Source organism: Streptomyces afghaniensis, assembly GCF_044327915.1.
GTDB classification, from domain to species: Bacteria; Actinomycetota; Actinomycetes; order Streptomycetales; family Streptomycetaceae; genus Streptomyces; species Streptomyces afghaniensis.
Genome location: NZ_JBIRGJ010000011.1, coordinates 167,808 through 280,807, shown reverse-complemented (window position 1 = coordinate 280,807; position 113,000 = coordinate 167,808). Strand labels below are relative to the sequence as shown.

The 113,000-nt window shown below is 70.7% G+C and carries 96 protein-coding genes and 3 pseudogenes (1 of these 99 only partly in view); 38 read left to right on the top strand and 61 right to left on the bottom strand.

Annotated elements, in window-relative coordinates; genetic code table 11:
- Positions 1-52 precede the first annotated feature (52 nt).
- The 5 genes from ACH4G3_RS37750 to ACH4G3_RS37730 form a co-directional block, all read right to left on the bottom strand.
- Positions 53-910 (bottom strand): alpha/beta fold hydrolase, encoded by an 858-nt coding sequence (locus ACH4G3_RS37750; RefSeq protein ID WP_397628820.1) that lies wholly within the window; start codon positions 908-910, stop codon positions 53-55.
- Positions 911-974: 64 nt separating this feature from the next.
- Positions 975-2,501: an acyl-CoA synthetase gene (locus ACH4G3_RS37745; protein ID WP_397628707.1), complete on the bottom strand. Its 1,527-nt coding sequence runs from the start codon at positions 2,499-2,501 to the stop codon at positions 975-977.
- Between the two features lie 190 nt (positions 2,502-2,691).
- Positions 2,692-3,957 (bottom strand): DUF418 domain-containing protein, encoded by a 1,266-nt coding sequence (locus ACH4G3_RS37740; protein ID WP_397628706.1) that lies wholly within the window; start codon positions 3,955-3,957, stop codon positions 2,692-2,694.
- A 112-nt stretch (positions 3,958-4,069) separates the two neighbouring features.
- Entirely contained in the window at positions 4,070-5,623 is a 1,554-nt protein-coding gene (locus ACH4G3_RS37735; RefSeq protein WP_397628705.1) for an acyl-CoA synthetase, read from the bottom strand.
- A complete protein-coding gene (locus ACH4G3_RS37730; protein WP_397628704.1) occupies positions 5,620-6,729 on the bottom strand; it encodes an NAD(P)H-dependent flavin oxidoreductase in 1,110 nt (369 codons plus the stop codon). The genes ACH4G3_RS37735 and ACH4G3_RS37730 overlap by 4 nt, the downstream gene beginning before the upstream one ends.
- A gap of 208 nt (positions 6,730-6,937) precedes the next feature.
- Here ACH4G3_RS37730 and ACH4G3_RS37725 point away from each other — a divergent pair, with 208 nt between their 5' ends.
- Complete coding sequence (locus ACH4G3_RS37725; protein ID WP_397628703.1) at positions 6,938-8,659, top strand: serine hydrolase domain-containing protein; 1,722 nt, start codon at positions 6,938-6,940, stop codon at positions 8,657-8,659.
- 10 nt (positions 8,660-8,669) lie between these two features.
- Here the strand turns inward: ACH4G3_RS37725 and ACH4G3_RS37720 are convergent, their stop codons facing one another.
- From ACH4G3_RS37720 to ACH4G3_RS37705, 4 genes are all read right to left on the bottom strand, one after another.
- Complete coding sequence (locus ACH4G3_RS37720; protein WP_279543438.1) at positions 8,670-8,861, bottom strand: DUF2795 domain-containing protein; 192 nt, start codon at positions 8,859-8,861, stop codon at positions 8,670-8,672.
- A 96-nt stretch (positions 8,862-8,957) separates the two neighbouring features.
- Entirely contained in the window at positions 8,958-10,535 is a 1,578-nt protein-coding gene (locus ACH4G3_RS37715; protein ID WP_397628702.1) for a phytoene desaturase family protein, read from the bottom strand.
- 240 nt (positions 10,536-10,775) lie between these two features.
- On the bottom strand, positions 10,776-13,004 hold the full coding sequence (locus ACH4G3_RS37710) for a serine/threonine-protein kinase (protein WP_397628701.1): 2,229 nt from the start codon (positions 13,002-13,004) through the stop codon (positions 10,776-10,778).
- 65 nt (positions 13,005-13,069) lie between these two features.
- Positions 13,070-13,918, bottom strand: a complete 849-nt coding sequence (locus ACH4G3_RS37705; RefSeq protein WP_397628700.1) for an oxygenase MpaB family protein — start codon at positions 13,916-13,918, stop codon at positions 13,070-13,072.
- 200 nt (positions 13,919-14,118) lie between these two features.
- On the opposite strand from ACH4G3_RS37705, the gene ACH4G3_RS37700 reads away from it, so the two are divergent.
- Positions 14,119-15,642, top strand: coding sequence for an ABC transporter substrate-binding protein (locus tag ACH4G3_RS37700; protein ID WP_397628699.1), 1,524 nt, complete (start codon positions 14,119-14,121; stop codon positions 15,640-15,642).
- A 3-nt stretch (positions 15,643-15,645) separates the two neighbouring features.
- A complete protein-coding gene (locus ACH4G3_RS37695) occupies positions 15,646-17,400 on the top strand; it encodes an ABC transporter permease subunit (RefSeq protein WP_397628698.1) in 1,755 nt (584 codons plus the stop codon).
- 52 nt (positions 17,401-17,452) lie between these two features.
- On the opposite strand, the gene ACH4G3_RS37690 is transcribed toward ACH4G3_RS37695, so the two are convergent.
- The 9 genes from ACH4G3_RS37690 to solA form a co-directional block, all read right to left on the bottom strand.
- Positions 17,453-18,436: a D-2-hydroxyacid dehydrogenase gene (locus ACH4G3_RS37690; protein ID WP_397628697.1), complete on the bottom strand. Its 984-nt coding sequence runs from the start codon at positions 18,434-18,436 to the stop codon at positions 17,453-17,455.
- Between the two features lies 1 nt (position 18,437).
- Complete coding sequence (locus ACH4G3_RS37685) at positions 18,438-19,889, bottom strand: NAD-dependent succinate-semialdehyde dehydrogenase (RefSeq protein WP_397628696.1); 1,452 nt, start codon at positions 19,887-19,889, stop codon at positions 18,438-18,440.
- Positions 19,890-19,931: 42 nt separating this feature from the next.
- Entirely contained in the window at positions 19,932-21,212 is a 1,281-nt protein-coding gene (locus ACH4G3_RS37680; protein WP_397628695.1) for an NAD(P)/FAD-dependent oxidoreductase, read from the bottom strand.
- A gap of 109 nt (positions 21,213-21,321) precedes the next feature.
- Positions 21,322-22,164 carry an ABC transporter permease gene (locus tag ACH4G3_RS37675; protein WP_397628694.1) on the bottom strand — a complete coding sequence of 281 codons (843 nt, stop codon included), beginning with the start codon at positions 22,162-22,164 and terminating at the stop codon, positions 21,322-21,324.
- The gene (locus tag ACH4G3_RS37670; RefSeq protein WP_397628693.1) at positions 22,161-23,063 is read right to left on the bottom strand and encodes an ABC transporter permease; all 903 of its coding nucleotides are present in this window, start codon (positions 23,061-23,063) and stop codon (positions 22,161-22,163) included. Before ACH4G3_RS37670 ends, ACH4G3_RS37675 begins: the two co-directional genes overlap by 4 nt.
- Before the next feature lie 3 nt (positions 23,064-23,066).
- Positions 23,067-24,233, bottom strand: coding sequence for an ABC transporter ATP-binding protein (locus tag ACH4G3_RS37665; protein ID WP_397628692.1), 1,167 nt, complete (start codon positions 24,231-24,233; stop codon positions 23,067-23,069).
- Complete coding sequence (locus tag ACH4G3_RS37660; RefSeq protein WP_397628691.1) at positions 24,226-25,320, bottom strand: extracellular solute-binding protein; 1,095 nt, start codon at positions 25,318-25,320, stop codon at positions 24,226-24,228. The genes ACH4G3_RS37665 and ACH4G3_RS37660 overlap by 8 nt, the downstream gene beginning before the upstream one ends.
- Positions 25,321-25,425: 105 nt before the next feature.
- Positions 25,426-26,106 (bottom strand): haloacid dehalogenase type II, encoded by a 681-nt coding sequence (locus tag ACH4G3_RS37655; protein ID WP_397628690.1) that lies wholly within the window; start codon positions 26,104-26,106, stop codon positions 25,426-25,428.
- Between the two features lie 105 nt (positions 26,107-26,211).
- Entirely contained in the window at positions 26,212-27,348 is a 1,137-nt protein-coding gene (gene solA / locus ACH4G3_RS37650) for an N-methyl-L-tryptophan oxidase (RefSeq protein ID WP_397628689.1), read from the bottom strand.
- 279 nt (positions 27,349-27,627) lie between these two features.
- Here solA and ACH4G3_RS37645 point away from each other — a divergent pair, with 279 nt between their 5' ends.
- Entirely contained in the window at positions 27,628-29,247 is a 1,620-nt protein-coding gene (locus ACH4G3_RS37645; protein WP_397628688.1) for a PucR family transcriptional regulator, read from the top strand.
- Between the two features lie 5 nt (positions 29,248-29,252).
- Here the strand turns inward: ACH4G3_RS37645 and ACH4G3_RS37640 are convergent, their stop codons facing one another.
- Positions 29,253-29,735, bottom strand: coding sequence for a MarR family winged helix-turn-helix transcriptional regulator (locus tag ACH4G3_RS37640; protein ID WP_397628687.1), 483 nt, complete (start codon positions 29,733-29,735; stop codon positions 29,253-29,255).
- A gap of 126 nt (positions 29,736-29,861) precedes the next feature.
- Between ACH4G3_RS37640 and ACH4G3_RS37635 the strand changes: the two genes are divergently transcribed.
- Together ACH4G3_RS37635 and ACH4G3_RS37630 are read left to right on the top strand one after the other, a co-directional pair.
- Positions 29,862-31,235, top strand: coding sequence for a pyridoxal phosphate-dependent decarboxylase family protein (locus ACH4G3_RS37635; protein WP_397628686.1), 1,374 nt, complete (start codon positions 29,862-29,864; stop codon positions 31,233-31,235).
- A pseudogene (locus tag ACH4G3_RS37630) lies at positions 31,184-31,810 on the top strand (SpoIIE family protein phosphatase); the annotation flags it as partial. The gene ACH4G3_RS37635 and the pseudogene ACH4G3_RS37630, both read left to right, overlap by 52 nt.
- Before the next feature lie 9 nt (positions 31,811-31,819).
- Here ACH4G3_RS37630 and aztD read toward each other — a convergent pair.
- From aztD to aztB, 4 genes are all read right to left on the bottom strand, one after another.
- Entirely contained in the window at positions 31,820-33,019 is a 1,200-nt protein-coding gene (gene aztD, locus ACH4G3_RS37625) for a zinc metallochaperone AztD (protein WP_397628685.1), read from the bottom strand.
- Positions 33,020-33,116: 97 nt separating this feature from the next.
- Entirely contained in the window at positions 33,117-34,076 is a 960-nt protein-coding gene (aztC, locus tag ACH4G3_RS37620; protein WP_397628684.1) for a zinc ABC transporter substrate-binding protein AztC, read from the bottom strand.
- Positions 34,073-35,293: a PQQ-binding-like beta-propeller repeat protein gene (locus ACH4G3_RS37615; protein WP_397628683.1), complete on the bottom strand. Its 1,221-nt coding sequence runs from the start codon at positions 35,291-35,293 to the stop codon at positions 34,073-34,075. The genes aztC and ACH4G3_RS37615 overlap by 4 nt, the downstream gene beginning before the upstream one ends.
- 41 nt (positions 35,294-35,334) lie before the next feature.
- Positions 35,335-36,192 (bottom strand): zinc ABC transporter permease AztB, encoded by an 858-nt coding sequence (gene aztB / locus ACH4G3_RS37610; protein ID WP_397628682.1) that lies wholly within the window; start codon positions 36,190-36,192, stop codon positions 35,335-35,337.
- A gap of 15 nt (positions 36,193-36,207) precedes the next feature.
- Between aztB and aztA the strand changes: the two genes are divergently transcribed.
- Positions 36,208-36,948: a zinc ABC transporter ATP-binding protein AztA gene (gene aztA, locus ACH4G3_RS37605; protein ID WP_397628681.1), complete on the top strand. Its 741-nt coding sequence runs from the start codon at positions 36,208-36,210 to the stop codon at positions 36,946-36,948.
- A 192-nt stretch (positions 36,949-37,140) separates the two neighbouring features.
- On the opposite strand, the gene ACH4G3_RS37600 is transcribed toward aztA, so the two are convergent.
- Positions 37,141-38,163 carry a zinc-dependent alcohol dehydrogenase family protein gene (locus tag ACH4G3_RS37600; RefSeq protein WP_397628680.1) on the bottom strand — a complete coding sequence of 341 codons (1,023 nt, stop codon included), beginning with the start codon at positions 38,161-38,163 and terminating at the stop codon, positions 37,141-37,143.
- 73 nt (positions 38,164-38,236) lie between these two features.
- Positions 38,237-39,478, bottom strand: a complete 1,242-nt coding sequence (locus tag ACH4G3_RS37595) for an MFS transporter (protein WP_397628679.1) — start codon at positions 39,476-39,478, stop codon at positions 38,237-38,239.
- Positions 39,479-39,616: 138 nt separating this feature from the next.
- On the opposite strand from ACH4G3_RS37595, the gene ACH4G3_RS37590 reads away from it, so the two are divergent.
- Positions 39,617-40,564, top strand: coding sequence for a helix-turn-helix transcriptional regulator (locus ACH4G3_RS37590; RefSeq protein ID WP_397628678.1), 948 nt, complete (start codon positions 39,617-39,619; stop codon positions 40,562-40,564).
- Positions 40,565-40,634: 70 nt separating this feature from the next.
- On the opposite strand, the gene ACH4G3_RS37585 is transcribed toward ACH4G3_RS37590, so the two are convergent.
- The 9 genes from ACH4G3_RS37585 to ACH4G3_RS37545 all read right to left on the bottom strand — a co-directional run bounded on the left by ACH4G3_RS37585 (position 40,635) and on the right by ACH4G3_RS37545 (position 52,618).
- Positions 40,635-41,813, bottom strand: coding sequence for an XdhC family protein (locus tag ACH4G3_RS37585; protein ID WP_397628677.1), 1,179 nt, complete (start codon positions 41,811-41,813; stop codon positions 40,635-40,637).
- Positions 41,814-41,989: 176 nt separating this feature from the next.
- Positions 41,990-44,185, bottom strand: a complete 2,196-nt coding sequence (locus ACH4G3_RS37580; protein ID WP_397628676.1) for a xanthine dehydrogenase family protein molybdopterin-binding subunit — start codon at positions 44,183-44,185, stop codon at positions 41,990-41,992.
- A complete protein-coding gene (locus tag ACH4G3_RS37575) occupies positions 44,182-45,162 on the bottom strand; it encodes an FAD binding domain-containing protein (protein ID WP_397628675.1) in 981 nt (326 codons plus the stop codon). Before ACH4G3_RS37575 ends, ACH4G3_RS37580 begins: the two co-directional genes overlap by 4 nt.
- A gap of 12 nt (positions 45,163-45,174) precedes the next feature.
- On the bottom strand, positions 45,175-45,819 hold the full coding sequence (locus tag ACH4G3_RS37570; protein WP_397628674.1) for a (2Fe-2S)-binding protein: 645 nt from the start codon (positions 45,817-45,819) through the stop codon (positions 45,175-45,177).
- 199 nt (positions 45,820-46,018) lie between these two features.
- Positions 46,019-46,291, bottom strand: a complete 273-nt coding sequence (locus tag ACH4G3_RS37565; protein WP_397628673.1) for an aldehyde dehydrogenase family protein — start codon at positions 46,289-46,291, stop codon at positions 46,019-46,021.
- 33 nt (positions 46,292-46,324) lie between these two features.
- The gene (locus ACH4G3_RS37560) at positions 46,325-49,534 is read right to left on the bottom strand and encodes a family 78 glycoside hydrolase catalytic domain (protein ID WP_397628672.1); all 3,210 of its coding nucleotides are present in this window, start codon (positions 49,532-49,534) and stop codon (positions 46,325-46,327) included.
- A gap of 24 nt (positions 49,535-49,558) precedes the next feature.
- Positions 49,559-50,824 (bottom strand): ABC transporter substrate-binding protein, encoded by a 1,266-nt coding sequence (locus tag ACH4G3_RS37555; protein ID WP_397628671.1) that lies wholly within the window; start codon positions 50,822-50,824, stop codon positions 49,559-49,561.
- A gap of 82 nt (positions 50,825-50,906) precedes the next feature.
- Positions 50,907-51,728, bottom strand: coding sequence for a carbohydrate ABC transporter permease (locus tag ACH4G3_RS37550; protein ID WP_397628670.1), 822 nt, complete (start codon positions 51,726-51,728; stop codon positions 50,907-50,909).
- Positions 51,725-52,618 carry a carbohydrate ABC transporter permease gene (locus ACH4G3_RS37545; protein ID WP_397628669.1) on the bottom strand — a complete coding sequence of 298 codons (894 nt, stop codon included), beginning with the start codon at positions 52,616-52,618 and terminating at the stop codon, positions 51,725-51,727. The genes ACH4G3_RS37550 and ACH4G3_RS37545 overlap by 4 nt, the downstream gene beginning before the upstream one ends.
- Before the next feature lie 240 nt (positions 52,619-52,858).
- On the opposite strand from ACH4G3_RS37545, the gene ACH4G3_RS37540 reads away from it, so the two are divergent.
- On the top strand, positions 52,859-53,944 hold the full coding sequence (locus tag ACH4G3_RS37540; RefSeq protein WP_397628668.1) for a LacI family DNA-binding transcriptional regulator: 1,086 nt from the start codon (positions 52,859-52,861) through the stop codon (positions 53,942-53,944).
- 146 nt (positions 53,945-54,090) lie between these two features.
- On the opposite strand, the gene ACH4G3_RS37535 is transcribed toward ACH4G3_RS37540, so the two are convergent.
- Both ACH4G3_RS37535 and ACH4G3_RS37530 read right to left on the bottom strand, forming a co-directional pair.
- Positions 54,091-55,059 carry an alpha/beta hydrolase gene (locus tag ACH4G3_RS37535; protein WP_397628667.1) on the bottom strand — a complete coding sequence of 323 codons (969 nt, stop codon included), beginning with the start codon at positions 55,057-55,059 and terminating at the stop codon, positions 54,091-54,093.
- A gap of 150 nt (positions 55,060-55,209) precedes the next feature.
- A complete protein-coding gene (locus tag ACH4G3_RS37530) occupies positions 55,210-56,511 on the bottom strand; it encodes an MFS transporter (protein WP_397628666.1) in 1,302 nt (433 codons plus the stop codon).
- Between the two features lie 280 nt (positions 56,512-56,791).
- Between ACH4G3_RS37530 and ACH4G3_RS37525 the strand changes: the two genes are divergently transcribed.
- The 3 genes from ACH4G3_RS37525 (at position 56,792) to ACH4G3_RS37515 (ending at position 58,628) form a co-directional block, all read left to right on the top strand.
- Positions 56,792-57,772, top strand: coding sequence for a LacI family DNA-binding transcriptional regulator (locus tag ACH4G3_RS37525; protein WP_397628665.1), 981 nt, complete (start codon positions 56,792-56,794; stop codon positions 57,770-57,772).
- 143 nt (positions 57,773-57,915) lie between these two features.
- Positions 57,916-58,407: a DUF2975 domain-containing protein gene (locus ACH4G3_RS37520; protein WP_397628664.1), complete on the top strand. Its 492-nt coding sequence runs from the start codon at positions 57,916-57,918 to the stop codon at positions 58,405-58,407.
- Positions 58,407-58,628 carry a helix-turn-helix domain-containing protein gene (locus ACH4G3_RS37515; protein WP_397628663.1) on the top strand — a complete coding sequence of 74 codons (222 nt, stop codon included), beginning with the start codon at positions 58,407-58,409 and terminating at the stop codon, positions 58,626-58,628. Before ACH4G3_RS37520 ends, ACH4G3_RS37515 begins: the two co-directional genes overlap by 1 nt.
- Positions 58,629-58,680: 52 nt before the next feature.
- On the opposite strand, the gene ACH4G3_RS37510 is transcribed toward ACH4G3_RS37515, so the two are convergent.
- The 5 genes from ACH4G3_RS37510 to ACH4G3_RS37490 form a co-directional block, all read right to left on the bottom strand.
- On the bottom strand, positions 58,681-59,517 hold the full coding sequence (locus ACH4G3_RS37510; protein WP_397628662.1) for an ABC transporter ATP-binding protein: 837 nt from the start codon (positions 59,515-59,517) through the stop codon (positions 58,681-58,683).
- Complete coding sequence (locus tag ACH4G3_RS37505) at positions 59,514-61,334, bottom strand: dipeptide/oligopeptide/nickel ABC transporter permease/ATP-binding protein (RefSeq protein WP_397628661.1); 1,821 nt, start codon at positions 61,332-61,334, stop codon at positions 59,514-59,516. Before ACH4G3_RS37505 ends, ACH4G3_RS37510 begins: the two co-directional genes overlap by 4 nt.
- Complete coding sequence (locus tag ACH4G3_RS37500) at positions 61,331-62,272, bottom strand: ABC transporter permease (RefSeq protein ID WP_397628660.1); 942 nt, start codon at positions 62,270-62,272, stop codon at positions 61,331-61,333. Before ACH4G3_RS37500 ends, ACH4G3_RS37505 begins: the two co-directional genes overlap by 4 nt.
- 9 nt (positions 62,273-62,281) lie before the next feature.
- Positions 62,282-63,841 carry an ABC transporter substrate-binding protein gene (locus tag ACH4G3_RS37495; protein ID WP_397628659.1) on the bottom strand — a complete coding sequence of 520 codons (1,560 nt, stop codon included), beginning with the start codon at positions 63,839-63,841 and terminating at the stop codon, positions 62,282-62,284.
- Between the two features lie 335 nt (positions 63,842-64,176).
- Positions 64,177-65,184: a LacI family DNA-binding transcriptional regulator gene (locus ACH4G3_RS37490; RefSeq protein WP_397628658.1), complete on the bottom strand. Its 1,008-nt coding sequence runs from the start codon at positions 65,182-65,184 to the stop codon at positions 64,177-64,179.
- Positions 65,185-65,433: 249 nt separating this feature from the next.
- Between ACH4G3_RS37490 and ACH4G3_RS37485 the strand changes: the two genes are divergently transcribed.
- Genes ACH4G3_RS37485 through ACH4G3_RS37475 form a run of 3 tightly spaced genes read left to right on the top strand, consistent with a single transcriptional unit; the run spans position 65,434 to position 71,135 of the window.
- Positions 65,434-66,210 (top strand): alpha/beta hydrolase family protein, encoded by a 777-nt coding sequence (locus ACH4G3_RS37485; protein ID WP_397628657.1) that lies wholly within the window; start codon positions 65,434-65,436, stop codon positions 66,208-66,210.
- The gene (locus tag ACH4G3_RS37480; RefSeq protein ID WP_397628656.1) at positions 66,207-68,840 is read left to right on the top strand and encodes a family 78 glycoside hydrolase catalytic domain; all 2,634 of its coding nucleotides are present in this window, start codon (positions 66,207-66,209) and stop codon (positions 68,838-68,840) included. The genes ACH4G3_RS37485 and ACH4G3_RS37480 overlap by 4 nt, the downstream gene beginning before the upstream one ends.
- 27 nt (positions 68,841-68,867) lie before the next feature.
- Positions 68,868-71,135, top strand: coding sequence for a glycoside hydrolase family 3 C-terminal domain-containing protein (locus tag ACH4G3_RS37475; RefSeq protein ID WP_397628655.1), 2,268 nt, complete (start codon positions 68,868-68,870; stop codon positions 71,133-71,135).
- Between the two features lie 1,236 nt (positions 71,136-72,371).
- On the opposite strand, the gene ACH4G3_RS37470 is transcribed toward ACH4G3_RS37475, so the two are convergent.
- Positions 72,372-73,070, bottom strand: coding sequence for a TetR/AcrR family transcriptional regulator (locus ACH4G3_RS37470; RefSeq protein WP_397628654.1), 699 nt, complete (start codon positions 73,068-73,070; stop codon positions 72,372-72,374).
- A 142-nt stretch (positions 73,071-73,212) separates the two neighbouring features.
- Here ACH4G3_RS37470 and ACH4G3_RS37465 point away from each other — a divergent pair, with 142 nt between their 5' ends.
- The 4 genes from ACH4G3_RS37465 (at position 73,213) to ACH4G3_RS37450 (ending at position 76,174) form a co-directional block, all read left to right on the top strand.
- On the top strand, positions 73,213-74,157 hold the full coding sequence (locus ACH4G3_RS37465; RefSeq protein ID WP_397628653.1) for an NADP-dependent oxidoreductase: 945 nt from the start codon (positions 73,213-73,215) through the stop codon (positions 74,155-74,157).
- A 44-nt stretch (positions 74,158-74,201) separates the two neighbouring features.
- Complete coding sequence (locus ACH4G3_RS37460) at positions 74,202-74,885, top strand: SDR family NAD(P)-dependent oxidoreductase (protein WP_397628652.1); 684 nt, start codon at positions 74,202-74,204, stop codon at positions 74,883-74,885.
- 91 nt (positions 74,886-74,976) lie between these two features.
- Complete coding sequence (locus ACH4G3_RS37455) at positions 74,977-75,348, top strand: DoxX family protein (RefSeq protein WP_397628651.1); 372 nt, start codon at positions 74,977-74,979, stop codon at positions 75,346-75,348.
- Between the two features lie 151 nt (positions 75,349-75,499).
- The gene (locus ACH4G3_RS37450) at positions 75,500-76,174 is read left to right on the top strand and encodes an LLM class flavin-dependent oxidoreductase (protein WP_397628650.1); all 675 of its coding nucleotides are present in this window, start codon (positions 75,500-75,502) and stop codon (positions 76,172-76,174) included.
- A gap of 326 nt (positions 76,175-76,500) precedes the next feature.
- Here ACH4G3_RS37450 and ACH4G3_RS37445 read toward each other — a convergent pair.
- The 5 genes and pseudogenes from ACH4G3_RS37445 to ACH4G3_RS37425 form a co-directional block, all read right to left on the bottom strand.
- Positions 76,501-77,121 (bottom strand): annotated as a pseudogene (locus ACH4G3_RS37445) (SpoIIE family protein phosphatase); the annotation flags it as partial.
- 229 nt (positions 77,122-77,350) lie between these two features.
- Positions 77,351-77,545, bottom strand: a complete 195-nt coding sequence (locus ACH4G3_RS37440) for a hypothetical protein (RefSeq protein ID WP_397628649.1) — start codon at positions 77,543-77,545, stop codon at positions 77,351-77,353.
- An 89-nt stretch (positions 77,546-77,634) separates the two neighbouring features.
- On the bottom strand, positions 77,635-78,741 hold the full coding sequence (locus tag ACH4G3_RS37435) for an LLM class flavin-dependent oxidoreductase (protein WP_397628648.1): 1,107 nt from the start codon (positions 78,739-78,741) through the stop codon (positions 77,635-77,637).
- 377 nt (positions 78,742-79,118) lie between these two features.
- A complete protein-coding gene (locus ACH4G3_RS37430) occupies positions 79,119-80,498 on the bottom strand; it encodes an MFS transporter (protein WP_397628647.1) in 1,380 nt (459 codons plus the stop codon).
- Between the two features lie 163 nt (positions 80,499-80,661).
- Positions 80,662-81,198: a quercetin 2,3-dioxygenase gene (locus ACH4G3_RS37425; protein ID WP_397628646.1), complete on the bottom strand. Its 537-nt coding sequence runs from the start codon at positions 81,196-81,198 to the stop codon at positions 80,662-80,664.
- Positions 81,199-81,630: 432 nt separating this feature from the next.
- Here ACH4G3_RS37425 and ACH4G3_RS37420 point away from each other — a divergent pair, with 432 nt between their 5' ends.
- Both ACH4G3_RS37420 and ACH4G3_RS37415 read left to right on the top strand, forming a co-directional pair.
- Positions 81,631-82,353, top strand: coding sequence for a polysaccharide deacetylase family protein (locus ACH4G3_RS37420; protein WP_397628645.1), 723 nt, complete (start codon positions 81,631-81,633; stop codon positions 82,351-82,353).
- Positions 82,354-82,420: 67 nt separating this feature from the next.
- A complete protein-coding gene (locus ACH4G3_RS37415; protein ID WP_397628644.1) occupies positions 82,421-82,924 on the top strand; it encodes a cupin domain-containing protein in 504 nt (167 codons plus the stop codon).
- Positions 82,925-82,943: 19 nt separating this feature from the next.
- On the opposite strand, the gene ACH4G3_RS37410 is transcribed toward ACH4G3_RS37415, so the two are convergent.
- The 4 genes and pseudogenes from ACH4G3_RS37410 to ACH4G3_RS37395 form a co-directional block, all read right to left on the bottom strand.
- A complete protein-coding gene (locus ACH4G3_RS37410; RefSeq protein ID WP_397628643.1) occupies positions 82,944-84,008 on the bottom strand; it encodes an FCD domain-containing protein in 1,065 nt (354 codons plus the stop codon).
- Between the two features lie 520 nt (positions 84,009-84,528).
- Positions 84,529-84,726, bottom strand: a pseudogene (locus tag ACH4G3_RS37405) (restriction endonuclease); the annotation flags it as partial.
- 667 nt (positions 84,727-85,393) lie between these two features.
- Positions 85,394-86,572, bottom strand: a complete 1,179-nt coding sequence (locus ACH4G3_RS37400) for an acyl-CoA dehydrogenase family protein (protein ID WP_397628642.1) — start codon at positions 86,570-86,572, stop codon at positions 85,394-85,396.
- Positions 86,573-86,687: 115 nt separating this feature from the next.
- Positions 86,688-87,056, bottom strand: coding sequence for a four-helix bundle copper-binding protein (locus ACH4G3_RS37395; RefSeq protein WP_020273024.1), 369 nt, complete (start codon positions 87,054-87,056; stop codon positions 86,688-86,690).
- 125 nt (positions 87,057-87,181) lie between these two features.
- Here ACH4G3_RS37395 and ACH4G3_RS37390 point away from each other — a divergent pair, with 125 nt between their 5' ends.
- The 11 genes from ACH4G3_RS37390 to ACH4G3_RS37340 all read left to right on the top strand — a co-directional run bounded on the left by ACH4G3_RS37390 (position 87,182) and on the right by ACH4G3_RS37340 (position 96,660).
- Positions 87,182-87,619, top strand: coding sequence for a ChaB family protein (locus tag ACH4G3_RS37390; protein ID WP_397628641.1), 438 nt, complete (start codon positions 87,182-87,184; stop codon positions 87,617-87,619).
- A gap of 37 nt (positions 87,620-87,656) precedes the next feature.
- Positions 87,657-88,022, top strand: coding sequence for a DUF6479 family protein (locus tag ACH4G3_RS37385; protein WP_397628640.1), 366 nt, complete (start codon positions 87,657-87,659; stop codon positions 88,020-88,022).
- A gap of 93 nt (positions 88,023-88,115) precedes the next feature.
- Positions 88,116-88,466: a DUF8129 domain-containing protein gene (locus ACH4G3_RS37380; protein ID WP_020273021.1), complete on the top strand. Its 351-nt coding sequence runs from the start codon at positions 88,116-88,118 to the stop codon at positions 88,464-88,466.
- Positions 88,467-88,634: 168 nt separating this feature from the next.
- Positions 88,635-89,141 (top strand): SigE family RNA polymerase sigma factor, encoded by a 507-nt coding sequence (locus ACH4G3_RS37375; RefSeq protein WP_397628639.1) that lies wholly within the window; start codon positions 88,635-88,637, stop codon positions 89,139-89,141.
- A gap of 11 nt (positions 89,142-89,152) precedes the next feature.
- Positions 89,153-89,674 (top strand): cellulase, encoded by a 522-nt coding sequence (locus tag ACH4G3_RS37370; protein WP_397628638.1) that lies wholly within the window; start codon positions 89,153-89,155, stop codon positions 89,672-89,674.
- A gap of 140 nt (positions 89,675-89,814) precedes the next feature.
- Positions 89,815-91,104: a bifunctional glycosyltransferase family 2/GtrA family protein gene (locus ACH4G3_RS37365; protein ID WP_397628637.1), complete on the top strand. Its 1,290-nt coding sequence runs from the start codon at positions 89,815-89,817 to the stop codon at positions 91,102-91,104.
- Positions 91,101-92,366, top strand: a complete 1,266-nt coding sequence (locus ACH4G3_RS37360) for a hypothetical protein (RefSeq protein WP_397628636.1) — start codon at positions 91,101-91,103, stop codon at positions 92,364-92,366. The genes ACH4G3_RS37365 and ACH4G3_RS37360 overlap by 4 nt, the downstream gene beginning before the upstream one ends.
- 126 nt (positions 92,367-92,492) lie before the next feature.
- A complete protein-coding gene (locus tag ACH4G3_RS37355; protein WP_397628635.1) occupies positions 92,493-94,166 on the top strand; it encodes a purine-cytosine permease family protein in 1,674 nt (557 codons plus the stop codon).
- Between the two features lie 170 nt (positions 94,167-94,336).
- A complete protein-coding gene (locus ACH4G3_RS37350; RefSeq protein ID WP_397628634.1) occupies positions 94,337-94,783 on the top strand; it encodes a hypothetical protein in 447 nt (148 codons plus the stop codon).
- A 131-nt stretch (positions 94,784-94,914) separates the two neighbouring features.
- Positions 94,915-95,400, top strand: coding sequence for a cation:proton antiporter regulatory subunit (locus ACH4G3_RS37345; protein ID WP_354743618.1), 486 nt, complete (start codon positions 94,915-94,917; stop codon positions 95,398-95,400).
- A gap of 6 nt (positions 95,401-95,406) precedes the next feature.
- Positions 95,407-96,660 carry a cation:proton antiporter gene (locus ACH4G3_RS37340; protein WP_397628633.1) on the top strand — a complete coding sequence of 418 codons (1,254 nt, stop codon included), beginning with the start codon at positions 95,407-95,409 and terminating at the stop codon, positions 96,658-96,660.
- A 618-nt stretch (positions 96,661-97,278) separates the two neighbouring features.
- On the opposite strand, the gene ACH4G3_RS37335 is transcribed toward ACH4G3_RS37340, so the two are convergent.
- The 3 genes from ACH4G3_RS37335 to ACH4G3_RS37325 form a co-directional block, all read right to left on the bottom strand.
- The gene (locus tag ACH4G3_RS37335) at positions 97,279-97,860 is read right to left on the bottom strand and encodes an Rv1733c family protein (RefSeq protein ID WP_397628632.1); all 582 of its coding nucleotides are present in this window, start codon (positions 97,858-97,860) and stop codon (positions 97,279-97,281) included.
- Positions 97,861-97,937: 77 nt separating this feature from the next.
- Positions 97,938-99,038, bottom strand: coding sequence for a winged helix DNA-binding domain-containing protein (locus tag ACH4G3_RS37330; protein ID WP_397628631.1), 1,101 nt, complete (start codon positions 99,036-99,038; stop codon positions 97,938-97,940).
- A 150-nt stretch (positions 99,039-99,188) separates the two neighbouring features.
- Positions 99,189-100,226 (bottom strand): LacI family DNA-binding transcriptional regulator, encoded by a 1,038-nt coding sequence (locus ACH4G3_RS37325; protein WP_397628630.1) that lies wholly within the window; start codon positions 100,224-100,226, stop codon positions 99,189-99,191.
- 98 nt (positions 100,227-100,324) lie between these two features.
- Here ACH4G3_RS37325 and ACH4G3_RS37320 point away from each other — a divergent pair, with 98 nt between their 5' ends.
- From ACH4G3_RS37320 to ACH4G3_RS37305, 4 genes are all read left to right on the top strand, one after another.
- Positions 100,325-101,356 (top strand): sugar ABC transporter substrate-binding protein, encoded by a 1,032-nt coding sequence (locus ACH4G3_RS37320; protein WP_397628629.1) that lies wholly within the window; start codon positions 100,325-100,327, stop codon positions 101,354-101,356.
- A gap of 52 nt (positions 101,357-101,408) precedes the next feature.
- Positions 101,409-102,266 carry a sugar phosphate isomerase/epimerase family protein gene (locus tag ACH4G3_RS37315; protein ID WP_397628628.1) on the top strand — a complete coding sequence of 286 codons (858 nt, stop codon included), beginning with the start codon at positions 101,409-101,411 and terminating at the stop codon, positions 102,264-102,266.
- Positions 102,267-102,372: 106 nt separating this feature from the next.
- On the top strand, positions 102,373-103,569 hold the full coding sequence (locus tag ACH4G3_RS37310) for a Gfo/Idh/MocA family protein (RefSeq protein WP_397628627.1): 1,197 nt from the start codon (positions 102,373-102,375) through the stop codon (positions 103,567-103,569).
- Positions 103,570-103,593: 24 nt separating this feature from the next.
- Positions 103,594-104,592, top strand: coding sequence for a sugar phosphate isomerase/epimerase family protein (locus ACH4G3_RS37305; RefSeq protein WP_397628626.1), 999 nt, complete (start codon positions 103,594-103,596; stop codon positions 104,590-104,592).
- A 60-nt stretch (positions 104,593-104,652) separates the two neighbouring features.
- On the opposite strand, the gene ACH4G3_RS37300 is transcribed toward ACH4G3_RS37305, so the two are convergent.
- The 7 genes from ACH4G3_RS37300 to ACH4G3_RS37270 form a co-directional block, all read right to left on the bottom strand.
- Positions 104,653-105,780, bottom strand: a complete 1,128-nt coding sequence (locus ACH4G3_RS37300) for an LLM class flavin-dependent oxidoreductase (protein ID WP_397628625.1) — start codon at positions 105,778-105,780, stop codon at positions 104,653-104,655.
- Between the two features lie 94 nt (positions 105,781-105,874).
- On the bottom strand, positions 105,875-106,861 hold the full coding sequence (locus ACH4G3_RS37295) for an ABC transporter substrate-binding protein (protein WP_397628624.1): 987 nt from the start codon (positions 106,859-106,861) through the stop codon (positions 105,875-105,877).
- A gap of 33 nt (positions 106,862-106,894) precedes the next feature.
- Entirely contained in the window at positions 106,895-107,659 is a 765-nt protein-coding gene (locus tag ACH4G3_RS37290) for an amino acid ABC transporter ATP-binding protein (protein WP_397628623.1), read from the bottom strand.
- Positions 107,656-108,588: an amino acid ABC transporter permease gene (locus ACH4G3_RS37285; protein ID WP_397628622.1), complete on the bottom strand. Its 933-nt coding sequence runs from the start codon at positions 108,586-108,588 to the stop codon at positions 107,656-107,658. Before ACH4G3_RS37285 ends, ACH4G3_RS37290 begins: the two co-directional genes overlap by 4 nt.
- A 3-nt stretch (positions 108,589-108,591) precedes the next feature.
- A complete protein-coding gene (locus ACH4G3_RS37280; RefSeq protein WP_397628621.1) occupies positions 108,592-109,545 on the bottom strand; it encodes an ABC transporter substrate-binding protein in 954 nt (317 codons plus the stop codon).
- Positions 109,542-110,039 (bottom strand): GNAT family N-acetyltransferase, encoded by a 498-nt coding sequence (locus ACH4G3_RS37275; RefSeq protein ID WP_397628620.1) that lies wholly within the window; start codon positions 110,037-110,039, stop codon positions 109,542-109,544. The genes ACH4G3_RS37280 and ACH4G3_RS37275 overlap by 4 nt, the downstream gene beginning before the upstream one ends.
- On the bottom strand, positions 110,036-111,163 hold the full coding sequence (locus ACH4G3_RS37270; protein ID WP_397628619.1) for an LLM class flavin-dependent oxidoreductase: 1,128 nt from the start codon (positions 111,161-111,163) through the stop codon (positions 110,036-110,038). The genes ACH4G3_RS37275 and ACH4G3_RS37270 overlap by 4 nt, the downstream gene beginning before the upstream one ends.
- A gap of 548 nt (positions 111,164-111,711) precedes the next feature.
- Between ACH4G3_RS37270 and ACH4G3_RS37265 the strand changes: the two genes are divergently transcribed.
- Both ACH4G3_RS37265 and ACH4G3_RS37260 read left to right on the top strand, forming a co-directional pair.
- Positions 111,712-112,692, top strand: a complete 981-nt coding sequence (locus ACH4G3_RS37265; protein WP_397628618.1) for an amino acid ABC transporter permease — start codon at positions 111,712-111,714, stop codon at positions 112,690-112,692.
- Between the two features lie 107 nt (positions 112,693-112,799).
- Positions 112,800-113,000: the start of an acyl-CoA dehydrogenase family protein gene (locus tag ACH4G3_RS37260; RefSeq protein ID WP_397628617.1), read on the top strand. The gene runs 1,029 nt beyond the window's last position; only the first 201 of its 1,230 coding nucleotides appear in the window; it begins with the start codon at positions 112,800-112,802; its stop codon lies off the right edge, out of view.

Sequence of the window (113,000 nt, the reverse complement as noted above, 5' to 3'; positions counted from 1 at the left end):
GTAGCGGGGTGAGGGCCGCGGGCCGGACCCGCTCTGCGGACAGCAGAGGAGGTCAGTTGGTCCCCTCGGTGTCCCGTTCCTGGAAGAAGCGTGCGACGCGTCGCACGAACCACTCCGGGTCGTCCAGCCACGGGTAGTTTCCCGCCCCCGGCTGCACAGCGAACTCGGCCGCCGCGAACGCCTCGGCGGCGCGCCGGGCCAGCCGGGGACGCGGGCCGCCGTCGAGCTCACCGGCGAGGACGAGCACCGGGGCGGTGACGCGGGCGAGCGCGGTCCGGGTCGCGTCCGGGTCGTAGGCGCCGTCCGCCCCGTAGCGGTCCGCCGCGTCGTCGTTGGTCTCCTCCTCCTCGCGGTCCGCGTGGGCCCGGGCGGTGTCGTCCCAACGGCCGTAGAAGAAAGGCAGGAACACGGGGTCGAAGTCACCGGTACCGGACAGCCAGGCCTCGAACGCCGGGAACGCGTCGGCGAACCAGGGTTCCGGCGCGCGCGGCCGGGCCGCCGCCAGCCGGTCCTCGGCCGTCGCCGGCAGGCCCAGTGCCCACGGGGTGGCGGTGATGAGCGCCAGCCGTCCCAGCCGGTCCGGGAACCGGGCCGCGTACAGCAGGGCGAGACTGCCGCCCGCCGAGTGCGCGAGCACGTCCATCCGCTCCAGGCCCAGGTGGCGGCGCAGCGCCTCGACGTCGTCCACGAGCCGGTCGCAGCGGTAGGTCGCGGGATCCTCGGGCACCGCGGACTGTCCCGTGCCGCGCAGATCGAGGAACACCAGCTGCCGGTGGGCGTCGAGTCCGCCCAGGTTCCCGAGGTACGCGGAAGCACGCATCGGCCCACCGGGCAGCACGACCAGCGGCTCCCCCGCACCACGCAGGTGACAGGCGAGCCGGGTCCCGTCCGGGGCGGTGAAGATCTGCACGGCGTCGATCCTCACGCTCTCCGGGTCTTCGGCACAACAGGTTTCGCGAAGGGGCGGCGCGGCGTCACGCGTCCGGGGCCGCGAGTCCCGGCCCGCCCCCGAGGCTCTTCCTGAGCTCCCGCTTGAGGATCTTCCCGCTGGCGTTGCGCGGGAGGCTCTCCACGAACACCACCCGCTTCGGCGCCTTGAAGGGGGTCAGCTTCTCGCGGGTGTGGGCGACGAGTTCGGCCTCGGTGACCTCGCCGCGTGGGACGACGACGGCCGTGACGGCCTCGATCCAGCGTTCGTCGGGCAGCCCCACGACCGCGGCCTCGGCGACCTGGGGATGGGTGTAGAGGGCGTCCTCGACCTGGCGTGAGGCGACCAGGACGCCACCGGAGTTGATGACGTCCTTCACCCGGTCGACGATCGTGTAGTAGCCGTGCGTGTCCCGTACGGCGAGGTCGCCGGAGCGGAACCAGCCGTCGCGGAAGGCCTCGGCGGTCTCCTCGGGCTTGTCCCAGTAGCCCTCGCACAGTTGCGGAGAGCGGTAGACGATCTCGCCGGGGGTGCCGTCCGGTACGTCCTTGCCCTCCTCGTCGACCACACGCGCGTCGACGAACAGCACCGGACGGCCGCAGGAGTCCATGCGCCCCTTGTGTTCGCCGGGGGCGAGGACGGTGGCCAGGGGGCCGATCTCGCTCTGTCCGAAGCAGTTGTAGAAGGCCAGTTCCGGCAGGCGTTCCCGCAGCCGTTCCAGTACCGGGACCGGCATGATCGACGCCCCGTAGTACGCCTTGCGCAGGCCGCTCAGGTCGCGGGTGGCGAAGTCGGGGCGGTTGGACAGGGCGATCCAGACGGTGGGCGGGGCGAACAGGCTGTCCACGCGGCCCGCTTCGACGAGGTCGAAGAGCCGGTCGCCGTCGGGTGCGTCGAGGATGATGTTCGTCGCGCCGACCGCGAGGTAGGGCAGCAGGAAGACGTGCATCTGCGCCGAGTGGTAGAGAGGCAGCGAGTGCGCGGGACGGTCGCCCGCACTGAGGTCAAGGGCGGTGATCGCGCTCAGGTACTCGTGCACCAGGGCCCGGTGCGTCATCATCGCGCCCTTGGGCAGGGCGGTCGTCCCGGAGGTGTACAGCAGTTGCACGAGGTCCTCGGTGCGCGGCTCGGGGCCGTCGTACGGGGGCGCCCCGGTGAGCCGGGCGAGGAGTGAGTCGTCCGCGTCGCGCAGGGGCAACGTCCGCACGCCGTCGGGGAGTTGTCCGGTGAGGGCCGGGTCGGCGAGGACCAGGGAGCTGCCGGACTGGGCGACGATGTACGCGAGGTCGTCGCCGGTCAGGTTCTGGTTGACGGGTACGTGCACCAGGCCCGCACGGGCGCAGGCCAGGAAGGCGATCAGGTAGGCGTCGGAGTTGTGGCCGTACGCGCCCACCCGGTCGCCCGGGGACAGCCCCTGGCCGAGGAGGACGCTCGCCGCGTGCGAGACGGCGGTGTCCAGTTCGTCGTACGTCCAGATGCGGTCGCCGTACTCCACCGCGACGCGCGCCGGGGTGCGCCGGGCGCTGCGTCGCAGGACTCCGTCGACCGTGCTGCCGTGTCCGGGCGTCGTCATGACACCTGATCCTCGGTTCAGCGCCGGGCGAGGTCAAGGACCGCACGATGCGCAGCCGCCTGGGACGACTCCACGGCCCTGTTCACGGCCGCGTCCGCGTTACCCGCGGCCGCCGCCTCTGGCCCGGCTCCGGCACGGACCGTGGGTGAGGGGTGTCGCTCCCGGTGGGGCGGCGCCCCCGTTGGTCGCGTCACGCACGGCCGGCCCGGGGCCCGTACATCAGCCGGCGCAGCACCGCTTCGGCGGGGCCCCGACGGCCGGCCCGTTCCAGGGCGTACGCCCCGGCCACGGTGACCAGCCAGACGGCGATCGCGACGAGTGCCATGGTCGTGCTGCCCAGGTGCGCGCCGAGGCCGAGTCCCCAGGCGGCCAGGACCGGGGCGAAGAGCAGCGAGTGGGCGAGGTAGCAGGACAGGGACCGTTTGCCGACGGAGGCCACCGCCGTCACGACCGTGGCGCCGCGGCGGGGCTTGCGGGTGGTCCACCAGTGCGCGAAGAGGGCGACGGCCGCGACATAGCCGAGGCCCGCGGCGTTTCCGGTGATGTCGCGAAGGGCCGTGAGCGCTCCGGATTCGCTCTGCATGTCGTCCGGCACGTGCAGGACACCGATGTGGGCGAGGGCGGCGGGCAGCGCGCCGAGCCAGCCGGCCGCGATGCCGATGACCGCCGTGGGGAGAAGCAGTGTGCGGTGGCGGCCCGGTTCCTCCAGGATGCGGCGGCGCGCGGCCCAGAAGCCGAGCAGGAAGAGGATGTACCCGCCGCTGACGAGAGTCAGCGGTGCGGCGGCGAAGGTGATGAACAGGCCGGTCTGGAGTCGGGTGCCCGCCGCGGTGAGCCAGTTCTCCTCGTCCGATGCGTACGCCTTGAAGCCGGCCTCGGCGTCCGCATCGCCCAGCGTGCCCAGCTCACCCTGGAGCAGCGCGGCGATGACGGGCCCCGCCGTGACGAGCGCCATCAAGGCGACTCCGATCCAGATCCACCACGTCAGCGCGCGGTCGCCGCGCCGCAGGAAGGCCAGGCCCAGGACGAGGCTCAGCACTCCGTAGAAGCCGAGGATGTCCCCGGCCATCAGCAGGGTGGCGTGGGCCAGGCCGATGACGATCAGCCAGAGGCTGCGCCTGCGCAGGACCTTCGCGGCGTCGCGCCCGTCGGTGCCGGCGGCGGTCTGGCGGAGGTAGAGCTGCATCATGCCGTAGCCGAAGAGGAAGGCGAAGAGCGGGTAGATCCGCAGGTCGAGCACCATGATCATGGTGAACTGCACGGCGTGGTCCAGCCACGAGCCGTCCACGGGCTGCCATCCGGAGGGCCCCCGCCGGGCGGCCCACAGGTGGAAGGCGGTGTTGGACAGCACGATGGCCAGCAGCATGATGCCGCGGGCGAGATCGGGGGCGAGTGCCCGTTCGCCCGGCCGTACGCCCCCACGCCGCAGCGGTCCCTCTTCGGTCGCGATCGTCATGGCTTCACGCTAGGAAGGCGGGGTGCGGACGGACATCGGCCGGAGGGCGAGCGGGCGCCGACCAAAGGATGACGCCCGGGCCCGTCGGCGCGACCAAAGCCGCAGCGCCTCCTCACACCGGCCGGGTCCGGCCCTCCCAGTACGGCTCCCGCAGGCGTCGCTTGTACAGCTTGCCGTTGGGGTCGCGGGGCATCTCGGTGATGAAGTCGACGCTCCTGGGCCGCTTGTAGCCGGCGAGCCGGTGCGCGCAGTGGTCGAGGAGGTCGGCGGCGAGGGCGGGTCCGGGCCGGTGTCCGGGGGCCGGTTCGACGACGGCCTTGACCTCCTCGCCCCAGTCGTCGTGCGGGATGCCGAAGACGGCGGCGTCCGCGACGGCGGGGTGGGCGAGCAGGGCCGACTCGATCTCGGCCGGGTAGATGTTGACGCCGCCGGAGATGATCAGGTCGATCTTGCGGTCGCGCAGGAAGAGGTAACCGTCCTCGTCGAGGTGGCCGAGGTCGCCGACGGTGAAGAAGTCGCCGATGCGGTTCTTGCGGGTCTTGGCCTCGTCCTTGTGGTAGGAGAAGCCGCCGGTGTTCATCTTCATGTAGACGGTGCCGAGTTCGCCGGGCGGCAGCCGGTTGCCGTCGTCGTCGAAGATCGCGAGTTCGCTGATGGGCCAGGCCTTGCCGACGGTGCCGGGTTTCTTCAGCCAGTCCTCGGCGGTGGCGAAGGCGCCGCCGCCCTCGCTGGCCGCGTAGTACTCCTCGACGCAGGGGCCCCACCAGTCGAGCATGGCCCGTTTCACGTGGTCGGGGCAGGGCGCGGCGCCGTGGATGGCGTGCCGCATGGAGGAGGCGTCGTAGCGGTCCTTCACCTCGTCGGGCAGGGCCAGCAGCCGGTGGAACTGGGTGGGGACCATGTGGGTGTGGGTGCAGCGGTGGGCGTCGATGAGGCGGAGCATCTCCTCGGGGGTCCACTTGTCCATCAGGACCAGCCGGTGGCCGATGTGCAGGGACGCGCCCGCGAACTGGAGGACGGCCGTGTGGTACAGCGGCGAGCACACCAGGTGGACGTTGTCGTCGAACGGCCGGATGCCGAAGATGCCGAGGAAGCCGCCGAGGTAGGCCTCCTCCGGAGGTTTGCCGGGCAGCGGGCGGCGGATGCCACGGGGGCGGCCGGTGGTGCCCGAGGTGTAGTTCATGACCCAGCCGAGGGTGCGGCCGTCGGGTGCCGTCTCGGGCTGTCCGTCGAGGAGTTCGGCGTACGGGCGGAAGCCCTCGACCGGGCCGACGGCGTACCGGTGCGTGGCCGGGAGGCCTGCTTCGTCGGCGGCGTGGCGTGCCGCGTCGGCGAAGCGTTCGTGGGCGAGGAGGACCTTGGCGCCCGAGTCGGAGACGATCCAGGCGATCTCCGGTCCGACCAGGTGGTGGTTGACGGGGACGAGGTAGAACCCGGCCTGGCTGGCGGCGAGGTACGCGGTGAGGAACTCGACGCCGTTGGGCAGGACCACCGCGAAGGTGTCGCCCTGTTCCAGCCCGGCCGCGCGCAGGCCGTGGACGAGCCGGTTGGCGGCGGCGTGCAGGCGTCCGGCGGTCCACTCCTCGCCGTCGGGGGCGGCCAGGACCGGGCGGTCGGGGTCGGCGGTGGCCTGGGCCCAGAAGCCCGCGGGAACACTGGTGCTCACTGGCCGCTCCTTCCGGCGATGCGGTTGATGCGGTCCACGGCCTGTTCGAAGCCGCGGGTGAGGTCGTCGAAGAGGGCCTGGACGCTGCGTTCGCTGTTCATCCGGCCGACGATCTGCCCGACCGGGGTGCCGAGCAGCGGGTCGACCTCGTACTTCTGGATGCGCGAGACGGCCTCGGCGACCAGCAGGCCCTGCAGCGGCATGGGCAGCGGGCCGGGCCCGGCCGGGTCGTCCCAGGCGTCGGTCCACTCGGTGCGCAACTGCCGTGCGGGCTTGCCGGTCAGCGCGCGGGAGCGGACGGTGTCTCCGGAGCCGGCCGCGAGCAGCTTGCGGGTGAGGGCGGGCGAGTGGAGGTCCGCTTCTGTGGTGGTCAGCCATATGGAGCCCAGCCACACGCCCTGGGCGCCGAGGGTGAGAGCGGCAGCCACCTGCTGTCCGCTGCCGATGCCGCCGGCGGCCAGCACGGGCAGCGGGGCGACGGCGTCGACGACCTCGGGGGTGAGCACCATGGAGGCGATATCGCCCGTGTGGCCGCCGGCCTCGTAGCCCTGGGCCACGACGATGTCGATCCCGGCGTCCTGGTGCTTGCGGGCGTGCCGGGCGCTGCCCGCGAGGGCGGCGACGAGGACGTCCCGGTCGTGGGCGCGGGCGATGACGTCGGCGGGCGGGGAGCCGAGGGCGTTGGCGAGGAGCCGGATCGGGTAGTCGAAGGCGACGTCGAGCTGGCTGCGGGCGACCTGCTCCATCCAGCCGGTGATGCGCCAGCCGGACGCCTCGCCCTCGGCGAGCTCGGGAACGCCGTGTTTGGCAAGGGTGTCCCGGACGAACTGCCGGTGTCCCTCGGGGATCATCGCCTCGACATCCGCCTCGGTGACGCCCTCGACCTTCTTGGCCGGCATGACGACGTCCAGACCGTACGGCCGGCCGTCCACATGCGCCTCGATCCAGTCCAGGTCGCGTTTGAGCTCGTCGGGGGCGGTGTAACGGACCGCGCCGAGCACCCCGAAGCCGCCGGCCCGGCTGATGGCCGCGGCGACGGCGGGGAACGGCGTGAAGCCGAAGACGGCGTGCTCGACTCCCAGTTTCTGGCTCAGCTCCGTCTGCATGGGCGCAGGATGCCGGAGTCCTCCGGAGGACGGAAGAGGTTTTCTGATGCTCCGTCAGATCCTTTCGGCCGATTCATGGCGGCGCGCGGCGGACATACTTCCGTGGACACCCGAGGCGGCTGGGACGAAGGGGCGTGCTGTGACCGAGGGAGCGGCGGACAGAGCGGCGAGCGGTCGACCGACCCGGCGTCAACTGAACCGGGGAGCGATGGCACTGGGCGGTGCGCTCGCCCTGGCCTCCTTACCGGCGGGCCCCGCCCGGGCCGCCCCGGCGGCCGGCCCGCGCCCCACGCTGCGGCACGGCCCGGCCGCCCGCGCCGGGCTGCTCCCCTCCCATCTGCGTCGGCTCGTCACCGACGCCGAGGCCTTCCTCGGCCCCTCCCCCAAGCACCCCTGGTACGCGGGCGCCGTCCTGCTCGCCGGACGGGGCGGCACCGTCGCCCTGCACCGGCCCATCGGCATGGCGGTGCGCTACCGGGGCTACGACGAGAAGACCGACACCGGCGTGGAGTTCCCGGCCGACGAGCAGATCCCCATGGCCGAGGACACCGTCTTCGACCTGGCGTCGGTGTCGAAGCTGTTCACCTCGATCCTGGCCGTGCAGCAGATGGAGCGGGGCGGGCTGGAGCTGGAGGCGACGGTCGCCTCCTACCTGCCGGACTTCGCACGCGCGGGCAAGCAGGACATCACGATCCGTCAGCTCCTCACGCACACCTCCGGCTTTCGCGCGTGGATCCCGCTGTACAGCGTGCCGACGTACGAGGAGAAGCTTCAGCTCATCTGGAACGAGGCGCCGGTCAGCGCGCCGGGCACGGCGTATCTGTACTCGGACCTGAACCTCATCTCGCTCCAGCTCGTGCTGGAGCGGATCACGGGCCGTTCCCTCGACGTCCTCCTGCGCGAGGAGATCACGGCGCCGCTCGGTCTGCGCCGCACCCGCTACAACCCGCCCGCCTCCTGGCGGCCGAGGATCGCGGCCACGGAGGACGCGCGTGCCCCGTGGTCCGGGCTCGACCGGGGCCTGGTGTGGGGCGAGGTGCACGACGAGAACGCCTTCAGCCTGGGCGGGGTCGCGGGCCACGCCGGCGTGTTCTCCGACGCGTGGGACCTCGCGGTCCTCGGCCGTACGCTGCTCAACGGCGGCGTGTACGGGCGGGCGCGGATCCTGACGCCCCAGTCGGTGGAGCTGATGTTCACCGACTTCAACACCGCGTTCCCCGGGGACGAGCACGGTCTCGGCTTCGAGCTCTACCAGCACTGGTACATGGGCGCGATGGCCACGCCGCGCAGTGCCGGGCACACCGGCTTCACGGGCACCTCGCTGGTGCTCGACCCGACGACCGACTCGTTTCTCGTCGTCCTGGGCAACTCGGTGCATCCGGTGCGGAGTTGGCGATCCGGGTCGGCTCCCCGGGTGGCCGCCGCGAACCAGTTGGCGCGGGCCGTACCGGTCCGGCCGGTGCGAGGGCGCAGGGCCTGGTTCTCCGGGATGGCGGTCTCCGCCACGGCGACGCTCACCCTCCCCGCGCTCGACACGTCGTCCGGCCGGGCGCGGCTGCGCTGCGCGCTGTGGTGGGACACCGAGCCCAAGGCCGACGTCCTGGACCTGGAGGCCACGACCGACGGCGGCACGACCTGGCAGCCGGTGCCCTTCACGACGTCCCGCCGGGGCCAGGACCCCCGGCCGCACCCGTCGGGCTCGGTCACGGGCTGGTCCGGGCGCGTCTGGCACGGGCTCACCGCCGGCCTTCCCGCCGCGCCCCGGCTCACCCTGCGGTGGCGGTACGCGACGGACCGGCTGTACGTCGGCCGCGGGGCCTACGTGGACGGGCTGCGCGTGGACGCGGCAGACGGCGTCCTCTTCGACGAGGCGCGCCCGGCGGACGCGTCGCGCATCGAAGCGGTGGGATGGTCGCCGTCGGCCGACTGAGACGGTGGGGTCACTGGTTGAAGACGGCCTTCTGCACCTCGTTGGGGCCGTCGAAGCGGTCCTCCTTCAGGCCGTCGAGAGTGCTGACGACCTTCTCGTCCGCGTGATTGCTGCGGGCACGCTCCACCAGGTGCTGCTTGTCCGTGGGGTAGTCCATGCCCTTGAGGGCCTTCTGGAGGTCGGTCGGGCTGAGCTCGGCCATGAGAGCCTCCCGGGGGTGGTGCGACCGTCCGCGCGGGGCGGCCGGCTGGTACGGATACCTTCGTCCTGTCGGAGTGCCCCTCGATGGAGCAGTGATTCAGTCGTTCCGGCCTTCCAGCACCGCCATCGCCGCATTGTGGCCGGGCACCCCGCTCACCCCGCCCCCGCGTACCGCGCCGGCCCCGCACAGCAGCACGTTCGCGTGCCGGGTCTCCACGCCCCAGCGGCCGGTGCCCTCCTGGGTGTGGGGCCAGCTCAGCTCGCGGTGGAAGATGTTGCCGCCGGGCAGCCCCAGGTCCCGCTCCAGGTCGAGGGGGGTCCGGGCCTCGATGCAGGGCCGTCCGTCCGCGTCGGTGGCCAGGCAGTCGGCGAGGGGTTCGGCCAGGTGGGCGTCGAGCTGGGCGAGTGTCGCCTTCAGCAGCTCCTCGCGTACGGCGTCGTTGTCCCGCTCGAACAGGCGGGCCGGGGTGTGCAGGCCGAAGAGGGTGAGCGTCTGGTAGCCCTGGTCGGCCAGGTCCGGGCCGAGGATGGTCGGGTCGGTGAGCGAGTGGCAGTAGATCTCGGAGGGCGGCGCGGCCGGGAGGTCACCGGCGGCGGCCTGGGCGTGGGCGGTGGCCAGCTGCTCGTAGCCCTCGGCGATGTGGAAGGTGCCGGCGAACGCCTCGCGTGGGTCCACGGCGCTGTCGCGCAGCCGCGGCAGCCGCTGGAGCAGCATGTTCACCTTGAGCTGGGCGCCCTCGGCGGGGGCCGGGGGTGTGTCGCCGGTGAGCTCTGCCAGGGCCTGTGGGGAGGCGTTCACCAGGACGTGCCGGGCGGCCACGGTGCCCTCGCCGTCGGCGGTGCGGTAGGTGACCTCGGCCTCCTGGCCGTCCGTGGCGATGCGCAGCGCCTCGTGGCCGGTGGCGAGGACCGCGCCCGCGGCGCGTGCCGTGTCGGCCAGGGCGTCGGTGAGGGCGCCCATGCCGCCGACCGGCACGTCCCAGTCGCCGGTGCCGCCGCCGATCACGTGGTAGAGGAAGCAGCGGTTCTGCTTCAGCGACGGGTCGTGGGCGTCGGCGAAGGTGCCGATGAGCGCGTCGGTGAGGACCACGCCGCGCACCAGGTCGTCCGTGAAGCGCTCCTCGACGGCGGCCCCGATCGGCTCCTCGAACAGGATCCGCCAGGCCTCCTCGTCGTCGAGGCGGCGGCGCAGTTCCTCGCGCGTGGGCAGCGGCTCGGTGAGGGTCGGGAAGATCCGCTGGGCGACGCGGCCGGTCATGCCGTAGAACTCCTGCCAGGCCCGGTACTCGCGGTCGGAGCCGGTGAGCCGGGCGAACGCCTCCCTGGTCCGCCGTTCGCCGCCGCCGACGAGGAGGCCGGTGGGGCGGCCGTCGCGTTCGACCGGCGTGTAGGAGGAAATGGTCCGGGTGCGCACCCGGAAGTCCAGGTCCAGGTCCCGCACGATCTTCTTCGGCAACAGGCTGACCAGGTACGAGTAGCGCGACAGCCGGGCGTCGACCCCGGCGAAGGGCCGGGTGGACACCGCCGCGCCGCCGGTGTGGTCCAGCCGCTCCAGCACCAGCACGGAACGGCCGGCCCGGGCCAGGTAGGCGGCGGCGACCAGGCCGTTGTGGCCGCCGCCGACAATGACGGCGTCGTACGTCCGGTGTGCGCGGGGTCCCTGGGGTGCGGTCATGGTTCTTCGTAACACGGGGTGATCCGGGTCGGCCAGACGACGGCGACCGGGCGTCTCGACAGCGCGGCACGGCTCGGCTGCCGGCTGCGCACGGTCGCCCCCGGTACATCGTGCGCGTCACTGCCCGGCCCACGCGCGCTGCCCGCGTACGACCGCGACCCGGCACGCCACGCCACGCCGGCACCGCCCGGCCGACGCCCGCTCCCCACCCACGGCCACCCACCGGCACAGTGGATCGCCTCACCCCCCGGCCGACGCCCGCTGCCCCCGCAGGGCCGCCACCCTCCTGTACAGCGCCACGGCCTCGTCGCTCCGGCCCAACTGCTGGAGGCAGTGCGCCTCGTCGTTGCGGCTGGCGAGGGTGTCGGGGTGGTCCGCGCCGAGGACGCGTTCGCGGGCGGCGGCCACCCGGCGGTACTCGGTGAGCGCGTCGGCCCAGCGGCCCAGCCAGCCCAGGCCGACGGCGACCTCGCGGCGGCTGACCAGGGTGTCCGGGTGGTCTGGGCCGAGAACCCGCTCGCGGGCGGCGCTCACGTCGCGGGACTCGGCGAGGGCCTCCTCCCAGCGGCCGAGCCGGCCGAGGTTGACGCAGCGGCCGTGGCGGGCGCGCAGGGTCTCGGGATGGGTGGGGCCCTGGGCCCGGGTGCGATCGTCGGCCAGGGCGCTGTAGAGGTCGAGGGCCTCCGCGCTGCGGCCGAGGCGGCCCAGGCTGATGCCGATCTCGTGCCGGGCGGCGAGTGTGTCGGGGTGGTCGGGGCCGAGGGCACGGCCGCGGGCCTCGGCGACCTCGCGGTACGTCTCCAGGGCCTCGGCCCAGCGGCCGAGCTGGCCGAGCGCGTAGGCGACCTCGTAGCGGGTGACCAGGGTGTCGGGGTGGTCGGGGCCGAGCACCCGGGCACGGGCGGCGGCCACCTCGCGGGCCATGCGGTGGGAGTCCTCCAGGCGGCCGAGGCGGCTGAGGTTGAAGGCGAGGTTGTGCCGGCAGCGCAGGGTGTCCGGGTGGTCGGGCCCCATGGTGCTCTCCCGGTCGGTCAGCACGGAGGTGTACACCCGGTGCGCGTCGAAGGGGCGGCCGAGCTGGCCGAGCACGTAGGCCATCTCCTGGCGGGCCGCGAGCGTGTCGGGGTGGTCGGCGCCGAGGATGCGGATCCTGGCCTCGGTGACGTGCTTGTACGCGCGCAGGGCGTCCTGGGCGCGGCCGGTGCGGCTGAGGGTGAAGGCGACCTCGTAGCGGCTGGCGAGGGTGTCCGGGTGGTCGGGGCCGAGGAGGTGCTCGCGTTCGGCGGCGACCGCCCGGTGCACCTCGCCGGCCTCCGCCCAGCGGCCGAGCCTGCCGAGGCTCAGGCCCGCGTTGTGCCGGCCGGCCAGGGCGGTCAGGATCTCCGGGGGCGGGGCGGGCCGCTCCTCGGGGACGGGTTCCTCGACGGGGCCGGTGGCGGGCCGCGCGATCCACTCGCCGGACAGTCCGGCCGCCGGGTCCGGCGGTGTGGTGCGCAGTCCCGCGCCGGCCGCCTTGTGGCCGGTGGTCATGCCGTGCGTCCAGGACGGCAGCCGGCCCGCGGGCGCCAGCGCGTCGGGAGCGGGCCGGGCCGCCACGACGGTCGGCACGTAGGCGGGCGCGGCCCGGTGCGCGCTGATCCGGCGGGCCAGCTCACGTGCGTCACCGGGGCGTTCACCGGGCTCCTTGGCGAGCAGGTCCAGGATGACCCGCTCCAGGTATCCGGGCAGTTCCGGGCGGTGCTCGCGCGGTGGGCGGGGCGGGGTGTCACGGTGGCCGACGAGGATCGCCCAGGCGTCGTCGAGGTCGAACGGCGGTACGCCGGTGGCGATCTCGTACAGCACGCAGCCGAACGAGTACAGGTCGCTGCGCTGGTCGACCTCGGTGCCCCCGATCTGCTCCGGGGACATGTAGTGCGGGGTGCCCATGGCTATGCCGGTGCCGGTCAGCCGGGAGGTGAAGCCGATGTCGTGGCCGAGCCGGGCGATGCCGAAGTCGCAGATCTTCACCGTGCCGTCGCCGATCCGCACGATGTTGGCGGGCTTCAGATCACGGTGCACGATGCCCTGTTCGTGGCAGTAGGCGAGGGCGGCGGCGACCTGTTCGGCGATCTCCACGACGTCCGCGACCGGCAGCGGGTGCTGTTTGTTGTCCTCCAGGAGCTGGCTGAGGTTGCGGCCGTCCAGCAGCTCCATGACGAGGTAGAGGACGCCCTCGGACTCGCCGAAGTCGTGCACGACGGTGATGCCGCGGTGCTGCAGCGCGGCGGCCACCCGGGCCTCACGGCGGAACCGCTCCCGCAGCACGCGGGTGAACGCGTGGTCGTGGTTCGGGCCCAGCGGTTTGAGGCACTTGACCGCGACGTGCCGGCCCAGGGACTCGTCCCGCGCCCGCCACACCTCGCCCATGCCGCCCCGCCCGATCCGGTCGAGCAGCCGGTACCGGCCGTGAATGAGCCTGGTCTCCCCCATTTCGCGCGACGCTCCCCCCGGTAGCTGTTCGCCCGCCCCTCCCCTGGCCCACCCAGTATGGCGGCCTATCGTCCAAGTTTGTACGGCGCCGGGCGCGCGTGAGGGCCGAGCCTCGCCATGGCGCGCAGGATGTGTTTGGGCGGGAGTTGCCACCGCACACGTGCGGGAACGCGGCGCAGCAGGAGGCCGGTGAGACGCAGTTGCCGGGTGACGGTGGCGGGTGCGGGGGCCGGTCTGCCGTACAACTCGTGGGCGTACGGAGGCAGAGAGGCGTACGCCAGTTGTGCCACGCGCCGCCACAGCACCTCGCGCAACGGTACGAGAAGGGGATGCGTCGGCGGGCGGAGCAGGAAGTCGTCCACGTCGCGAGCCTCGGGCCCGGCGGCCAGTTCGGGGCGCACCTTCTCGAAGTACGCCGCCAGTTCGGCCCGGTCGGCGGGCACGGTGCCGGGGTCGAGGCCCACCAGGCGTGCGCTTTCCCGGTGTTCGGCGACGTAGCGGTCGGCCTCGGCGTCAGTGAGCCGGAATCCGGACCTGCGCAGGACGTCCAGATAGGAGTCGATCTCGGCGCAGTGCACCCAGAGGAGCAGACCGGGTTCGTCGACGCCGTAGCGTTCACCGGTGTCCGGGTCGGTCGCGGTCAGCATGCTGTGGATCTTCCGGACGCGGGCGCCCGCCCGCTCGGCGGCCTCGGTGGTGCCGTAGGTCGTCGTGCCGACGAAGTTCGCGGTGCGCATCAGGCGGCCCCAGGCGTCACGCCGGAAGTCCGAGTTCTGCATGACGCCGCGTACCGCGCGGGGGTGCAGGGCCTGCAGGTAGAGCGCCCGGACGCCGGCGATCCACATCATCGGGTCGCCGTGCAGCTGCCAGGTCACCGAGCCGGGTCCGAACAGCCCGGGGTCCGCGCCGGTCATGCGACTCACCTCCGCCCGGCGCCCACGATGGCACAGCTCGAACAGCCGGTCGATACCGCCGTCTTCACCCTCACGCTGTCCGGTTGTTGAGATTTCACCCACCCGGTACGCGGTTTGGTAAGCCTCCCCTTATATGCTGTCGCCGCCGATCAAGCCTTCGGGCCCTGCGGCATGCCCGGCCCCCGCACGACAGGACTGACATGCGCACCACCTCCCGCGGCCTCATAGCGGCGTTCACTCTCACCCCTCTGCTGGCCGGCTGCTTCGCCCCGAGCGAGAGCGGCGGCGGCACGGGGGCCGGAGCGGGATCGGGCGGGCGGCTGCGGGTCGCGCTGGCAGTGCCGCCGGTACAGGCGCTCTCCCCGTACAGCAACGACGCCACCGTGCTGAGCAAGCTGTCCGTCGCCGAGGGCCTCACCGCCCTGGACAAGAACGGCACGGCCAAGCCCGCGCTGGCGAAGTCCTGGAAGCAGGACGACGACACCACCTGGACCTTCGAGCTGCGCAAGGCCGAGTTCCAGGACGGCACCGAGTTCACCGCCCAGTCCGTCGTCAACGCGCTCGACCACGCGAGCGCGGCCAAGCCCAAGCCCCGCGTGCTGAGCGACGTGGCCCTCACCGCCAAGGCCGAGGACGCCGACACCGTCACCCTCACCACCAAGTCGCCCGACCCGGTGCTGCCGCTGCGGCTGGCCAGTCCCGCGCTGGCGATCCTGTCGGCGAAGGCGTACGCCAAGGACGGCGCCGTCAGCCCGGTCGGCACCGGCACCGGCCCGTTCCGGATCACCCGGCTCAGCGGCAAGACCAAGGCGACGCTCGACCGCTTCGACGGCTACTGGGGCGGCAAGGCGAAGGCGCCCGGCATCGACGTGAGCTGGATCGCGGACGGCACCGCCCGCGCCAACGCGCTGCGCAGCGGCGAGGTCGACGTCGCCGAGTGGATCCCCACCGCCCAGGCGAAGCTGCTCGACAAGGACACGCGGCACGAGGTGCCCTCGGTGCGCACCGACAGCCTGATCCTCAACACCGGCAGCGGCCTGTTCACCGACGCCGGTCTGCGCGCGGCCGCCCGGCAGGCCCTCGACGGCTCCTCCCTCGTCGGCTCCGTCTTCGGCGGCTACGCCGACCCGGCGCAGGGCCTGTTCGGACCCGCCGTCCCCTGGGCCGCCGGCAAGCGCGTGGAGGTGACCGGCCGTGCCAAGGCGGCGACCACCGCGCAGGTGAAGACCGAGACCAAGGGCAGGACCCTGCGTCTGGCCACCTACACCAACCGGGCCGAGCTCCCCGAGGCCGCGACCGTGCTCCAGCAGCAGTTGGAGAAGGCCGGGTTCACCGTGAAGCAGGACGTGCGCGAGTACACGCAGATGGAGGCCGACCTGCTCGCCGGGAAGTACGACGCCCTCGTCTTCTCCCGGGTGACGCTCCTCGACACCGGTGACGCGGTCGACTACCTCGCGAGCGACTTCACCAGCGAGGGCGTCTACAACATCGCCGGACTGAAGGACGCCGCGGTGGACAAGGCCATCCGGGCCGCCGCCGCGGAGCGCGACACGCAGCGCCGCCAGGAGAAGATCATGCGGGCGGAGGCGGCGATCCTGCGCACCGACGCGGTGGTGCCGCTGGTCCACGAGCAGGCGGTGCAAGGCATCGCCACCGGTGTCAAGGGCGTGCTCCTCGACCCGCGCGAGCGCTCTCTCGTCGACGTCGACACGCACGTCGGATAGCGCATGAGCGTCGCCCACGCCCCCGCCGCCCGCCCGTCCCTGTGGCCGGCGGCGGCCGGCCGTGTGCTGGCCGGAGCCGTACTGCTCGGTGCGGTGGCCCTGCTGCCGTGGCTGACCGGCGCGGACCCGGCCCGCACGGTGCTGCGCGCCCGCTCCGCCGACCAGAACCCGACAGCCGCGGAACTGGCGACCGTACGGGAGCAGTTGGGCCTGGACGAAGGGCCGTTCGCGCATCTCGCGCACTGGCTGGGCGGCCTGCTCCGCGCGGACGCGGGCGTCTCGTGGGTCTCCGGCGCACCGGTCATGCCGCAGGTGGTGACCGCCCTGTCGGTCTCCCTGACGCTGATGCTGGGTGCGCTCGTGGTGACCGCCCTGGTCGCCGCGCTGGTGTGTGCCCGCACCGTGTTCCTCGGCTCCCGGCGCCGGCTGCGGCAGGACCGGACGGGCACCACGGCCGCCGTGCTGGCCGCGCTGCCGAAGTTCCTGCTCGCCTCGGTGCTGGCCACGGTGTGCGGGGTCGGGTGGGGGTGGTTCCCGTCCAGCGGCTGGGAGGGGCCGCAGTCGATGGTGCTGCCCTCGCTCGCCCTCGGCATCCCCTCGGGCGCGATGCTCGGCGGGCTGCTCGACCAGGCGCTGCCCGCCGCCTTCCACGAACCGTGGGCGCGCACGGCGTACGCCGTCGGGCTCCCGCCGGGCAACATCGCCCGCAACGCGCTGCGCCGCACCCTGCCCGGCATGCTGCCGCAGCTGCTGCCGACCGTGGTGGCCCTGGTCGGCGGTGCGGTCACGGTGGAGCAGATCTTCAACATCCCGGGGCTCGGCCGGCTCGCCCTGGAGGCCGCCATAGCGCAGGACCTCCCGGTGCTCCAGACCGCGACCCTGGCGCTGGTCCTGCTCGGCGTGAGCGCCGGCATCCTGATCCGGGCCCTGCGTCACGCCCTCCTCGGCCGCCCCCTGCGCGACGGCGCCCTGCCGGCCCTGCACCGGCCCCCGCTCGTCGCGCCGCGCTCCCTGCGCTGGATCACCGCGGTGTGTGCGGTGGCCCTGCTCGCCCTCGTCACGGCGGGCCTCCTGCGCGACCCCTTGCAGGTCGACACGGCGGCGCGGCTGGTGTCCCCGTCCCTCGAACACCCCCTGGGCACGGACGCGCTGGGCCGGGACCTGCTGGCCCGGCTGGGCCACGGAGCGCTCCGCACGGCCGGTGTCGCCCTCGCCGTGACAGCGGTCAGCGCGGTCACCGGACTCCTGCTCGGCATGGCACCGCGAGCGAGCGCCGGTCCGACGGAGGTCGTCTCGACCCTGCCGGCGGTCCTCACCGGACTGCTGATCGCGGGCGTGACCGGGCCCTCGGTGTGGGGCGCGGCGATCGCGGTCTGCGTGGTCGGCTGGAGTCCGTACGCCGCCCAGACCGCCGCTCTGCTCGAACAGGAACGCGCGAGTGGTCACATCGCCGCCTCCGTCGCGCTCGGCGCGGGACGGCTGCACCTGCTGCGCCGTCACCTGCTCCCCGCGGTCCTGCCGGCCCTCCTGCGCAACGCCCTGCTGCGGCTGCCCACCGCCGTCCTCGTCCTGGCCTCGCTCGGCTTCCTCGGCCTGGGCGAACAGCCGCCCACCCCCGAGTGGGGCAGGCTCCTGTCGGAGAACCAGCCGTACGCCGAACTCGCCCCCTGGACGGTGCTCGGCCCGGCGGCCGCGCTGGTGGTGCTCTCCGTGCTGGCGGTGACGGGCAGCGCGCTGGGACGCGAGAAAGGCGAGTAACAGGCGCCCCGGCCCGTGGATTCCACGGGCCGGGGCGCCTGCTGCTCGCCCTTCAGACGGGGCGCGTCTCGTCGACCACGTAGCCCCGCCGCTTGTCCACGACGTTGCGCAGAGGGCGGCCCTCGATGTGCCGGGTGAGGTTGTCGAGGAACACCTCGACGAGTGCCTCCCGCTCGCTGGTGGTCTCGCCCGCCGTGTGCGGGGAGATCATCACGCCGGGCATGTCCCACAGCGGCGACCGGGCCGGCAGCGGCTCCTGGCCGAAGACGTCCAGGGCGGCGCCGGCGAGCCGGCCGGCGGCGAGGTGGTCGATGAGCGCCTCCTCGTCGACGAGTCCGCCCCGGCCGACGTTGATCAGTCGTGCCCCCGGCTTCATGGCCGCCAGCACGGAGGCGTCGACCATGCCCCGGGTGCCCTTGGTGAGGGGAGCGGCCAGGACGACGTAATCCGCCTCCCCCAGGGCCGAAGTCAAGGTCGTCGCCCCGTGGACCGTGCCGAAGTCGGGATCGTCCGTGCGGGCCTTGCGGCCGGCGCCGCAGACCCGCATCCCGACGGCGCCCAGCAGCCGGGCGATGGCCCGGCCGATGGGCCCCGTCCCCCAGACCAGCACCGTGCGTCCGGTGATGCCGTCGCTGAGGCGCGGACGCCACTCGCGACGCCGCTGGTGCTCCCACGTCCCGGGGAAGTCCTTGGCGAGGGCGAGGATCAGACCGAGCACATACTCGGCGGTCGGCTCGTCGTACACCCCTCGGGCGTTGGTGAGGACGACGCCCGGATCGTCCACCAGGGCGGGGAAGAGGAAGGAGTCCACACCCGCGGAGGCCGCGTGGACCCAGCGGGGTGCCTTCTCCGGGTTGTCGGGCCAGGCCTCGCGGATGGCCGGGGTGATGGTGACCCAGGCCAGGAGGATGTCGGCACCGGGGAGGAGGTAGGGCAGTTCCTCCTCGGTGGCGTAGACGGTGTCCGCGAGGCGTTCGATGAGCCCGGTGGCGGGTGGCCGGTTGCCCCGGTAGAGGACGACGAGTCGGTCGGGCATGTCATGCTCCGACGGGGACGGCGATGTACTTGTACTCGAGGAACTCGCTGATGCCGACGCGTCCGCCTTCGCGGCCGAGGCCGGACTGCTTGACGCCGCCGAAGGGGGCGGCGGGGTTGGAGACGAGGCCGGTGTTGAGGCCGATCATGCCGCTTTCGAGGCGTTCGCTGACGCGCAGGGCGCGGTCGAGGTTCTGGGTGAACAGGTAGGCGGCCAGGCCGAATTCGGTGCTGTTGGCGGCGGTGACGGCCTCGTCCTCGGTCTCGAAGGTGAGCAGGGCGGCGACGGGGCCGAAGACCTCGGTGTCGTTGACGGCGGCGTCGGGGGTGATGCCGGTCAGGACGGTGGGCGGGTAGAAGCAGCCGGGGCCTTCGGGCAGTTCGCCGCCGGTCAGGACGGTGGCGCCGCGCTTGACGGCGTCGCGCACCACGTCGTGGGCCTTGCTGCGGCCGGCCTGGTCGATGAGGGGGCCGACGTCGGTGCCCGGTTCGGTGCCGTCGCCGACCTTCAGCGCTGCCATGCGGGCGGCGAGGCGGGTGGCGAACTCCTCAGCGACAGAGGTGTGGACATAGATGCGGTTGGCGGCGCAGCAGGACTCGCCCATGTTGCGCATCTTGGCGACCATGGTGCCTTCGACGGCGGTGTCGAGGTCGGCGTCGTCGAAGACGATGAGGGGGGCGTTGCCGCCCAGTTCCATGGAGGTGCGGATGACGGTGTCGGCGCACTGGGCCAGCAGGATCCGGCCGACCTGGGTGGAGCCGGTGAAGGAGAGCTTGCGGATCTGCCCGCCGCGCAGGAGCGGCTCGACGACACCGGCCGCGTCCGAGGTGACGACGATGTTGAGAACGCCGTCGGGCAGGCCGGCTTCCTTCAGGATCTCGGCGAGGGCGAGGCTGGTCAGGGGGGTCTGGGGGGCGGGTTTGAGGACCATGGTGCAGCCGGCGGCGATGGCGGGGCCGATCTTGCGGGTGCCCATGGCCAGCGGGAAGTTCCAGGGAGTGATCAGCAGGCAGGGGCCGACCGGCTGGCGGGTGACCAGGAGGCGGTTCTTGCCGTCGGGGGCGGTCGTCATGCCGCCGTCGATACGGACGGCCTCCTCGGAGAACCAGCGGAAGAACTCGGCGCCGTAGGCAACTTCGGCACGCGCCTCCGCCAGAGGCTTGCCCATCTCCAGCGTCATCAGCAGCGCCAGGTCCTCGGTGCGGGCGATGATGCGGTCGTAGGCGCGGCGCAGGATCTCGCTGCGCACCCGGGGTGGAGTCGCGGCCCAGGAGGCCTGCGCGGCGACCGCCGCCTCGACGGCACGCCGGCCGTCGGCCGGGGAGGCGTCGGCGACCCGGCACAGTTCCTCACCGGTGGCCGGGTTGTCGACGGACAGGGTGCGGCCGGACTCCGCGTCCTGCCAACCACCGCCGATGAAAAGCTGCTTGGGAACGTCACGGACAACAGTCATCTCGAGGTCTCCTTGTATGCGTAGAGGTGCGCTGCCGCACGGTCAGCGGATGCGGTCCAGCGTCTTGTAGTAGGCACCGGCGAAGGGCAGGAACCATGCGGTGCCGTTGTAGAGGGGGATGCGGGGCGGGGCCAGGTCGCGCACCGGGCTGACCTCGGGGTGGCCGTCCATCACCTCGGCCATGACCTGCCCCATGTGCGTGGCCATCTGCACGCCGTGGCCCGCGTATCCCATGGAGTAGTAGACGCCGTCCTCGGTCTGCCCGGCGTGCACGATGCGGTCCATGGCGAAGCCGACGGAGCCGCCCCACACGTACTCGACCTTCGTCCGGGAGAGTTGGGGGAAGATCTCGCACATCTCACGGAACAGCACGGCTCCGCTCTTCTTGTCCGAGGTGGGGTCGGACGGTGCGAAGCGGGCGCGGCCGCCGAACAGCAGACGGTTGTCCGGGGTCAGCCGGAAGTAGTGGCAGACCTTGTTGGAGTCGACGATGAGGCGGGCCTTCGGGATGATGTCCCGGGCGAGCTGCTCGCCGAGCGGCTCGGTCACGATGATGAAGCTGCCCAGGCAGACCTGCTGGCGGCGCAGCCACGGGAAGTTCTTGTCGGTGTAGGCGTCGGTGGCCATCATGACCTGCCCGGCGCGGATCACACCGCGCTCGGTGCTGACCTCGAAACGGCCGGCGGCGGTGCGCCGCACGCCGATGGCCGCGTTGCGCTCGTGGATCTCGACACCGGTGCGCTCGCACGCCTCGGCCATGCCGCGCACGAAGCGGCCGACGTGCAGTGCGGCGCTGAACGGGTCGAGCAGGCCGCCGTGGTAGGCGTCGGATCCGATCTCGGAACGCAGCTCGGACTTGCTGATCAGGGTGGTCTCGTGTCCGAAGTACTTGGCCAGGTCGCGCTGTTGGGCCTTCTTGCTCTCGAAGTGCGCGGGGCGGGAGGCGACGCCCAGGCGTCCGACGCGGCGGAACTGGCAGTCGATGGACTCCTCGTTCACGAGCCGCTCGACGGTGTCCACGGCCTCGCCGTAGGAGTTGTAGATCTCGCGGGCCCGTTCGAGGCCGTAGCGGCGGATGGCCTGGCGTATGCCGATGGTGAAGCCCAGGTTGGCCATGCCGCCGTTGCGGGCCGAGGCGCCGGTGCCGATCTGGCCCTTCTCGACAAGGGTGACACGGGCGCCCTTGCGGGCGGAGTGCAGAGCGGTGGACAGACCCGTCAAGCCGGCGCCGACGACCACCAGGTCGGTGTCCTCGGTCAAAGGCTTGCCGGACCGGTCCGGGAACGCCCCGGCGGTTTCTATCCAGTAGGGAATCGTCTTCATTGCGGGTCTCCTGCGAGGAAGTTTTCGGGGGGATGCCAGCCGGGCACCCACTCGGGGGCCCGGCCGACGGCGCTGTCAGCGGATGGCACGGCCCGTGCCGGGGCACGGCTCAGGTGAGGGGCTCGACGGGCAGGACGGCGCCTTGGGTGTTGCGGTGGCCGCCGAGTTTGCGGACGAGGGCGACCAGGGCGAGGGCGAGGATGGCGAGTGCGATGAGGACGGCGCTGACGGCGGTGACGGTCGGGTCGACGTCGAACTGCAGGGCGTTGAAGACCAGGACCGGCAGGGTGCGGGTGTCCGGCGTCGACATGAACTGGGCGATGAAGAACTCGTCGAAGCTGGTGATGAAGGAGAACACCGCTGCCGCGATCAGGCCGGGGGTGGCCAGGGGGAAGGTGATGCGCCGGGCGATGGTCATCCGGCTGGCGCCCATGCTGGCCGCGGCGTCCTCGAGGCGTTCGTCGATGCCGCGCAGGGTCGAGATCATGATGAGGATCGCGATCGGTGCGGCGAGCACGGTGTGCCCGAGGGCGATGGCCAGGGGGCTGCCGAGCATGCCGACCGGTTCGAAGAACAGGAACAGTCCGAGCGCGATGACGACCTGGGGGATGAGCATCGGGGCCAGGACCAGGCCGTAGACGGCCGCGTGCAGGGGCAGGCGGCCGCGGGCCAGGGCGGTGGCGGCGGTCACGCCCAGGATGAGGGAGAACACGGTCGTCAGGGAGGCGATGAGGCTGGACAGGGCGATGGAGGTGGCCCAGTCGCTGCCGGGTGCGGTCATCTGCTCGTACCAGCGGGTGCTGTACTCCTTGGGCGGGAAGGTGCCGATGCCGTCGGCGCCGAAGGAGGTGACCAGGATGATGACGATGGGCATGGCCAGGAAGAGCAGGATGGCGGTGGCGCTGAGGCCGCGGCCGATGTGTCCGGCCCGGGTGGGAGGCAGTTCCATCATGAGCGGCTCCTTCGTGCGGCGGTCTTCTTGCGGCGGAGCTTGGCCAGGCCGAGCACGCCTAGGCCGGCGAAGGTGAGCAGCAGCAGGATCACGCCGAAGGCGGCGGCGGAGTTCCACTGGTCCTGCTTCATGACCTGCTGGTCGATCAGCGCCGCGACGACGGTCTGCTTGTCACCGCCCATCAGGGCGGGGGTGATGTAGTAGCCCAGGCACAGGATGAAGCTCAGCAGCCCGGCCGTCCCCACACCGGGGGCGACCAGCGGCAGGTAGACCCGGCGGAAGATGGTGAAGCGTCCAGCCCCGAAACCGGCGGCCGCGGCGAGCAGCCTGCGGTCCACACCGCGCATCACACCCTGCAGGACCAGGACGGTGTAGGGGAGCATGACGGAGGTGGTGCCGATGACCACACCGGTCTCGTTGTAGAGCAGCGAGTACGGCGCGCCGGGGGCGTCCACGGAGGTCAACAGGGTGTTGATGAGGCCGTGTTCACCGAGCATGATGATCCAGCCGTAGGTGCGCACCAGGGCACTGATGAAGTGCGGCACGACCACGATCAGCATCGCCAGGGCGGCGAACACCGGCCGCATCCGGGCGATGGCGTGGGCCAGGACGAACCCGACCAGCAGACTGAGGACCGCGGTCTCTGCGGAGATCCGCAGGGTGGAGATCAGCACGGACAGGTTCACGCCGCTGAGGGCGTCGGCGTACCAGTGCAGGGTGAAGCCGCCACTGTCGCCCTTGAGGCTCAGGGAGAGCACCCCGATGATCGGGTAGACGAACAGCACCAGCAGGAACACCGTGACGGGGACGGCGTTGACCAGGGCGATGCGGGAGCGGTGCCCGCGCTTCTCGGACGTCTTCACACGCACCTTGGCAGGTGCGACAGCGGTGCCGGCCACGGCTCACCCCCCGTCCATGGCGTCGAAGACACTGACGTCCTCACGATCGGCCGTCACACAGACCCGCTCGCCCGTGCGCGGCGGAGCGGCGGCGGTCTCGATCCGCAGCGGCGCAGTACCGGCGTCGGCACCGTCCAGGCGGACCGTGATCCGGGTCAGGGAGCCGACGTAGACGGCCGTCTCGACCGTGCCGGTACAACAGCCTTCCTCGGCGCTGACCAGCCGCAGCTTGCCCGGCCGGACCGCGGCACGGACCCGCTGGCCGGGCGCACAGGGGTGCTCTCGGGCCGTGAGCACGCCGCCGGTGTCCAGCCGTACCCGGGTGCAGCCGTCCTGGGTTGTCTCCTCGACCTTGCCGGTGAGGAAGTTGGCGGCGCCGAGGAAGTCGGCGACGAAGGGGGTGCGGGGGCGTTCGAAAAGGCCGCGAGGGGTGTCGAACTGCTCGATCCGGCCGTCCTTCATGATGGCGATCCGGTCCGACAGGACCAGGGCTTCCTCCTGATCGTGCGTCACATAAATGACGGTCAGGCCGAGTTCGCGCTGGATGGTCTTGATCTCGGTCTGCATCTGGTCGCGCAGCTTCTTGTCCAGCGCGCCGAGCGGTTCGTCCATCAGCACGATCGGCGGGCGGTAGACCAGCACGCGGCACAGGGCGACACGCTGCTGCTGACCGCCGGACAGCTCACGGGGCTTGCGGCCGGCGAACTTCGACAGCCCGGCCGCCTCCAGGGTCTCCCCGACCCGGCGGCGGATCTCCGCCTTGGACACCCCGCGCAGCTGCAGCGGGAAGGCGACATTCTCCTCGACCGTCATGTGCGGGAAGAGCAGGTACTGCTGGAAGACGAAACCGAAGTCGCGCTTACCGGGGTTGAGTTTGGTGATGTCCCGGCCATCGACGGTGACCGTGCCGGAGTCGGGCTCGGTGAACCCGGCCAGCATCATCAGCGTGGTCGTCTTCCCGGACCCCGACGAGCCGAGGAAAGTGACGAACTCACCCGCCGCGATCTCCATGTCCACACCATCGACCACCGCCGTGCCGCCGTAGGACTTACGCAGCCCCGCCACCGACAGCGACTTGCCCGTCGGTGAGGAGGAACGAGGGGCCAGGGCAGCGGCGAGATCGTCAGCGGACAGCTTTCCGGCGGTCAGACTCTGGGTCCGCTCAGGCATCGGCCCACTCCTGCCAGCGCTTGGTGACGGCGTCACGGTTCTTCTCCCACCACGCCACATCCGCGTCGAACCCGGTCTTCAGGTTCTTCGGCGAGGTCGGCAGCGTGGCCAGGACGTCGTCCGAGAGCAGCTTCGTCGCCGCCGGCACGACCGGGCCGTGCGGGAAGAGCTTGGCGAACGCCGCCTGCACCTCGGGACGCAGCGAGAAGTCGATCAGCTTGTAGGCCGCGTCCCTGTTGTCCGCGCCCTTCGGGATGCCCCAGCCGTTGGTCATCCTGCGGGCGCCGTTCCACTGGTAGGCGACCGGCATGCCCTGCTTGATCAGCTCGTCCGCGCGGCCGCCCCACAGGCTGGTCGCGACGACCTCCTTGCGGCCCAGCAGCACCGCCGGCAGGGCTCCGGTGTTCCAGAACTTCTTCACGTCACCGCGGATCCGCGACATCGCCTTGAAGGCCCGGTCCACATCCAGCGGGTACAGCTTGTCCAGCGGCACCCCGTCGGCCAGCAGCGCGAACTCCAGCTCCGGCAGGTCCACCTCCGCGCTCTGCAGCGAGCGCGGGCCGCTGAAGGCGTCCGTGTTCCAGAAGTCGGCCCAGCTCTTGGGGACACGCTTGAGGCTGTCCGTGCGGTAGGCCATCAGGCTCGCCCACACGTTCTTGCCGACCGCGTGCTCCGGCAGGTTGTGCTCCGCGATCCCGGCGCCCTTGACACTTTTCAGCCGGTCATGGTCGATGGGCTCCAGACACTCCTGCCCCACCATCTTCTGGAAGATCAGCAGCGAATTGTCCATCAGGTCCACCTGCGGACGGCCCTGCTTGACCTGGGCGATGATCTGCGCCGACTGGTAGTTGACGGTGGTGACCGTGATGCCGGTCTCCTTGGCGAACGGCTCGTAGATCGCCTTCGTCAGGGCGTCGTTGTAGGCGCCACCGCTGTTGCTGACGATGAGCCTCTTCTTGCCGCCGCCCGACGAGCCGCGGCTTTCGCCGGTGCCCATGAGGGTGCCGCAGCCGGTCACCGCGGTGGCGGCGGCCAGCGCGCCTGCGGTGCGGAGTACGGTTCTGCGTCCTATCCGGTTGGCTTCCATCGGGCGCCTCCTGGTGATGGGTGTGGATTCGGGGGAACGGAAAACGCTGAGGGTGGGGGTGGTGGCGTTCGGGGTTTGTCCGTGCGGGACTGGTGTGGCTTCGGGTCAGATGCCGAGCATGGTGTTGAGCTCGTCCAGGGACTTCACCGTCACGTAGTCGTAGCCGTGGGTCACGGGGTCGTAGCCGCGGTCCAGCAGGATGAGGTTGCGGAAGCCCATGTCGTGCATCGGCATCAGGTCGTAGCGAGTGTGCGAGGAGACGTGCACGAAGTCCTCGGGGGACGCGTCGAGCTGATCGAGCATGTACTCGAACGCGGCGTACCGGGGCTTGTAGTAGCCGGCCTGCTCCGCGGTGAAGACCGCGTGGAAGTCCGCCCCGAGCCGGGGCACGCTCTCGACGAGGAAGGAGTCGTCGGCGTTGGAGAGGATGACCAGCTTGTAGTTCTCGCCCATCTTCTTCAGCGGGTCGGGCACGTCGGCGTGCGGGCCCCAGCTGCGGACGCCGTCGGCGAACCGCTTGCCCGCGTCCGGGGCCGCCTTCAGGCCCCACTTGCGGCAGACCCGCTCGAAGGAGTCCTGCAGCACCTGCTCGTAGGGGTAGTACTCGCCGCGGACCTGGTCGTAGCGGTAGCCGCGGAACTCCTTGACGAACTGGTCCCAGTGCTCGGCGGGGATCTGGTCGCCGACGAGCTCACGCGTGATGGGGGTGATCGGGTACTCGATCAACGTGCCGTAGCAGTCGAAGGAGACGTACTTCGGGCGGAACTGGAGCGAGGGAATGGGCATGACGATGCTCCTGTCTTTGCTGCGGGTGACTGGTTATGGCTGCTGCGCGCCTTTTCGGGCACGCCTGAGACGGACTTGCCGGAGTGGAAGGGGAGGTTGCTGGGTTCAGGCGGCGCCGGCGCCGACCGGTGCGAGGAAGCCGACGGGGTGCTCCGTGGTGCCGTCGAGTGCCAGGTCGGCGGCGATCTCGCCCATGGCGGGCGCGAGCTTGAAGCCGCTGCCGGAGAAACCGGCCATGACGACGATGTCGTCCTCGCCGGGGAGATGACCCACGAGCGGGTTCCCGGACTCGGTGTAGCCCTCCATGTAGACCGACAGCCTGATGGGGTCGGGGTTCAGATCGGGCATCAGCTCGCCGATGAGCTCGCGGAAGGTGGCGAGTTCCTCCGGGCGGACCGTGCGGTCGACCCGTTCGGGGTCGGGTACCGGCAGATAACGGGCGAGGGAGAGGCCCAGCTTGACGGAGATGCCGTCGGGCGACGGGAGTCCGTAGCAGTCATGCGGTGTGCTGCGCACGAAGGCGGGGGCGCCGCCCGCGAACCAGTCGTGGCGGGTGGGCAGGTGCCAGGAGCTGATCAGCCGGCGGACGTCCACGGATCGCGGGAGGTCCGGGAGCAGGGTGTTGATCCAGGGGCCCACGGTCACCACGGCGGTGTCGACGTGGTCCGTGCCCTGGTCGGTGACGATGTGCACCCCGCCTCCCGCCGCGGGGGCGATCTCCCGCACCGGGGTGTAGCGGTGCAGCCGGGCGCCCAGCTGCTCGGCGCGGGTGGCGGCGGCCTGGACCGACGCCTCGGGTCTGATGATGGCGCCCTCGCGGTCGAGGACGGCGGTGTGTCCGTCCGGGAGGCGGTGCTGCGGGTAGCGGCGGGCGAGTTCCTCCCGCTCAAGCACCTCGTGGTCCAGCCCATGGGTGGAGCTGGCGGACAGGAGGAGGCGCATCGACGGTGATGCGGTCTCTCCCATCACCAGGCATCCGCTGCGGCGTCGCAGCGAGAGGCCGGTTTCGCGCTGGAGCCGGTCCCACATCCGGTCGGCGAGCCCCAGCAGCGGAATGTACCCGGGATCACCGAGGTGCACGGCGCGGAAGATGCGGCTCTCGCCGCCGGCCGCGCCACGGTCGTGCCCCGGGGCGTACCGGTCGTAGCCGATGACCTCGGCCCCGCGGGCGGCCAGTCGCCACATGGCCTGGCTGCCCATGCTGCCGGCACCGATCACGGCGACGCGCTTCGGGATGCGCATGAGCTCGCTCCTTTCGCCGGGTGCGGCCTGGGTGTCAGTGGTGTCCCGGCACGGTGGGGACACCGTGCGGACCCCTCCGATTCGGGTCCCTTGGGCATGGCGTTCACTCTCGACCCCGACGAATACGCAGGTCAAGCCACACTCTGTTCCGCCTCGGGGCCTTATCGAGACGATGTGTCACGGCGCGCGGGCCGGCCACGGAAAGTGCCCTGCCCCTCTTGTCACGGTGATGCGCCGGTGCGAAGGTGACCCCCGATACCTCGGACGAAAGCACTCCCTATGCCGCCCAGACGTCCCGCAACCGGGCACTTCCCGACCATCACGGAAGTTCTGAGCCTCCCCGTGCTGGCCGAGGGGATGCCGCGCGTGCTGGCCGGTGAGTCACAGCTGGACCGTGCGGTGCGCTGGGTGCACGTCACCGAACTGCTCAACCCCGCCGACTTCCTCGAGGGCGGCGAGCTGGTCCTGACGACCGGCATGCCCTATCCGGAGGACGCCTCCGAGCTGCGTGGCTACGTCGACCAGCTCGCCGACGTCGGTGCGGCCGGCCTGATCGTGGAGCTCGGTTACCGGTACCAGAAGGTGCCCGACGAGCTGGTGGCGGCCTGCCGTGCCCGTGAAGTGCCGCTGGTCGAGCTGGCCCGCGGCGTCCGCTTCATCGACGTCACCCAGGCGGTGCACGCGCTCATCCTCGACGCCCATGGAGCGCTGCTGCGCCGCGGCAGGGACATCCAGGACATCTTCACTGCCCTGACCCTGCGCGGCGCGAGCCCCGAGGAGCTGGTGCACACCACCGCCGAGCTCACCGGGGCCCCCGTGGTGCTGGAGGACCTCACCCACCGGGTCCTGATGTGCGAACTGCTCGGCCGGCCGTACGAGCCGGTGGTGTCGGCCTGGTCCCGGCGTTCCCGGGCCACCCCGACCCCGGAGAAGATCACGCCGAGCGGCCCGGAGGGGTGGCTGATCGCGCCCGTGCAGGACCACCAGGGGCCATGGGGCCGGCTGGTCCTGCTGGAGGGCCGGTTGAACCCCGAGCCCGACCCGGAACACGTCCTGGTCGTGGAGCGCGCGGCGGTCGCCCTGAGCATGGCGCGTCTGGCCGGGCCGGCCTGGTGGGAGCGCCGGGCCCACCGCTCGGTGCTGCGGGACCTGTACGAACGGCGTTTCCGCTCCCCCGCGGACGCCCGCGCACGCGCCGAGGCACTCGGGCTGCCGACCCTCGGCCACCGCCTCTTCGCCGTGGTCATCCGCCATACGCACACCGGTACCGAGGAGCACCTCGACGAGCGGATCGCCAAGGCGATGGCGCAGACCGGCATCCGCGCCCTGGTCGGCGAGACGGCTCCGGGCCGGATCGGCGTACTCCTCACCCTGGCACAGGCCAGCGCCTGGCAGCCGGTCGCCGAGCGGATCGGCCGTCTCTGCCGCGAGGAGCTCGGCCCGGAAGCCGTCGTCGCCGTCGGCCCCGGCGTGACCGACCTCTCCGGGATCGCCCGGTCGTGGCAGGAGGCCGAGCAGACGGCCGAGGCGATCACGCCCGCCTCACCCGACCGCTGGTTCTACGTCCCCGCCGACGTCCGGCTGCCGGAGCTCCTGGGCGTGCTGCGGGAGGACATCCGCCTCCAGCGGTACGCGGAACGCCAGCTCACGCGTCTCATCGAGCACGACGACCGCAACGGCGGCGACCTGCTCCCGGCACTGCGCGCGTATCTGACGGCGGCCGGGAACAAGTCGGTCGCGGCGAAACAGGCCGGCATGTCCCGGCAGGCTTACTACCAGCGCCTGCACACCATCGAACGGCTCCTCGGCTGCGACCTGGAGTCGGGCCTGCAGTGCACGTCCCTGCACGTCGCGGTGCTGGTGATGGACGTGCGGGCGGCGACGGAGCCCGGCGCGTGACGAGGTCAGGTGTCGCGCAGGGCCTTGTCGATCGCGCCGAGTGAGCCGGTAAGCCGTCCGTAGTCGTCGGGGTCCAGCGGCGCGACGAAGTACCGCTCGACGACCCGCGCGTGGACGGCGGCGGCCCGGAGGAACACCGTACGGCCGTGATCGGTCGACTCGACCAGGACGCTCCTGCGGTCCCCCGGAGCGGGCACGCGTCGCACCAGCCCGGCTCCCTCCATGCGGTCGACCAGGCGGGTGACGCCGCTGCTGGTGAGCGTGAGGTCGTCGGCGAGCTCGCGCTGTGAGACCGCCTCGTCCGGCTTCCTGCAGAGCCGGATGAGGACCTCGAACATCGTGTGGCTGACCTCGCACTCCTTGCGCAGGGCGGTGTCGATCCGCTGTTCCAGGCGGGTGGCGGCCCTGATCAGCAGCCCGAAGTCATGAACGAGCGGGCCGCCGGCGGCGCGGACGGCTTCGTCGTTGTCTCGGTTCGCGGGATTCACCCGGCCGACTTTACTGCCTCTTCACCTACTGCTGTCTCAATTACTGAGGAATCAATTGCTGAGCGGTCAACAAAACTCTATGGTGAGCGCACACCACTCACCACCGCGAACGGAAGAGGGAGATCAGTGGACCTTCAGCACTGGCTCGGCCGGGCCGACGACGCGATACAGCAATGGGCCGACACCTTCGGGCCCTACGAGCGGCACCCGTCCCTCCTCGTCGAGGACGACCGCTTCGCCACCGCCTTCGAGGAGTTCACGGGGCGGCTGAAGGACAACTACCCCTTCTTCCACCCGCGCTACGCGGGACAGATGCTCAAGCCTCCGCACCCGGCGGCCATGGTCGGCTACCTCACCGCCATGCTGATCAACCCCAACAACCACGCCCTGGACGGCGGCCCCGCCACCGCCCGCATGGAACGCGAGGCCATAGCGCAGCTCGCCGCGATGTTCGGCTACGACACCCACCTCGGCCACCTCACCACCAGCGGCACGATCGCCAACCTCGAAGCCCTTTTCGTCGCCCGCGAGCTCCACCCCGGCCGTGGCATCGCCTACAGCGCCGACGCCCACTACACCCACGGCCGCATGTGCCGTGTGCTGGGCATGGACGGACACGCGGTCCCCACGGACGACCGGGGACGCATGGACCTCGACGCACTGGAGGACCTGCTGCGCGGCGGCCGGGTGGGCACGGTCGTGCTGACCACCGGAACCACCGGCCTGGGGGCCGTGGACCCGGTCCACGAGGCCCTGCGCCTCAAAGAGCGCTACGGCGTCCGACTCCACGTCGACGCCGCCTACGGCGGTTTCTTCACCCTGCTGGCCGGCGCCGAGGGCCCCGAGGGGCTCGCCCCCGAGCCCTGGCGGGCGATCTCCCGGTGCGACTCGGTCGTCGTCGACCCGCACAAGCACGGGCTCCAGCCCTACGGCTGCGGTGCCGTCCTCTTCCGCGACCCGGAGGTGGGCCGCTTCTACCTCCACGACTCGCCGTACACCTACTTCACCTCCACCGAGCTCCACCTGGGCGAGATCAGCCTGGAGTGCTCCCGCGCCGGCGCCTCGGCCGCCGCCCTGTGGCTCACCTTCCAGCTCCTCCCGCCCACGCCCGACGGTCTCGGCCGCGTCCTGGGGGCAGGCCGCCGGGCGGCCCTGCGCTGGGCCGAGCTGATCGGCGCATCCGACGCCCTCGAGCTGTACCAGCAGCCCGAGCTGGACATCGTCACCTACTTCCCCCAGGTCGACCCGGCCGGCCTCACCGCCGTGGACGCGGCGTCGGCCCGCGTCCTGGCCGACGGCATGTCCGGCCCCGATCCGGTGTTCCTCAGCACCCTCAAGGCCGACCGCGCGGCCTTCACCGCCCGCCACCCGAAGGTCACCGCGGACGCCGAGGGCGCGCGCATTCTCCGCAGCGTCCTGATGAAGCCGGAGTCCGAGCATTACGTGGAGCGCCTCCACGACCGGGTCGAAAGGCTCACCCAGGCCCTGGCACAGGAATGACATTGCCCGAGGGGTCGAGGCTGGTCCTGTACACCGACGGGTTGATCGAGGACCGGGAACGGGGCGTCGACATCGGCCTGGAAGCGCTGCGCGATGCCCTGGCGCGCCCGGGCCGGACTCCGGAGGAGACCTGCCGGGACGTCTTCGACACCCTGCTTCCGGCCGGCCCCGGCGACGACGTCGCCCTGCTCGTCGCCCGTACCCACCTGCTCGATCCCTCCCGGGTCGCCGAATGGGACGTGCCGGGCGATCCCGCGGCCGTCGCCGGGATCCGGGCCGACGTCACCCGCCGGCTCGGAGCCTGGGGGGCCTTCACCACCGAGTTGGTGATCAGCCAGTTGGTCACCAACGCCATCCGCTACGGCACCGGGCCGATCCGGCTGCGGATGCTGCACGACCGCGACAGCCTGATCTGCGAGGTCGCCGACGGCAGCAGCACCTCGCCGCACCTGCGTCGGGCGGCGACGACCGACGAGGTCTGGACGGAACAGTCGCTCCACGACCCGGCAGCCGACGCCGACGCAGTCACGGCCGGCACCCTGCTGGACCAGTGGGACGAGGCCTGGCCGGCGTGAGGGCGAGGTTCAGTGGCCGGTGACGACACCGGACAGCTCGTTGGTGCTCTTCGGCAGGGTCACGGATGTGACCTTCTCGCCCGTCTCGAGGTCGATGGCGTGCAGCTTGCGCTTGCCCGGCTCGGAGACGTACGCGGTGTGGTCGCGGACGAAGAGGGTGGGCCGGGGCTGCTGCCAGTCCAGCGGCTCCTGCCACTCGTCCACGACGGGGATCTTCTTCTCCACCTTGCCCGTCTCCGGATCGATGACGTGGAGCCTGCCGTTCGTGCCCAGGACGAGTGCCTCGCCCTGGGGTCCGCGGCCGAGGGAGCGGAAGGAGTAGCTGGTGTCCAGGTCGACCAGTCGCAGTTTCGCGGTCTCGGTGTCGATGAGGGAGATGCGGGTCGGCCGCTCCAGTTCGGCCTCCGGGTCGGTCTTGTAGTCGCCCAGGAGGACGGGCGACGCGTCGCTGCCGCTCTGGTTGCCGATGCGGCCGTAGTCGTCGGGGGCGTCGACCTTGGTGAACCTGCCGTCCTTGTAGATCAGGATGCCGTCCTCGCAGCCGATGCCGACGGCCTCGCCCTTGGCCGCGGCCTCGCCGTGGACGCCGGGGCAGTTCTCGTTGCGCTTGATCTCCTTGTTGTTCTTGTCCAGGACGAGGGCGCCGGTGCGCTTCTCCTCGGTGCCGAGGGTGCTGAGGAGTTCGCCGTTGCTCAGTTCGATGGCGACGCCGTGGTGCGGCTCGGCGGAGGTGTAGCTGCGGCCTTGCGGCTTCTTGCCGCCCGTCAGGTCGTCGGGGTCGAAGACCTCGACCTCGCCGGTGCCATCGGTGAACAGGACCGTCTTGCCGGCGTGCCGTACGACATGGCCGGGCTTGGCGCCCTTGTACTCGACGCCGGTGAAGGTCTGTTCGGCGGCGTTCAGGACGCGGAAACCGGAGTCGGTGGAGACGATGACGTGGTCGTCGTCGCCGGCCGGGTTGAGGCGGTTGAAGCCCGGCAGTTCGATCGTGGTGGCCGGCTTCAGGCTCTCGCCGTCCAGGACGTACAGGCCGCCGTCGAACGTGGCGACCAGCGGGTCCTTGACCGCGACGGCCTTGGTGCCCGGGGCGTTCTTGGCCTTCGTGTCGGTGGAGGAACTGTCCTCTCCTCCGCAGGCGGTCAGGACGGCGGAGGCCGCCAGGGCGAGGGCCGTGCCCGTGAAGGCTCTGTTGCGAATCGACTTGTTCACCGGGGTGTTCCTTTCTGGCCGCGCGGGCGCGGCGTCGGATGCGGGTGCTGCGGGACGGCCGGTCGGCCGGAGTCCGGGTGAGGGGGCGTGGACGGTGTCAGGCGCCGGTCAGGCCATCGGTCATGGCGGTCGTGTTGGCACGCATCATCTGCAGGTAGGTGCCTGCGCCCTCGCCCTTCTCGGTCAGGGATTCGGAGTAGAGCTCGACGACACGCGTCTGGTTGCCCAGCTCCGTGCGCAGGACCTCGGCCAGCCGCTTGGGCTGGGAGGAGTCGGCGAAGACGGTGCGTACGCCCGCCTCGCGCATGGCCTCGGTGAGCGAACGCAGGTCGGAGGAGCTGGGCGAGGCCAGCGTCGTACCGCTCGGGATCACCGCGCCGACCACCCGGAAGCCGAAGCGTTCGGCGAGGTAGCCGAAGACGTGGTGGTTGGTCACCAGCGCACGCCGCTGTTCGGGGATGCGGCCGAAGGACTTCTCCATCCAGGTGGTGAGGTCGGCGAGTTGGCCGTCGTAGCGGTCGGCGTTGTCGCGGATCGCCTTCTCGTCGACGCCGTCCACGTGCTCGACCACCTGGTCGGCGATCAGGCCGACGGCCTTGCGCACGCGGTCCGGGTCGGTCCAGAAGTGCGGATCGGGCTGCCCGGCTTCCTCCTCGGGCCCTCCGTCGTCATGTGCCTGGAAGGTGAGGGGGTCCACGGCCTTGCCGGCTTCGAAGGTGGCCACGCCGGACTCCCGGGCGGCTTCCACGTGCCGCAGTACGTTCTCCTCCAGGCCCAGCCCGTTGAAGACCACGAGGTCCGCACGTTCCAGTTCGGCGGCCTGCACGGCCGACAGGCCGAAGGAGTGCGGATCGGCGTTCGGCTTCATCAGCACGGTGACGTCGGCCTCGTCGCCGACGATCTCCTCGGTGATGTCGCCCAGGATGTTGGTCGTCACGACCACCCGGGGCCGGTCGTCGCCGCTCGTGCAGCCGGTGCCGGCGCCGGCGAGGGCGAGGGTGAGCAGGGCCGCCAGGAGGGTGCGCAGCCGACGCGCCTCTCGCGTGTGTCTCCTCATCGTCCGGTCTCCACCATCAGGGCCGGCTCGATGTCCAGGTCGAAGGTGCGCGCGACGCGCAGGCTGTCGTTGTAGTCGATCTCGTACACGCGTCTGCCCTTGGGGTCGTTGACGTAGGCGCGGCTGCGGTCGACCTCGATGACCGGTCCCGCGTTCCCGTCGGTGGCGGCGGTGGAGGCGCCCGCCAGGAGCGGTTTCGTCCGGGTGACCTGCTTGCCGGTGGAGATGTCGTAGCCGTGGAGCGATCCGTCGGTCTCGAGGACGATCAGGACCGAACCCTCGCCCGCCGTGTTGGCCGAGACCACCGGACCGGTCCTCACCCGTGTCCACGTGCGCTCGGAGACGTCCAGGACCCACACGGCCCGGTCACCGGCCGGCGCCGTGAGCGTGTCGCTGCCCGGCCGGTGCCGGAAGGCCGTGGCGCGGTCCTTGTCGGGTATGTCGTCGCCGTACGGGATCTTGCCGGCCGTGAACGCGCCGTCGGCCTCACGGACGAGCAGGGCACCGTCCGCGCAGCCCAGGACGACTCCGCGCCTGGTGACGGCATCGCCCCGCGGTTCCTCGCATTCCGCTTCCGGCGACGCGACGCGCTTGCCCTCGCGGTCGTACACGGCGAGCCGCGCGGCGTCCTGCCCGTTGTCCGTGAGGCTGAGCAGGTGCTCCGCGTACGGCACGACAACGCCCGCGTGTGTCCCGGGGAGCGTGCGGGGCGGGCCGACCTTGCCCTTCTCCAGTTCGGCCCGGCGGTAGATCCTGGCGCGGCCGTCCTCGTCGGTCACCGTGGTCACGGCGGCGTCGCTGCGGACGCGAGTGCCGGGCCCTCCGGGCAGCCGGCCCACGTCGCGTATGGCCGCGCGGTAGTAGTGGACGTGGTCGCCGTGATCCACCGTCCAGGCGCCACTGTCGAGGACACGCGTGGCACCGGCGGTGTGGAAGTAGCCGAACCGGCCGTCCGTGGTGAGTTCGGTGGTGCCCGTCGTCCGGGACACCTCGTGGGTCTTCCCCGTGATCAGGTCGAGCACCTGGGTCTTGCCGGTCCCCGGGTCGTTGAGCAGCAGCCGCGACTGCTGCTCGGCCTTCTCCTGTGCCCCTTCGACGTATCCGTGCGGAGCGGATGCCGAGGCGGTGGTCTTCGAGGTGGACACGTCGTCGTTCTCGCCCGCGCAACCCGCGGTGAGCAGGGAGACGGCCACGAGCGCGGCAGGTGCCCAGGACATGACGTTTCTTCGGACGAGCAAAGGAATCGCCTCGGGTTCTTTCAGTCGGTTGCCGCGGCGTGGACGCCGACGAGGCGCGCACGGCGGTGGTGGCGGAGACCGGATACCAGGTGGGAGAGGAAGAACAGGCTCACCGCGAGGGCCGAGACCGTCGCGCCCGCCGCGGTGCTCAGGTGCCAGGACAACAGCAGACCGCAGAAGGTGGCGGTGATGCCGAGCAGCGCCGCGAGGGCCATGACACCTCGCACACTGCGCGCCCAGGGCAGCGCGGCCGCCGGCGGGGCGATGAGCAGGCCCAGCACCAGCAGCGTCCCCACGATGTGGAAGGAGGCGACGATGGCCAGCGCCAGCAGGCCGAGCAGCACGGCGTGGGCGAGGCGGGGCCGCAGGCCGAGCGTCCGGGCCTTACGCGGGTCGAAGGCCAGGGCGAGGAACGCCCGGTGGCCGAGGGCCGAGACGACCAGTGCCAGCAGCAGTGCCACAGCCAGCAGCACCAGGTCCTGCTCACGGACAGCGAGGACGTCACCGAACAGGAACCCGGTCAGGTCGACCGCGAAGGACTGTGAGCGCGACACGATGATGACGCCGAGGGACAGCATCCCCACGAAGAGCAGGCCGATACCGGTGTCCTGGGACAGCCTCGGGGTGCGGCCGAGGGCGGTGACCCCTGCGGTCATGACCACCGCGCTCAGCACCGCTCCGACCAGCAGGTTGCCACCGAGCAGCGCGGCGAGCGCGATCCCGGGCAGCAGCCCGTGGGACATGGCGTCACCCAGGAAGGCCATCCCCCTGAGCACGACCCAGGTACCGGCCAGCGCACAGATCACCGACACCAACATTCCGCCCCACAGGGCCCGTTGCACAAAGGTCACCTCGAAGGGACCCGTCAACCACTCCATGCGATGGACATTACAATGAAAATCATGTTCAAGAAATCCCCCTCTTTCGCCCAAGCCGAGGCCACGACGTCCCGCGTTCGCCTCGCCAAGCTTTCCGCCGGTTACCCGGGCCGTCCCGTCCTCCGTCAACTTGACGCGGAGATACCGGCGTTGGCGACCACGGCGCTCGTCGGCCCGAACGGAAGCGGGAAGTCCACCCTGCTCGGAGTCCTGGCCGGAGTGATCCAACCCACATCAGGCGAGCTCCATCACGCCGGCAACCGGCCACCGGCGTTCGTCCCGCAGCGTGGCGCCGTCGGTGACGCACTGCCGCTGACGGTCAGGCAGACGGTGGAGATGGGGCGCTGGGGCGAACGCGGACCGTGGCGCCGGCTGACCCGGCAGGACCGCGACACCGTGGACTCGGCCATGGAACGACTGGGCATCGCCGACCTCGCCACGCGTCAGCTCGGGGAGTTGTCCGGCGGGCAGAGACAGCGCGCCCTGATCGCCCAAGGGCTCGCCCAGGAGTCGGACCTGTTGCTGCTGGACGAACCGACCACAGGCCTCGACCCCGAGGCGAGGGAGCGGATCGGGGTGCTGCTGACGGAGCTGGTCGCCGACGGAGTGACCGTCGTCCAGGCCACGCACGACCTGGAAGCTGCCCGCTCGGCGGACGCCTGCCTCCTGCTCCGCGACGGTCACCTGGCAGGACAGGGGCACCCCGAGCAGGTGCTCACCACCTCGACTCTCGCCCGGGTCTGGACACCGGCGTGACGTGGTCCACCACTGCGCCCGGGCATCCAGCCATCCACCTGGCCGTCGTAACACGCCTGCCCGACACTCAGCGACGGCCTGCGATCAGTGATCCGCCGAGCCGTATGCAGGAAAGGGAGCACCTCCCCCACCCGCCCGTTGCCGGGCTGGGACGTCCGCGTCCTCGACCCCGGCGCAGGCCGGTGAGGCGGGTCAGAGGGTGAGGAGCACCTTGGTGGCGCGGCGCTCGTCCATGGCCTTGTAGCCCTCGGCGGCCTGGTCGAGGGGCAGGGTGAGGTCGAAGACCTTGCCGGGGTCGATCTCGCGGTCCCAGATGAGCTGGATCAGGTCGGGCAGGAAGCGGCGCACCGGAGCGGGGCCGCCGAGGGTGTGGATGCCGGCGAAGAACAGTTCGATGCCGGGGATGGTCACGTCGTAGTTCACGCCCACGTAGCCCAGATGCCCGCCACCGCGAGTGGCGCCGACGGCCTGCATGAACGACTCCTGGGTGCCGACGGCTTCGACCACCGAGTGCGCGCCGAGCCCGTTCGTCAGTTCCTTGATCTTCGCGATGCCCTCGTCGCCGCGTTCCTCGACGATGTCGGTGGCGCCGTAGTAGCGGGCCAGCTTCTGCCGCTCGGGGTGGCGGGACATCGCGATGATCCGCTCCGCGCCCAGCTGCTTGGCCGCGAGGACGGCCATCAGGCCGACCGCGCCGTCACCGACGACCGCGACCGTCTTGCCGGGCCCGGACTGCGCGGCGACGGCGGCGTACCAGCCGGTGCCGAGCACGTCGGAGGCGGCCAGCAGCGCGGGGATGAGCTCGGGGTCGGGCTGTCCAGGGGTGGCGACGAGGGTGCCGTCGGCGTGCGGGATGCGGGCCTTCTCCGCCTGGGTGCCGATCGTCTGCGCGACGAACTCGGCGTGCACGCACTTGGACTGGAACCCGGCCTGGCAGATCTCGCAGGTGTTGTCGGAGATGACGAACGACCCGACGACGAAGTCGCCGGCCTTGACGTTCTTCACCTCGGAGCCGACTTCCTCCACGACGCCCACGTACTCGTGCCCCATGACCTGGTGATCGGCGGGCTCGACACCGCGGTAGGGCCACAGGTCCGACCCGCAGATGCAGGTGGCGGTCAGCCGGACGATCGCGTCGGTGGGTTCGAGGATCTTCGGGTCCTCGCGCTCCTCCACCCGGACGTCACCGGCCTTGTGCATCACTACTCCACGCATGTGTGGATCTCCTTGTTCCTTGTTCCTTGTTGCTGTGTTTCTTCTTGCTGCGCTTCTCGTTGCTGTGCGCTGCCTAGGGGAGGTCGCGCGCCGGGCGGCGGCGCTGGGTCAGCACGATGGCGGTCGTCGGGATCAGGGTCAGCGCGGCGACGGCAGTACCGACCACGGCGGGGCCGGTGGCCCCGAGGGCCGAGTCGAGAGCATGCCCGGCGATCAGGGAGCCGACCGCGGTGCCGAGATTGAACGCCGACACGGTGAGCGCGGAGCCCAGAGTGGGCGCCCGGCCCGCGAAACGGACGGCCAGGGAGATCAGCACCGGGTTGGCGCCGAGCCCGAACAACCCGAGCAGGGCGACCAGCACGATCGTGGGAGCGGCGTAGCCGGACAGCAGGCAGATCGCCAGCAGGATGACCGTGGTGGACGCGGCCGCGGTGATGGTGGTCGCGTACGGGCGGACATCGCCGAGGCGGCCCCCGACGAGGAAGCCCACCAGGGCACCGGCGCCGAAGCCGACGAGCACCAGGGGCACGAGCCCGGCGGCGAGGCCGGCCTGGTCGGTGAGCAGCGGCGCGATGTAACTGTACGTTCCGAGAACGCCACCGGTGGTGGTCGCGCACGCCGCCAGTGCCCACCACAGGTGGCCGGAGCGCAGCGCGGACAGCTCGGAGCGGACCGACACCGCCTGTCCGCCCGCTTCGTCGCGCGGAACGTAGCGGGCGATCAGCCCCATGGCGGCGGCTCCCAGGACCGCGAGCGCCCAGAAGGGTCCCCGCCACCCCGTGAGCTGCCCGGCGAACGTGCCGAGCGGCACGCCGACGACATTGGCGAGCATGGCACCGGAGCCCACCACGCCCAGGGCGCGGGAGCTCGCGGCGGGACCGGCGACGCGGGTGGCGACCACGTTGGCCACGGCCCAGAACGCGCCGGTCGCCAGGGCGGTCAGGAACCGTGCGGCGAGTAGCAGCGCGAAGCTGGAACCGAGCGCGACGACGAGGTGTCCGGCCGCGAAGACGCCGAGGGCGAGCACGAGTGTCAGCCGGGCGGGCAGCCGCAGCGTCAGCATCGCCATGAGGGGTGCGCCGACGATCATTCCGACCGCGAACACGGTGATCAACAGGCCGGCCCGGGCCACGCTCACCTGTACGTCGCCCGAGATCTCCGGCAGCAGACCGGCCACCACGAACTCGGTCGTGCCCATCAGGAACGTGCCGAGGGCCAGCACGTAGATGACGAGCGGAAGCCGGGCGGACGATCGCTCGCGCCCTTCGATGCCCGGGTCTGTGGGTGCGTGGAGAGTTCCTCCTCGCGTGCTCATTGACTCTCTTCTCCAAAGGGGACACGGTCGAGCTGCGAGAGCCACGAAACCGGCTCCATCGCGCGCGAAGAAGGTCGTGTTTATGGGGGGTACAAGCTCAACCTCCCTTTCCGGCGGCTCGCGCCTACCGTGGAGGACATGGATCAGCAACCCGACAACCGCTCCGAGATCCGGGACTTCCTTGCCACCCGGCGCGCCAAAATCACCCCGGAGCAGGCCGGGCTGCCCACCAGCGGCCGACGCCGGGTCCCGGGGCTACGGCGCGAGGAGGTCGCCGTTCTCGCCGGCGTGAGCACCGAGTGGTACACGCGGCTGGAGAAGGGCCACATCAGCGGTGTGTCCGAGGACGTCCTCGACGCGGTCGCACGCGCGCTCCAACTGGACGAGGAGGAGCGCACCTACCTCTTCGACCTGGCCATGTCCGCCCAGCGGTCCAGTCGCACGCCTCGCCGGCGCAAGGCCGTGGACATCCCGCCCCGTGTCCAGTGGCTGCTCGACTCCGTCACGCTGTCCGCGGCATTCGTCACCAACGGCCGCATGGACATGGTGGCTTCCAACGCACTCGCCCGCGCCCTGTTCGCGCCGCTGTTCGACAGCGAGACCGCTGACGAACGCGGCCGCCCCAACTTCGCCCGGTACTGGTTCCTCGACCCCGGCGCACCCGACTTCGTCGGCGACTGGGACCGCGCCGCGAACAGCACCGCCGCCATACTGCGTGTCGAAGCCGGGCGCTACCCGCACGACAAGGCACTGCGCGAGCTCATCGGTGAACTGTCCACCGTCAGCGCCGAATTCCGCACCCATTGGGCCGCCCACAACGTGCGCATCCACCACGGCGGCGTCAAACGCTTCCACCACCCTGCCGCCGGACCACTGGAACTCACCTACCAGCCACTGGACCTCCCCATCTCCGCCCACGAGGCCCACTCCCTGACCATCTACACCGCCGAGCCCGGCACCCCCGACGAAGACCGGCTCAAGATCCTCGCCAGCTGGGCCGCCACCCCTGCCGAACGTCACAACCCACCCACCACCCAGACCGAACCCCAAACCGGGAACGCCGACACCCGCGGTCCGTCCCAATGAGTCCAGCACCTTTGCGCCGGCGGTCACCAGGTCAGGGCCTCGACGACGGGCGCAGGCCGACCGGTTGACCTCAGATGCCCACGCCGGCGCGTGCGGCCACCGCGTCGAGAGTGCTCCGACCGCCGGCCAGGTTCGAGACGAGCGGTCGATGGATCGGCCCCGTGCCCTGGGACAAGGGCAGACCCGTGGCCTGGTTGGTGTGGGCGATGATCTCGGCGGTGATGGAGATGGCCGTCTCCTCGGGGGTGCGGGCGCCGAGGTCGAGGCCGATCGGGGAGTGCAGCCGGGTCAGTTGTTCCTCGGTGACGCCGGCTTCGCGCAGGAGGCGCAGGCGTTCGTCGTGGGTGCGGCGGGAGCCCATCGCGCCGATGTAGCCGACGGGCAGGTCGAGGGCGTGGCGGAGCAGGGGGATGTCGAACTTGGCGTCGTGGGTGAGGACGCAGATGGCCGTACGGGTGTCCACGGTCGTGTGTTCCAGGTAGCGGTGGGGCCAGTCCACGACGACCTCGTCGGCGTGCGGGAAGCGGGCCTGGGTGGCGAAGACGGGGCGGGCATCGCAGACGGTGACTCGGTAGCCGAGAAAGGTCCCGGCCCGGCTGAGGGCGGCGGCGAAGTCGACGGCGCCGAAGACCAGCATGCGCGGGCGGGACGCGTGGACGTGGACGAGGACGGTCAGCGGTTCGGGGCAGCCGTCCCCGTTGCCGCCGACCGTTGCGCGGGCGGTGCGGCCCGCCCGCAGCAGGGCCCGGGCCGCGTCCGCCACCAGCCGGTCCGCCGGCCCGTCGTCCAGGGTGCCGTAGGTCATGCTGCCGTCGCCGAGGACGCTCAGGGTGGTACCGAGAAAGCTCTCGGGCCCGTCGACGACCTGGGCCACGGCTGAGGGCCGGCCTTCCACGACCTCACCCAGGGCCGCCGAAAGGTGCGGGCCGTCGGACCAGTCGACGCGCTGGACGAACACGTCGAGCTCGCCGCCGCAGGTCAGTCCGACGGCGAAGGCGTCGTCGTCGGAGTAGCCGAACCAGGCGCGCTGCGGAGCGCCCCCGTCCTTGAGTACCTGTCGGCACAGCTCGTAGACGGCGCCCTCGACGCAGCCGCCGGAGATGCTGCCGACCGCGTTGCCGTCCGTGTCCACCGCGACCGACGTACCGGTCGGCAGGGGCGCGCTGCCGCGCACGTCGACGACTGTGGCCAGGGCGAAGGGGCGTGCCTCGCGGCACCAGCGGTGCAGTGTGTCCGCGATGTTCAGCATGGTCGGGTCTCCGGGAAGGGGGGTGTGCTGGAGGGCCGCCGCCGCGCCGCAGGGGAGCGTCGGTGCGCGGCGGCGGCCGTGGGAGGCCCGGCAGCCGGACGGGGGGACCGACTGCCGGACGAGCATAGGGTGCCCCGGGTCATCGGGCCGCTCCTCAGCGGCCGGGGCACCCCGGTTCAGAGCAACGCCTCAGCGGTGATGGGCAGTTCACGGACCCGTCGGCCGGTAGCGTTGAATACGGCGTTGGCAATGGCAGCCGCAACCCCCACCTGGACGATCTCCCCGACTCCCTTGACCCCGAGCGGGTCGGCCTGCATGTCCTCGCCCTCCACGTAGATCGCCCTGATCTCGGGGATGTCGGCGTTGACCGGGACCAGGTAACCGGCGAGGTCGGCGTTGACGATCCGGCCGTCGCGATGATCGGTCACCGTGTGCTCCAGCAGGGCCTGCCCGATGCCGCCGACCATGCCGCCCAGGGCCTGGCTGTCGGCGAGCTTGGGGCTGACGATGCGGCCGCAGTCGTACACGCCCAGCATCCGCCGCACCCGCACCAGGCCGAGGGTCGCATCGACCCCGACTTCGGTGAAGACCGCGCCGTAGGAGTAGTAGGAGTGCCGCTCGGGATCCGGGGGCCCGGCCCACGAGCCGTCGGCTTCGAGGTGGGTGCGGTTGTTGCGGGTCAGCAGCCGCTGATAGGTCTCGCCGCGGGCCGGGTTGCCCTTGACGTGCAGCCGCCCGTTACGCACGACCACGTCGTCGGCGTTGACGCCGTACAGCGGCGATTCCTCGTCCTCGACGGCCAGTTCGATCGCCTGCCGGCGAATCTTGTTACAGGCATCCAGGTTGGCGGAGCCCACGCACATCATGGTCATGGAGCCGCCGTGCGGCGGGGTCTGCGGGTAGAGGGAGTCGCCGAGCCGGAAGTCGACCGCGCGCATGGCGAGTCCGAGCGCGTCGGCGGCGACCTGGGTCTGGGAGGTGTAGGTGCCCGGCCCCATGTCGCTGGAGGCGGCCTCGACCACCGCCGTGCCGTTGGCGTTCAGGCGGGCCCGGGCCTTGGCCGGCATGTTGTTGGGGTCGTACACGGCCGCTGCCATGCCCAGCCCCACCAGCCAGTCACCGTCACGCCTGGAGCGGGGCTTTGAGTTACGCCGCTCCCAGCCGAACTCCCGGGCCCCGATGGTGTAGCACTCGCGCAGCCGGCGGGTCGACCAGGGCAGCCCGTTCGACTCGTCCTCGGCCGGCTCGTTGCGCAGACGCAACTCGATCGGATCGACGCCGAGCCGGTGGGCGAGTTCGTCCATCGCCGACTCGATGGCGAAGGACGCGTTCGCGAAGCCCGGACCGCGCATCCAGATCGGGCTGTTCACATCCAGGGGCACCCTCCGGTACGCCTGGCTGACGTTGGGCGTGCTGTAGAACATCTGGCCCGCGAGCATGGTGGCTTCTTCGAATGTCTCGTACGAGGAGGTCTCGGCGTCCATCTCGTGGACCGTGGCCCTCAGACGGCCCCGCCGGTCACTGCCCAGGCGCAGCCGGTACTCGTACGAGGGCCGGAAGCCGGTGCCGAAGTACATCTGCCTGCGGCTCAAGGCCACCTTGACGGGACGTTTCATCTCACGGGCGGCCAGCGCGGCGACGACCGTGTGTGGCCAGCAGCGCAGTCCGCTGCCGAAGGCACCCCCGACGAAGGGGTTGATGACCCGCACGGACTTCAGGGGCACGTCGAACACAGTGGACAGCTCCAGCTGTGTGCCGGGCACATACTGCGTCTTGTCCCATACGGTCAGCTTGCCCCCGTCCCAGCGGGCGATGGTGGCGTGCGTCTCCATCGGGTTGTGGTGGTTGCGCGCCATCCTGTACGTCAGATCCATCCGTACCGGCGCGTCACGCAGAGCGGCCTCGGCGTCCCCGCGCGCGTACTCGGTCGGCTTGCCCGGCTCGGCCTCGGCCAGGTCGGTCGAGGGCTGTTGGGCGTCGTAGCGGACCTTCACCAGGCTCGCGCCGTGCTGCGCGGCCTCCAGGGTGGTGGCGATGACGACGGCGACCGGCTGACCGTGGAAGAGGACCTTGTCGTCCTGGAACACCCGCAGCCGGCGGCCGGGCAGGTTGTTCGATCCCGGGTTGTCGCGGTACGGCAGCTTCGGCGCGTTGCCGTGGTGGATCACCCGCAACACGCCCGGAGAGGCTTCGGCATCACGGGTGTCGACGCCGGTGATACGGCCGCGCCCGATGCTCGCGTCCACGATCACGGCGTGCACCACCCGGTCGACGTCGAACTCGGCGGCGTACTTCGCCTCGCCGGTGACCTTCAGCCGCCCGTCCACCCGGGACAGCGGCGCACCCACGGCGGCCTGGGGCTGGGGACTCACCTGGTACCTCCTACGATGCGCAGCTGACGCTCGACGGTTCGTTTCAGCAGTTCGACCTTGAAGCGGTTGCCCGACAGCGGACGGGCGCCCGCGGCCGCCTTCTCGGCGGCGGCCTTCCACAGTGCGTCCGAGGGGCGTTCACCGATGAGGTGCCGTTCGACGGCGGGCAGCTTCCACGGCACCGTGCCCACTCCCCCAGCGGCGACCTTCGCCTCACGGATCACCCCGCCCCGCACATGCAGCGCCACAGCCGCCGACGTCAGAGCGAACTCGTAGGACTGCCGGTCACGCACCTTCAGATAGCCCGACATCAACGGACGCGGAAGAGCGGGGATCTCCACCGCGGTAATCAACTCGCCCTTACGAAGGGCCTGTTCGCGATTCGGGGTACTGCCGGGTTCAAGGAGGAAGTCGGCGAAGGGCACCCTGCGCTCGCCGTCCGGTCCCAGCAGATGCACGGTCGCCTCCAGCGCCGCGAAGGCCACGGCCACGTCGGAGGGGTGCGCGGCCACGCAGGAGTCGGACGTGCCCAGAATCGCGTGCATGCGGTTGAAGCCACGCAGGGCGGAACAGCCCGAGCCGGGCTGGCGCTTGTTGCAGTCGGCGGTCACGTCCCGGAAGTACGTGCACCGGGTGCGCTGCATGATGTTGCCCCCGATGGTCGCCATGTTCCGCAGCTGCGCCGACGCGCTCAGCTCCAGCGACTCGGAGACGACCGGGTACATGGTGCGCACCTTCCGGTTCGCGGCCGTCTCCGCCATGCTCACCAGGGCGCCGATGCGCAGGCCCCCGCGTTCGGTGACGGTGACCTCCCGCAGCGGCAGGTCGGTGATGTCGACCAGGGACTCGGGGCGTTCGACGGTCTCGCGCATCAGGTCGACCAGCGTGGTGCCGCCGGCGATGTAACGCCCGCCCCGGCGCCCCGCGTTGAGCGCCTCACGCGTGCTCTGGGCCTTCGTGAAGGAGAAGGGATGCATATCAGCGGCTCCTTACTTCCGGCCGGCGGTCTGCTCGACCGCACGCACGATCTTCACGTAACAGCCGCAGCGGCAGATGTTGCCGCTCATCCACTCCCGGATCTCCTCCGGCGAACCGGTATGACCCTCCTTGATGCACCCGACCCCGGACATGATCTGTCCCGGCGTGCAGTAACCGCACTGGAAAGCGTCCTCATCGATGAACGCCTGCTGCAGCGGGTGCAGTTCGTCGCCCTTGGCCAGGCCCTCGATCGTCGTGACCTCGGCACCCTCCAGACGCACCGCCAGCGTCAGACAGGAATTCACCCGCTGCCCGTCGACCAGCACCGTGCACGCCCCGCAAGCGCCCGCGTTACAGCCCTTCTTCGAGCCGGTCAGCCCGAAGTGCTCGCGCAGCAGATCCAGCAGCGAGGTGCGGTTGTCCAACGTCACCGTGCGCCGGGTGCCGTTGACCGTCAGAGAGACGCGGCTCTCAGGCGGGGCTTCGGCGGCGACCACCTGGTCATCGACGAGCAAGGTGCCCCCGATCACACCGCCCGCGACGACGGCACCACCGACCGCGGTGGTGGCGATGAAAGTGCGCCGCGTGGGCGCCGAGGAGGGCTCGTCGACTCCGGTGGGGGGAGGAACGGAGGACTCAGAATGTTCAGTGGACATACTTACGCCTTCACATCGCGACGGATCAGCCGCAGACAAGGACTATGCGGCAGCTCAAGCGGGAAGTCCTGCGGTACGGGACGTGACCGAGGTGCGGGCTCCCACGAAACCGGCTCGGTCGCGCCTGGAGAAGGTCGCGCTTATAGGGGGTATGAACTCAACCCCCTTCCTCAGCAGGCTCGCGAGTAGCATCTGAAGGTCATGGACCTGTGACCCCGTGGCCGAGCCGACCACCGCCGGGCGACATGCCGAGGCGCGAGCTGACGCACACCATCGACGCCCCCGACTCCCACTCGATGACCGTGACGACGGGGCCGAAGATCCCCTCGCGGGCGCACCGGGCATCGTTCGTCAGGCCGGTGAGGACGGTCGGCGCGACGTAGTAGCCGTCGGCCAGGGCCGGGCCGGACGGGGCGCCGCCGACACGGCATCGGCACACCAAAAAGGAGATCCACTCGTGTGGAGCTGCCATGCGCGTGTGCCGACGCCGTTCGATTCTGCGCGGCTACGCGGTATCCGTCGCCACGGGACGCGTATCACGGGCGATGAAAACGTACGTACCGGACCGCACGCTGAACACCGCCCGATCCCCGTCGGTACGCTCGAACTTCGCCCTGCCGGAGACCGTCCGGGGCTTGCCGCCCCAGGTCGGCACGCGCACTTCGGCCGTGGTGTTCGGGGGCACCTCCACCTTGAGGCGGAAGGTGCCGTTCCTGCGAGTCCACTCCGAGGCGACCTTGCCCTGCGGCGTCTGGTAGCTGCCTTCCACATGGGTGAGGTCGCCGACCACCCGTGGGTCGATGACCAGCTTGCGGTAGCCGGCGCCGCCACGCGCCTGCCGGATGCCCGCCAGGCCGCTGTGGAACCACTCCTCGATCTGCAGCAGGATCATGTGGTTCTTCGAGGCGCGGATGTCCCAGTTCTCGGGGATGGTGGTGAGGCCCCCGGGGTTCGCCCTGGTCGGCGCCATGAAGTACCCGTAGCTCGGCCGGGTGTCCTCCTGGAGCACGTCCCAGAGCACGTCGTCCCGGCCACCCTCCATCAGGGCCCGGACGATCGGGGCAAGTCCGATCGTCCCTCCGCTGAAGTGCGGTCCACCGCCGAAGGGTTGGTACCCCTTGACCAGTTCGGCCAGCGCGTCGAGGACCCGCTCCCGCTCGCCCTCGGGCACCAGCCCCTCGACGAGGGCGAGCGCCTGCGCGGCCTGTGTCGCACCGGCGGTGCCCTGGTCACCGTCGCTGGTGTAGCGGCCGAGCGAGCGGTTGTAGAAGGCGTCGTTGAAGGCCTGTTTGATGGTGGCGGCCAGGCTGCGGTACTCGTGCGCGTCACCGTCGCGTCCGATCAACTCGGCCATCCTCGCCATCCGGTCGGCGATCTGGTAGTACCCCCAGGTCCCGGTGATACGGCCGGGGGTGTTCTCGGCCGCGATCCAGTCGGCCAGGGCGGCGTCGACGATGTAGGCGTTCGCACCCGTGCCCGCCTTACGCGTCCGGATGTAGTTCAGGAACGCCTGCATCTGCGAGTAGTAGCGGGCCATCGTCCGGGTGTCACCATACGTCTCGTACAGCAGCCACGGTGTCAGGATGATGCCGTTGCCCCAGTTGATCTCGTCGCCGAACCGGCCGGTGTAACCCCAGTCGTACACGGGGGCCTTGAGCGCGACATTGCCGATGTTGTCGCCGGACCTGGACTGGCCCTCCGCGAGGTGGCGCTGCATCGTGCGCAGGTAGGCGTCGTAGCCGAAGGTGCGGTGCAGGGATGCGAAGGGCTGGAGGTAGTCCGCGGGGTATGCCAGCTTCTCGCGGCCGGGACAGTCCGTGAACGTGGACATCGTGTTGCTCATGATCGAGTAGCGGGCCATGCGGTGGATCCGGTTGATCCGGTCGTCGGAGGTCCGCACATCGCCCGCGACCGGGACGTCCGCGTGCAGTTGGAGGCCGGTGAGGGTGTCCTCGGTGGGGGTGTAGCCCGTCGGCAGGCCGGTCACCTGGACCCATTGCATGCCGAAGTAGTGGAACCGCGGGTGCCAGCTCTCGCCGTCGGGATCGCCGTACGTGGTGTAGGTGGCGAAGAGGTCGGTGCCGCGGGAGGCGCCGCCGCCCATGAGGGACGCCTGGTCGACGGTGCCGTCGGCGGTGAGGGACTCGGCCGGCCGCATCGTGATCGTCGTGCCCGCGGGCACGGTGCCGTCGAGCTCGAGCAGGGGCCAGCCGGCGAAGTTCTGGCCGAAGTCGAAGACCCAGACGCCCGGTTGGGGCTGCGTCACACCGACCGGCCTGAGCCTGTCGACGATCTTCACTGGTTCGCCCGCCCGCCATACGAGTTCGGTGGTCAGGTTGGGCGGCGGGGCGATCCCGGCGCGCACCCAGCCGACGGGAGTGCCGTCGCGGCGCTTCGCACTCTCGCCGAGGTCGGCTCCGGGGGCGGTCCAGTCGGGCTGTTCGCGGCGGGCGTCGTAGTCGGAGCCCGAGTACCAGTTGGCGAGGGTCGTCGGGCCGAGCGCGGCCTTCCAGGAACGGTCGCTGACGACGGTCTGTATGGTGCCGTCCGCCTTGGTCAGCTCAAGGCGTGCGATCAGACGGGGAGTTACGGCGGCTCCCGCGCTCGGGTCGGTGCTCGCCAGTGAGTTGCCGGAGCCGGTGACGGTCGCGCCGGTGGCGTGTGCCGTCTTGAGGGGCGGCTCGAAGGTGATGCCGGTGCCGTCCGCGCCCGCGGTGCCGATGGCGGTGATGGTGCGGGACTCCAGCCGCTCGCCGCCGTCACCGGTGTCGATGTTGAGGGTGCCGCCGACGTGGTAGCCGGTCACACTGCTCACCTTGACGTCGGTGGCACCGGCCGGCGCCGCGGCGACCAGGGTGCCGATTCCCTTGAACTGGCTCTGCCACCAGCTGTACGGGGCGGTGCGGCCGGTCGCGGGGTTGGTGACGGAGCGTGTGACCAGCGCGGTGCCGTGGCCGAGTTCGACGCCCAGGGTGTTGGCGCCGGGGCGGACGAGACGGGTCACGTCGTAGGCGCGGTACTCCGTGGAGAGCTGGTAGTTGGAGTTGCCGGGAGCGAGCACCTCGTCCGTGACGGGGCTGCCGTTGAGCAGTACGTGGTGCAGGCCGACACCGGAGACGTACAGCCGTGCCTTGGTGACCGTCGCGCCGTGCCGCCCGTCGACCTCGAAGGCGTGCGCGAGGATCGGCAGGGGCTGGTCGAGGGCGCGGCCGGGGTACTCGATCCACTGGGCCTCACCCCAGTCGGAGCGCTTGAGCAGGCCCATCTCCCAGGTCGCGGGCCGGCTCCACGGTGTGGCCTCGCCGTCGGTGCCCCAGACCCGGACCTGCCAGACGACCTGCCTGCGGGAGTCCAGCGGCGGCCCGCCCCAGGCGATGTCGTGCTGGGCGTCCGAGCGGACCTTGCCCGAGTCCCACAGGTACCGGCCCTCGCGCAACTCCCGCTCCCCGCGCGCGGCACGCACCTGGTACGCGGCCTGGGTCCAGCCGGCACCCACGCCCACCGTCCGCCAGCCGAGCCTGGGAGCGGCGTCGTCGACACCGAGCAGGATGCCCGTACGTCCGTCGACCGACAGGCCGGTGACCTTCGGCCCATGGGTGTCGTCGGCTTCGGCGGCCCGAGCCGCGGCGATCGGCAGCATCAACCCCACCCCCGAGGCGACCACGCCCCCGACAACCTGTCTACGGCTCACTGCGATGCCCTGATCCAGGGACATGGGAACTCCTTGTGAATCGACTGGTCAGGATCCGGCCTTGTAGTCGGCGTCCATCTCGGCGAGGAGCTTCTTGGGCGTGGACTGGCCGCTGAAGATCTCCTGGAGACCGCTGAGCATGGTCTGCTGGACCTTGGGGTTGGGCCAGAGCTGGTCCATGAACGGCACGGTGCGGTTGGTTTCGATGAACTTCGAGAGTTCGGTGAGTGACGGGTCGACCTGGTAGCCCGTGTCCGGGAGGGTGGGCAGGCTGCCCTGCTTCTTGTTGAAAACGTTCATGCCCTGGGGCGACATCACGAAGTTCACGAACTTCAGGGCCAGTTCCTCGTTCTTGGCCTTGGCGTTGACGCCGTAACCGGCTCCCGCTGCGGCGGGTATGAGGGTCTCGGCGGGGTTGTCGGTGGCGGGCAGCGCCTTGAGTGTGAAGGTGCCCTTGGGGTTCTTCTGCTTGAGCAGGGCGATGACCCAGTTGCCCTGGATGATGCCGAGCGTCTTGCCGGTGGCGGCGAGCTGCTGGCTGGCCTCGTAGTTGGTGCCCAGCGGGTTCTTCTGGAAGCAGCCGGTCTTCTCCATCGTCAGGTACTTGTCGAGCGCTGTGGTCCACGGCGACTTGGCGAAGGTGGCCTGTCCGGCCTGCATCTTCTGGTCGAAGTCGCGATCGGGGCCGTAGACGGTCGTGGCGACCAGGGCGTATTGGACGAGCTGGGTCACCCAGTTGTCCTGGTTGCCCAGCGCGAAGGCGGGCGTCCCCTTCGCCTTCGCCGCCCGGCAGAAGTCCAGCAGCTTCGTCCAGGTGTCCGGCGGGGTGAGCCCGGCCTTGGCCATGGCCTGTTCGTTGTAGACGGCGCCGATGCCGTTCTGCCCGAAGACCGCGGTGTAGGTCTTGCCCTCGTACTGGGCCACGCTCTTGATCGCGTCGGGCAGCTTGGCGGCCCAGGGCTGATCCGACAGGTCGCGCAGGTAGCCCGGCTTGGCGAGGACATAGGTCGCGCCCGGGTTGCCGTTGCCCGGCCAGACCGACATCACGTCGGGTGCCGTTCCGGAGGAAAGCTGGGTGCGGATCTGCTGCTGGTACTGGTCGGCGCCGCTGGTGGTGTAGCGGACCTTGACGCCCGGGTTGGCCTTCTCGAACGCCTTGACGACATCCTCGACGGAGCCCTGGTCGATCGAGGCGAGGGTCAGGGTCTTCGAGCCCCCGCCGCCGGAGGCGGCCTTCGTTCCGCCGCTGCATGCGGCCAGGAGGGCGGCGGCCGTGACCGCCGCGGCCAGCGCCTTGGGTGTGCGTGTGTTCATGATGACTCCCTTGAGGAGACGGTGGGGCTCGGGGACCGGTGCGGGGCGGAGTGACGGTGGGAGTGAGGGCGGGTGGCGGGTGTCATCCCTTCAGCCCGCCCGCGAAGCCGCTGATGATGCTGCGCTGCAGCAGGAAGTAGACGAGCAGGACGGGCAGGATGCTGATCACCAGTGCGGCGAAGATGAGGTTCCAGTCGGTGACGTACTGGCCGACGAAGCCGGCGATCGCGACCGGCATGGTCTGCTGGGCACTGCCGCTGAGGTACAGCAGCGGGGTGAAGAAGTCGTTCCACACGGCGACCGCGTTGAGCACCAGGGCCGTAACGGTGATCGGTTTCAGCATCGGCAGGACCACGTACCGGAAGCCCTGCAGCGGGGTGCAGCCGTCGATGAGGGCGGCGTCCTCGAAGTCGCGGGGCAAGGCGCGCAGGAAGCCGACGTAGAGGAAGACGGTGAACGGCACCTGCAGGCCGGAGTAGAAGAGGACGAGCGCCCAGGGAGTGCCGAGCAGGCCGAGGTCGCGCAATGTCTGGTACAGCGGCAGCGAGGCGAGCTGGAAGGGCAGGACCAGGCCGAGGAGGACTAGCAGATACGTCGCCCGGGACCAGCGGGCCGTGATGCGGGCCAGCGGGTACGCCGCGAGGGACGAGACGGCCAGCACGATGACGACGCTGCACACCGTCACCAGCACGCTGTTGGCCAACGCTCCGCCGAGCGAGCCCTGTTGCCAGGCCTGGGTGAAGTTGTCCAGGGTCGGGGAGGTGGTCGGGCTGAGGGGCGAGGAGGTGTCGGAGGTGGGACGTACGGCGAGGTTGACCAGGACGTACACCGGGAAGCCGATGAACAGGGCGGCGGCGACCATCGCGAGTTCCAGCGCGAGGGTACGGGGGCGATAGCGGGTCATGACGCGGCCCTCTCGTTCCGGGACAGGAAGAAGTACTGGCCGGTGGAGGCGACCGCCACGATGATCGTGAGGACCACCGCGAGGGCGATGCTGTAGCCGAACTCCCCCAGCGTGAAAGCGTCCTTGTAGATCAGGGTCGAGATGGTGTCGGTCGCGTGCCCGGGCCCGCCGCCCGTCAACGCGTACACCTGGTCGAAGAGTTTGATCCCGCCGATGATCGACAGCATCAGGTTGATGGTGAAGGCCGGGGCCAACAGCGGCCGGGTCACCGACCAGAAGCGCCGCCAGGGACCGGCACCGTCGATCGCCGCGGCCTCATGGATCTCCTTGGGCACCGACTGCAGCCCGGCCAGGAAGATGACCATGGAGTAGCCCGCGAACTGCCACACGATCACCCCGACCACGGACCAGAGCGCGAGGTCGGGATTCCCGAGCCAGTCCTGCTGCCAGTCCCCCAACCCGACGGCGCTCAGCAGGCTGTTGACGGCGCCGTCCGGGCCGAGCAGGTTGCGCCACAGGTAGGCGGTCACGATCGGGGTGATCACGGCCGGGGCGAAGAGGAACACCCGGAGCAGGTTGCGGGACTTGATGGCCGTGTTGACCCCGAGGGCCAGCACCAGCCCCACGGCGTTCTGGATGACCGTGATCGACACCGCGATCAGTAGCGTGTGCCAGACGGCCTGCCTCGCGTCGGCGTCGCGGAGCATGTCGGCGAAGTTGCCCAGGCCGACGAACGAGAAGTCCGGGTTCAGGCCGTCCCAGTCGGTGAAGGCGTAGTACACGCCGCGCCCGCTCGGGATCAGCACGACGAAGGCGAACAGCAGCAGTGCCGGCGCCATGAACCACCACGGCGGTCCGGTGCGCCCTCGGCGGGCGGGGACGACCTTCACGGGCGGACCTACTTCCCTTGAAACGATTCAATAGCCGACCGGTCAGCGCGCTGCCGGCTTCTGCTTCATGGAGGACCCGGTGACGGGCGGATCGTGGGTAACGTTTCCCATCGGGTGGTGCCAGACCCTAGGGAGCCTCCCGGGTGGCGTCAAGATGCTGTGCGCGAGACAGGGGCGTTACGGCGCTACTTCCCCGTACACTCTGCGGCAACGTTTCCCACGGGCGTCGGAGGAGGACCGATGGAGGAGCCGTCAGCATCGTCTCGCCGCGTCACGATCGTCGACGTCGCGCGCCACGCACAGGTGTCCACCACGGCGGTGTCCAAGGTGCTGCGCAACGCCTACGGAGCCAGCCCGGAGATGCGGGCGAAGGTACGGCGCGCGATCGATGAACTGGGCTACCGTCCCCTCGCCGCCGCCCGGGCCCTGCGCGGCCGGACGTACACCATCGGCGTGATGCTGCCGGACATCCGCAACCCCTTCTTCCCCGAGATCCTCGACGGCATCACCGGCCGGCTCGCGGACACCGACTACCAGGTGCTGCTGGGGCCAGGCTGCAACGGGGAGAAGGAGGAGGCGCGGGTCACCGAGGCGCTGATCGATCGCGGCATGGACGGCCTCATCCTGGTCGCGCCCGTCTCACCTCGCTCCCACCTGGAGCATCTGGCCTCCGTCGTGCCGACCGTGATCGTCGGCCGCCATGGGCACTCGGCGGCGTACGACACCGTGAACGACGACGACATGGCAGGTGCGGCTCTGGTCGTCGGTCACCTCGCCGAGCTCGGGCACCGTCGCATCGCCCACATCGAGCACCGCGAGACCGATCCGACGCGCCTCGCGGAGATGCCCAACGCCCAGCGCGCGGAAGGGTATCGGCGTGCCATGCGCTCCCTCGGCCTGGCCGAGGAGATCGACGTCGTCTCCACCAGTTACACGCCGCAGGGCGGGCTCCAGGGCGCCAAGGAACTGCTCGCGCGCCCCCGCCGGCCCACGGCCGTCTTCGCCGGTGCGGACATCGTGGCCATGGGGGTGCTGGAAGCCTGCGCCGAAGCCGGGGTCCGCGTACCCGGCGACATCTCGGTGGCCGGCTACGACAACACGACCTTCGCCGCGCTCGGTCCGATCTCCCTGACCAGCGTCGACCAGGCCGGGCGCGAGATCGGCGAGAACGCCTCCCGGCTCCTCCTGGAGCGGATCGCCGACCGCAACAAGCCGTCGGTCCAGGTCACACTCTCGCCCAAGCTGGTGCCGCGCCGAACCACTGCGCCCCTTCCCGAAGAGGGGGACTCGACGGGCTCGACAGCGGATGTTCGGCCGAGGGGTTGAACGCGGTTTCCCTCTCGCCATGATTCCCCTGAGAGAGGTCCCCTCGGCATCTCCCAGGCGTGGGTGGCCCCGTACGCCCCGCGGCCGGACGGATGGCTCCCGGCAGGCGCTACCCCGTCGGCGCGGGGCGTGCAGTTCCCCCCCGGTCACTCGCCCAATAGTCGCCGCAACCAGCGCAGCCGGGCCGCGCGGGCGTCGACGGACAGGGCAGCCTGGGGCACAAGGCCGTCGAACCCGTGGAAGCCTCCCGGCCACACATGCAGCTCGGCGATGCCGCCGGCCTGCCAGATACGGCTCGCGTAGGCGACGTCCTCGTCGCGGAACGTCTCCGCCGAGCCCACGTCGATGAACGCAGGCGGCAGACCGGACAGGTCGTCCGCGCGGGCGGGCGCGGCGTACGGCGGGACGTCGGCGGTGCCGCGCGCCTCACCCAGCAGGGCGCTCCAGCCGGTCTCGTTGGAGGTGCGGTCCCACACGCCCAGGCCCGCCATCTGGTGGGCGGACGGAGTGTCATTGCGGTCGTCGAGCATCGGACACATCAGCATCTGGCCGATCGCGCGCGGCCCCTTGCGGTCGCGGGCCAGCAGCGCCAGCGCCGCGGTGAGTCCGCCGCCGGCGCTCCCGCCCGCCAGGATGATGCGGTCCGGGTCGCCGCCGATCTCCTTGGCGTGCCCGGCCGTCCACACAAGGCCCGCGTAGCAGTCCTCCACCGGGGCCGGGTGCGGGTGCTCGGGGGCGAGCCGGTATTCCACGGACACCACGACCAGCCCCAGTTCCTCGGCCCAGTCGAGCGGAATCCCCAGCCGAGGGGTGCCCGTCACCATGCCGCCGCCGTGGATGTTGTAGACGATCGGGCGTGAGCCGGTCACGCCTGTGGGGCGGCAGATCAGCAGCGGAACCTCCGGCGCGCCCGGCGGCCCCGGTGCGGCCCGCTCCTCGACCTCGAAGAGACCCTCGCACGCAAGCTCCTCGTTTGTCGGAGGCGCGAGCGAGCCGATGTGCGGCTCCCGCCCGGCCGGGATCATCTCCGGGGTGATCGTCGGCGGCAGCCACTCATTGATCGCCCCGAGTTGTGCGGCGAGTTCCGGGTCGAAGGGCGGCGGGTTCATGGCCATCGGGTCTCCTGGCTGGTGGCTGGTGGCTGGTGCGTGGACGCGGCGTTCACCGGTTACGTGCGGTGCCCTGTGGGGGCGGCTGACAGGTCGTCGCCACGGTCGCCGTCGCCGTCGCCGTCACGGTGTCGCAGTGAGCCGAGAGGTGGCGGATTACGCGGTTGCCTCTGCGGTCCTCTCGGATCCCGGCGTCTTCGGCGCAGTCGAGCCGGGTTGGAGAGCCGCGGGCAGGCGGGGCACCCAGACGAGGCCGATGACCGCCGCGGCCAGCGTCAGGCCGAACAGCGTGCCGAACATCAAGCGGGTGTGGCCCAGGGCGAAGGCGGGAGTGCCCAGCGCCGCCAGACCGGCCACGGCCCGGGTGAAGGCCATCGTGACCCCCTGGGCGGTGGCCCGCAGCAGGGTCGGGAAGAGCTCCTGTGACCAGACCTTGTAGACGGACTCGCCGGCGAAGGAGTTGCCGAGACCTGAGAGGAGCATGACGGCGACGAGGGTGAACCTGTCCGGCCCCAGCAGCGCGGGCAGCGCCCAGGCGACGACGATCAGCGCGGATCCGATCGCGAACCAGGCGTGCCGGGCCGGCTTGTCGACCACCCGCATGAACAGCAGGCCTGCGACGAAGCCGATCGGCAGTCCGATCAGGGTCAGCTGGGAGTACTGGGCGACCTCTCCCTTGGCCAGAGCGGTCCACAGGAAGGTGCCGAACTGGCCGAGGGTGTTCGCGCCGAGGTTCCACGTGGCGTAGTACAGGCCCGTCGCGAGCAGGGCGTACACGGTCGGCGCCCGGAAGAGATCGCGGATGCGGCTGAACTCGATGGTCTCGCTGCGCGCCGTCGTGTGCGTGCCGGCGGCCCGCCGGGCGGCTGCCCATTCGGCCGACTCGCTGAGGGTGAGGCGCAACAGCAGCACGACGACCGCCACGACCAGCAGATGGGCGAACAGGATCCGGCCGCCGAGAAGGCCCTTCACCCCCATGAAGGAGCTCAAGCCGAGCACGGCCACGATGCCGGCCAGCCAGAGCATGCCGGAGAACACCACCATGGTGCCCTTCTTGCCGGCCGGTGCCTCCTCATTGACGAGCGCGAGCGACACGGGGAGATCCGCGCCGATCGCCAGGCCGGTGGCCACGACGCCGACGTAGAGCAGAGCGGGTCCCGCCGCCACCAGGAGCAGCAGCGTGCCGACCGCGTAGAGGGTGAGGGAGAGGGTGAAGACCTTCCGGCGGCCGAACCGGTCGCCCAGCCGGCCGCCGAGGAGGGCACCGGCCGCGAACGCCAGGGTCTGCAGCCCCAGCAGGGATCCGATGGTTCCGGTGTCGAGCTGGAGCGGAGCGGCGTAGTAACCGCTGATCGCCATGCCCGACGTCACCAGGGCTCCGGAATCCAGGTAGGAGGCCATGCCCGCCAGGACCGCTGTCTTCCAGGGGCTTCTCCGAGTGTCCTTCATGCCGGACATACGTCCTCCTCGTCGGGCGTCGGCGATGGGGGCGGGAGTGGGGTGGGGCGGGGGTGGTGTCGGGCGGGGCGGGGGTGGGGCGGGAAGCTCGGTGGGCCTGGCTGCGTCGAGCCGTCCGGTCCGCTGCGAACAGGGCGAGGCGGCGGGTGACCGGTCGCCTACTCGTTTCACTTACGCGTGCCAGTTGAGTGATCTGGCGGGTAAGCTAACCGCGGCCGTGGGCTTTGACAAGAGGTGCGACTGAGGGCGGCGGGTGACCGGGGTGTCCGAGGGCAGGCGGGTGACCAGCGCGGATGTGGCCCGGGAGGCCGGGGTCTCGCGCGCGACGGTGAGTTACGTCCTCAACGGCGTCGTCCATCAGAAGATCCCCGAGGCCACACGGCAGCGGGTGTGGGATGCGGCCTCCCGGCTGGGCTACGCACCCTCGGCGGCGGCGCGGGCGCTGCGCACGGGACGCTCGGAGATCGTCCTCGGTCTGCTGCCCGACTGGCCGATCGAGCATGTCATGGGACGGCTCATCCAGCAGTTGACCAATGCCTTCGCCGAGCACGGGCTGACCTTCGTGGTGCACTCGTCGGCTCATCCCGCCCGTCCCCTGCGGGACATCTGGAAAGCCATGACCCCGGCGGCGGTGTTGGCCCTCCAGGAGTTCGCCGAGCCGGAGGCCGAGGCGATGCGGGCGGCGGGCATCGAGGTGGTCATGGCGATGCACGGGTCGGTACCGGGTGAGCCCCGGCCTCCTCTGGTGTCCGAGCAGCCGATCGGCGCACTGCAGGCACGGCACCTCGCGGCACCCCGCCGCCGGCTCGGCTACGCCTACCCCGACCTGCCGGGACTGGAGGTCCTGGCCCAGCCGCGACTGGACGGCGTCCGCAAGGTCTGCGCTGAATGGGACCTCCCGGAGCCGGACGTCCGGACGGTACCCCTCGATGCGGCGGGCGCCGCCGAAGTGGTGAAGGCGTGGCTCGCCGCCGACCCACCGGTGACGGGGATCTGCGCGTTCAACGACAACATCGCGCTCGCTGTGCTGGCCGGCCTGAGCCACCTCGGGCTGCGCGCTCCGCAGGACCTGGCCGTGATCGGCGTCGACGACATCCCGGGCGCGTCGCTGGCCCAGCCACCGCTGACCACGGTCGTCCGCGACACCGACGCCATCGCGCGGGGCCTGGCACGGCGCGTCGTCGACACGCTGGGCGGCAGGGAGATCCCCGCCGAGCCGCTTCGGGACGAGCTTCTGATCCGGGTGCGGCAATCCGCGTAACCGGTGACGGCATCCGGAGCGTGTCACATCGCCGACCGCCGGTCCGTCTTGATGAGCCCGGCCGACGGGACCTTCGTCCCAGCCATTGCTCCATCTATTGAAATTCGATAGATTCCCATCGCGATTCGATGGAAGGGTGAGGTATGGGAAGGCAGACGGTGGGTGCGCTGCGCGCCGTGCTCGTGGTGGTGTTCGCCGGCACCGTGTTCGTACAAGCAGGGATGGTGTGGGCGTTGGTCAGCGGGAGCGACCCGGAGGACGGGTCGCTCCCGCTGACCAAGCTGCGCGTGATCACGATCCTGGGCATGGTGTCGGCCCAGGTCGCCGTGGTCTGCGTATGGCGACTGGTGACGATGGTGCGACACGGAACCGTGTTCTCCCACGCGGCCTTCCGCTACGTGGACATCCTGATCGGCGCGATCGTGGCCGCTGCCCTCGTGTGGTTCGGGGTCACGGCCCTCAACGCGCCGGGCCAGCGGGCCGACCCCGGTGTCACCGTCATCATGACCGGGGTGGGCGTGGCCATCCTGAGGGTCGCGCTCATCGTGCTCGTCCTGCGGATGCTGCTCGCCCAGGCCGTCGCGCGCGACGTCGAAGCGTCGCGGATGCAGGCGGAGTTGGACGAGGTGATCTGATGCCGATCGTCGTCGACATCGACGTGATGCTGGCCAAGCGGAAGATGTCCGTGGGCGAGCTCGCGGACCGCGTAGGGATCACGCCCGCCAACCTGGCGGTACTCAAGAACGGCCGTGCCAAGGCCGTACGTTTTACGACACTCGCCGCGCTCTGCGATGTGCTCGAGTGCCAGCCGGGCGACCTGCTGCGCTGGGAGGCCGAGGTAGCCGCGGGCGGATGACCTTCCCACCTCAAACCCCCGTTCTCCCAGTGGGGTCAGGCCGACCGGATCATCAAGCGGTTGTTTCCGCCTCCATACGCTGCTGACGGCGGCGGCGCTGCAGGACCGGGTCCGGGACGGGCGCGGCGGCCACCAGGCGCCGGGTGTACTCGTGCTGTGGCTTGCCGCATACGTCGACGCTGGGCCCCTCTTCGACGATGCGCCCGTGCTGCAGCACCAGGGTCCGCGCCGCGAACTGCTTGACGACGGCGAGGTCGTGAGTGATGAACAGGTACGCACAGCCGAGGGTGTGCTGCAGCTCGGCGAGGAGGTCCAGGGCGGCGGCCTGGGTGGTGACGTCGAGGGCGCTGGTCGGCTCGTCACAGATGATGATCTTCGGTTGCCGGGCCACCGCCCGGCCGATGGCGATGCGCTGGCGCTGACCTCCGCTGAACTGGGCCGGGTACCGGTCGGCCGCGTCCTCGGGCAGGCCGACTCGGCGGAGCAGATCGGCGATGTGGGCGCGGACCTCGCGAGGTGAGCGGGTAGAACCGGCGAGCAGGGGTTCGGCCAGCGTCCGGCCCACGGGCAGCGCCGGGTTGAGTGATCCGTACGGGTTCTGGAAGATCGCCTGGAGATCGGTGGACAGGGCGCGGCGGGCACGCCCCGTGAGACGGGTGATGTCCCGCCCGTCGAGCAGCACGCGCCCGCCGCTGACCGGGGTCAGTCCCAGCACGGCCCTGCCGATGGTGGTCTTGCCCGAGCCGGATTCGCCCACGAGGGCGACCGTCTCGGCCTGTCCGACCTCGAACGACACGTTCTCGATGACCGTGGTCGGGGGCTTGCGCAGGCCGCGGGACGGGTAGCGGACCGCGAGGCCGTCGATTTGGAGTACGGGTGTTCCGGTCACGCGATCCTGCCCTCGGTCGTCCCCACGATGCTGGGGGTGCTTTCGATGAGCTTCCTGGTGTACGGGTGCTCGGGCCGATAGAAGATGTCCTCGACCGAGCCCTCTTCCACGATCCGGCCCTTCTCCATCACGATCGCGCGGTCGCAGGTATCGGCCACCACGCCCAGGTCGTGTGTGATGAGGATGATCGCCATGCCGCGTTCATCGCGCAGCGTCCTGAGCAGATCGAGGATGCCCGCCTGCACCGTGACGTCCAGTGCCGTGGTGGGCTCGTCGGCGATCAGGACCTTCGGCGAGCTGGCCAGCGCCATGGCGATGGCGACCCGCTGGAGCATGCCACCGGACAACTCGTGCGGGTGCCGGCGCGCGATGTCGTCCGGATCGCGCAGGTGGACGCTGGTCAGCAGCTCGCGGATCCGTTGCCGTACGGCCTCCTTGCCGCCCGGCACGGTGCCGGTGCGGCGGATGACCTCGCCCAACTGCGAGCCGATGGTGAAGTAGGGGTCGAGCGCCACCATCGGTTCCTGCGACACCAGAGCGATCTCACGGCCGCGGATGCGCTGCAGTTCCCGCTCCGGCAGACCGGTGATCCGGGTCCCGGCCAGCCAGGCCGAGCCGCTGGTCACCCTGCCGCCCGGGGCGAGCAGCCCGAGCAACGACAGGCCCGTCACCGTCTTTCCGCTCCCGGACTCGCCCACGAGACCGAAGATCTCGCCGGAGTTCACCGTGAAGCTGACGGAGTCGACGACGGTACGCGGCCCGTGCGCGGTGGCGAAGGCGATGGAGTAGTCGCGCACGGCGAGCACACCCGGGTCCTGCGGTGTGTCCGGCGTCATGGCGGTGCCCTTGGGAACGCGCGTCCCGACAGGGTGCTTGGTGTCCGGCGTCCCGGCCTGGTGCTTTTCGACCGCCACCGGAACCGGCCGTCGCGACCGGCCGCCGCCGGCCCCCCGCTTCCGGTCCTGGTCGAGGTCGCGCAACCCGTCGCCGAGCAGCCCGAAGGCGACGGACATGAGGCCGATGAGGCCGCCGGAGACGAGCAGCAGGTACGGCGTCTGCTGCATGACCTGCGCGGCCTCTCCGACCATGCCGCCCCAGCTGGGAGCCGGCGCCGGGGTGGCCAGGCCGAGGAACCCGAGGCCGGTCTGCACCATGAGGGCGATCCCCGAGAAGAGGCACACCTGGACCAGCAACAGCCCCACCAGGCCGGGGAAGATGTGCCGTGCCATGATCCGCGCGGAGCTGAGCCCGGAGACTCGGGCGGCGTCCACGAACAGTTCCTCCCGCAGCGCGATGCACGAGCTGCGGATGACACGGGCGAGGCCCGCGGAGGAGAGCACGCCGAGCGTGAACATGGCGGCGATGTTGCTCTGGCTGAAGATCGCCAGGACGGCGAGCATCAGGATGACCACGGGGACGGAGAGCATGACGTCCATGACGGCCACGATGACCCGGTCGGTCCAGCCGCGCAGATAGCCGGCGAGGATGCCGAGGGACATGCCCAGGACCATGTAGACGCTCACGGCGACAGCGACCCCCAGCAGGGCGGGCCGCCCGCCGTAGAGCAAGCGGCTCAGCACGTCGCGGCCGAGGTCGTCGGTGCCCAGCGGGTGGCCGGCCGACGGGCCGCTGCGCGCGTGGAGCAGGTCCTGCGCCAGCGGCGGGTGCGGTGCCAGCAGGGGGGCGAGGATCACGGCGACGGTGACCGCCAGGACCACGACGAGCGCGGCCGCGGTGAGCGGACGGCGCCAGATCGCGGCGAAGGGGTTGGTCCACTTCCGTGACGGCACACGCACGGGCGGAGCTGCAGCGGTCATGCCACACGCACCTTCGGGTTCAGGAGGCTGTAGAGAACGTCGACGAGAAGGTTGATGAGGATCACCAGCACCGTGAAGGTGATGGCGACGCCCTGCACGACCGGCAGATCGTGCTGGTTGGTCGCGTCCACGACCGTCGTCCCCAGCCCGGGCAGCGTGAAAATGTTCTCGACGAGAATCGTGCCGGGGATGTACGCGATCATCGTGAGGCCGATCGCGGTCGCCACCGGCATCCCGCAACTGCGCAGGGCGTGCTTCCAGACGATGGACACGGGCCGGAGGCCGGAGGCGCGCAGCGTTCTGATGTAGTCCCGGCCCAGAGTGGACAGCATCGCATCGCGGGCGATCTTGGAGATCAGGGCGACACCCCCGATCGAGAGAGCGACCACGGGCAGCACGAGACCGGTCGCCCATTGCCCCGGTGACTGGGCGAACGGGGTGTACCCGGTGGCCGGAAAGATCGGGAACTTCACGGCGAAAAGGGAGACGAGCATCAGCGCGAGCCAGAAGTTGGGCAGGGCGCTGCCGAGCAGGGACACCACGTCGATCAGGCGGCGGCTGAACCGGCCGCGGGTGGCGCTGTACACGCCGAGCGGGACGCCGACCAGGGTCGACAGCACGGTGGCCCCGATGACCAGGGTCAGGGTGACCGGCAGGCGTTGCCCGATCGTCCCCAGCACGGATTCGCCGCTGAACAGCGAGCTGCCGAAGTCGCCGTGCAGGACGTCGCGCAGGTACAGCCAGTACTGCTCGGCGAACGGCTTGTCCAGATGGAGCGCGGCTCTGAGCGCGTCGTACTGCTCCTTCGTCGCGTTGACACCCAGGACCGTTCGTGCCGGGTCACCCGGCACGAACGACTCCAGGAGGGAGGTGATCGCCGAGACGACCACCAGGAGCGGGACGGACAGCGCCAGCCTGCGGAGAATAATGGGGAACATCCGTCCTCGTCAGCGAGAGGTCCAGGTGACGTTCGAGGTCAACTGGGCGGTGCCCACCCCGAACTTCACTCCGCGCAGCTTGGTGTTGTACATGGCGATCGTGTCGGTCGCGGACACCGGAAGGGCGAGCGCCTTGCGCACGATCACCTCGGTGAGGTCCTTCGCCGCCGCGCCACTGGACTGGGGGTCCGACTTGGCGAGCCGGGCGAACGCGGCGTCGACGTCCTTGTCGCCCACGCCGAAGACGTTCATGATGCCCGTCTTGGTGAAGCCCGGCTGCTGCGCGTAGAAGTTCTCACCGCCACCCTGGCCGGGCGAGAGCACGGTGGCCGCGTACTTCTTCGACAGCAGGTCGTTGATCCAGCCACCGAAGTTGGCTGCGGCCTTCAGCTTCAGGGTCACTCCTGCCTTGGCGAGCTGGTCCTGCACGGCTTGGAGCATCTTGGTCGTCAGGGGGTCGAACGATCCGTAGTTCACCGGGATGGTCAGCTTCTGGTATCCCGCTGCCTTCAGCAGTTGCTTGGCCTTGGCGGGGTCGTACGAGTACGTCTTCTCGGCTTCGGGGCTGTAGCCGTCGTAGCCGGGCATCGCCGGCTGGGAGATCGGTTTGCCGTAGTCGCCGTAGACCGCCTTGGTGATCGCGGCCCGGTCGAGGGCGAAGTTCAGCGCCTGGCGGACCCGCACATCGCGCAGTCCCTCGACGACCGTGCCTTCGCGGTCGAGGAGGTACAGGCCGGCCCAGGTGGTGGGGGTCTTGATCGTGGTGATCGACTTGACGCCCGCGACGGTCGGCGCCACGTCCGGGGTGCCGTACATGAGGTCGATCTGCCCGGACTTCAGGGCCTGCGCCTGCGAGTTGACGTTCGGCATCACCCGGACGGTGATCTTCTTGAAATGGATGGCGGACTGGTCGTAGAAGTTCTTGTTCGGTAGGTAGACGTAGTGGTCGCCGGAGACCGACTGCTGGGCGCTGAGGACGTACGGTCCGGCGCCGAAGGTCGTGGAGGCCAGCTTCTTCGGGTCCTTCAGCCCCGCCGGGCTGATGATGGCGCCGCCCATGAACTCGGGCGTGAACAGCGCACCCATGTCGGGGTTCGGCGTCGGGCTGCTGACCAGCACGGTCGAACTGTCCGGCGCCGAGAAGGTCAGGGGACGGTAGTAGGCGCCGCCGGGTCCGCTGCCCTTCTGGAAGTACTTGATGGAGTTGACGACGTCGTCGGCGGTGACCGGCGTGCCGTCGGCGAACTTCGCCCCCTTGCGCAGGCTGAGCTGGAACTTGGTGTTCCCGTTGCCCACATAACCCCACTTGTCGGCCAGCCCGGCCCCCAGGGTGCCGTCGGCCTTGCGGCTCAGCAGCGAGGCGTAGGCCGGGTCCATGTAGTTCAGGAAGGGCCCGACCGCGACCTGGGCGGGGTCCAGGCTGTTGGGCGCCGAGTTCAGGGCGATGGTCAGGTTCGCCGGGCCGGTACCGCCGCTGCCGCCGGTGTTGTCGGCGCCGGCGCTGCAGGCGGCCAGCGCGAGCGTGGTCACGACGCCGATCGAGGCGTGGAGGACGGTTGCTCTCTTCATCGAGATCTCCGTTGGGTCGGGAGGCTGGGAGGTGAGGGGGACGGGGGGAGGCGGAGGACGGGGCGGCTGAGGTGGCTCGTGGCGGGGCCGACGGGGCGGGGGCCCTGGTGGGCATCCGGATGCGGGGAGTTCCGGGAGGATCCGCCGTGTGGGGCCGGCGACTGAATCGGTACGTGGCGGTAGTTGTCCGCCTCAGGACCACTGCGTCCCGCATGGGGCAAGGGAACGTCATGGCTTGCAGGGTGGCTTACACGTTTAAGTCGGTTGGCCGGTAAATTAACTGTGTCGCCTTCGTTGCGCAAGAGGTCGGCGGAAGGTTTGCCACGAGGAGCAGGTCAGGCGGACACCCGGACCTGAACCCTGAGCGGGTCCTGAAGAGGTTCGGCGGCGGCCTGCCTGCCGTCGAGGGCGTCGACGACACGGCGGGCCAGGCTCCGCGCGACGGCGTCGGTGTCCCGGACGATCGTGGTGAGCGGCGGCTGGGCCAGCGCCGCGCCGGGAATGTCGTCGACGCCGATCACAGCCAGGTCCTGCGGGGCCCGCAGTCCCAGGGACCGCAGGGCGAGCAGAACGGCCAGGGCGACCTCGTCGTTGAAGGCGCAGATCCCCGTCACCGGCGGGTCGGCGTCCAGCCATGCCCGTACCGCCTCCACGGCACCCTCCGGACCGACGGGGACAGTGCGAACGTCCGGTTCGGGAATGCCGAGTTCGGCGCACACCTTGCGCACTCCGTCCAGCCGCGCCCGGGCGAGGATGCCGAGTCTGCCCAGGTCCGGGTAGGCGTAGCCGAGCCGGCGGTGTGCGGTGACCAGGTGGCGGGCCTGCGCCGCGCCGATCGGTTCCTCTGCCACGAGGGGCGGCCGGTGCGGGTCCCGTGTCGAGCCGTGCACCGCCGTGACGACCTCGACTCCCGCCGCTCGCATGGCGCCGGCCTCGGCCTCGGGGAACTCGCCCAGTGCCAGGACCGCCGCGGGCGTCAGGGCCTTCCAGACCTCCCGCAGGGGCCGGGCGAAGGAAGCCGGGGAGTGCACGACAAAGGTGAGCTCGTGTTCGGCGAAGGCGTTGGTCAGCTGCTGGACGAGTCGTCCGAGGACATGCTCGATCGGCCAGTCCGGCAGCAGCCCGAGCACGATGCGCGAGCGTCCCGTCCGCAGCGAGCGCGCCGCGGCGGACGGCGCGTAGCCGAGCCGGGCGGCGGCGTCCCACACACGCCGCCGCGTGGCCTCGGGGATCTTCTGGTGGGGTGTGTCGTTGAGGACGTAGCTCACCGTCGCGCGGGAGACGCCGGCCTCCCGCGCGACATCCGTGCTGGTCACGCGTCTTCGGCCGGGTATCCCTGCCATGGATTCCCCTTCGGACGGGCCTCTTGTCAAAGGTCGCGACTGCGGCTACGTTGCCCGCTCAGAATACCTACACGTTTAAGTGGCACGAGTAAGTAGTGGCGCGAGTAAGTAACGCAACGTGGCTCTGGCTCCGGGGGCGGGCCCGCCTCATCAGACATCCCGTCGAGGGTGTTCAACGAGGTGCGACGCACCAGCGGTACGCCGATCTCCGAACATCCCCGCACCCGACACGACCCGAAAGGCAGCCGCGTGATCCGCCATCACGACTTCCATCATCACGGCCTGACGCTCCGCTCCACGCTGCACATCCCCGAAGGGCCGGCCGAAACCCGTTGGCCCACTGCGGTGTTCGTCCACGGCTTCAGCTCCAACCGGCTGGAACTGCCGGACTTCGTCGCGATGTCCCGGCTGCTGGAGGCGAACGGCATCGCCTCGGTCCGCTTCGACCTCTCGGGCCACGGCGAGAGCGACGGCGACTTCTTCGACGTGACCATCACCGGCGAGATCGCCGAAACCCGGGCGGTGCTCGAAGCGGCCCGCGCCTTCGACTTCGTCGACCCCGAGCGGATCGGCCTGATCGGTATGAGCATGGGAGGTGTGGTCGCCGGTATCGTCGCCGCCGAGGAACCGGGCATCCGCGCGCTGTGCCTGTGGTCCCCGGCCGCGGTCGCACCGTTCGAGATCGGCAGGGGCTACCTGAAGGGGCGCAGCCTCGCGGCGGAGATCGAGGAGAAGGGTTACTTCGACGCCGATGGGCACCGGATGAGTCCCGCGCTCGTCGAGGACATCGCCGGTCTCGACGTCTACGGGCGGTCCGGCGCGTACACCGGACCGGTCTGCATCCTGCACGGCGACAAGGACGACATCGCTCCCGTCGAGTACGTCCGCCGCTATCTGGACCACTACGACGGCAACGCGGAACTCCGGATCGTCGAGGGCGCGGACCATGCCTGGGGAACGATCCCGCACCGCACCACCTTGCACCAGTCCACGCTGCGATTTCTGCGGAGGCACCTCCAGTCATGACGACGCCGAGTTTCGAGCCGCTCCGTACGACGGACGCCACCACGACGGTCACCGGGCTGTGCACCGCGGACGACTCCGGTCTCGTGGCCACCCCGTATCCCGCCCCCCGCCTGTCCTGGTCGCTGACGAGCGACCGGCCCGGCGTCCTGCACCACGCCTACGAGATCCAGGTGTCGGCCGACCGCTCCTTCGCCGACGCGGTGTCCAGCGGGGAGATCGAGTCCGACGTGGTCGTCGATCACCTGTGGCCGGCCGCGCCACTGCGCAGCCGCGAGGTCCGTCACTGGCGCGTCCGCGTCCGCACCGACCTCGGCTGGACGGGCTGGAGCGAACCCGCCCGGGTGGAGGCCGCGCTGCTCGACGACACGGACTGGACGGCCCGCCCCGTTCATCTCCTCACAGACCCGGGCCGCTCCTCCCCGGGCCCGGTGCCGCTGCTCCGCCGGGAGTTCGAGCTCCCGGCGGAGCCGGTGTCCGCGCGCCTGTACGTCACCGCGCTGGGCGTCCACCGCACCGCGATCAACGGCCGTCCCGTCGCCGACGACCTGCTGGAACCGGGCTGGACCAGCTATTCCAACCGGCTGCTGTACGCCACCTACGACGTCACGGGCCTGCTCACCCCTGGACAGAACGCGCTGTCCGCGGCGGTCGGCGACGGCTGGTACCGAGGCCACCTCACCTGGCACAAGAACCGCAATGTCTACGGCGACACCTCGGCCCTGCTCGCCCAGCTCGAAGTCACCCTGGCCGACGGCAGCACCGTCACCGTGGTCACCGACGACCAGTGGCGGGGCGGTTACGGCGACCTGCGGGCGGCGGACCTGTACGACGGCTGCGAACGCGACCTCCGTCAGGAACCGCACGGCTGGCGGCTGCCCGGCTTCGACGACCACGGCTGGGAGCAGGCGGCCACGCTCCCGCTGCCCGCCGGGCTGACCCAGCGGTCCCATCCACCCGTGCGCGTCGTCCAGGTCATCCGGCCCGAGCAGCACACGCTGCCCGGCGGCACGATCGCCGTCGACGCGGGAGAGAACATCACCGGCTGGCTCCGGCTGCGTGCCGGCGGCCCGCCGGGAAGCACGGTCACCGTCCGGCACGCCGAAGTTCTCGACGGCGACGGACGCCTGCTGACCAGCATCCTGCGCGGCGCACGCGCCACCGACCAGTACACCCTGGCCGGCGACACGGCCGAACTGGAGCCGGAGTTCACCTTCCATGGCTTCCGGTACGCCGAGATCGAAGCCTCCCCAGGGGTCACCATCGAGCAGGTCGAGGTGGCCGTCGTGGCCAGCGACCTGCATCGCATCGGCGAGTTCCACTGCTCGGACACACGCGTCAACCAGCTCTACGCCAATGTCGTCCGCTCCCAGCGCGGCAACTTCCTCGCCGTACCGACCGACTGCCCGCAACGCGACGAACGGCTCGGCTGGACCGGCGACATCATGGCCTTCGCCCCGACCGCGTGCGCCACCTTCGACAGCCGTTCCTTCCTCGACAGCTGGCTCACCGACCTCGCCATCGAGCAACGCCCCGACGGCGCCGTCCCGTTGGTGATTCCCGACGTGGACCTCGGCGAGTTGCCGACCGACCTGCCGTTCGCCGGTAGTGCCGCGGGCTGGGGCGACGCCGCCACCGTCGTACCGGCCGCTCTCTTCGACGCCTACGGCCACCGCAATCTGCTCGCCCGCCACTATGCGGCGATGCGCGCGTGGGTCGAGTTCACCGTCGCTCACCTGGACGAGGACGGAACCTGGACCGCCAACGCGCAACTCGGCGACTGGCTCGACCCGTCCGCGCCGCCGGAGGACCCGGCGCGCGCCACCACCGACTCCGCCTACGTCGCCACCGCCTTCGTCGCGCACAGCGCCCGCCTGCTCGCCGACACGGCCCGCGAGCTGGGCCACGCCGACGGCGCCGAACGGTACGCGGCCCTGCACCGCCGTACCGCCGAGGCCGCCTGGCGCAAGTGGGGCCACCACGCACGCACCACCCAGACCGGCTGCGCGCTCGCCCTCCAGTTCGGCATCGCCCCTGACGCCGAGCGCGCTGCGGTCGGCGATGCTCTCGCCGCCCTGGTGCGCGCGAACGGCGGGCGCATCGCCACCGGCTTCCTCGGCACCCCCTTCGTGCTGCCCGCCCTCACCACCACCGGCCACACCGCCGAGGCGTATCAACTCCTGCTCAACACTGAATGCCCCGGCTGGCTCTACCAGGTCGCCCGAGGCGCCACCACCATGTGGGAGCGGTGGGACGCCATCCGCCCCGACGGCACCATCGACACCGAGAAGGCCGGGACGATGCTGTCGTTCAACCACTACGCCTACGGTGCCGTCGCCACCTGGCTCTACCAGTCCGTCGCCGGACTACGCCCCACCGCTCCCGGCTACCGCACCCTCGAGATCGCCCCCCGCCCCGGAGGCACGCTCACCTCTGCCCGCGCCTCGATCGCCACCCCGTACGGCACGGCGTCCGTCGCCTGGTCGATCAGCGGCACAGCCTTGACCGTGGACGTCACGCTGCCACCGGGCACGACCGGACGGTTCAGCGCGCCCGAAGCCTGGTGCTGCACCAGCGAAGTCGGCCGACTCGGATCCGGGGATCACCACCTGCTCCTTCACTCCGGCTCCTAGCCCCGTACCCCCAAGGAAACGCGCACCATGGCAACCAGCCACGACGACGGCACCCCTGAGCCGAGCCTCGACGAGAAGACAGCGCTCCTGTCGGGCCAGGATTTCTGGTCCACCAAGTCCTCCGCAGGAGCGGGGACCCCGTCGCTCGTGCTGAGCGACGGCCCGCACGGCGTCCGCCGCCAGCGCCAGGAGGCCGAGAACCTCAGCCTGTACGAGAGCGAGCCGGCGACCTGCTTTCCTCCCGCGGTCGCGCTGGCGTCCAGTTGGGATCCGGACCTGGTCGGTCGGGTAGGAGAGGCACTCGGCCGTGAGGCCCGGGCTCTGGGTGTGGACGTACTGCTCGGCCCGGGCGTCAACATCAAGCGCTCGCCGCTGTGCGGCCGCAACTTCGAGTACTTCTCCGAAGACCCGCTCCTCAGCGGCGTACTGGGCACAGCACACGTGACAGGTGTACAGAGCCAGGGCGTAGGCGCCTCGGTCAAGCACTTCGCGGCCAACAACCAGGAGACCGACCGGATGCGGGTCAGCGCCGACGTGGACGAGCGCACCCTGCGGGAGATCTACTTCCCGGCGTTCGAGCGGATCGTGAAGCAGGCACGCCCGGCGACCGTCATGTGCGCCTACAACAAGATCAACGGCACCTACGCCGCCGAGAACTGCTGGCTGCTCACCCAGGTGCTGCGCGCGGAGTGGGGCTTCGATGGCCTGGTCGTCTCCGACTGGGGAGCCGTGGGCGATCGCGTCGCCGCGCTGCTGGCCGGCACCGACCTGGAGATGCCCGGCAACAGCCGCGGCACCGACGCAGAGGTCGCCGCGGCAGTGCGCTGCGGTGAGCTGGAAGAAGCCGTGGTAGACACCGCCGTCGCGCGGCTCCGTGCCCTGGCCGGGCGGGTTCGTGCCGAGGCGAGCCCGCCCCCGGTGGACTTCGAGGCGCACCACCGGCTGGCCCGTGAGGTCGCCGCCGACTGCCTGGTCCTGCTGAAGAACGAGAACCGGACACTGCCGCTGGCTCCGGCCGGCCGGGTCGCCGTCATCGGCGAGTTCGCCGCCGCCGTGCGCTACCAGGGCGGCGGCAGCTCCCATGTCAACGCCACGCGTGTCGACAGCCCGGTGGACGAACTGTGCGCTCTGCTGCCCGACGCCCAGGTCGACTTCGCCCGAGGCTACGACACCACCGGCCGCTCCGATGCTGCGCAACTGCACGAGGAGGCCGTCGCGCTGGCCGCGCAGGCCGACACAGCCGTACTTGTACTCGGGCTGCGCGAGTCAGACGAGTCCGAGGGGTACGACAGGGAGCACCTCCTGCTGCCGCGGGATCAGGTGGGGCTGGTCCGGGCCGTGACGCGGGCCGCCCGCCGCACAGTCGTCGTACTGCTCAACGGCGGAGTGGTCACCATGGAGGGCTGGCATGACGAGGTGGACGCGGTGGTCGAGGCGTGGCTGCCGGGCCAGGCCGGCGGTGGTGCCGTCGCCGACGTACTCACCGGCCGCGTCAACCCTTCCGGCCGACTGGCCGAGACCGTCCCGCGTCGGCTGGCGGACACCCCGTCCTTCCTGAACTTCCCAGGAGAGCAGGGCCATGTTCGATACGGCGAGGGCGTCATGGTCGGCTATCGGTACTACGAGACCGCCGACGTGGCCGTCCGCTACCCGTTCGGCCACGGCCTGAGCTACACCACCTTCGACCGGACCGACTTCCGTGTCACCGCCGATGGACCGGACACCGCCACGGTCAGCGTCACGGTGACCAACACCGGTGACCGGTTCGGCAAGCACGTGGTGCAGATCTACGTGACCGCGCCCCGGCGACCTGTCAGCAGCCCGGCGCGGGAACTTCGCGGCTTCACCAAGGTGGCTCTCGCACCGGGCGAGACCACCACCGTCGAGATCGCCCTCGACCGCCGTGCCTTCGCCTACTGGGACATCACCCGCCACGACTGGACCGTCGCGCCCGGCCAGTACCAGGTGCAGCTCGCCGACAACGCGCACGACATCCTCGCCACCGCCACTCTCGAGCTGCCCGGGGACAAGCTCATCCAGCCGCTCACCCTCGACTCATCCATCGGCCACTGGTTCGGCCACCCGGCCGTCGGTCCTGCTTTGACCGCCGCAATGACGTCAGGACTGAGCGAGGAGGAGGCAACCGCCGCCTCGGAAGGCAACGCCGACGCACTGCGCCTGCTGTCGTCCATGGCGATGCGTCAGTTCCTCGGGTTCCTTCCCAGACAGCTTCCGCAGGAGCTGCTGGAGAAGCTGATGGAGATGAGCGAAGCGCCCTCCGCCCCCGACGCCTGATCCACGACGTCCGGTCTCGCCAACCGGTCCCCACGACCGCGGCCCGCTGTGCCCTGACACACAGCCGGCCGCTCTCATAACACCGTGCTCCACTACGGCAAGGACGGCGCCCTGACCGGCCCGACAAAGAGCCAGCAGGGTGTTGACGTGCACGAGCGCGGACTGGAGCAGGTGCAGGGCGAGCATCGACGTCTCGGCGAGAACGCGGCTGCCGCCTGGCCACTCCCGGACATTCCGATCAGCCGGGGATGGCTCGAGGTTCAGGCGGATGCTGCCGATGTTCTTCAGCCTCGGCGGCAGGCGGTAGTAGTAGCTTCATCGCGTCCATCACCGGCCGGTAGGCGGTGTTGTTGCACCTGAAGCCAGCGTGTTCAGCAGCGGAGGCAGCATCTGCCGGTAGTGCGAGCTGTACGAGGAGCGCAGGGTGGTGCGGACCTTGGCCGCGCAGCGTCTTCTCCCCGATCACCGGGAACAGGGCCCGGCGCCCAACCCGTCGGGCTTGTCGACCGCGGTCGTCGCCAACTTGAAGGGGATGCCCTCCTTCCCGCGGACCTGCCGTCGGCAGCCGCTGTCGTAGCCCCAAGGGCGCACCTCCAGAACTCCCCCTACGGGTGCGCCCCTCACGCGCACCGCGCCCGACAAGGAGGCACCCACGCATGTACGAATGACCTCTACGGAAGTGGAAGAGAAACGCCAGGGCACTCAGCGCACGGTCCGTGCCCGCAGCGGCTGACTCTGCCCCGCACTGTGATGACTCCTTCTCGCCCCTGAGCATCCGGGCGTTCTCGTCCCGCAGCTGGGCCGGCTCTTCGGTTGGGCTCTCTGGCCCGCTGCCATTTCGCGTGACCGGCGCCTGTTGACCGGTGTTCTCCTTGCCGACCCACGTGCGCAGCGCCTCCCCGGTGATCCCGAGCTCCGCGGCCACCGCCGCGTACATGCGTTTCGCCGATCCAGCCGTATCGTCACGGGCCGTGCTCCCGAGCAGGCGATGCTGCGGTACCCCAGCGAGAGGCCCTGACATCACAGCAAGACAGCTGCTGCCTCAGCTCAAGCGGTAACCGAGCAGCGCGAGGCCGGCGGGCGGCGTCATCATCCTCCCGGAAGATCAGTCGTACCTGCGCTGCCAGTCATCCCGTAAGCTTCATGGATGCCTTAGCTGTCGGCCTGGGCGCCTCGGACCGACGGTGCCGGCCACCGGACCGAGCCACTGATGCGCATCCGGCCGCACGTGACCTTTCAGTCCTTCCTCACGGGTTCCGGCGAGGCAGAGCACGCCTGACTGGCCCGGAGCATGGCCCTGTAGAGGGCGCGGGGCTCGGGCGAGTCGGGCAGAGGGCCGCGGGCGGGGGCTTCGAAGGACTGGAGCATCAGGGCGACGACGCGTTTCCAGGCGTCGGGAGCAGTGTCGCCGGTGGCGTTGACGACGCCGGCATTGGCCATGTACACCAGCACCAGGTCCTCGGGGGTGAAGTCCTCCCGCAGACGTCCTGCGGCCTTGGCGCGGCCGATGAGCTGGACGACGCCCTCGTACGCCTGGCCTCGGCGCTCCTCCAGAGCCTTGGCTGTGGGGAAGGTCATGGTCAGCACGTCGGCGAAGCCGTAATCGGCGGCCTGCATCGCGCAGCCGGTTTCGATGAACCCCGCGAGACCGCGCCAGGGATCGGGGTCGTCGAGGGCGACGCCGACCGCGTCGACGTAGGCGTCCATACGGTCGGCGAAGACCGCGGCTACCAGTTCCTCCTTTGTCGCGAACCGGCGGAACAGAGTGGCGATGCCCACCCCCGCCTCGCGGGCCACGGAAGCCATGGAGGCATGCAGGCCGTCACGCCTGAACACCGTGCGCGCGGCGGCGAGTATCCGCGCGCGGTTGCGCTCGGCGTCGCTGCGGAGAGGCTGCGCGGCACGGTCATCGCTGGATTGGGAGCCAAGGGTCATGACACTCAGCCTACCGAATCGGAATGCCCCGTCCACTTTCAGTGTTATCGTGGACATCACGGAACCGGACAGCCCTTTCCGAATCACGAATCGGATTCCCCTTTCCGAATCGAGCGAACCGATGCCAAGGAGTTGATGATCAGTGCGCGCTGTGACATTGGCGCAGGTACCCGGCAGCCCCGAGGTGACCGAGGTGGAGGTGCCCCGCCCGGAGGCCGGTGAGGTGCTGGTGAAGGTGGCCGCCTCCTCGGTGAACGGGTTCGACCTGGGCACGGCGGCCGGATACCTGCAGAGCATGATGGAGCACCGCTTCCCGCTGATCCCCGGCAAGGACTTCGCCGGCACCGTCGAGGCAGTCGGTGAGGGGGTCGAGGGTTTCGCGGTCGGCGACGCCGTGTTCGGCGTGGACGCCAAGGCGTACCTGGGTACCGGTTCGATGGCGCAGTACGTCGCCGTTTCGACTGCTGTCGGCATCGCCCACCGGCCCGACGGAGTCTCCGTGCGTGACGCCGGCGCGCTCGGGCTGGCGGGCACCGCCGCCTTTGACGGTCTCGCCCTGCTCGGCCCGCTGGAGGGCAGGACGGTGCTGATCTCCGGTGCCACCGGCGGCGTGGGTGCCATCGCCGTGCAGCTGGCCGCGGCCCGGGGCGCGAGGGTGATCGCCACGGCCAAGCCGGGTTCCGAAAGCGACTTCGTCTCGACGCTGACCGACGCCGAGGTGACCGTCATCGACTACACCCAGGACGTGACCGCACAGGTCCGGGCGATCGCCCCGGACGGCGTGGACGCGGTGCTGCACCTCGCCGGCGACCTGGCCGAGCTCACTGCGCTCACCCGCGACGGCGGCGCCGTCGCCTCCGCCCTCACCCTCACCCCAGTCCCCGAGGCCTCGGAGGACCGCAAGCTGCAGACCGCCGTGCTCCGGTCCAACCCGACCGCCGGCACCCTGTCCACCCTCGCCGGGCAGGTCGCCACCGGCGCCCTCAAGGTGCCGGTGAACTCCGAATTCGACCTGGAGCGTGCCCCCGAGGCATTCGCCGCGTTCGGCCGCGGCACCCTCGGCAAGATCGCGATCACCGTCGCCTGACCAGTCCGTATCCCAGACGCTTCCCCCACGAAAGGACTATCACCATGCCCAGCATCGCCATTGTCGGAGCCGGCCCCGGAATGGGCCTCGCCATTGCCCGCACCTTCGGCTCGCGCGGCTACGACGTCGCTCTCATCGCCCGCAACCGCGCCAAGCTCGACGACCTCGTCGGCCGGCTCACCGCCGAGGGCATCACCGCCGCGGCGTTCCCGGCGGACGTGCTCGACCACGATGCGCTGACCCAGGCCCTCAAGGACGCCGCCACCCGCTTCGGCGGCATCGACGTCCTGGAGCACTCCCCCTCTCCGGGCAACGGCTCCATAAGCTCCATGACCCTCACCTCCCCGTCCCAGACCAGCCCCTCCGATGTGCAGGGATGGATCGACTTCCTGCTCCACAGCGCCATCACCGCCACCCAGGCCGTCCTGCCCGCGATGCGTGAGGCCGGCGCGGGCACCCTGCTCTTCACCAACGGCGCCGGCTCTGTCGACCCCATCCCAATGCTCGGCAACGTCAACCCCGCCCAGGCGGCGCTGCGCAACTGGGTGCTCAACCTGCACAAGGAGCTGGCCGGCACCGGTATCCAGGCCGCGCACGTCGCCATCGGCGTGTGGATCGGCGCGGGCGGCCCTCCCGAAATCCCGACCGGCGAGGCCGAGGACATCGCCCCTCTCTACTGGGACCTGCACACCCAACGCGACGAAGTCGAGCGCGTCTTCACCGGCTGACGCCTCCCAGCTCTCCCCCGTTGAATCCTGATCCGCTCAATCCACATCCGCCGCGGCGATCCCCGCCGCGAAGACGAAGGTTTCCGCTCCGATGAACGTGTTCCTGTGGATCCTGCAGGGCGTCCTCGCCGCGCTGTTCGCGGCCGCCGGCGTCACCAAGGCCACCCAGCCCCGCGAAAAGCTCATATCCCAGCTGCCGTGGGTCAGTGACGTCTCGACCCCCGTGGTACGTCTGATCGGCGTCGCCGAACTCGCCGGCGCCCTCGGGCTGATCCTGCCGGGTGCTTTCGACATCGCCACCACGCTCACCCCGCTGGCCGCCACCGGCCTGGCTTTGATCATGGTCCTGGCCATGGGCGTCCACGCCCGCCGCAAGGAGCCGCAGGCCATCGGGTTCAACGCGATCCTGCTCATCGTCGCCGCGGTCATCATGTGGGGCCGGTTCGGGCCCCACTCCTTCTGACCACCCGGCCCCCCGCCCCTTCACAGCGGCCCGGCCCGCGACCACGCCGGTCGGGCCGCTGTTTCCCAACCCCTGTCCGCCTATCGGAGACGACCGTGGAACTGGGCATCCTCTCCCTGTCCGACCTGCAGACCGACCCCACCACAGGGCCGTGTCGGTGCTGTCCACCGCCGATCCGGTCCGGCTGCACCAGGACTTCGCCTCCCTCGACCTGATCAGCGACGGCCGCACCGAGATCATCGCGGGGCGCAGTGCGTTCGTCGAGGCGTTCCGCCTGTTCGGCGTGGACTTCGAGGACTACGACGACGTGTTCGCGGAGAAGCTGCGGCTGCTGCTCGCCATCCGTGAGAACCCCGAACACGTCACCTGGCGCGGGCGGTTCCGCCCGGCCATGGACGGCCTGTCCGTCCAGCCCCCGCCCCAGCAGCCGCAGTTGCCGCTGTGCCTCGGCGTGAGCGGCAACCCCTCCAGCGTGGAACGCGCCGGACGCCTCGGCCTGCCCATGGCGCTCGGCCTCATCGGCGGGGACATCCGAAGTGTCCGCCCCCTCGTCGAGCACTACCGCGCGGTCGGCACAGCGGCCGGCCACCCCGCCGACCGGCTGCGGCTCGGCAGATCCGGCCACTTCTACGTCGGCCGCACCTCCCAGGGCGCACGCGACGACGTCTTTGTGTTCATAAGGGCGTGTCCAAGAGGGACGCGGGTGGCCGTGGGTGAAGGACTGCCTCTCCACAACCTTGCCGCGTCAACGCCCGCTCAGCGGGACATCCGCGTGCATGGAGGACGACCAGCAGTTTCTGGTGCGGTTCATCAGAGATACGGCTGATCAGGATTCCGGCGGCAGGTCCTGCTCGGTCCAGATGCACTTGCCGTCTCCGAAGAAGCGGGTGCCCCAGCGCCGGGAGAGGGCGGCAACCAGGTGGAGGCCTCGGCCTCCCTCGTCCGTGTACCCGGCGCGCCGGATTCACGGGGTGGCACCACCAGTCCGTCCGCGCCGAACGCCGGCAGGACATGCTCCGCGACCGCCCGGACCACGTCTTGCGACGTCACGGCCTCGGCGAGGGCCACGGTCAGCACGCCCATCCGGGCGGTGCGCGCGGCCATCGCCCTTTCCTCCGCCGAGCCCGCGCCCTGCCCCAGCCGACGGTCGGTCACGTCGAGGAACGAGACCGCCAGCCCGCTGCCCGGCACGGGGTCGAGCCGGACGTCGTAGAGCCGCTGGTCGGGCGGCCAGCGCACGTCGAAGCCGACCGGCCGGCCCTCAGCGGCTGCCCGTCGGCACTGGGCCTCAAGGCCGTGGGCGCGGGTGGCGGGGAAGTCCCAGAACACGGTTCCGGGCTGTACCCGTCCGGCGGCAAGCAGGCGCTCGGCCTCCTCGTTGGCGAAGGTGACCCGCCAGTCGTCGTCGACCGTCACGAAGCCGACGCGCAGGCCGCGCAGCGTACGGAGGAACGGCCCGTGCGGCACGTAGGTGCCGTCGGATGCCGGTGTGTCCAGGTGCTCGGCGGCCCATGCCGCCACCGACCGGAGCAGGGACCACTGGTCGGGGTCCGGTGCCGCGGATGCCACGCTGAACACCGACAGCGCGCCCACCGGCCCGTCGGGGCCGGGCAGCGGCACGGATGCCGTACCTGATGCCCCGACCCCGGCGACATCCCCGGTCAGCCAGACCTCGGAGACACCCCGGACGGCGCGGGCAGGCGCGCTGTCACCGTCCTCCGGGAGACCGGCCCATGCCTCGGTGGCCGCAGGGGCGAGCCCGCTGGCCGCCATGAGCCTCAGTGTTCCGGATCCGGGGTCGCGACGGTGTGCCACGCCGCCGAGTCCTCCCAGACCTGCGGTCGCCTGCTGCAGGGCCAGCAGCACGGCTTGGTCGCCGGGGAGTCCTGCGGCCGCAGACGCCAGCAGCGACAGCCGCGTCGGCGTCGCCGCCCCGGCATGGCCCGCACGCTCAGCGGATTGAGCCGACACATCGCCTCCCCGACCGGACTCTGCAGAGCCGCTACGCGGTCGCGAGGGGACTCACGATGAGGTTGCTGAACCAGCCGTTGCGCCGCGCCGTGCCGCTGATGGCCTCGTTGACGCGTTCCAGGGGATGGACGACGTGTTCCGGCGGGCTCAGGTCGAGCGGTCCGGCCGCCACCATGTCGGCCATCGCCTGCCCCTCCCCCGAGGTGAACCATGCCGAGCCGATCATGGCCAGGCAGCTCGGTGGCGACGCACCAAGAACGGCTCCGCCGCGAGTGGATGCGCTCGTCGCAGCCGTCTGCGGCTGCTTGGGTGTGACTAAACTCGGCCTCCTGCGTCGAGCAGCGGCGCGATCTTCTCGGCGTACTCCTGGACCGCCTCACGCGCCAGGTGCGGCGGCGGGTTGAGCGTGACGTTCCGAAGCTCTGCTGCTTGGAGCGCTCGCAGGACGTCGGCAATCTCGCGCGCCGTGCCCGTCAGGGTCGTCATGCGGATGATCTCCTCGGTCAGCACGTCCTCCTCGCCGGGGAGCAGATGCGAAAGGTGACCCCGGTGCGTCTCCTGGTACAGCCGGTCACGGGGGACGTCGAGGCGGGACAGCACCCTGCGCTCATAGATGTCCAGGCGGTCGCGTATCGGGGAAGGAAGGTGTGCACCTAGAGCCGGGTTGTCGGCATACGCATGGAACGGCAGCATCGCGACTGGGCCGACCCGTTCGAGTGCGCGCGGCGACATCGGGGATTCCCCCTCCTCAAGGACGCACAGCCCCAGCGAACACAACGTGTAGAAGTCATCGGGACCCTTGCCGGCCGCAGCCGCCGCTGCTCTCGCCGCCGCCAGAGACGCTCCGAGCACCTCCGGCGCGTTCACCATCGCGTTGCAGCCCTGAAGTCCCATGATCCATCCGTTGCCGAGCTCGTATGCCACACCGCGCGCCCGTGGGCCGTCGGCTGCGACATAGATCGGGACATCGTCGCGGTGGACGTAGCGATCCTCGGGGGTATGCGCCATCCGCACCCACTGCGAGGTGTCGCCCGCCCGGTGGGTGGCCTCCTCGCCGTCGAGCAAAGCGCGGCACGAGGCGATGTACTCCGCGAGACGACTGACGGGCAGCGACTTCAGCCCCAGGATCGCGCGGCCCGTGTTGCCCGTGCCGAGGCCGAGGAACGCCCGGCCGGGGGCGAGCCGATTGATCGCCGCGATGGCGGTGGCACAAGCGGAGGCGATGCGATTGCTGGGAATGGCGAGCATCGTCCCGATCCGAAGGGTCGATGTGCGTTCGGCGGTCAGTGCCATAGCCACGAACGGGTCACCGGCGATGAGGGGTGAGTCGACGAAACCCACACTCGCAAAGCCGCGCTTCTCGGCATAGGCAGCGTCATCCCATGAACCGTGATAGCTCATAAGCACAAGACCGGCATCCATTACGTCTCCTTTGCGCAACTTGGTGAAGGGATGTCCCGACCATGTAAGCGCCGGATATTTTGCTCGGCGACAACGGATACGACCGCAGCTCGGTCGCAGCGACAGAGCCGGTCGGACCACCACCGACCACGATCACGTCGTAGGGCGAGTCATTCTGTTCAGTGGTCACCATGTGTGCTTCCACATCCTTTGCGGCATCGCAGTCAGCATCGGGGTGAACCGGTCGGTCTCGTCGGCACCTCGACGGAGGAGTACTTGGTCCTGCCGAACTCAAGCCGCCAGCAGGCTTTCCGCGCTGCCGCTGCCGCTGCGGCTGACGGGCGCCAGTTCGTCCGTCAGCCGCAGCCGTGCGCGGTCAGTGTCGGCGCTGGTCAGGGTCAGGCACCGGCGGCAGGTACGTCGCCCACGAGGTTGCGGCCGTCGCCCTGGGCGGGCGCCGCACTTGCGGTCTTCTCTTCGGCCTTCACCTGCCATGCCGGCCTCTTGCGCAGCAGCATCAGACAGCCCAGAGCCACGACGTTCGCCGCCGCCATGTAAGTCCCGATGAGCCACGACTTCCCGCTCTCGGTGAAGATGGCCGTGGCGATGATGGGTGCGAGCCCACCGCCCACGATGGAACCGAGCTGGTATGCGAGCGAGATGCCCGTGTATCGGATCTTCGGCGGGAAGTTCTCCGTCAGTAGCGCCGGTATGCAGCTGAAGGAGAGGCAGCTGGAGGTGACCACCAGCACACCCCCGAGCGTGGCGAGCATGAGGTTGCCGGAGTCGAACAGGGGGAACAGGAGCAGTGCCGTGAGCCCCTGCATGACGGCCCCTGTCACGAGCACCGGCCGGAGGCCGAAGCGGTCGGCGAGGCGGGCGAAATAGATCACGGCCGGGATGGCGACCACACCGCACGTCATGGCGATCCACAGCAGCGAGGAACGGCTGTAGCCGACGGCACTCGTGCCGTAAGTCAGCGAGTACGTCTGGACTATGTAGGTGGAGATCCCCGGCACACCGGCGACGATCAGGGTCTTGAGCAGCGTGCCGCCGTGCGAGCGCAGCACCTCCAGCACGGGCACCGCCTCCGGTTCCTGGGCGACCGACGCCTCGAACAGAGGACTTTCGCTCAGCTTCCGACGGGCCACCAGACCGATCACGATGAGGACCACGCTGCTGATGAAGGCGATCCGCCAGCCCCAGACGGTGAAGGCGTCCCCGGTGGCAGCCTCCAGTCCGATCAGGACGAGGTTGGACAGCACGAGTGCGAACGCGGGACCGACGGCCGGCGCGGACGCGTAGAGAGCTCTTCGGTTCGGCGGCGCGTGCTCGATGGCCATCGAGACGGCACCGCCCCACTCGCCGCCCATGGCCAGGCCCTGGACGATGCGCAGGGCCACCAGCAGAGCCGGAGCCCACACCCCGATCTGGGCGTAGGTCGGCACCAGACCCACACAGACGGTCGAGATTCCCATGATCACAAGCGTCACGACGAGCATTCGTTTCCGGCCGATGCGGTCACCGAAGTGACCGGCGATGACGCCTCCGAGCGGACGTGCCACGAATCCCACCGTGAACGTCGCCATAGCCCCGAGCTGCCCCACCACCGGGTCGCCGGTGGGGAAGTACAGCGGACCGAACACCAGAACCGCGCAGAGCGCGTAGACGAAGAAGTCGTACCACTCGAGCGTGGTACCGATGAACGTTGCCAGGACAACTCGACGAGCATCCCGCGCTTTTGTGCGCGCGTCGTCATTGGCGTGCGACAGGGACATGGCTTGTTCCGCTTTCGTGAAGAGGGCGACCCGATGCCCGGGTCAAGAGTGCAGTGCTGCACGGTTGCCCCGACGGGGCAACCATGGGCCTGCCGAAGATTTCGTTGTTCCGTGGGGCTGAAGATTTAGCAGTTCAGCGCCCTTACCCGGCCGTTTCCAGTTGTCAGCCGGTCTTCTCGGATTCCTGGATGAGGGGGTAGTCGGGCATCCAGACCACGTCGAAGCGCTTCTCTGTTTCACCCAACTGTTCAGCGGTGGGGGCCCCATGAGGATCGAGGTAGTGGAGGGTTCCCTCAAAACCACCAGGTGCGTAGAACGCGATGAAGCGGGTCTTGGGGGCGGCGAACGCCCACGAGTGGGCCCAGCCGGTCGGCAGCAACCCGAAGTCACCGGGGTGGAGATCGGTGACTATGCGGTTGCCTTTCCTGTCGTCCTGCCAGACGCGGAGAACCCCACTCAGGACGTAGACACCCTCGGTCGTGTCGTGGTGGTAATGGGGAGGCGTGGGCGGTGCCGTGTCACCTTCGCAGTACGTCAGGCCCATGTGGCCTTCGGTGTCTTCCCGGCGGGTGAGCAGAGTACGGAGACTGCTGCGGACAGCGATGTGCTCACCCTCCCCGGCCCTGAGTACATAGGGAGCTCCATTACCGACTTTGTCGAGCGAAACGTATCCGGGGATACGCGTTCCTTCATCCGTCACTGATGACTCCTAGCAATGCTCTTACGGTTTCGTCGGCGCGTGGCTTTCCTGCACTGGGACTGCGCAGCAAGCAGAAGTGGTCCCGCCCGGGCAACTCAGGGGTGGCCTGGTGCGCCTGGAGGGTTGGCGTCGTCGCACACGAGACGCGGCCGGGGACGCCGCCATGGAGCGCCGCCGTGAGGAAGCTACCAATGCATGCGGCCGCATACAATAGCCGCGATAGCTACCACCTTGCATGTACTAGTGCTATCGTTCGCACGCCACCGAGGCGTCATGCGCGGTCACTGACCGGACACCTGCCGGACGTGCGGCAGTGATCTCCCTGAAACGGGCTTCCGGCACCCGATCGCCAGCAAGAGGGCAAGGAGGACCTGCATGTCAGCTGTCTCTACCCGACGGGGCACGCTCTGCCTGACCGTCGACAATCTCGGCATGGCACTCACCGTCGGCCGAGGTTGTGCGGCTCGCCCGGACGCAGACGAGCCCGGACTCCGCCGCGGCGTGCCGGCCTTCCTCAAGCTGTTTGCGGAGCTACGTCTGCGGGCGACCTTCTTCGTCGAGGGATGGAACGCGCTGCACCACCCCGAGGTGATCGAGCGGATCGCCTCGGCGGGACATGAGATCGGGCTGCACGGTTGGGTGCACGAACGCTGGGCGGAAGACCTTGACGACCGGGCCCGTGAACAGCTGCTGTGGGACGGCACGGCAGCGCTGCGACTTGCGGGCTTCACTCCCGTGGCGTTCCGCGCACCCGGCGGTTACCGCGGCGGCCGCACGCTCGAAGTGCTGAGCGAGCTCGGGTACCGGATCGACAGCAGCATCGACGCCGGCACCGGCATGCCGGGCACCACTCCCGAGATCATGCTGCTGCCGGGCGGACTCGTGGGCGTTCCGTGGACCTGGGACATGATCGACTTCTGGCAGTACGAGATGCGGCCCGACGGCGCCCAGAAGCCCGGTCAAGTGGCCGAAGACTGGATGGGGCTGCTCGAAGCTGCCGCGGAACGCGGCGGGTTGGTCACGCTGATCGTCCATCCGTTCGTGACCGGGGTCGACGTAGAGCGCATGGCGGCGCTCCGTCGCGTACTGGAGCACGCCATCGAGCACCCTCGCATCGACGTTCTGAGCGCAGGGCAGCTGGCAGCACTCATCTGAGACGGCTGTCGGCAACAGGGTGGACAGGCGCCGAACGGCGAAACGATGTCATTGAGGAGAGCGAAACATGGAAGAAGGAAGCCCGGACAACACTCGAAGCGGTGCTGAGCCCCTTGGTGCACAGCGTGACGGTGTCGGCTGGGGGACGGAGGATGGCGTCAGGGACGGAGCTCTCCAGCCGGTGATTCTCCGCGTGTACAGCGACGCCGCAGGTGAGAGCCATCTCGAGGACATCCGGATGCCGGGGGGTCACCGTCGTTCCGATGTGTCGACGTCTGTCGCCTGGTGGTCGGAGAGGATACCGGTGCGCAATGTGATCTGGCGGCGCGTGGAGGAGGAGGCTCCGCCCACGACACCGCACAACGCACCGCGACGCCAACTGATCGTGCCACTCTCCGGCGGAGTCGAGTTGGAAGTCAGCACGGGAGAGCGGCGCATCGTACTGCCCGGACAGATCATCCTCGTGGAGGACACCACGGGGAAGGGGCACGTCACGCGTGCCCTCAATGACTCGACGCGCGTCACGCTGATGCTTGAGCTCGGTGACGAGAAACTCTTCGGAGACCAGTGACCTTGGGGCGACGCGCTCGCTAGGAGTCGAGCGGGACTCGGTCGTCGGCGTACGCCATCGCCTCGTACAGCCGAGAGGGGATGTAGTCATGGGCTCGCGCTGCCGCTTCGATCAGTTCGGGTTCTCCGCTAGCCACCGCGTCGACGATGCGGGCGTGGACGGCGAGACGCTCGTAGAGGTACTGCCGGAGGTTGTGCGTCGGCACGACGCGTTTCACGTGCGATGCGATCGCGTCGAGCAGGTTGAGGTAGAGCGTCCGCAGGACGTCGTTCTGGCAGCAGGACGCGATCTGCCGGTGCAGTTCCCAGCCGGCTCGGAAGAACTCCTCCGGCTCGTCGATCAGTCGCGACATGCTCAGGACGCGTGCGCGGAGGTCGTTCAGGACGGACGGCCTCGCGTGCCGGGCCGCGTCGAGAAGCAGGGGAAGTTCGAGGGCCTCCCGGGTGGCCGCGATGTCGCGCAGGGACGTCGATTCGGACGTGACCGCAAGCACGGTTTCCCCGAACGGCAGGAACTGCTCAAGGTTTTCGGCGGCCGTTTCCTCGGCTCCCTCGGCTCCCGGCTCGTCGAGCACCTTGCGCATCAAGGTGGTCAACGCGGCAGCCTCCTCGTCGGTGAGACGCATGCCGAAGTGCTTCTGGACGGAGGAGTGGTGTACCGACAGCACCCTGAAGTAGACGTCCTGTCCGTGCTCGGTCAGTACGACGTCCAAGTTCCGTCGATCGCGCTCCGAGGGACGGCGCTCGACCAGCCCTTCCTCCTCCATCCTCTTGGCCAGCCTGCTGACGCCGCTCTGACTGAACCGCGAGCGTCGCAGCAGTTCGTTCTGGGGAAGGGTGCCGCCGGCCTCTGTCAGCCTGGTGATCACGGAGTACCACTCCAGCGGGATCCCGGCGGTCTCTTCGAGATCACGGGACAGACTACGCACGACCTGGGCGCTGGCGTCCCGGACCACCTCCCACGCCCTCAGCCGTGCACTGTCCAGATCACGTCCTGCGCTGCCCTTCCCCGTAAACATATGCGGCAGCATACACCTCGGGCCCGCAAGAGCATCGCCTCCCGAGATGGATGCTTGCAAGCGCATACACTCCATGGTTCCGGTCAGCTTCGGGCAGCCGCTCAGGAGGCCGGCGCAGTCGGAACCGGCGATCACGGCGCCGGTGCCATGGCGCGCTCCAGCAGATGCCCCAGCCGTCGCCATAGCGCTCGACGCTTCCCTTCGTGCCAGGGCCAGCCACCCGGCCTCATCTCGCCCAAGGCCGAAAAACTGTGATCACTCGGCCGACCCCACCGCCGCGCGCCCTGGGCGAAGCAGTGATCGGCCCCCAGTCTTCCCCGGCCTCCGAGTTCCCTCCCGCATGCGCGCACCGGTCGTTGGTGCTGACTCCGAGTAACGCGCCGCGCGGTCAAAGTGATGTCCATGGACTGCCGCGGGGGCCGCAGATCAGCGATGCCGGGAACGGCAACCGTGGTCGTAAGCAGCGGAACACTTCCCGGGCGATGCCACGTTTGAGCCCCGACGTGTTGGCGGCAGGCACTCTGCCAGTCAGGCCGCAGGCCTGAACCGGCTCGGGCGGGAGCGCGCGGACACGCCGAGAAGCTCGTGCAGAATCGGCCTTGTGGACCGGCCCCGCCGTCCCTTTCACGGCGTACATCACCGATGAACCCACCTTCCCGCCGACGCGGGTGTGCTTGGCCTGCACCACGATCCGGCCGCGCTGCGGATGGTCACCGATGACGTCGGCGGCCTGATCGCCGCCGCCACCCACTCTGCGGGCCGGCCAGCCGTCGCGGACCAACACACATGCCCAACCTGCGGCCTCCCCCTCAACAGCCCGGAAGGGAGACGCCCGGGGCTCCTCAAACGCCCGAACACCGCCGGCCTGCACTCCGTGCAGTGCCGCAACCGCTCCCAGCTCTCACCCTCAAAGGAAGCCGAGACGCTCCGCCCGATGCGATGGCATACGGAGCGCTGCTCCTAGCCGCGGACAACCTCCTGGCCGACCGAGACCGCCGGACCATGGCCGAGCGCATCGAGCCCATCGCATTCGAGGCTTTCCATCGAGCAAAGACATATACGAAGCGGCTGCTCAACGACGGCGGCAACTCCCCGAATTTCGCAGTGGCCACGTCCACTCGTGCACCTGGTTTCCGCATGCGCGGCAGACAGGGCTCACGTGGCCGCAGTGTGCGGAAGTGTTGGACGTCGGCAACGGCGTGGGCAGATACACGCGCAACGCGATGGGCCGCCGACTTACCGAGAACCGACTGGGGCCGGTCTTCACCCGAGCCGTCGATCAAGTCGCCGAGCGACTCGTCGCCTCGGCCCATCGGACCAACAAAGCCAACCGACGCCGCAGAATGGCACGTTGGAGTATGGGCGATATCCACTGGTCCCGCCTCTTCGAAGAGTTGCCTGGACTCACGCGCATCGTCTGGAGCGATGTCACACGGGCCGAAGCCCCGCAGTCAGCGCCGGACCCGCGGCATCCCCAGCCCGATCCACGAGATGATCTCCCGCTGGATCTCGTTGTTGCCGCCGCCGAAGGTGAAGATGACCGCCGAACGGTAGCCGCGTTCCAGCTCGCCGTGCAGGACCGCGCCCGCCGAGCCCTCCTTCAGCGCGCCCGGGGCGGCGACGATCTCCATGAGCCAGGCGTAGGCGTCGCGCCGGGCCTCGGAGCCGTAGACCTTGACGGCGGAGGCGTCCTGCGGGGTGAGGGTGCCGTCCTGGACGGCACCGACCATCCGCCAGTTGAGCAGCTTCAGCGCGTCCAGCCGGGCATGGGTCCGGGCCAGGAGGCGGCGTACCCAGGGCAGGTCGGCGACTCGGCGGCCGTCGGCGAGCTTGGTCTCCATCGCCCAGCGCTGCACATCGTGCAGGGCGCGGATCGCCATGGTGCCATGAGCGGCCAGCGTCACGCGTTCGTGGTTGAGCTGGTTGGTGATCAGCCGCCAGCCCTGGTTCTCGGCGCCGACCCGGTGGGAGACGGGGACGCGGACGTTCTCGTAGTAGCTGGCCGTGGTGTCGTGCGAGGCGAGGGTGTTGATGAGGGTGCACGAGTAGCCGGGGTCGGTGGTCGGCACCAGGAGCATGGTGATGCCCTTGTGCGGCGGGGCTGCGGGATCCGTACGGACCGCCAGCCACACCCAGTCCGCCGTGTCGCCGTTGGTCGTCCAGATCTTCTGGCCGTTGACGACGTATTCGTCGCCCTCCCTCACCGCCCGGGTCCGCAGGGACGCGAGGTCGGTGCCCGCGCCGGGCTCGCTGTAGCCGATGGCGAAGTCGATCTCGCCGGAGAGGATCCTCGGCAGGAAGTACGCCTTCTGTTCCTCGGTGCCGTACTGCATGATCGTCGGGCCGACGGTGTTCAGCGCCATGAGGGGCAGCGGGACGCCGGCCTGGGCGGCCTCGTCGAAGAAGATGAACTGCTCGATCGCACTCAGGCCGCGCCCGCCGTACTCCTCGGGCCAGCCCACGCCGAGCCAGCCGTCCGCGCCGAGCCGCCGGATGGTCTCGCGGTAGAACCGCTTCTGGGCGGCCGGGTCGCCGTGCCGGGCGTACGCGTGGTCCGGGACCAGTTCGGCGAAGTAGGCGCGCAGTTCGGTGCGCAGCCGCTGCTGCTCGGGCGTGTATTCGAGGTGCACGGCGCCTCCAGGCTCCCAAGGCCGGTCCTGTCGGCGCACACCGTAGAACGTGTTCCAGAAATTGGGAATGGCGGGCGACGGGGAACATCCCCGGTCCGGCCCGCGGAAAGCCTCCTCAGTTCAGCGTCGCGAGGAAGTCCGTGCACGCCCGCGCGCACGCACGGCACGCCGCCGCCGAGTCCTCCGCCCCTGCCTGCCGGTCGAAGACGTGTGCGGCCTCCAGGCACACCGTCCGGCACCACTCCACCTGGACGCGGATGGTCGACTCGTCCACCTGGTTCTGCTCGGACAGCACACGGCAGGTCGCGTCGCAGACCTCCGCGCACATGATGCCTTTGCGTCGTACGAGTTCCTGGTTCTCGGTGCCGTCGGGGTCCACGAGGCTCGCGCGCAACGCGCACGCCCGGGCGCACTCGGTGCACGCCTGGGCACAGGCGAAGCGGTCCTCCAGGAACCGGAACAGCTCCTGCTGGGATGTCGTCACACCGCGCGGGTAGCCCCGCCGATGCCGGTCAAACCCGGTGCCGCCCAGGGTTCCGTACGGTTTTCCGGCCCTGTCGGCCGGGCACCCGGCAGGCCCGGGAACGACGACGCACGGAGGTGAGTCACATGCCCGGGCGACAGGAACTTCCGTCGACCCTGGAGCGGTCCGCCAAGGAGGCGCAGCGCACCTGGATCAAGGCGCACGACTCGGCCGTGGAGCAGTACGGCGAGGGCGAGCGCGCGCACCGCGTGGCCTTCGGGGCCCTGAAGCACACGCACGAGAAGGTCGGCGACCACTGGGAGCGCAAGGAGGGCGGCCGCAAGGCCCCGTCGGACCCGCGCTCGGCCCGGCCCCGGCAGCAGGGCGGCCGTAGCGGCGAGGGCGTCGACGAGCGGGCCTCGAAGGAGCACCTGTACGACCTCGCGAAGCGGCTGGGGGTCGAGGGGCGGTCGCGCATGTCGAAGGCGGAGCTGCTGGACGCCGTCCGCAAGGAGAACCGCTCGCGGACCAGGTCCTCGCAGCCGTCCTCGCGGTCGTCACGGTCCTCCTCGGCCTCCAGGTGAGCCGGTTCATGGTGAGGACCAGGGGTACTCGCGTGCCATGACTAGCGCATGGATGGAGATGGCCGCGGGCCGTGGCGCCCTCGGCATCGGGCTGATCGTGGCGGGTGTGGTGGTCGTGGCCCTGCTGCTGGGGGCCTTCGTCCTCGGCGTGCGCGTCAAGCGCCGGGAGCTGCCCACGCCGCGGCCCGACGAGCAGCCGCGACTGCCCGACGGCGGCCCGGTCCGTGAGACGAGTGAGCGCCGGGAGCCCGACGAGGTGCCGAGAAGCCAGGACCGTCTGACGCCGCACGAACTGAAGGCGCACGGCAACCAGGGCGACCGGAGGAGCGCGACCCAGGAGCGTCCCCGCTGGAACGAGGGCAGCAGCGGCTCGTTCGGCAGCGGCGGCCCGGGCGGCCGCTGAGCCCCGTCCCCGCGGCACTCCAGCTCCGTACCCCACGTCGTACGTGAACACGCCGTACATGCCGTACACGTCGTACACAGGGAAGTGAGAACCATGGCCGATCCCGCCCGCGACACCCTCCCGCTGCCGGACTACGACCATCTGCCGATCGGCGGCCTGGAGAGCCGTGTGCGGTCGCTGTCCGCGGACGAGGTGGAGGAACTGCTGGCGTACGAGCGGTCGCACGCCGACCGGCTGCCGGTGACCGAGCTGCTGGGGTCCCGCCTCGAGCAGCTGCGCGAGGGCGCGGAGCCGACGTCCGGCGATCCGGGCGCCCTGCGTCCCGAGACGGGCGAGGGGCACGGAGGCTCTCCGGTGTCGCCCGCCACGTCCCCGCAGCCGTTCAGCCCGCCGCCGCACGGCACGCCCGACCAGCGGGGCAAGCCGAAGGGTGACCGCACGTAGGAGTCACCGTCGGACAGAGCTGACCAGAAGGGCCCGTGCCTGTGCACGGGCCCTTTTTCGCGCGCACCGCCCAGGGTGAGGTGGATCACAGCAGGCAAGTGCAGCGTGACGTGGGGTCCAGCGTCTTTCCAGTGGTGCAGGGGGTCACTGAGACGCGGGACGGTGGGGATGGAGCAGGTTCGGGCGGACGGCTTCGACGAGTTCGTGGCCGCCCGTTGGTCGGCGCTGCTCCATGTCGCGCGGCTGCTGACGGGCGGCGACCGGCAGCGGGCCGAGGACCTGGTGCAGGAAGCGCTGGTGAAGCTGTGGTTCGCCTGGCCGAAGGTGGCTGAGCAGGCTCCGGAGGCGTACGTCCGTACGGTGCTGGTGCGGATGGCGGCGCGCTCGGCGAAGCGGCGCTGGTGGGGTGAGCGCCCGGTGGAGCAGCTGCCCGACCGGGCTGATCCGGGCGATGTGTCGTCCACCGTGGCGGAACGCTCGCGGCTGGAGGCCGCGTTGGCCCTGCTGACTCCCAAGCAGCGGGCCGCGGTGGTGCTGCGTTACTACGAGGACCTGCCCGAGGCCCAGGTCGCCCAGGCGCTGGGCTGTCCGGTGGGCACGGCACGGTCCCACGCGTCACGCGGGGTCGCACGGCTCCGCCAGATCCTGTCCGACGCCGTCAGGCCTGTGGGGTGAAGGGAGAAGCGATGGACGACTTCGAGCGGGACCTGTCGCGGCTGATGCGCGACGCCCAGCAGCACACCCCCTACGAGCCCGAACACCGGCAGCGGCTGCACGCCGGCATCCGCTCCCGCCGCCGGTCGCGGCTCCTGTGGAAGGCGGGCGGCTCCGCCGTGGCGGTGGCCGGGCTCAGCGTCGGGCTCGCCCTGCTGCCGAGCATGCTCACCAGGGCCCAGCCAGCCGATCACCGGCCACAGCCCGCGACGAGCCCGACCCCCTCGCTGGACGGCGGGCCCACCTCCGAGTCGCCGGATCCCAGTGCGACTCCGACGGTGCCGGAGTCGTCCGCTCCGGCGACCACGACCGGCGGCAGCTCGCCTCCCGGGGGCGCGAGTACGACGATCAGCCCCACGCCGACCGCCACGGCCTCCGAGAGCCGGACCACCTCGGCGTCCCCCACGCCGCCGCCCCCTTCCCCGACGCCCACGACGGCTCCGCCGTCCGCCCTGGAGGAGACGCAGGAGCCTTCCGCATCGGCCACCGAGTAGCCGCCTGAGCGGCCCTTCCCGTCAGGGGCGTCAGCCCTCCTGACCCCGTCACCGCCCCGAACACCGCCACGGGTGCCTTCGGCATCCCCGGAACCGGCGCCCGTGTACGTGCGGCGCCAGAAAGAGACCGTGAAGCAGCCATGAGAACCGTACGGCGGCCGGCCCTGTCCGCCCGCCCGACAACCGAGCCGTCCTCGTTGCCGCGCCGGGTGCCCTTGCCCGCGCACCACCCGGATCCCGTCCTCGACGTCGTCGTGCCCGTGTTCAACGAGGAGAACGACCTGGAGCCCTGCGTCCGGCGCCTGCACGCGCATCTCGCCGGGACCTTCCCCTACTCCTTCCGGATCACCATCGCCGACAACGCCAGCACCGACCGGACCCCGCGCATCGCGGCGCGGCTGGCCGCGGAGCTGCCCGGCACGGACTGGATCCGGCTGGCCGAGAAGGGACGCGGGCGCGCGCTGCACGCCGCCTGGTCACGCTCGGGCGCCCCCGTGCTGGCGTATCTCGACGTGGACCTGTCCACGGACCTCGCGGCGCTGCTGCCGCTGGTCGCGCCGCTGATCTCCGGCCACTCGGACATCGCCATCGGCACCCGGCTGGCGCGCGGTTCCCGGGTGGTGCGCGGACCGAAGCGGGAGATCATCTCCCGCTGTTACAACGGTCTGCTGCGCGGCACGCTCGCTGTGGGGTTCTCCGACGCGCAGTGCGGGTTCAAGGCGGTGCGGCGGGACGTCGCCGAGCGGCTGCTGCCGCTGGTGGAGGACCGCGAGTGGTTCTTCGACACCGAGTTGCTGGTCATCGCCGAGCGCGCGGGGCTGCGGATCCACGAGGTGCCGGTGGACTGGGTGGACGACCCGGACAGCCGGGTGCACATCCTGTCCACGGCCCTGGCCGACCTGCGCGGCATGGCCAGGCTCGGGCGGGCGCTGGCGTGCGGCCGGCTGCCGCTGTCCGCGCTGCGCCGCAGCGGCGGCGACCTCGCCGGGGAGCTGCCGGCGGGCCTGGCCCGGCAGGTGGTGCGCTTCGCCGCGGTCGGGGTCGCCAGCACCCTGTGCTACCTGCTGCTCTACACGGCCCTCCGGCCGTCGACGGGGGCGCAGGCCGCCAACGCGCTGGCCCTGCTGGCCAGTGCCGTCGCCAACACCGCCGCCAACCGGCGGCTCACCTTCGGGGTGCGGGGCCGCGGCGGCGCGCTGCGGCACCACCTGAAGGGGCTCGCTGCCTTCCTGGTCGGGCTGTCCCTCACCAGCGGTTCGCTGGCCGCCCTGCACCAGGCCGCTCCCGGAGCGGGCCACCGGGTCGAACTCGTGACGCTCGTGGCCGCCAACCTGGCCGCGACGCTGCTGCGCTTCCTCCTCTTCCGGGCCTGGGTGTTCCCGGTCCGCCACGACGTCCGTCCCACTCGCCGTACGACAGGATCCTCATGAGCACCGTCGAGCTGCGTCGACCGTCGTCCGGCCTCGACGACGCCCCCGAAGTCCCGGGCGGCTCCCGGGAGTTCCGCCGACGGCTGCGCGGGGCCGCCGTGCGCCACGGTCCCGTGCTGCTGACGTACGGCGCGCTGAAGCTGGCCGGCTTCGCCGTCTTCATGTACCTGCTGGACTCCGCGGGCGACTTCCGGAAGAAGAACCCGCGTTTCGGCGGCGGCGAACACGCCTGGGACGTCCTGGCCAGCTGGGACGGCTGGTGGTACCAGCAGATCGCCCAGCACGGGTACGACCCCGCTCTGAAGCCGGTCCCGGGCGCGACGGGCCTGATCACCCTGGAGGGCAACTCGGCGGCGTTCTTCCCGCTGTACCCGACGCTGATGCGGCTGGTCTCGGAGGGCACGGGACTCGGCCTGTACGGCGCCGGCATGACGGTCTCGGTCGTCGCGTCGTTCGTCGCCGCCCTCGGCATCTACGCGGTGACGCATCGGCTGGGCGGTCACCGGGCCGGGCTGGTCGCGGCCGGGCTGTGGGCCGTCTGGCCCGGTTCGGGCACCGAGTGGTCGGGCTACTCGGAGTCCCTCTACACGGCACTCGCCGCATGGGCCTGTCACGCCGTCATGTCCCGCCGCTGGCTCACCGCCGGGCTGCTGACCTGCGCGGCCGGGCTCTGCCGGCCCACCGCCGCCGCGCTGGTCGCCGCACTCGCGGTCGCCGCGCTGCTGTCCCTTCGCCGGCGGGAGGACGGGGTCCGGCGTCCACTGGGCGCCGTGGCGATCGCACCGCTGGGCCTCTTCGGCTATCTGGCGTGGGTCAACTACCGCCTGGGCGACGTCAATGGCTACTCCAAGCTCCAGGACGGCGCCTGGGCCCACAAGTTCGACTGGGGGGTCCACTCGTTCCACGTGCTGACGTCCGTCCCCGTCGGGCACTTCGACTATCTCTTCGCGATGCCCTTCGAGGACGTCATCGGCGTCTGCGTGGTGCTGATGGTGCCGGTGCTGACCGTGCTGCTGCTGCGTCTGAGACCGCCCGCCGTGCTCGTCGTCTACACGGTCCTCTCGTATCTCATGGTGATGACCACCCAGCAGTACTTCGGCAACGTCTCGCGCTATCTGCTCCCGCTCTTCCCGCTGTTGGTCCCGCTCGCGCTCGCCCTGCGCAGGCTCGGACGGCCGTCCCTGGTCGCCGTGCTCGGTACGGCCGCGCTGGCCTCCGGGTCGTACGCGGGGTATGTGCTGTTCGAGCTCGGGGTGCCGTAAAGAGCGCCGGGCGCCTCATTGGATGCCGCCGAAACATTCCCTTCATGCAGGAAGTATTTAGGGGTAACGACCGCTGCCTACCGTGCCTGCCTTGTCAGTCCCCAACCCGCAGCAAGGAGGCGTGGCATGAGTACCGAGCCACGACTGGCCGAGGTCACCGAGCCGGAACCCGCGCAGAAGGCAGCGCCGGGCGCCGACCAGGCCGTCAAGGAGACCCTCGAGGACTACACGCTCCGCTTCGCGCCGCGCAGTTACCGGCGCTGGACCCCGATGGTGGTGGCGACGACCGCGCTCGGCGGCATCGCCTACATGGCCGACTTCTCCATCGGCGCCGGCATCGGTCTGGCCCACGGGACGGGCAACGCGCTGCTCGCCATCGCCGTCGCCGCCGTCGTCATCTTCGTGACCGGCTTCCCGCTGGCCTACTACGGGGCCCGCTACAACATCGACCTGGACCTGATCACGCGCGGTTCCGGCTTCGGCTACTTCGGGTCGGTGCTCACCAGCGTCATCTTCGCCAGCTTCACCTTCATCTTCTTCGCCCTCGAAGGCTCGATCATGGCCCAGGGCCTGAAGCTGGGCCTCGGACTGCCGCTGTGGCTGGGCTACTTGGTGTCCACGCTCATGGTGATCCCACTGGTCGTCTACGGCATGACGGCGCTGAGCAAGCTCCAGGTGTGGACCACCCCGATCTGGCTGCTGCTGATGGTCGGCCCGCTGGTCTACCTGGTCGCCACCGACCCGGGGACCGTCGACCGTTTCCTCGCCTACGCGGGCACCGACGGGGACGGCGGCGTCAACACGGCCTCCGTGCTGCTGGGCGCGGGCGTGTGTCTTTCGCTCATCGCGCAGATCGGCGAGCAGATCGACTACCTGCGCTTCATGCCGCCCAAGACCGAGGCGAACAAGCGGAGTTGGTGGACGGCCGTGGTGATGGCCGGCCCCGGCTGGGTGGTGCTGGGCGCGCTGAAGCAGGCCATCGGGGTGTTCCTCGCGGTCTACATCATCGCCGAGGTCGGTCCTACCGCCGCGCCCGAGCCGATCCAGCAGTTCAAGCACGCCTTCGACGCGATGATGCCGTCCTGGCTCGTCCTCCCGCTGGCCGTGGCCCTGGTCGTGATCAGCCAGATCAAGATCAACGTGACGAACGCGTACTCCGGCTCCCTCGCCTGGACCAACTCCTTCACCCGGGTCACGAGGCGCTACCCGGGCCGGATGGTCTTCGTCCTGGTCAACCTCGGCTTCGCGCTCGCCCTGATGGAGGCCGACATGTTCAGCTTCCTCAACAGCATCCTGGGCTTCTACTCGAACTGCGCGATCGCCTGGGTGGTCACCGTGGCCACCGACATCGGCATCAACAAGTACGTACTGAAGCTGTCCCCGCACGCCCCCGAGTTCCGCCGCGGCATGCTCTACGCCGTCAACCCGGTCGGGGTCGTCGCCTTCGTCGCCGCCTCCGGGCTGTCCATCGCCATGTACTTCCACGCCCTTGGCGACACGCTCCAGCCGTACTCCCCCGTCGCCGCGGCCGTCATCGCGTTCGTCCTCACGCCGCTGATGGCCGTGGTCACCAAGGGCAGGTACTACCTGCGCCGCACCGATGACGGCATCGCCGAGCCGCTCCTCGACGAGGACGGCAACCCCAGCGCCAGCACCTACGAGTGCCACGTGTGCCGGCAGCGGTTCGAGCGGCCCGACGTGGCCGCCTGCCGGACGCACGACGCCGTCGTCTGCTCGCTCTGCCTGAGCACCGACAAGCTCGGCGACCACGTCCTGCCGGAGGCACCCGCCGTCGTCTGACACTCGGGGGCGGAGGCCGCGAGGCTTCCGCCCCTTCGGCACGTACCAAGTCGGTCTCGGACTCCCTCGGCCACCTCCCGCGAAGGGGCGGCCCCGCGCACCGGGCGGCATACTTGATCTTGCGTTGCGCGATGATGCGGGCCGAAGGTCGGAGGGGAGATGACGGGGACGTGACCACCGAAGGGCCGGGCCGCGGACGGGGAACGCCCGACGAGCCGGACGGCACTCCCCCGATCCCGGACGACGTGTGGCTGAGGTTCCTCACGGACAGCGAGCACGCCATACGCGCCTCCGCGCCGAGGGAGCCCTCCGCGCGGGAGCGGGCGGCGGGACTGCGGCTCCAACCCCCCTACGCCGTCGGTGAACTGTGGCAGCCGGAGGATGTGTGGGTCCGCGTGGCCTGGCGCGACCTGGACCGCCGTGCCAAGGCCCGGCGCGTGGGACGGGTCGTCGCCACCGCCGCCGCAGTGGCTCTGGCGCTGGGAGCCTGGTCCCAGTTGTCCACCGGCGCGGGAGCGGGTCCCCAGCCGGGGACGGGCACCGTGCGGCAGGTGGAGGGAGCGACCGCGGCCACTCCTTTCCCGTCCGGATCCCCCACCCCGGCACACCCCAGATAGCACACACCGGACGGGTACGGTCCCGCACGGCCGCCTACGATGAGCCCACAGACGGGATCTGGGCCTCGTCCGGGCGCGGCCCCCGCAGGCGAGTCATCAGGAACGCGCACGCCGCCGAAAGGGGGACGGACATGAGCGCGCCACGCCTCAGCAGTACGCCGTTGCCGGGCATAGGTGTCCGCTACGACCTGACGACCCGGGACAGCCGCCGCCTGTCCGTGGTCGCCCACCGCGACGGCCACCGGACGATCAGCGCCTACCGCGACGACGACCCGGACGCCTGCGACCTGTCGGTGCGTCTGACGGCGGAGGAGGCGGCGACGCTCATCGACGCGCTGATGCCCGCGCACCACACGCCGAACCTGCTGTCCACGACCGACCTGGGGCTCGTCGCCGAGCGGATCGAACTGTCCGGCACCTCGCACTGGAACGGCCGGCTGCTGGGCGAGTCCCGGATCCGCACCGACACCGGCGCGTCCATCGTGGCGGTGCTGCGCCGGGCCGAGGCGATCCCCTCCCCCGCGCCGGACTTCCGGCTCGCCGGCGGTGACACGCTCATCGTCATCGGGACCCGCGAGGGCGTGGAGGCTGCCGCCGCGATACTCGGGCGGGAGTGACCCGCCATGCACTCCTCCGCGGTGTTCCTGATCGAGTTCGGCTGCCTCATCCTCGGGCTCGGGCTGCTCGGCCGCCTCGCCGGGCGCTTCAGCTTCTCGCCGATCCCTCTCTATCTGCTGGCCGGGCTGGCCTTCGGCGAGGGCGGACTGCTGCCGCTGGTCGCCAGCGAGGACTTCGTCGCCATCGGTGCCGAGATCGGTGTCATCCTGCTGCTGCTCATGCTGGGCCTGGAGTACACGGCCACCGACCTCGTCTCCAACCTCAGGACCCACTACCCGGCCGGGATCGTCGACGCCGTCCTCAACGCCCTGCCCGGAGCGGTGCTCGCCCTGTTGCTCGGCTGGGGCCCCGTCGCGGCCGTCGTGCTGGCCGGGGTCACCTGGGTCTCCTCCTCCGGCGTCATCGCCAGGGTCCTGGGCGAACTGGGGCGGCTCGGCAACCGCGAGACCCCGGCCATCCTGAGCATCCTGGTCCTCGAGGACCTCTCCATGGCGGTCTACCTGCCGATCGTCACCGCCCTGCTGGCCGGGGTGGGGCTGGCCGCGGGTGCCGTCACGCTGGCCATCGCCTTGGGCGTGGCCACGCTCGTGCTCGTCCTCGCGGTGCGCTACGGCCGCCATGTCTCCCGCTTCGTCTCCAGCGACGACCCCGAGAAACTGCTGCTGGTGGTGCTCGGCGTGACCCTGGTGGTCGCCGGGTTCGCGCAGCAACTCCAGGTGTCCGCGGCGGTGGGCGCCTTCCTGGTGGGCATCGCGCTGTCCGGCGAGGTCGCCGAGGGCGCGACGAGCCTGCTCGCGCCGTTGCGGGATCTGTTCGCCGCGGTGTTCTTCGTCTTCTTCGGCCTGCACACGGACCCGGCCAGCATCCCGCCCGTGCTGGTGCCGGCCCTCGCCCTGGCGGCCGTCACCACCGCGACGAAGATCGCCACCGGATACTGGGCCGCGCGCCGCGCCGGGATCGGGCCCAAGGGCCGCTGGCGCGCCGGCGGCACGCTCGTGGCCCGCGGCGAGTTCTCCATCGTCATCGCCGGGCTCGCGGTCACGGCCGGCATCGAGCCCTCCTTGGGCCCGCTGGCCACGGCGTACGTCCTGATCCTGGTCCTGGTCGGCCCTCTGACCGCGCGCTACACGGAGCCCGTGGCCACCGGCCTGACCGGCCGCCTGCGCCGGAAACGGAGCACGTCCGGCGCGGCGTCGGCACCTGGCTCCGCCGGCGCCCACGAGACCATCGACGGCCAGGACATCGTCGGCCGCACGTGACCGGCCCGGGGCGGGCGGGCCACCGACCGGTGCGGTTCGTTTCCAGGAGCCGACGCCTTCTGCCGCCTCGACGCCCGCGGCGCACAAGCGTGGGACCGCACGACTGAGGCAGGGGGCGCCCCACTGGCGGGGCGCCTGCGGGGCGCCTGCGCCCGGTCCCCGCGGGCTGACGGGGTACGGCTGTGCTCCCGTCCCCGCCGTACCGAGGCCGGCGTACGAAAAACCCCGCAGGCCCGCGCGGCTCGGCCGCCCTCCGGTTGCCATGATGCGAAGGCCCGGCACACGGCAACATCCGCGCGACTACCCCGGCGCTCCCATGCCGCCGTGCAAGGGCGCCACGAGCCAGCGGGGAGCACAGCCGCACTCCCCCGCCGCCACGCGAAAACGCGCCACACACAAGACCCCCCACGGCACGGCCGCACACAGCCCCACTCCCCGCCCACCACGCGGAGGCCCCTCACGGCAGCACCCGTCGGTCAGCGGCGCACAGGCGCGTCCTCCCCCTCCGCCCCGCGAAAGCCCGGCGCACGGCAGCCCCCGTCGGTCAGCGGCGCGCGCCCGCGTCTTTCCCGGCCGCCCTGCGGAAGCGTCCCGAGCGGTGTCGCTGTCGGGGTGTGGTCAGCCCGTCTTCCAGCCCCGGCGGGTGTCGATCCGCTTCCATTCCGCGTCCCACTCAGCCATGCGCCGCCGGTCCAGGAACAACCGCGTCAGCCAGGCGGCGCCCAGCACCGTCCCGCCCGCGAGGGCTCCTGCCAGACCGCCGCCCACGGTCGTGTGCAGCCAGGCCTCGCCCGAGGACACCGGTGGGGTCGTGATGTCACCGCTCCTGTTCACCCACAGGGGGACCGTCGTCCCGGCGGGGGTCCGGGGCGGCACCCGTGCCTGCTCCGTGTGCGTCGAGCCGTCCGGCGCGGTCCACCGCACCTTCGCCCACACCCGGTGGTCGCTCGCCGCGCGGGCCGGTGACGGGCCCGGCGCGTCCTCGACGGCGACCGCGGAAACCCGACGGCTCTCGGCCCGCTGTCGTTCGACGGCCTGCTCGACCGCGCCCGCTGCCATCAGGCCCGCGCACACGCCGCCGAGCAGGGCGAGCACCCAGCCTGCGAGCACGACCCAGGCTTCGACGACGTCGATACGCCGCTTGAGCGCGTTGCGCCGCCACCGCCACCACCGCACGGTCACACGCTCTGAGGCTCCCATCGGCCGACACCCCCTCGTGAGCACCGGCAGCACCCTTCCAGTGTGCGCCTTGACCGGGCCCCCTGTCGGCGTATCGCTCAGCCGGAGAACGCGGCGATCCGTATCCGGTCGCTCTCGTCGCCGGACAGGAAGGACGCCAGCGCTCGCCCTTCCCCCGCGACGGATTCCCGGTCGGCCCGGGAGAAGCGGCGCAGCGGGGTGACCAGGACGGTGTCCGTCTCGACGCTCCAGGTCGCGGCGACCCGCCCGTCGACCAGGACGACGCGGGCGCCTTCGACCGACAGGCCGCGGTGGGCTTCGTCGATGATCCGGCCTCGGTCGTGGTAGCCGAGGATCGCGTTGTCGAACGCCGGCAGGAACCGCACCGGCGCGGGGGTGTCGGGGTCGGGGCGCGGCGCGTCCGGGAGGTCCAGCAGTTCCCGGCCGCGCTCGTCGCGGAAGGCGACCAGTTCCCCGCGCAGGGCGGAGACCGCGGCCGGCAGTCCCGCCAGTCCGCACCAGGCGCGCAGATCGGCCGAGGCGGCGGGGCCGAACGCGGCCAGGTAACGCCGTACCAGCGTCTGCCCCACGGGATCGGAGTCGTCCGCGACCGGTGGGTCGATCTCCCGCCCCAGCCAGGAGGAGACCAGGGCGTAGCGCGCTCCGGCCGTGGTGCGCCACAGTCCGCGCGGCGGCAGTTGCACCGTGGGGAGCAGGCCGGCGATCAGCATCTCGCCCAGTGGCCGGGGCCCTGCTGCGGGCCAGCGGCCGGCGACGGCGCGCGCGAGGTCCCCCATGGAGCGGGGCTCGCCGTCGGCCATGACCTCCCGCCCCGCCGCCGCGAGTTCGCCGAGGTCCACGCCCTCCAGCTCGCGGCGGTACGTCCCGAGCACCCGCTGGCGCAGCATCGCGTCGTGACGGGCCCGCCAGGCCATGAGGTCGCCGGCGGTGACGAGGTGCACGGTGCGGCGCATGAGATGGGTCCGCACCACACGCCGCCCGGTCAGCAGCCCCGACAGCGCCGCCGGGTCGAACGCCCGCAGCCGGGACCAGAGCCCGATGAACGGCTCCTGCGGCTCCTGCGCCTGGAGACCGCACAGGTGGGCGACGGCGTCGAGGACCGGCAGGTCGGCGCGGTCGAGGAGCAACTGCCGCGCGAGGGTGGCACGGTTGAGCGCCCGGGCGTCGAGAACGGTCAATGGAGCACCTCGGCCTTCGAGTCGTGTGCCGGCCCGTGGTCCGGGAGGTCCGGGCGGCTTGCGCGATCACCGTGGCACGCGATGCGGTCAGGCGGTGACCGCATCCGCCGTCGCACTCCGGCATGAGGCCGGGGCGGCGGAAGCGTCCGGTCAGCGCGGCTCCGCCGTGGTTCCCCGCACGACCAACGACGGGGCGAGGACGATCTGGCGGGACTCTGTACGGCCGCCGTCGAGGCGGTCGACGGCGGCTGCGACGGCCTGCCGGGCCTGTTCCTCGGCGTTCTGGCTGACGGTGGTCAGGTCGAAGGCGTCCAGCCGGGACAGTGTGTCGTCGTCGTAGCCGGCGACGGACACCGTGCCGGGGACGTCGACGCCGGCGCGCCGGAAGGCGGTGAGGAGACCGATGGCGCTCTGGTCGTTGAACGCCACGACGGCGGTCGGCAGGTCGCCGCTGCCGAGCAGGTGCCGGCCGGCCCTCTCCCCGGCCTTCTCCGTGCTGTCCCCCTGGATGACCTTGATGTGCTCGTCGAGTCCGTACCTGCGCATGGCACTCCGGTACCCGCGGCGCCGGTCGGTGGCGATCACGCCCTTGCCGCCGTCCACATGGACGATGGACCGGTGGCCGAGTCCCACCAGGTGGTCGACGATCTGGCCCACGCCGTCGTCGTCGGCGCTGCGCACGACATCGAGGGCGGCGTCGGCGATCCGGCGGCCGACGGAGATGACCGGCGCCTTGCGGTCCAGGTCGGCGAGGGCGGCAGCGGGGGCCACCGGCCCGAGCAGGATCAGCGCCTCGCAGCGGAAGGCGAGGAGCGTCTCGACGGCCGCATGCTCGTCACGGGTCCGGGTCAGGGTGCTCAGGACCAGGTCGTAGCCGATCTCCTCGGCGGCCGTGTGCAGATGCTCGACCAGTTCCGCGTGGAAGGGGCTGTGGATGTCGACCATGACGCCGAGCAGCCGGCTGCGTCTGCTGGCGAGCGCGCTGGCGGTGCGGTCGGGGCGGTAGCCCAGCTCGGCGGCGGCCTTCAGGACGCGCTGACGGGTGCGCTCGCTGGGCCCGGGTACGTTGCGCAGCACGAGCGACACGGAGGCGGTGGACAGGCCGACACGCGCGGCGACGTCCTCCAGCCGGGGACGTGGAGCCGCGCCGTTGCCGCCCGTGGGAGCGGCGGAGCCGAGCTCTTCCACAGGACCTCCCGTCGATCCGCGGCAACACCCTTGACATCCGGCTGAGACGCCACTGATAGTACCAGCACTTAAAGCGCTTTAAAGCGAGGTGCACGATCATGAACCGCACATCCGCTCCACTCCCCCGCTCCCGCAGAACCGCCTGGACCGTGGCCACCGTCGCCGTCACGGCCACCGCCCTGCTCGCCACCGGCTGCTCCAGCGGTTCCGGCGGCAGGAAGGCCGAGGAGGGCGGGGTGAACGCCGCGGCCGGCAAGGCCGACACGCCCCGTATGACCGTCGCGATGGTCACGCACGCACCGTCCGGCGACACCTTCTGGGACATCATCCGCAAGGGCGCCGAGGCCGCCGCGGCCAAGGACAACATCAAGCTCGTCTACTCCAACGACGAGAGCGCGGGCGGTCAGGCGAACCTGGTCCAGAACGCGATCGACCAGAAGGTCGACGGCATCGCGGTCACCCTGGCCAAGCCGGACGCCATGAAGTCGGCCGTCGCCAAGGCCCGCGCCGCAGGCATCCCCGTCGTGGGCTTCAACTCGGGCATGGACGAGTGGAAGGACCAGGGTCTGCTGGAGTTCTTCGGCCAGGACGAGTCCGTCGCGGGCGAGGCGTTCGGCGAGAAGCTCAACGCGACCGGGGCGAAGAAGGCCGTCTGCGTCGTCCAGGTGCAGGGACACGTCGGGCTGGAGGCCCGCTGCGCCGGAGTGAAGAAGACCTTCAAAGGCCAGGTGTCGAACCTCTACGTCAACGGCAACGACATGCCGTCCGTGAAGTCCACCATCACGGCCAAGCTCAAGCAGGACTCCTCCATCGACCAGGTGGTCACGCTCGGCGCGCCGTTCGCGCTGACGGCCGTGCAGTCGGTGTCCGACGCGGGCAGCAAGGCCGGGGTCGCCACGTTCGACCTGAACAAGGACCTGGTCGGCGCCATCAAGGACGGCGACATCGAGTTCGCCGTCGACCAGCAACCCTTCCTCCAGGGTTACCTCGCCGTCGACTCGCTGTGGCTCTACCGGAACAACGGCAACTACATGGGCGGCGGCGAGGCGCCCGTCCTCACCGGTCCCGCCTTCGTCGACAAGAGCAACATCGACACGGTCGCCGGATTCGCCGCCAAGGGCACGCGCTGACCGTCGGCACCGCCGCACACCGCACCCTGTCCCCCTCTCCCCGGAGACACCTGTGAAGATCGCCCTCGACCCCTACATGATCCGCCATGTCCCCCTGCTCCAACTCCCGGCCGTGGTGGCTGAGTTGGGTTACGAGTGGATGGAACTGTCGCCCCGCGAGGACTTCATCCCCTTCTTCCGGCACCCACGCGTCGACGACGGCGCGGTCGCGAAGTTCCGCAAGGCCCTGGACTCCGCCGGCGTCGGCATCTCCTCCCTGCTGCCCCTGTTCCGCTGGTCGGGACCGGACGAGGACGCCCGGCAGGCCGCCGTACGCTACTGGAGGCGGGCCATTCAGATCGCCGCCGATCTCGGTGTCACCAGCATGATCTCCGAGTTCAACGGCCGCCCCGAGGATCCGGACCGCAGTGAGGCGCAGTTCTGGAAGTCCATGGACGACCTGCTGCCGCTGCTCGAACGGGCGGGCATCCATCTCGCGCTGGAGCCCCACCCGGACGACTTCATCGAGAACGGCTACGACGCGATCAACCTCATCCGGGGCATCAACCACCCCAACGTGTCGTTCCTCTACTGCGCGCCGCACACGTTCCACCTCGGCGGCGACGCCCCCGGCATCATCGAGTACGCCGGTGACCTGCTGACCCATGTGCACCTCGCGGACACCTTCGACCACACGGCGTCCTCCGGCAACCGCTACATCCTCAACCCGCCGGGCACCCCCGCCCGCATCCACCAGCACCTCGACATCGGCCAGGGCGAGGTCGACTTCGGCGAACTCTTCGGCGCACTGCGTGCGAACGGCTTCGACGGCACGCTGACGGCCTGTGTCTTCGCCTGGGAGGAACGCGCCGCGGAGTCCTCCCGCTTCATGCGGCAGAAGATCGACGAGTATCTGGCCGACTGGTCCTGACGGGCCGCGGCGACTTCGTTTCGCCATGGGCGTTTTTAAAGCGCTTGAAACATGTGCCGCAGCCACCGACCGCACCTCCTTCCACAGATCTTCGAAAGGCACCGTCATGCCCCCTTCCGGCAAGCCCCTCTCCGTCGCGGTGATCGGAGCCGGTATGGCCGGCCGCAGTCACGCCGCCGGCTATCGCAATGTCAACACCGTGTTCGGCGCGGGTCTGCCGCCCGTCCGGCTGGCCGCGATCGCCGACGCCAACGTCGCGCTCGGCGAGGACGCCGCCCGCCGCTACGGCTACGAGAAGGCACTCCCGAGCTGGGAGGCGGTTGCCGAGGACCCGACGATCGACGCCGTCAGCATCGTCGTCGCCAACGATCTGCACCGCCCGATCGCGCAGGCCCTGGTGGCCGCGGGCAAGCACGTCCTGTGCGAGAAGCCGCTCGCCGGATCACTCGAAGACGCCCGGGCGATGGCCCAGTTGGAGCGCGGCGCCGATGTCGTGACCGCGGTCGGCTACACCTTCCGCCGTTCCCCCGGCATCGCCGCGATCCGCGACCACGTCCTGCGCGGCGAGCTCGGCGACCTCACGCTGTTCAGCGGCCACTACTGGTGCGACTACGCCACCGACCCGAGGGGGCCGCTGAGCTGGCGCTTCAAGGGCGGACCCGGTTCCGGTGCGCTCGGTGACGTCGGTTGGCACATCATCGACGCCGCCGAGTACGTGGCCGGGCCCCTCGTCTCGGTCTCCGGCGCCACCCTGACCACGCAGATCCCCAAACGGCCGCTGCCGCTGGGCGCGGTCGTCGGGCACAACGCCGCGCCCGTCTCCGACGAACTCGGGGAGGTCGAGAACGAGGACACCGCGTCCTTCACCGCCCGCTTCGCCTCGGGCCTCATCGGCACCTTCTCGGTGACGCGCACCGGATTCGGGCTGCCCAACGGCCTGGCCTTCGACGTGCTGGGCGTGGGCGGACGAGCCGCGTTCGACCAGCACCGGCCCGCCGAGTACCTCTTCGACGACGCCCAGCCCGACGCCCGTACCCGGGGCGCCCGCACGATCATCGTGGGCCCGAACCTGCCGTACTTCGCGGGCGGTGTCCCGATGGAGGCGCCGGGCGTGGGCGCGGCCAACGCCGACCACTTCACCTACCAGGCCCGGGCCTTCCTCGACCAGGTCGCGGGCGTCGCCGAGCCGTTGCCGGCCTGCGCCACGTTCGCCGACGCGCTGCGGACCATGGAGATCATCCGGGCCGTCGTCGAGTCCTCTCGGGGCGGCGGTGTCGCCGTCGAGGTACCGCCCGCCGCCTGATCCCGTACCGAAGGAGCACGAACCATGGCCCTCAAGCTCGGCGCCTACACCGCCTGCCTGCACGACCGGCCCCTCACCGAGGCCCTGGACATCCTGATGGAGAACGGGCTGGCCTCGGTCGAGGTCAACACCGGTGGCTTCATCCCCGCCCCGCACTGCCCCGTGGACCTGCTGCTGTCCGCGGCCACCGCGCGCGAGGAGTACCTGGCGACGTTCGCCGACCGCGGGATGGAACTGACCGGGCTCAACTGCAACGGCAACCCGCTCAACCCCCTCCCCGGCGTCGGCCCCAAGCACGCCGACGACCTGCGCCGCACCATCCGGCTCGCCGGACTGCTCGGCGTCAAACACGTCGTCACCATGTCCGGCACCCCTGGCTCCGACCCCGACGCCAAGTACCCCTCGTGGGTCGTGAACCCGTGGGACGGCGTCTACATGGACGTCCTGGACTACCAGTGGGGCGTGGCCGTCGCCTTCTGGAAGGAGATCGACGCACTCGCCCGGGAGAACGACGTCCGGGTGGCCATCGAGATGCACCCGCACAACGTGGTGTTCTCCCCTGTCACGTTGCGGCGGCTCGTCGACGAGGGCGGCCTGACGAACGTCGGCGCCGAGATGGACCCCTCCCACCTGATGTGGCAGGGCATGGACGTCGTCGCCTCGATCAAGTGGCTGGGCCCGCTCGTCTTCCACGCCGCGGCGAAGGACGCCACGCTCTGCCCGGGCGCGGACATCCGCGGCGTGCTGGACACGTCGTTCACGCGCGTGTCCGCCGACGCGCCCGGCAAGGTTCCCACCGGCTACGGGTTCTGGTGCAACGCCTGGCCGGAGAACCCGGCGTGGAAGTTCGTCGCCGTCGGCGAGGGACACGACGTGGCCTACTGGACGGAGTTCCTGCGCGCCCTCGCCGAGGTCGACCCGGACATGGCGGTGAACATCGAACACGAGGACGCCGCCTACTCGCAGACCGGGGGCCTGGCCCTGGCCGCGAAGAACCTCCACAGCGCCGCTGCCGCCCTGTGACGCGGCTTCGCGTCCGGCCCCGTCCCCGCCGGCCAGGGGCCGGGCCGGGTCGCGAGCGGCTCATCGGCGTTGCCATTCCTCCGCGAGGAGCCGGTACGAGCGCACCCGGTCGGCGTGGCCGTGGGTGATGGTGGTGACGAGCAGCTCGTCGGCGCCGGTGGCCTCCCTCAGTTGTTCGAGCTGGTCGGCGACGCGCCCGGGCGAGCCGACGAACCGGGTGTCGACGCGGTCGGCGACCAGGGCCCGGTCCTGCTCGGTCCAGTGGTGGGCGCGGGCCTCTTCGGGCGTCGGGAAGGGGATGGCGCCCTCGGCGGTGCGGATGCTGCGGACCCACAGGCCGTAGCCGGTGGCCAGTTCGCGGGCGGTGTCGTCGTCCTCGGCGACGACGACGTCGGCCGAGACGCTGACGTAGGGCTTGTCGAGGTGGTCGGACGGCTGGAACGCGGCCCGGTACCCCTCGGCCGCCTCCAGTACGGTGGCCGGGCTGACGTGGTAGTTGGCGGCGAAGCGCAGGCCGTTGCGGCCCGCGACGTCGGCGCTCTCCCCGCCGCTGCTGCCGAGGATCCACACCTGCACGTCGGCGCCTTCTCCCGGGACGGCGTGTGCTTCGAGCCCGTCCGCCGAGCGGTAGTCGCCGCGCAGCAACGCGAGGATGTCGCCGATCTGTTCGCCGTAGTCCTGGTGACGGGCACCCGGTTGCCGCAGCAGTTGCTGCTGGAGCCTGAGGCGTGGTGAGTCCCGCAGGTGTTCGGGCGAGAACCGGGGCGGGATCCTGAGGCCGTTGGGGGTGCGCCCGTCGACGACGGGGGTGGTGGTCGGGCGGGGTGCCGCCGGCTGTCCCGGGGGACGTCCGCCGGAGCGGCCGAGGCCCAGGTCGAGTCGCCCGGGGTGCAGGGCGTCGATCAGGCCGAACTCCTCGACGGTGGACAGGGCCGTGCGGTGGCCGAGCTGTACGGCACCGGAGCCGATCCTGATCGTGGAGGTCGCGGCGGCGGTCAGGGCCAGCAGCACGGCGGGAGAGGTGCCGGCCACGCCCGGGTTGAGGTGGTGCTCGGCGAACCAGTAACGGCTGTAGCCGAACCGCTCGGTCTGCCGCGCGAGGTCGATGGTGTGGTGCAGCGCCTCGGCGGCGGTGGAGCCGGACGGGATCGGGACGAGGTCGAGGACCCCGAGGGGGATGCCGGACATGGTCGGGTGCTCCTCAGCGGTCGGTGGGGCCAGGGCTGCGGGCCGGTGAAGGGCCGGCTGCCGGTCTTCGGCAGGACTGGGGGTCGGCGGGCGGCTAGCTTCCGGTCTTCGGCAAGCCGGGCGGGTTGATCTCCGATTTGGTCACGGCCTCGCCGGACAGGCCCCAGCGCTTCAGCACCTTCGCGTACGTGCCGTTGTCGATGATGTGGTTCAGCGCGTCGGCGAGCGGCTCGGCCAGTCCGCTGCCCTTCTTGGTGGTGGCCGCGATGAGGCCCTGGAGCCGGGCGCCTGCGCCCGAGTACGTGCCGACGACCTCCGTCCTGCCGGTGGTGGCCGCATGGTAGGCGGCGGTCGGGTTGGGGCCGAGGTAGAGGTCTATTCGGCCGGACTGGAGGGCGAGGTAGGTGTCGCTGTCGCTCTGGTAGTACTTGATGTCCACCGGCTTCCGGCCGGCCTTCTTGTTCTCCGCCGACCACTCGACCAGCAGTTTCTCCTGGTTGGTGCCGCTGCCCACGGCGACGGTCTTTCCGGCGACGTCCTTCGGCCCGGTGACCTTCAGGCCGCTGCCCTTCCTCGCCTCGAAGGCCAGGTTGTCCTCTCGGTAGGTGGCGAAGTCGTACTTCTCCTTGCGTTCCTCGGTGACGGTGATGTTGCTGAGGCCGGCGTCGTACTTGGCGCTGTCGAGGCCGATGAAGATGTTCTCCCACGACACGGTGTTGAGGTGCGGCTTCAGACCGAGGACGTCGGCGACCAGGTGGGCGATGTCGGGCTCGACGCCGATGACGGTCCTGTTGTCACTGGCGTAGAAGGTCAGGGGCGCCGCGGAGCCGGACGAGGCGACGAGTTCCAGGGTGCCTCTCCTGCGGATGCGCTCCGGGACTTCGGCGGCGATGGAGTCGACCTTGCCGGTGGTGACGCGGTTCTGGTCGGGGCTGATGTTGATCTTCGTCTTGCTGCCGGGTGTGGCCGCGACCTCCGTCGTGCCGCCGTCGGTGGGGTTGGCGCAGGCGGCGAGGACGAGGGCGCCGGCGATTCCGAGCGCTGCCGCGGTGGTGGTGCGGCGGGGGACGAGAGTGGTCACGGGGGTGCTCCTTGCGACGGGACGGGGTGGTGGTCAGAGGACCTTGGAGAGGAAGGCGCGGGTGCGCTCGTGCCGCGGGGCGTCGAGTACGGCCGAGGGCGGACCCTGCTCCACGACGACGCCGCCGTCCATGAACACCACGGTGTCGGCGACCTCGCGGGCGAAGCCGATCTCGTGGGTCACGACGATCATGGTTGTTCCGGTGCGGGCCAGGTCCTTGATGACGTCGAGGACCTCGCCGACCAGCTCCGGGTCGAGGGCCGAGGTGGGTTCGTCGAAGAGCAGCACCTTGGGTTCGAGGGCCAGTGCGCGGGCGATGGCGACCCTCTGTTGCTGGCCGCCGGACAACTGCCGGGGATAGGCACCGGCCTTGTCGGCGAGCCCGACCCGCTCCAGCAGCCGGCGGGCGGTCTCCTCCGCCTCCCTGCGCGGGCGGCGCAGGGCGGAGACGGGGGCCTCGACGAGGTTCTCCAGGACGGTCAGGTGCGGGAAGAGGTTGAAGTTCTGGAAGACGAACCCGATGTGGGTGCGCTGCTTCAGGACGTCCTTCTCCTTGAGCTCGTGCAGCTTGTTGCCGGAGCGGCGGTAGCCGATGAGTTCGCCGTCGATGCTGATCCAGCCGCGGTCGACCTTCTCCAGGTGGTTGATGGTGCGCAGCAGCGTGGATTTTCCGGAGCCGGACGGGCCGAGGACCACGGTGACCTCCCCGGCGCGGACGCTCAGGTCGACGCCGCGCAGCACCTGAAGGGGGCCGAAGTTCTTGTGGACGCCGTGGACGTCGACCATGACGGCACTCATGTGCTCTCCTTCGTCACGAAGCGCCGGGCGCGCTGGAGCGGGGTGGGCGGCGGGGTGCGGTCGGCGCCCCGGGCGTAGCGGCGCTCCACGTAGTACTGGGCGACCGACAGCAGGGAGGTCAGTACGACGTACCAGGCGGTGGCGACCAGCAGCAACGGGATCACCCGGCCGTTGCGGCCGTAGATCACCTGCACCTGGTAGAAGAGCTCGCCGATGGACATCACGTAGACCACCGAGGTGCCCTTGAGCAGGCCGATGATCTCGTTGCCCGCGGTGGGCAGGATGGCGCGCATGGCCTGCGGGAGCACGATCCGGCGGATCTGCCGCAACCGGGGGATGCCCAGCGCGGCGGCTGCCTCCAGTTGGCCGTGGTCGACAGCGATGACGCCGCCGCGGACGATCTCGGCGGCGTAGGCGGCCTGATGCAGGGTCAGCCCGATGACGGCGGCGCCGATGGTGCCGATGAGCGTGTTGCTGTCGACGGACCAGAACACCGGCCCGAACGGGATGCCGACGCCCAACTCCCGGTAGAGGGCGCTGAGGTTGAACCAGAACACGAGCTGGACGATCATCGGGATGGACCGGAAGATCCAGATGTAGGTCCAGGCAACGGTCGAGAGCACCGGGCTGCGCGACAGCCGCATGAAGGCGAGCACGGTGCCGAGGAGGAAGCCGAGGACGGTGGCGTAGGCGGTGAGCTGGAGGGTCACCCACACCGCCTGGACGATCGTCTCGGAGAAGACGTAGTCGCGGAAGACGTGCCACTCCCAGACGGGGTTGGTGGCCAGGCCGTGGACGAACTGGGCGACCAGCACGACCACGGCGGCCCCGGCGGCCCAGCGGGCGTAGTGGCGGGTGGGTACGACCTTCGGTTCGGTGGGGCCGCCGGCCGCTGTGGTGGCCGGTTCCGTGATGGTGTCGCTGCTCATGGGTCACCTGTGCTCGGGCGGGTTGATCCGCGAGGTGTCGATCGCGGAGGCGGTGGTGCCCCACTTGCCGAGGATCCGGGCGTAGGTGCCGTCGTCGATCAGCTCGTCGACGGCCGCCTGGAACGCCCTGGTGAGCGGGGAGCCCTTCCGGAAGGCGAAGCCCACGTCGAGGCGGTGGTACTCGCCGAGGAACGTGGTCTGCGCCGCGGGCTGGGCAGCCTGGTGGCGCAGGCCGTTGATGGTCGACATGATCACGTCGATGCGGCCCTGCTGGAGCGCGGTGAGCGTCGCCCCGGTCTCCGAGTAGACCTTCACCTCGTACGGCTTCTTGCCGGCCTTCGCGCACACGCGCTTCTGCGCGGTGAGGGTCGTCTCGAAGGTGGTTCCGGCGCCGGTGCCGATGGTCAGGCCGCACAGCTGGGTCAGGTCGGTGACCTTCTTCCTGAGCGTGGTGTTGCCCTTCTTCACCGCGAAGCCCTGGCCGTCGTTGATGTAGGTGACGAAGTCGACGGTCTTCAGGCGCTGGGCCGTGACGCCGAAGTTGCCGGTGCCGACGTCGTACTTGCCGCTGCCGAGGGCGGGCAGGATCGTTTCGAAGGAGGCGTCCTGCCGCATCGCCTTCACACCGAGGACCTTCGCCACCGCCTCGGTGATGTCGATGTCCTGGCCCGCGGGTGGCTCGCCGGGCCCGTCCGGGTAGTAGGCCCCGGGCGGCGACCCGATGGAACTGCCGATTCGCAGGGTGCCCGACCGGCGTACGTCGGCGGGCAGCAGTGCGGCGACGGAGTCCACCTTGCGTACGGCGGCGACCGGGTCGGAGGTCGGTGCGGGGGACTGCGCGCCCACGGGACCGGTCCCGGCGGTGCCGCCGGAGCCGCAGGCCGTCAGCGCCAGGGCGGGCAACAGCGCGAGGGCGGCGGTTGCGCGCGGGCGGGTTCTGATCGTGCGAGTCTTCACGGGTGGGGGGCCTCTCGGAGGTGTTTCTCGAACGGCAGCGGCCCGATGGACTCCGGCTCGGCCTCCGTGTCGAACAGCGGGGTGTAGCCGGTGGCCAGATACAGGGCGCGGGCCTCGGGCTGGCGCGGGCCGGTGGTGAGGAAGATCCGCCGGTAGCCGCGCAGGGCCGCCTCGCGCTCCAGCTCGGCGACGACGCGCCGGGCCAGACCACGCCGCCGGTGGGCGGAGTGGGTCCAGATCCGCTTCAGCTCGGCCGTGGCCAGGTCGTAGCGGCGGAAGGCGCCGCCCGCGACGGGCTCGCCCCGCTCGAGCAGCAACAGGAGCAGACCGCCGTGCGGTTCGGTGAACTCGTCGTCGGGGTAACGGGCGATCTCGGCGTGCGCGTCCCTGCCGTAGCGGGTCGAGTATTCGTGGCCGAGTTCGCGCAGCAGCGGTTCGACACGGGGGTCGGAGACGGGGACGTGGATGAACGTCAGTTCCGGTGCGGACGTCACCCGGTCACCGCCGTGAGGGTCTGCGTCCCGCGAGCCGCCCGCTCGGCGTCACGCTTGGCGACCTCCTCGCGGACGAGGGGGATCACGTACCGGCCGAAGTCGATGGCGTCGCCCAGCAGGTCGTAACCGCGGGCGGAGAGGATGTCGACGCCGAGGTCGTAGTAGTCGAGCAGGGCCCGGGCGACCGTCTCCGGGGTGCCGACCAGGGCGTTGGAGTTGCCCGCGCCGCCGGTCGCGGCGGCCGTCGGGGTCCACAGGGCGCGGTCGTAGCGCTCGCCCGCCTCGGCGATGGCGAGCAGCCGCTGCGAGCCGGCGTTCTGGGGGGCGTCGGTACGGTGGCGCCGCTTGAGCCCTGCCGCGCCCTGCTCCCTGATGGCGCCGACCGTGCGGTGGGCCTTCTCCCAGGCCAGTTCCTCGGTGGGGGCGATGATCGGGCGGAAGGCGACCTGGATGCGCGGCACGTCGGTGCGGCCCGCCGCCTTCGCCGCGGCCTTCACGGCCTCGATCTGCTCGGCGGTCTTCTCCAGCGGTTCTCCCCAGAGGCAGTAGACGTCGGCCTCGGCGCCCCCGGCGGCGTACGCGGCGGGCGACGAGCCGCCGAACGACACGTTCGGGCGGGGCTGCTGGACCGGGAAGACGTCACTGACGAAGTCGTGGAAACGGTAGTGCTCACCCTCGTGGTCGAAGGGCTCGTGCGTCGTCCAGATCTTCTTGACGACGCGGATGTACTCGCGGGTGCGGGCGTAGCGCTCGTCCTTGCTGAGGATGTCGCCCTCTCGGCCCTGCTCGTGGTCGTTGCCGCCGGTGATGAAGTGCACGGTCAGGCGGCCCTCGCTGATCTGGTCGAGGGTCGCGAAGGTCTTGGCGGCGAAGGTGGGGTACGAGACGTTGGGCCGGTGGGCGAGGAGGATCTGGAGATGGTCCAGCCGGCTCGCGATGAACGCGGCGGCCGGTGCCGGATCCGGTGATCCGGAGCCGTAGGCGAAGAGCACCCGGTCCCAGCCGTGCTCCTCGTGCGCCCGGGCGAGCCGGAGCGTGTACTTCTTGTCGAAGGCGCCGCCGGAGCGCGGGGTGGTTTCGGAACCGTCGTTGGTGGCGGCGATGCCAAGGAACTCCACGGGCATGGGTATGGCCTTTCTCAAGTCCTCTGCTGCCGTGCCGAGTTCGCTGCCGGGACAGGGAGGCACGGCGGGGCGGCCCGGGGCGCGGTCGGGAACGACGGCGCCTCAGGGCAGGGGAATGCGGGTGAAGAACGGGTGTGATGACGCCGGGGTGTGGGCCCCGGACGGGGTGGGGCGGCGGCAGCGCGTGTCAGGGAGAAGACTCGGCCCGCGACGGGGGCACCGAGGGAGGGAAAGGGCCGGTCAGACGGCCCGCTGCCGGGTCAGGCGCAACACGCCGCGGACCACACCCGACCGAAGTCGATGTGGCCACGGGTGACCAGGCGCTGCTCGGCGTTCATGCGAATACTTGAGCAGGACGACTCACGTTCCGTCAACCACGGCCCGGATGGCGGACGGCAGTTGGGCGGCTCCTGTGTGGTTGACACCTGTGTGCGTCGGCCCCATACGATCGACGGCACCGCGTTGAGGGACGCGGCGAGCGTGATGACGCCCCGGCCGGGCTCCGGTCCCCTGTCCACGCCGTGCTTCCCTCCCTGGAGAGCCTTCTGATGGTCCCGCCCTCCGATCTCACCGCATCCCTCCACGCACCTGCGTCTGCGCCGGCCACTGGTGCGAATTCCGAAGACCTTCCGCGGATCGTGCCGCGCCGGCGTCTCGGCCGCCTGCTGTCCGCCGCCGTCGCGCTGCTGCTCTTCGCGATGGCGGGCAACTCCGTCGTCCGCAACCGTGCCTTCCAGTGGGAAGTGGTCGGCCGGTACTTCACCAGTGCCGCCGTGCTCGACGGGCTGCTGCTGACCCTGTGGCTGACCGGGGTGGTGATGGTGCTCGGTTTCCTGCTGGGCATCCCGCTGGCCGTGATGCGGCTGTCGGCCAATCCGGTTCTGGGCACCCTGAGTTGGGGTTACGTGTGGGTCTTCCGGTCCACCCCGCTGCTGGTGCAGCTGCTGTTCTGGTTCAACATCGGCGCCCTCTACCCGACGCTCGGCCTCGGCATCCCGTTCGGTCCGCAGTTCGTCACCGTCAAGACGGTGAACCTGCTCGGCCCCGCCCTCACGGCCGTCATCGGCCTGACCCTGCACGAGGCCGCCTACGCCACCGAGGTGGTGCGCGGCGGCATGCTCTCGGTGGACGCGGGGCAGACGGAGGCCGCCCAGGCCCTGGGCATCGGCAAGGTGCGCGCGCTGCGGCGGATCGTCGTGCCGCAGGCGATGCGCTCCATCGTGCCGACCGCCGGCAACATGCTGATCGGCACCCTGAAGGGGACCAGCATCGTCAGCGTGCTGGCCGTGCACGACCTGCTGTACTCGGCGCAGTTGGTCTACAACCAGACGTACCAGGTCATCCCGCTGCTGATGGTCGCCACCCTCTGGTACATCGCCGTCACCAGCGTGCTCGGTGTGGGGCAGTTCTATGTCGAGCGCCACTACGCGCGGGGCGCCGCGCGGGCCCTGCCGCCCACGCCTGTGCAGCGGCTGGTCGCGGCGGGTCGGGCGCGATGGGCCGCGTATCGCCGTGCCCTGCACTCCTAGATTCCCTACTTTTCCTATAGAATTACTAGGGAAGTATTGACGGGGCCCGAAGGCGCCGCACAGGATGAAGTGCGTGCCTCAGCCATCGACTTGAGGAGACCTCTGCCATGGGCATTGCCCCTGCGCCGTCCGACTCCGACGCGGAATCGGACCGGACCGGGCCCGGGAGTGCTCACTGGCTGCGCGTGGCCTGCGAGACCGCGGACGACTTGGCCACGGACGCGGTTGCCAGGGACCAGGCGGGCAAGCCCCCGTTCGACGAGGTGTCCCGGCTGCGCGAGTCCGGACTGCTGACACTCCTCGTACCG

Excerpts from the sequence above, each read along its gene's own strand:
- ACH4G3_RS37745 (WP_397628707.1), bottom strand. The coding sequence starts at position 2,501 with ATGACGACGCCCGGACACGGCAGCACGGTCGACGGAGTCCTGCGACGC.
- ACH4G3_RS37740 (WP_397628706.1), bottom strand. The coding sequence starts at position 3,957 with ATGACGATCGCGACCGAAGAGGGACCGCTGCGGCGTGGGGGCGTACGG.
- ACH4G3_RS37730 (WP_397628704.1), bottom strand. The coding sequence starts at position 6,729 with ATGCAGACGGAGCTGAGCCAGAAACTGGGAGTCGAGCACGCCGTCTTC.
- ACH4G3_RS37725 (WP_397628703.1), top strand. The coding sequence starts at position 6,938 with ATGGCACTGGGCGGTGCGCTCGCCCTGGCCTCCTTACCGGCGGGCCCC.
- ACH4G3_RS37720 (WP_279543438.1), bottom strand. The coding sequence starts at position 8,861 with ATGGCCGAGCTCAGCCCGACCGACCTCCAGAAGGCCCTCAAGGGCATG.
- ACH4G3_RS37715 (WP_397628702.1), bottom strand. The coding sequence starts at position 10,535 with ATGACCGCACCCCAGGGACCCCGCGCACACCGGACGTACGACGCCGTC.
- ACH4G3_RS37710 (WP_397628701.1), bottom strand. The coding sequence starts at position 13,004 with ATGGGGGAGACCAGGCTCATTCACGGCCGGTACCGGCTGCTCGACCGG.
- ACH4G3_RS37705 (WP_397628700.1), bottom strand. The coding sequence starts at position 13,918 with ATGACCGGCGCGGACCCCGGGCTGTTCGGACCCGGCTCGGTGACCTGG.
- ACH4G3_RS37700 (WP_397628699.1), top strand. The coding sequence starts at position 14,119 with ATGCGCACCACCTCCCGCGGCCTCATAGCGGCGTTCACTCTCACCCCT.
- ACH4G3_RS37695 (WP_397628698.1), top strand. The coding sequence starts at position 15,646 with ATGAGCGTCGCCCACGCCCCCGCCGCCCGCCCGTCCCTGTGGCCGGCG.
- ACH4G3_RS37690 (WP_397628697.1), bottom strand. The coding sequence starts at position 18,436 with ATGCCCGACCGACTCGTCGTCCTCTACCGGGGCAACCGGCCACCCGCC.
- ACH4G3_RS37685 (WP_397628696.1), bottom strand. The coding sequence starts at position 19,889 with ATGACTGTTGTCCGTGACGTTCCCAAGCAGCTTTTCATCGGCGGTGGT.
- ACH4G3_RS37680 (WP_397628695.1), bottom strand. The coding sequence starts at position 21,212 with ATGAAGACGATTCCCTACTGGATAGAAACCGCCGGGGCGTTCCCGGAC.
- ACH4G3_RS37675 (WP_397628694.1), bottom strand. The coding sequence starts at position 22,164 with ATGATGGAACTGCCTCCCACCCGGGCCGGACACATCGGCCGCGGCCTC.
- ACH4G3_RS37665 (WP_397628692.1), bottom strand. The coding sequence starts at position 24,233 with ATGCCTGAGCGGACCCAGAGTCTGACCGCCGGAAAGCTGTCCGCTGAC.
- ACH4G3_RS37660 (WP_397628691.1), bottom strand. The coding sequence starts at position 25,320 with ATGGAAGCCAACCGGATAGGACGCAGAACCGTACTCCGCACCGCAGGC.
- ACH4G3_RS37655 (WP_397628690.1), bottom strand. The coding sequence starts at position 26,106 with ATGCCCATTCCCTCGCTCCAGTTCCGCCCGAAGTACGTCTCCTTCGAC.
- solA (WP_397628689.1), bottom strand. The coding sequence starts at position 27,348 with ATGCGCATCCCGAAGCGCGTCGCCGTGATCGGTGCCGGCAGCATGGGC.
- ACH4G3_RS37645 (WP_397628688.1), top strand. The coding sequence starts at position 27,628 with ATGCCGCCCAGACGTCCCGCAACCGGGCACTTCCCGACCATCACGGAA.
- aztC (WP_397628684.1), bottom strand. The coding sequence starts at position 34,076 with ATGAGGAGACACACGCGAGAGGCGCGTCGGCTGCGCACCCTCCTGGCG.
- ACH4G3_RS37615 (WP_397628683.1), bottom strand. The coding sequence starts at position 35,293 with ATGTCCTGGGCACCTGCCGCGCTCGTGGCCGTCTCCCTGCTCACCGCG.
- aztB (WP_397628682.1), bottom strand. The coding sequence starts at position 36,192 with ATGGAGTGGTTGACGGGTCCCTTCGAGGTGACCTTTGTGCAACGGGCC.
- aztA (WP_397628681.1), top strand. The coding sequence starts at position 36,208 with ATGAAAATCATGTTCAAGAAATCCCCCTCTTTCGCCCAAGCCGAGGCC.
- ACH4G3_RS37600 (WP_397628680.1), bottom strand. The coding sequence starts at position 38,163 with ATGCGTGGAGTAGTGATGCACAAGGCCGGTGACGTCCGGGTGGAGGAG.
- ACH4G3_RS37595 (WP_397628679.1), bottom strand. The coding sequence starts at position 39,478 with ATGAGCACGCGAGGAGGAACTCTCCACGCACCCACAGACCCGGGCATC.
- ACH4G3_RS37590 (WP_397628678.1), top strand. The coding sequence starts at position 39,617 with ATGGATCAGCAACCCGACAACCGCTCCGAGATCCGGGACTTCCTTGCC.
- ACH4G3_RS37585 (WP_397628677.1), bottom strand. The coding sequence starts at position 41,813 with ATGCTGAACATCGCGGACACACTGCACCGCTGGTGCCGCGAGGCACGC.
- ACH4G3_RS37575 (WP_397628675.1), bottom strand. The coding sequence starts at position 45,162 with ATGCATCCCTTCTCCTTCACGAAGGCCCAGAGCACGCGTGAGGCGCTC.
- ACH4G3_RS37570 (WP_397628674.1), bottom strand. The coding sequence starts at position 45,819 with ATGTCCACTGAACATTCTGAGTCCTCCGTTCCTCCCCCCACCGGAGTC.
- ACH4G3_RS37565 (WP_397628673.1), bottom strand. The coding sequence starts at position 46,291 with ATGGCAGCTCCACACGAGTGGATCTCCTTTTTGGTGTGCCGATGCCGT.
- ACH4G3_RS37560 (WP_397628672.1), bottom strand. The coding sequence starts at position 49,534 with ATGTCCCTGGATCAGGGCATCGCAGTGAGCCGTAGACAGGTTGTCGGG.
- ACH4G3_RS37555 (WP_397628671.1), bottom strand. The coding sequence starts at position 50,824 with ATGAACACACGCACACCCAAGGCGCTGGCCGCGGCGGTCACGGCCGCC.
- ACH4G3_RS37550 (WP_397628670.1), bottom strand. The coding sequence starts at position 51,728 with ATGACCCGCTATCGCCCCCGTACCCTCGCGCTGGAACTCGCGATGGTC.
- ACH4G3_RS37540 (WP_397628668.1), top strand. The coding sequence starts at position 52,859 with ATGGAGGAGCCGTCAGCATCGTCTCGCCGCGTCACGATCGTCGACGTC.
- ACH4G3_RS37535 (WP_397628667.1), bottom strand. The coding sequence starts at position 55,059 with ATGGCCATGAACCCGCCGCCCTTCGACCCGGAACTCGCCGCACAACTC.
- ACH4G3_RS37530 (WP_397628666.1), bottom strand. The coding sequence starts at position 56,511 with ATGTCCGGCATGAAGGACACTCGGAGAAGCCCCTGGAAGACAGCGGTC.
- ACH4G3_RS37520 (WP_397628664.1), top strand. The coding sequence starts at position 57,916 with ATGGGAAGGCAGACGGTGGGTGCGCTGCGCGCCGTGCTCGTGGTGGTG.
- ACH4G3_RS37515 (WP_397628663.1), top strand. The coding sequence starts at position 58,407 with ATGCCGATCGTCGTCGACATCGACGTGATGCTGGCCAAGCGGAAGATG.
- ACH4G3_RS37505 (WP_397628661.1), bottom strand. The coding sequence starts at position 61,334 with ATGACCGCTGCAGCTCCGCCCGTGCGTGTGCCGTCACGGAAGTGGACC.
- ACH4G3_RS37500 (WP_397628660.1), bottom strand. The coding sequence starts at position 62,272 with ATGTTCCCCATTATTCTCCGCAGGCTGGCGCTGTCCGTCCCGCTCCTG.
- ACH4G3_RS37495 (WP_397628659.1), bottom strand. The coding sequence starts at position 63,841 with ATGAAGAGAGCAACCGTCCTCCACGCCTCGATCGGCGTCGTGACCACG.
- ACH4G3_RS37490 (WP_397628658.1), bottom strand. The coding sequence starts at position 65,184 with ATGGCAGGGATACCCGGCCGAAGACGCGTGACCAGCACGGATGTCGCG.
- ACH4G3_RS37480 (WP_397628656.1), top strand. The coding sequence starts at position 66,207 with ATGACGACGCCGAGTTTCGAGCCGCTCCGTACGACGGACGCCACCACG.
- ACH4G3_RS37475 (WP_397628655.1), top strand. The coding sequence starts at position 68,868 with ATGGCAACCAGCCACGACGACGGCACCCCTGAGCCGAGCCTCGACGAG.
- ACH4G3_RS37470 (WP_397628654.1), bottom strand. The coding sequence starts at position 73,070 with ATGACCCTTGGCTCCCAATCCAGCGATGACCGTGCCGCGCAGCCTCTC.
- ACH4G3_RS37460 (WP_397628652.1), top strand. The coding sequence starts at position 74,202 with ATGCCCAGCATCGCCATTGTCGGAGCCGGCCCCGGAATGGGCCTCGCC.
- ACH4G3_RS37455 (WP_397628651.1), top strand. The coding sequence starts at position 74,977 with ATGAACGTGTTCCTGTGGATCCTGCAGGGCGTCCTCGCCGCGCTGTTC.
- ACH4G3_RS37440 (WP_397628649.1), bottom strand. The coding sequence starts at position 77,545 with ATGATCGGCTCGGCATGGTTCACCTCGGGGGAGGGGCAGGCGATGGCC.
- ACH4G3_RS37435 (WP_397628648.1), bottom strand. The coding sequence starts at position 78,741 with ATGGATGCCGGTCTTGTGCTTATGAGCTATCACGGTTCATGGGATGAC.
- ACH4G3_RS37430 (WP_397628647.1), bottom strand. The coding sequence starts at position 80,498 with ATGTCCCTGTCGCACGCCAATGACGACGCGCGCACAAAAGCGCGGGAT.
- ACH4G3_RS37420 (WP_397628645.1), top strand. The coding sequence starts at position 81,631 with ATGGCACTCACCGTCGGCCGAGGTTGTGCGGCTCGCCCGGACGCAGAC.
- ACH4G3_RS37415 (WP_397628644.1), top strand. The coding sequence starts at position 82,421 with ATGGAAGAAGGAAGCCCGGACAACACTCGAAGCGGTGCTGAGCCCCTT.
- ACH4G3_RS37410 (WP_397628643.1), bottom strand. The coding sequence starts at position 84,008 with ATGCGCTTGCAAGCATCCATCTCGGGAGGCGATGCTCTTGCGGGCCCG.
- ACH4G3_RS37390 (WP_397628641.1), top strand. The coding sequence starts at position 87,182 with ATGCCCGGGCGACAGGAACTTCCGTCGACCCTGGAGCGGTCCGCCAAG.
- ACH4G3_RS37385 (WP_397628640.1), top strand. The coding sequence starts at position 87,657 with ATGACTAGCGCATGGATGGAGATGGCCGCGGGCCGTGGCGCCCTCGGC.
- ACH4G3_RS37380 (WP_020273021.1), top strand. The coding sequence starts at position 88,116 with ATGGCCGATCCCGCCCGCGACACCCTCCCGCTGCCGGACTACGACCAT.
- ACH4G3_RS37375 (WP_397628639.1), top strand. The coding sequence starts at position 88,635 with ATGGAGCAGGTTCGGGCGGACGGCTTCGACGAGTTCGTGGCCGCCCGT.
- ACH4G3_RS37370 (WP_397628638.1), top strand. The coding sequence starts at position 89,153 with ATGGACGACTTCGAGCGGGACCTGTCGCGGCTGATGCGCGACGCCCAG.
- ACH4G3_RS37365 (WP_397628637.1), top strand. The coding sequence starts at position 89,815 with ATGAGAACCGTACGGCGGCCGGCCCTGTCCGCCCGCCCGACAACCGAG.
- ACH4G3_RS37360 (WP_397628636.1), top strand. The coding sequence starts at position 91,101 with ATGAGCACCGTCGAGCTGCGTCGACCGTCGTCCGGCCTCGACGACGCC.
- ACH4G3_RS37355 (WP_397628635.1), top strand. The coding sequence starts at position 92,493 with ATGAGTACCGAGCCACGACTGGCCGAGGTCACCGAGCCGGAACCCGCG.
- ACH4G3_RS37345 (WP_354743618.1), top strand. The coding sequence starts at position 94,915 with ATGAGCGCGCCACGCCTCAGCAGTACGCCGTTGCCGGGCATAGGTGTC.
- ACH4G3_RS37340 (WP_397628633.1), top strand. The coding sequence starts at position 95,407 with ATGCACTCCTCCGCGGTGTTCCTGATCGAGTTCGGCTGCCTCATCCTC.
- ACH4G3_RS37335 (WP_397628632.1), bottom strand. The coding sequence starts at position 97,860 with ATGGGAGCCTCAGAGCGTGTGACCGTGCGGTGGTGGCGGTGGCGGCGC.
- ACH4G3_RS37320 (WP_397628629.1), top strand. The coding sequence starts at position 100,325 with ATGAACCGCACATCCGCTCCACTCCCCCGCTCCCGCAGAACCGCCTGG.
- ACH4G3_RS37310 (WP_397628627.1), top strand. The coding sequence starts at position 102,373 with ATGCCCCCTTCCGGCAAGCCCCTCTCCGTCGCGGTGATCGGAGCCGGT.
- ACH4G3_RS37305 (WP_397628626.1), top strand. The coding sequence starts at position 103,594 with ATGGCCCTCAAGCTCGGCGCCTACACCGCCTGCCTGCACGACCGGCCC.
- ACH4G3_RS37300 (WP_397628625.1), bottom strand. The coding sequence starts at position 105,780 with ATGTCCGGCATCCCCCTCGGGGTCCTCGACCTCGTCCCGATCCCGTCC.
- ACH4G3_RS37290 (WP_397628623.1), bottom strand. The coding sequence starts at position 107,659 with ATGAGTGCCGTCATGGTCGACGTCCACGGCGTCCACAAGAACTTCGGC.
- ACH4G3_RS37285 (WP_397628622.1), bottom strand. The coding sequence starts at position 108,588 with ATGAGCAGCGACACCATCACGGAACCGGCCACCACAGCGGCCGGCGGC.
- ACH4G3_RS37270 (WP_397628619.1), bottom strand. The coding sequence starts at position 111,163 with ATGCCCGTGGAGTTCCTTGGCATCGCCGCCACCAACGACGGTTCCGAA.
- ACH4G3_RS37265 (WP_397628618.1), top strand. The coding sequence starts at position 111,712 with ATGGTCCCGCCCTCCGATCTCACCGCATCCCTCCACGCACCTGCGTCT.